Source organism: Saccharothrix stipae, from assembly GCF_054781895.1.
Genome location: NZ_BAAGTN010000001.1, coordinates 459,941 through 575,283, shown reverse-complemented (window position 1 = coordinate 575,283; position 115,343 = coordinate 459,941). Strand labels below are relative to the sequence as shown.

The following is a 115,343-nucleotide window of genomic DNA, read 5'->3' as shown; positions in this document are numbered from 1 at the left end:
ACCAGGACCGGCTCAACGGGTTGCACGCCAACACCCAGGTGCCGAAGTGGATCGGCGCGGCCCGCGAGTACAAGGCCACCGGCACCACCCGCTACCGGGACATCGCCCGCAACGCGTGGAGCATCACCGTGGGGGCGCACACGTACGTCATCGGCGGCAACAGCCAGGCCGAGCACTTCCGCGCGCCCAACGCCATCGCCGGCTACCTCAACACCGACACGGCCGAGGCGTGCAACACCTTCAACATGCTCAAGCTGACCCGCGAGCTGTGGTTGCTCGACCCGAACAACGCGGCGTACTTCGACTACTACGAGAACGCCCTGCTCAACCACCTCATCGGCCAGCAGAACACCGCCGACCAGCACGGTCACATCTGCTACTTCACCGGCCTGAACCCCGGTCACCGCCGCGGCAACACCGGACCGGCGTGGGGCGGCGGCAACTGGAGCACCGACTACACCACGTTCTGGTGCTGCCAGGGCACGGGCCTGGAGACCAACACCAAGCTCGCCGACTCCATCTACTTCCACAACGGCACCACGCTCACGGTGAACCTCTACACGCCGTCGACGCTGAACTGGTCGGAACGCGGCATCACCGTCACCCAGGCCACGACCTACCCGGCGTCGGACACCACCACGTTGACCGTGACCGGCACCGTCAGCGGCTCGTGGACCATGCGGGTGCGCATCCCCGCCTGGACGAGCGGCGCGACGATCAGCGTCAACGGCGCCGCCCAGAACATCACCACGACACCCGGCAGCTACGCGAGCATCACGCGGTCCTGGACCTCCGGCGACGTGGTGACGCTGCGCCTGCCCATGCGGCTGGTCACGCGGCCCGCCAACGACAACCCGAACGTCGCCGCCATCACCTACGGCCCGGTCGTCCTGGCGGGCAACTACGGCAACACGACGTTGTCCGCGCTCCCGTCGCTCAACGTCAACTCGGTCACCCGCACGAGCACCTCGGCGTTGGCGTTCACCGCTACCGCCAACGGCGCGACGGTCAACCTCGGCCCGTTCCACGACGCCCACGGCTTCAACTACACGGTGTACTGGAACACCGGCGGCGGTGGTTCGGGCAGCCACCGGTTGGTCAACGTCGGCACCGGCATGGTCCTCGGCATCCGGGACATGTCCACCTCGGACGGTGGCCTGGCCGTGCAGTGGCACGACAACGGCACCGCCGACCACAACTGGCAGATGATCGCCGACGGCGCCAACGTGCGGCTGCGCAACGTCCACAGCGGCAAGGTCCTCGGCGTGGAGAACATGTCCACCGCCGACAACGCCCGCGTCCTGCAGTGGTCCGACACCGGGACCGCGGACCACAAGTGGACGCTCGTCGCCAACGGGGACGGCACGCACAAGATCCGCAACGTCAACAGCGGCAAATTGCTCGGCATCCTCAACGGCTCCACGGCCGCGGGTGCGCAAGTGGTGCAGGACTCCGACAACGGTTCGGCGGACAACCGCTGGCGCCTGGTGCCCAACGGCGCCACCGGTGCGTAGGACCGTCCACGGCACGTTCATCGACCCACGGGTCGGCGGCCCGCAACGGCTGGACCGCCGACCCGTCGTCCGTGACCAGCGCTCCTCCCGGAGGTAACCCCTGATGAAATCGACGTCATCGTCCCGAAGCGCACCGCGCCGTGCGGGCGCCGTGCTGGTGGGCATCCTGTGCGCCCTGGCGCTCCTGCCCGCGGTCGCGCGGGCGGACAACCCGATCGTGCAACACATCTACACCGCCGACCCGGCGCCGCTCGTGCACGACGGGCGGGTGTACCTCTACACCGGGCACGACGAGGACGGCTCGACCTACTTCACGATGAAGGAGTGGCGGGTCTGGTCCTCCGACGACATGGTGAACTGGACCGACCACGGCTCCCCGATGAACCTGGCCACGTTCAGCTGGGCCAGCGCCGACGCGTGGGCCGGGCACACCATCGCCCGCAACGGCAAGTTCTACTGGTACGTGCCGGTCAAGAACCGGGCCACCGGTCGCATGGCCATCGGCGTGGCGGTGGCCGACAGCCCCACCGGACCGTTCCGCGACGCGATCGGTCGCCCGCTGGTCGAGAACGGCGAGATCGACCCGCACGCCTTCCTCGACGACAACGGCCAGGCCTACCTGTACTGGGGCAACCCGAACCTGTGGTACGTGCGGCTCAACGCCGACATGATCTCGTTCTCCGGTGGCGCCACCCAGATCCCGCTCACCACCGCCGGGTTCGGCACCCGCACCGGCCACGCCACCCGCACCACCCTCTACGAGGAAGGGCCCTGGGTCTACAAGCGCAACGGCCTGTACTACAACGTGTTCGCGGCCAAGTGCTGCTCGGAGTACATCGCCTACTCCACCGCACCCGGCCCCACGGGACCGTGGACCTTCCGCGGCACCGTCATGCCCACGCAGGGTTCCAGCTTCACCAACCACGCCGGGATCATCGACTTCAAGGGCAGCTCGTACTTCTTCTACCACAACGGCGCCCTGCCCGGCGGCGGCGGTTACACCCGCTCGGTGGCGGTGGAGAAGTTCAGCTACAACGCCGACGGCACGATCCCGACGATCAACATGACCACGTCCGGCGCACCGCAGGCGGGCACGCTCAACCCGTACGTCCGCCAGGAGGCCGAGACCATCGCCTGGGGTTCGGGCATCGAGACCGAACGCGCCTCCGAGGGCGGGATGAACGTCGGCTGGATCGAGAACGGCGACTACATCAAGGTCAAGGGCGCGGCGTTCGGCACGGGCGCGCGGTCGTTGACCGCGCGGGTCGCCTCCGGCACCTCCGGTGGCACGATCGAGGCCCGGCTGGACGGCCCGACCGGCACGGTGGTGGGGCGCTGCGCCGTCACCGGCACCGGCGGATGGCAGAACTGGGCCACCGTCTCCTGCCCGATCACCGGCGCGACGGGCACGCGGGACCTCTACCTCCGGTTCACCGGCGGTAGCGGCTACCTGTTCAACGTGAACTGGTGGCAGTTCGCCGCCTGACCGGAAGCGGCCCGCCGCGACGGCGATGCCCTGGACGACGCCGCCATCGTCCAGGCCATCGCCGCTCGCGGCGACCGGTGCAGAGCCGCTGCCACCCCGCGACCCACGTCCGGCTCTCTCTGCCCACTTGTCGTGGTCATCCACCCACGGGTGTTCCCGATCGGGCTTCTTGGACGGTCAACGGGCGCAGGGTGAGCGTGTACTCGTAGGTGGTGTCGGGCCGGACCTGACTGCGTGCCCGCACGGGGTTCGGGGTGTCGCCGACGCCCGTGACGGCGTGGCTCGCGTGCAGGGTGACCCAGCCCTTGTTGCGCTGGAGTTGGAACGGGTACGCGGCCCGGTCGAGGTCGTCGTAGGGCGTCACGCTGACGTCCTTCGCACCCGCCACGAGCAGACCGCCGGTGCGGCCGTCGGCCAGCAGCGCCCACCGGCTGTCCGTGTGGTTGCCGTGGTCCTGGGGGCGGTGGTAGTCGACGTACTGCTCGTCGACCGTGGACGAGTGCACGCCGATCGGGGTGCCGTCCTTGCGGTCGACGTAGCTCTCCGCCTTGCGCCCGTACCAGGCGAACCGGTCGTAGCCGTCGGGCACCGCCAGCGACACGCCGATCCTGGGCAGGTAGGGCAACGTGCGCATCGCGCCTTGCGGGGTGACCTGGTGCCCGAGCCGCAGCACGCCGCCGCGTTCGACGGTGTAGGTCATCGTCTGGTCGAACCAGGCCCCGGTGACGTCCGGTGCGGCCACCCGGCTGTCGACCACGACCCGGACACCGGACGGCGCCGGTTCGACGCGGATGTCGGTGACGGTGGTGGCGAGCCGGTCGAGGCCGACCTGGCGCCAGTCCTCGCCCTCCGCGCGGCCCCATTTGAAGGTCTCGTTGCTGATCGGAGCACGCCACGCGTCGAGCTTCGGCCCGCTGCGCAGCAGTTCGCGGTCGCGTACCTTGATCGACGACAGCGTGCCGGTCTTCTTGTCGACCGAGTAGCTGACGCCCGCCGCGGACGCCGTGACCGCCGCCGCGTCGTCGGTCGTGATCGCGGCGTTGCCACCGTGAGTGCCCCGGTCCTGGTCGAGACCCGGGATTCGGCTGCCGCCGAGGGAGAACTGGTCGTGCGCGAGCACGTGCCCGGCGGGCACCATCGGCTGGGCCGCCGCGGTGACGGCCTCCACGGTGAGGAACCGTTCCCGATCGGCCGGGTTCGGCGGTGCGGGGATCCGGATCGTGCCCGTCGAGTTCGCCGCCACGCGCAACGGCTGCTCCCCGCGCGTCACGACGCGCGAGCCCTCGGTGACGCGCCACCGCAGCCTCAGCCCGTCGGTGCCGGTGAACTGCTTCTCGTTGCGCACCGACAGCACGCCGTCGGTGTAGCCGAACCGCAGCGGCTGCTGCGCCCACGCCATCTGGGTCGTCTCCGGCTGAGCCGTGCGGTCCGGGCCGACCAGGCCGTCGAGGCCGGAGATGCTGGAGCCGTAGGACAGGTGGGTGCCGCGTTCCTCGACGCGGTCGAAGTCCAGCGCCAGCACCGCGCCGCCCACGGGTTCGGGCGCGTTCAGCTCGGCGGGGGTGAGGGGGCGGTCGTAGATGCGGACGTCGTCCACGGTCCCGTGGGCCATCCGCCCGACGTTGCTGGGGTCGTTCCACGACGTCTCGAAGTCGCGGCCGACGTTGACCTCGGCCGACGACGGGTCGATCGGGCCGCTGAACGGCGTGGTGGCGACCTCGCGGCCGTCGATGTAGAGGCGCAGCGCGGTGCCGTCGTAGGTGCCGCCGACCCGGTGCCAGTTGCCGTAGAAGTCGTCCGGCACGGTGGCCCGCACGGCCTGCCAGGTGCCGCTGTGGATGAAGAACTCCAGCGTGTGCTCGTCCTTCATCTTCAGCGCGTACTGGTGGTCGCCCTTGCCGACGATGCGGAAGTCGCCGCTCCACGCGGCGGGCTTGACCCACGCGTCCAGCGTCAGCGCCGTGCCGGTGATGTCCAGCCTGCGGTCGCGGTAGACCTCCACGAAGTCGTCCAGGCCGGACAGGTGCAGCGCCTTGCCGCGGTGTCCGTCGACCAGTTCCGGCGCGCCGGTCACGTGGGCGGAGATGTCGTTGCCCGAGGAGTCGGGCAGGATCCGGACCTGCTGCCGGATGCTGCCCTCGGCCCAGTCCCAGATGAAGCCGCCCTGGGTGGCGGGGTTGGCCCGGACGGTGTCCCAGAACTCGCGGAAGTTGCCCAGGCTGTTGCCCATCGCGTGCGCGTACTCGCCGAGGACGACCGGTTTGGTGGTGCTCCTCGCCTGTTCCTCGAACCGCTCGGGGGAGGGGTAGCGCGGGCCCCACACGTCGGCGAACGGCGCATCGCCGTCGGGGTTGTTGGACTGGTGGTACTTGGGGCGGGTCGGCTCGTTGGCGTCCAACCACTCCGCCATGGCGTAGTGGTGCGCGCCAAGGCCTGCCTCGTTGCCGGTGTCCCACAGGAACACGCTCGGGTGGTTCTTGTCCCGCTCGACCATGGCGGTGAAGCGGTCCAGGAACGCGGCCCGCCACTCCGGCTGGTCGGCCTGGCACCAGCGTGAGCAGTCCTCGTGGTTGTGGGTCTCGATGTCGACCTCGTCGGCGATCCACAGCCCGTGCCGGTCGGCCAGCTCGTAGAAGTACGGATCGGACGGGTAGTGCGAGGTGCGCACCGCGTTGACGTTGAGCTGCTCCATCAACGCCACGTCGCGCTCCTGCGCCGCCCTCGGCACGTGCCGGCCGTGGTCGGGGTCGGTCTCCGCCCGGTTCACGCCCTTGAACAGCACCCGCTTGCCGTTGACCAGCAGCTGCCTGTCGCGGATCTCGATCTCGCGGAAACCGGTGGTCTCGCTGGTGATGTGCGTCGTGCCGCCGGGCGCGGTCAGGGTGAACACGACGGTGTGCAGGTTCGGGGTCTCGTCGGTCCACTTGGCCGGGTCGCGCACGGGCAGCTCGAACCGGGCGGTGCCGCCGGCGTCGGTGATCTCCACGTCCCGGGCGGCGGACGCGATCTCCTTGCCGCGGCCGTCGCGCAGGCTCAGCGCCAGGCGGTGCGCGCCGGTCGTGCCACCGGGCTTGCGCGCCACTTCGACCTCGGTCGACAGCACGGCGTCGGTGTAGGCGGCGTCCAGGTCGGTGCGCAGGGTGACGTCGCGGACGTGCGTGGCAGGCGTGGAGTGCAGGCGGACCGAGCGGAAGATGCCCGAGTACCGCCACTGGTCGACGTCCTCCAGGTACGCGCCCGCGCTCCACCGGTGCACCTGCACGGCCACCCGGTTGCGGCCAGGCCTCAGGGCCGCCGAGACGTCGAACTCCGCCGGGGTGTAACCACCCTGGTCGTAGCCCACGTACCTGCCGTTGACCCACACGAAGTAGCCCGAGGTCACGCCCTCGAAGCGCAGGAACGTGCTGCGCCCGGTCCAGTCGGCGGGCAGGTCGAAGTCCTTCGCGTACGCGCCGGTCGGGTTGACGTCACGCGGCACGCGCGGCGGGTCGTCCGGCTGGATCTCGGTCGCGATGTTGCGGAAGATCGGGTGGTCCAACCCGTCGGTCTGCCACGTGTGCGGCACCGAGACCCGTCGCCAACCGGACGTGTCGAAGCCGTCGGCGTGGAAGCCGGCCGGCACCTCCTCCGGCCGCTTGGCCATCGCGATCCGCCACTCGCCGTCCAGCGACCGCGTGTACGGCGTGCTCTCGTCACCCCGGACAGCCGAGGCCACGTCGGCGTGCGGGGGCAGGAAGACGTGGGCCGGTTCCTGGTGCTCGGCGACCATGGCGGGGTTCTCCAGGTAGGTCGCGTACAGGTCGCCAGGGGGAGCGGCGGAGGCGGAGCCGGGGCTGACGCCGACGACGGCACCACCCAGGACCGACAACACCACTGCGAGAACGCGCGAGCGCGACATGCCGAACCTCCATCTCTCCTCCCGGAGCCGAGTGGCACCTCCACTCGCACCGGGGTGCTCCGAGCGGCCGCGGTGTCCGGTCCCGCCCTGCGGGGGCAGGACCGGACACCGGTGTTCTGACGGAGTTGCGCTACCTCATGTTGGCCACCACGAAGGGGGCGTGGCCGTGCAGGTAGCTGCTCCAGCCACCGGTGACGGGTGCACCCGCACGGAGCAGGTTGGTGGAGTCGCTGCCGGTGTGGAGCTTCCAGGCGGTCCAGGAGACACCGTTGGCGCGCATCCAGTCGATCCAGGCCTGTGCCTCGGGCAGGCAGGTCCGGCCGTCGGTGCCGCCGTCGGCGTGGCTGGCACCCCACTCGGTGACGAACAGCGCGAGGCCGGCGCGGATCGCGGTGTCCGCCTTCGCCCGCAGGCCGGTGGTGTGCGAGCAGGAGTAGAAGTGCAGCGTGTACATGAGGTTGGTGCCGGCCACCGGGCTGGCGGCGGCCTGGTCGACGTTCTGGGACCAGCTGGGCGTGCCGAGCACGATGATGTTGTCGGGGTCGGCGGCGCGGATGGCGGAGACCACGGCCTGGTGGTAGGGCTTGATGACGCCGGTCCAGCTGACCTGGAGGGGCTCGTTCCAGGGTTCCCAGATGACGTTGGGCAGGTGGCCGTAGCGGCGGGCCAGGTCGCTGAAGAACGCGACCGCCTGCGACCGCGAGTTCTGGGCCTCGTGGGCGTGGTAGTCCACGATCACGTACACCCCGGCGGTCACGGCGTTGTTGATGATCGTCTCGACTTGGCCGCGTGCCTTGTTCGGGTCGCTGAGGTAGGCCCCGGACGGTTCCACGCCCATCGCGGCGCGGATGACCTGGAGGTTCCAGTTGTCCCGCATCCACCGCAGCGCCGAGAGGTTCTCGGCGTAGGCCGGGTTCTCCCAGTTCAGCCAGAAGCTGCTCACGCCGCGCAGCTGGACCCGCGCGCCGCTGCGGTCGCACATCGTGGTGCCGCAGACGCGCAGTTGCCCGTGGCGGGCGACGGGGGTGGTGCCCGCCGGCGGCGTCGTGGTGGTCGTGGTCGGGTTCGTCCCGCCGGTGGTGGTCCACCGCTGGTTGGACGCGCCGGTGCAGGTCCAGAGCACGATGAGGGTGCCGTTGGCGGTCCCGGCGCCGGTGGCGTCGAGGCACAGCCCGGACTGCACACCGCGGATCGTGCCGTCGGTGTTGACGTTCCACTGCTGACCGGCGCTGCCGTTGCAGTCCCAGATGGTGACCGCGGTGCCCGCGGTGGTGCCGCTGCCGGCGGCGTTGAGGCACTTGCTGCCGTACACCTGCAACTGGCGGGACGAGGTGGTGTTGAAGGTCTGGTTCGCGCCGCCGGTGCAGTCGCGCAGGGCGACCTGGGTGCCGTTGGTCTGGGAGGACCCCGGGACCTCGACGCAGCGGCCGGAGCCGACGCCCTTGATCGTGGTGGTGGCGGCCGAAGCCGTGCTGATGACGGTCAGGAAGGTGCCCACGAGCACCGGGACGGCCACGAGGGCCGCCAGTAGCGGGCGGATGGACGTGCGGATGGTCGTGCGGCGCCGGCTCGCGTCGGTGAGGGCCGGTCGTGCTGGTTCCACTTCTGCTCCCTCGGGTGTGAGGAGACCGGACCGGCAGGGCTCGGCCCGGGTGTTGTCGGTGTTAATGACACGATGAAACAAAGTCAGGTGGTGACGGCAGGATGGGGCCATTAACCGCTTAAGTCAAGGGGTGCTTCCGAGGTTTTCGGCCGTCGTGTCGGCCATCTGTACCGCTTAAGTAACCCCGTGACCGGCTGGCCTTGGGGTCCGACGAGTCACGGGAGGGCGCGGTGTTTGACTCGTCGTGAAATCAACTCTTGACCCGGCGGAGCGTCAGGCTCCATCCTGGGTTTCGGACCGGCCCCCTGGGGGTCAAGGCGTGCCGGTGGTTGTCCGGGCGGAACACCCGCGGAGTCGCGCCACCCGCTGCGGGCGGTGTCCGCGCCTGGTCGGGCAGGGCCGGGGCGGCACCCCCGAGTGCGTTGCCCCTGCGGCGGCCGCACCTGCGGCCGATCCAGCCTGACGACGCCATCTTCCGATGTCCAATCCCGCGAGCCGTTCTCTGGGAGCGCTCCCAGAGGTGTAGACGAAGGAGCAATGGTGCTCATGACCTCGATGAGAGTGCGGGTGTTCGCCGCCGCTGCGGCGATCGGCGCGCTGACCGGCGGCTTGGTGGTCGCCGGGGTGGCGTCCGCGGCCCCCGGCTGCAAGGTCGACTACGTGGTGCAGAACAAGTGGCAGGGCGGGTTCACCGGGAACGTCACGATCACCAACGTCGGCGACCCCGTCGACGGCTGGGCGTTGAGGTGGTCGTTCCCCGGCTCGGAGCGCTTCAGCCAAGGCTGGAACGCCACGTTCAGCGCCTCCGGGGCGAGTGTTACCGCATCCAATGTGGACTGGAACCGGTCGATACCGACCGGTGGCACGGCGTCGTTCGGTTTCAACGGCACGATGACCGGTGACGCGGTGGGCGTGCCGTCGACGTTCACGTTGAACGGTACGACGTGCACGGGCAACGTCGTCCCCACGACCACGTCCTCCACGTCGACCTCGACCACGACGACGACCACCGGAGGTGGCACGCCCCAGTGTGCCGTCAACCCGGTGAACCCGAATTCGTCGACGCAGGCGCGGAAGTTGTTGTGCTACGTCCAGTCGCAGTACGGCAACCACATCATCTCGGGTCAGCAGGAGTCGACCTGGATCGGTGGTCCGGATTACGAGATCAACCACATCCGGAACAACACGGGCAAGTACCCGGCGATCCGGGCGTTGGACTTCGGTGACTCGAAGGATCTCGCTCCGCGTGCGATCGCGTGGTGGAACGCGGGTGGTATTCCGATGATCGGTTACCACATGGGTGCGCCGACGAAGCCGGACACCTACGAGGGCACGCAGATGCAGGTGTCGATCAACGCGGTGCTGACGCCGGGTACGGCGGAGTACAGCTCGTTCATCAACCGCCTTGACCAGGCCGCGGCGATGTTGCAGCAGTTGGAGAACGCCGGGGCGGCGGTGATCTGGCGTCCGTTCCACGAGGCCGGTGGCACGTGGTTCTGGTGGAGCAAGGAGGGTGGCGGCCAGTACAACCGGCTGTGGAACTTCATGTTCAACTACTTCACCCGTACCAAGGGTTTGGACAACCTGGTGTGGCTGCACGGTTACAACGGTCAGCCGCAGGCGTCGTTCTACCCGGGCAAGTCGGTGGTGGACATCGGTGGCGCGGACACGTACGCGGGCAACGGCAACTACGACCCGCTCAACGCGATGTACAACTCGGTGCGCAACATCGTCGGCTCGACCATTCCGATCGCGCTGCACGAGAACGGCCCGATCCCCGACCCGGACCGGCTGATCTCCACCGGTACGCGCTGGGTGTTGTTCGGCACCTGGCACGGCAACCACCTGACCCAGGGCAACTCCATCGCCCACCTCCAGAAGGTCTACAACCACAGCTACGTCGTCACCCGCGACGAGCTGCCCAACCTCCGGTAGGAATCGACCCACCACTCCAACACAGTCGTCACCCCGTCCCGACAGCACGTCGGGCCGGGGTGACGACCGTGTCAGGTGGAAGGCCTGGAAGTGATGAGCGTGCCTACCGGAAGTTGGGCAGTTCGTCGCGGGTGATGACGTAACTGGCGGCGTACACCTTCTGCAGGTGGGCGACCGAGTTGTGCTGGGTCAGGTACTGCGAGTTCCAGGTCATGAACCACAGCCACCGGGTGTTGGTCGACTGCAACCGGTCCGGGTCCGGGATCGGGCCGTTCTCGTGCAGCGCCACCGGGACCTGGGAGCCGACGGCGTTGCGCGCCGCGTTGTACATCGCGTTCTGCGGGTCGTAGTTGCCGCTGCCGGCGTAGGTGTCGGCGCCGCCGACGTCGACGTAGGACCTGCCGGGGTAGAAGGCCCCGTTGGGGCTGCCGTTCGTGCCGAACATCCAGATCAGGTTGTTCAGGCCCTTGGTGCGGGTCAGGTAGTCGTACATGTAGCGCCAGAGCCGCACGTACTGGCCGCCGCCTTCCTTGCTCCACCAGAACCAGGTGCCACCGGCCTCGTGGAACGGGCGCCAGATCACCGCCGCGCCGATGTCCTCCAACCGCTGGAGGTTCGCGGCGGCGGCGTCCATGCGCTGGCGGAAGGAGTTGTTCTCGGCCGTGCCGGAGGTGAGCACGGCGTTGATGGACACGGCCATCTGGCTGCCCTCGTAGGTGTCGGGCTTCGTGGGCGCGCCCATGTGGTAGGCCACCTCGGGGATGCCGCCGGAGTTCCACCACGTGATGGCACGGCCGACGTAGTCGGTGGTCGCCTGGTCCATGCCCCGCAGCGCCGGGAGCTTGCCGGTGTGGCGCTGGATGTGGTTCATCTCGTACTCGGGACCGCCGTTCCAGGTGGACTCCTCCTGACCGGCGAGGATGTGGTTGCCGTACTGCGAGTGCAGGTAGCACAGGACTTTGCGCACCGCGGTGTTGGCGTCGGGGTTGACCGGGCTGACCGAGCACGTCGGGCCGGGCCCCGGGCCGGGCTCGGTTCCGGCGCGCCACTGCTGGTTGGTCTGGCCGTTGCAGTTCCAGGTGTTGACCGGGGTGCCGTTGGCCGTCGCGGCACCGACCACGTCCACGCAGAGACCGGACTGGGTCGCGGTCACCGAACCGTTGGCGTTGAGCCGGAACTTCTGGTTGGGCTGCCCGGTGCACTCCCGGATCAGCAGCCTCGCACCCGCGGTGGTCGAGCCGTTCTCCACATCCAGGCAGCGGGTGCCGCCGAAGGTGCGGAGGTCACCGGACGAGGCGAAGTCCCACGACTGGTTGGCCTGACCGTTGCAGTCCCAGATCGCCACCGCCGATCCGGGCGTGCTGCTGTTGCCCACCACGTCCAGGCACTTGTTGGACGCCACGCTGATCAGCGAGGCCGGCGCCGCGAGCGCCGGCACGGCGCTCAACGCGGCCAGGCCGGGTACCGTCAGGGCGATCGCCAAGAGCGTCCGCCCTGTTCTTCCCATGGGGCGCATCGGATCTCCTTTGATCCACGGTGACCGGATGCCACCGGACACCGGTAGTCGGCAGACGAAGGTGAAGGTGCCTCGCAGGAACGGTCGACGGCACCGGATGCGGACCCGGTCACGCCGAAGGAACTGGCGCGGCCGACCGGCCACGCCGCTGCCTTCCGGGGGTTCTCGACCGGCGAAGTCCTCGCGGGACGGCCGTGGGCGGGTGCGCCCGACCGATCCCGGGATGTGTCCCTCCGGAACGTAACGCAGTGGTCCGGTCCGGAACAAGAGGTTCGGCTCAGGTTGAAACTAACTCCCGGTGCGGTCGGCGTCCGAGGTGCTGTCGTGCCGACGTGTGGTTGAGAGTTCAGTTAATTTCAGACCGGTACTAACCCCTTGTTCGGACCGGAAGTGTTGCGATACGTTGCGCAAGTACCACGCCGGACCGCCGAGAGTCGCGGTACGACCGGCCATCGCCGTGCACGGAGTCGGACCCGGTCGCCCCTCGTCCGTCTCCGGCCCAACTCCACCGTGTCGACGACGACACGCGCACACTGGAGGCTCACGTGGAGATCAACCGTCGCAACTTCCTGGAGTTGGGTGCGACCGGGATCGGAGTGGCCGGCTTGTCCGCGTTGGGTGTGAGCGCGCTGGGCGTGCCCGTGGCCGCCGCCGCACCCGCGGGTCCCACCACCGAAACCCTGCTGCTCACCGGTTCCGACGCGGACAACACCGTGCCCTGGGACTTCCAGGTGACCGAGGGTCGCAACGCCGGGGCGTGGCGCATGATCCCGACGCCGTCGAACTGGGAGTGCCACGGTTTCGGCACCTACCAGTGGGGCTGGAACCTGCGGCCCAACGAGAAGGGCCTGTACCGGCGTCGCTTCACGCCGCCTTCGACGTGGTCGGGCAGGCGGGTCTTCGTCGTGTTCGAGGGCTCGATGACCGACACCGAGGTGCGGATCAACGGCACCCTCGCCGGTCCGATCCACCAGGGCGGCTTCTACCGCTTCCGCTACGACGTGACGTCGCTGGTGCGATTGGGGCAGGAGAACCTGCTGGAGGTGACGGTCAGCCGGGACTCGGCGAACAACTCGGTCAACGACGCCGAGCGCCGCGGGGACTACTGGAACTTCAGCGGTATCTACCGGCCGGTCTCGCTCCAGGCGTTCCCCGCCTCGCGGATCGACCGGGTCGCGATCGACGCCAAGCACACCGGCGCGTTCCGGATGGACGTGCACCTGGCGGGGGTGAGCGCGGCCGGGCGGGTGGTCGGACAGCTCCGGCGGCTCGACGGCACCGCGGTCGGCGGCCCGTTCTCGGTGGCGGTCTCGTCGGGCGCGACCACGGCGACGCTGACCACGTCGGTGCCCTCACCGCAGACGTGGACCGCGGAGGCGCCGAACCTGTACCTGGTCGACGTGCAGCTCACCGACAACAGCGGTGCGCCCCGGCACGGGACGACCGAGCGGTTCGGGTTCCGCACGATCGAGGTCCGCGCGGGTGACGGCGTGTACGTCAACGGGTCGAAGGTCATCCTCAAGGGCACCAACCGGCACACGTTCTGGCCGACGCTGGGCCGCGCGTCCAGCCCGCGCATGGCCCGGGCGGACATCCTCCTGATGAAGGAGATGAACAACAACGCCGTCCGCATGTCGCACTACCCGCCCGACACGTTCTTCCTCGACCTGTGCGACGAACTGGGCCTGTACGTGATCGACGAGTTGGCCGGTTGGCAGAAGCGCTACGACGAGAACGTGGGCGCGCCGCTGGTCGCCTCGATGGTGACCCGGGACGTCAACCACCCGTCGGTCGTGATGTGGGCCAACGGCAACGAGGGCGGCTGGAACACCGCGCTGGACGACGACTACGCCCGCTACGACCCGCAGCGGCGGCCGGTGATCCACCCCTGGGCGACGTTCGGCGGCCTCAACACCGACCACTACGAGACCTACGACAGCACCCGCAACATCCTCAACGGCTCCTCGATCCACCTGCCGACCGAGTTCCTGCACGCCCTCTACGACGGCGGCGCCGGAGCCGGCCTGAACGACTACTGGGCGCTGCTGGGCGCCGGCGCGCGCCGAGCGGGCGGGTTCATCTGGGCGTTCGTGGACGAAGGGCTCCGCCGCGACGACCGGGGCGGAGCCATCGACACCACCGGCAACTCCGGCCCGGACGGCATCCTCGGCCCGTTCCGCGAGAAGGAAGCCTCCTTCTACACCATCCGCGACATCTGGTCCCCGGTCCAGCTCGCCAACCCCGGCTACTACACCACCACGTTCCCCGCGGGCTTCGACGGCCGGGTCAACGTCGTCAACCGCTACGACCACACCGACCTGCAGGGCTGCCGGTTCAGCTGGCAACTGCTCAGGCAGGCCGCACCGGGCACCTCGGGCACCGCGCCGACCGTGATCGCGCAGGGTGTCGTCGCCGGCCCGAACACCGCGCCGGGGGCCGGCGGTTCGGTCGCCCTCGGCCTACCCGGCACGTGGGCGGACGCCGACACGTTGCGCGTCGACGTCCTGGACCCCACCGGCCGCACGATCAACACCTGGAGCTGGCGGATCAAGAAGGCGGTCGACTTCGCGCGGCGCATCGTGGTCCCCACGTCGGGCACCACGTCCGTCACGGAGGACAGCACCAGCGTGACCATGACCGCGAGCGGCACGGCGGTCACGATCTCCAAGTCGTCGGGACGACTGTCCCGCGTCACCCGCAACGGGACCACCGTGTCGCTCACCAACGGCCCGGCCATGGCGGTGGGCTCGGCGGCCCTGACCGGCATCTCGAACTTCCGCGACGGCACCGGCCACGTCGTGCAGGCCAACTACAGCGGGGACCTGAACCAGGTGCGCTGGCGGCTGGACTCCAACGGCTGGCTGCGCCTGGAGTACCGCTACACCCGCACCGGCCCCCACGACTTCCTCGGCGTGAACCTCGACTACCCCGAGAACCGGGTACTGGGCATGACCTGGCTGGGCGACGGGCCGTACCGGGTGTGGAAGAACCGGATGCGCGGCGTGCACCACAGCGTGTGGACCAAGAACTACAACCGCACCGCCACCGGGGCGAGCGCCTGGCAGTACCCGGAGTTCAAGGGCTACCACGCCAACACCTACTGGGCCGCCCTGCGCACCACCGAAGGCACCATCACCCTCGTGGCCGAGCAGGAGAACCTGTTCCTCCGCCTGTTCACCCCCGACGTCGGCCCCAGCCCCATGAGCGCCACCGCGCCGTTCCCCGGCGGCGGCATCTCCCTGCTCGACGCGATCCCCGCCATCGGCAACAAGTTCCACACCGCCGACACCCTCGGCCCGGAAGGGCAGAAGTCCGTGGCCACCGGCCAGTACAACCGGACCGTGCACTTCCGCTTCACCGCCTGACCCGGCGCACCAGCCGGTCGGCCGACGCCACCGCGTCCCTCCCCGCCCGGCCGCACCCTCGACGTTCCCGTACTCACCCCTCCGCGTTGATCAAAGGAGATCGCATGCGCGCGCTACGACGCACCGGCAGGGCCCTGCTCGCCGTTGCGCTTGCCCTACCGGCGCTGACCCTGATCGCAGGTCCGGCCGTCGCCGCGCCCGCGCCGCTCGTGGGCGTGGCGTCGGGCAGGTGCCTGGACGTCGTCGGGGCGTCCCAGACCGTCGGCACGGCGGTGGACATCTGGGACTGCAACGGCCAGTCCAACCAGGCCTGGGAGTTCTCAGCTTCCGGTGAGCTGCGGGTGTTCGGCGGCGCGCGCTGCCTGGACGTGCCCAACCAGTCCACGACCCCCGGCACCCGCTTGACGATCTACACCTGCACCGGCGGTGCGAACCAGAAGTTCCGGCTCAACGCCAACGGCAGCATCACCGCCACCCAGTCCGGGCTGTGCCTGGACGTGGAGAACCAGGGCACCGCCAACGGCACGGCGGTGGACATCTGGACGTGCAACGGCCAGTCGAACCAGGCGTTCCGACTCGGCTCGACCGGACCCGGCCCGCAGCCGTGCGCGACGAACCCGGTGAACCCGAATTCGTCGACGCAGGCGCGGAAGTTGTTGTGCTACGTCCAGTCGCAGTACGGCAACCACATCATCTCGGGTCAGCAGGAGTCGACCTGGATCGGTGGTCCGGATTACGAGATCAACCACATCCGGAACAACACGGGCAAGTACCCGGCGATCCGGGCGTTGGACTTCGGCGACTCGAAGGACCTCGCACCGCGTGCCATCGCGTGGTGGAACGCCGGTGGTATCCCGATGATCGGTTACCACATGGGCGCGCCGACGAAGCCCGACACCTACGAGGGCACCCAGATGCAGGTGTCCATCAACGCGGTGCTTACCCCCGGCACGGCCGAGTACAACTCGTTCATGAACCGGCTCGACCAGGCCGCCGCGATGCTCCAGCAGTTGGAGAACGCCGGGGCGGCGGTGATCTGGCGTCCGTTCCACGAGGCCGGTGGCACGTGGTTCTGGTGGAGCAAGGAAGGCGGCGCGCAGTACAACCGCCTGTGGCGCTTCATGTTCAACTACTTCACCAACACCAAGGGCCTGAACAACCTCGTCTGGCTGCACGGTTACAACGGTCAGCCGCAGGCGTCGTTCTACCCGGGCAAGTCGGTGGTGGACATCGGCGGCGCGGACACGTACGCGGGCAACGGCAACTACGACCCGCTCAACGCGATGTACAACTCGGTGCGCAACATCGTCGGCTCGACCATTCCGATCGCGCTGCACGAGAACGGTCCCATTCCCGACCCGGACCGGTTGCAGTCCACCGGTACGCGCTGGGTGTTGTTCGGCACCTGGCACGGCAACCACCTGACCCAGGGCAACTCCATCGCCCACCTCCAGAAGGTCTACAACCACAGCTACGTCGTCACCCGCGACGAGCTGCCCAACCTCCGGTAGCGGCACAACAGGCCGGTGGCGACCGCCGTTCCCGCGGTCGCCACCGGCGCTCGCGCACCCTGCCCCGTCCGCTGTCCGTCGAAGGAAAACGAATGTCGCGAACGATGTCGAAGGTCGTCGTCCTCACGTTGCTGTTGGTGGCCGGGTGTGGTGCTCCGACGGCCGGTCCGGCGCCGACGTTCGGTTCGGTGCCGGACAAGCCCTCGGCGCCGGTGGAGCTGAACGTGCTGGACGTGGCGGGCAACCTGCAGCTCACGCAGGGCATGATCGACGAGTTCGCGGCCGCGAACCCGGACGTGGTGAGCAAGGTGAACTACTCCAAGGCGACCGCGCCGGACATGCCGGGCAAGCTCAAGGCCGAGCAGAACGCGGGCCGCTCGCAGACCCACCTGGTGCTGACCGGGACCGACGGGCTGGCGGCGGTCATCGGTCAGGGGCTGGCCACGCCGTTGCTGCCGGACCAGGAGACCAGGTTCCCCGGGCTGGAGGACAACTACCTGCCGGCCGCGGCGGCCATGCAGGAGTTGGCACAGGGCCAGGGGATCGTGGTCACGTACTACCCGGCCGGCCCCTTGCTGGAGTACGACCCCGCGAAGGTGTCGAGCCCGCCGAGGACCGCCGACGAGCTGTTGGCGTGGGCGAAGGCCAATCCCGGGAAGTTCCAGTACGCCGTGCCGGCGAATTCCGGTCCCGGCCGCACGTTCCTGATGGGGCTGCCCTACATCCTGGGAGACTCCGACCCGAAGGACCCGGAGAACGGGTGGGCGAAGACCTGGGCGTACCTGGCGGAGTTGGGCCAGTACGTGGACTACTACCCCTCCGGCACGACGGAGACGATGAAGAACCTGGCCGACGGCACCGCGAACCTGGTGGCCACCACGACGGGGTGGGACATCAACCCCCGGGTGCTGGGCACGGTGCCGGAGAGCGCGAGGGTCACGACGCTGGAGGGTTTCCACTGGGTGACCGACGCGCACTACGCGGTCGTGCCCAAGGGCGTGTCGCAGGACGTCATGTCGGCGAACCTGGCCCTGGTGAAGTGGGTGCTCGACCCGAAGCAGCAGGCGAAGGCCTACGACAAGGGCTACTTCTACCCCGGTCCGGCGGTCAAGGGCGTCACGCTCGACATGGCGCCGCGGGAATCGCGTGACGCGCTGGCGAAGTTCGGCCGTCCCGAGTACGACGCGTTGATCGAGGACAACCCGAAGGAGACGTCGCTGCCCGCCGAGGCGCAGGTGAAGGCGTTCCAGAGGTGGGAGCGCGAGATCGGCAGCGGGAAGACCCGCAAATGAGCGACCGGTTCACCGAACTCGGCATCGACGGCGTGCGGCGGGTCTTCGGCGACCAGGTCGCACTGCGCGGGATGGACCTGACCATCAAGGGCGGCGAGTTCGTGGCGCTGCTCGGCCCGTCCGGCTGCGGCAAGTCGACCGCGTTGAACTGCCTGGCCGGGCTGCTGCCGCTGTCCGGCGGGCGGATCCTGGTCGACGGCGAGCGGATCGACCAGCTGCCGCCGGAGCAGCGCGGTTTCGGCATGGTGTTCCAGAACTACGCGCTGTTCCCGCACATGACCGTGCGGCGCAACATCGCGTTCGGGCTCGCCATGCGCAAGGTCGCCAAGGCCGAGCAGGCCCGGCGGGTGGAGGAGGCGCTGCGCCTGGTGCAGTTGGGCGCGCACGCGGACAAGTACCCCGGCCGGCTCTCCGGCGGCCAGCAGCAGCGGGTGGCCATCGCGCGCGCCGTCGTGCTGGAACCGCCGCTGGTGCTGATGGACGAGCCGCTGTCCAACCTGGACGCCTCGCTGCGGCTGGAGATGCGGTCGGAGATCCGCAGGCTGCACCAGTCCCTCGGACTGACGACGGTGTACGTCACGCACGACCAGGAGGAGGCGTTGGCGCTGGCGGACCGGCTGGTGGTGATGCGCGACGGCGAGGTGCAGCAGGTCGGCACACCGCAGGAGGTGTACGCGCAGCCCGTGAACCGGCACGTGGCCGGGTTCATGGGCTACCGCAACCTGCTGCCGGCCCTGGTGACCGGCGTGGATGGCGAGCACGTCACCGTCACCGCCGACGGGGTGGGCCTGACCGGCGTCAACCGGGACGGGCTGACCTCGGGCCGAGCGGTGGTGGCCGTGCGACCCGAGGACTTCGCCCTCGTCCCGCTGTCGGCGTCCGCCCAGGCCAACGAGGTGGAGGCCGAGGTGGAGATCGTCGAGTACCACGGCCGCGAACAGGCGGTGGAAGCCCGGCTGCCGGGAGGCCGGGCGGTGCACGTGCGCACCACCGATCGGCTCGCGCCCGGTGACGCGGTGCGGCTGCGGGTGCCGGTCGAGCGGGTCCTGGTGTTCGCGCCATGAGCACCGTCGCCCTGCGCCACCGGCTCGCCGAGCGCGGCGTGGACCGGGTGCTGCTGCTTCTCGTGCCCGGCACGCTGTTCCTGGCGCTGCTGTTCCTCTACCCGTTCCTGTACGGCCTCCAGCTGTCGTTCCAGCCGGCCGCCGGCGGGCCGTTCGCGAACTACGAGCGGTTCTTCACCGACGCCTACCTGCGCGACACCATCTGGATCACGTTGCGGCTCGGACTGCCCGCGGCGCTGGTCAACGTGGTGGCGTCGATCCCGATCGCCCACCGGATGCGCGGCCGGTTCCGGGGCAAACGGCTCATCACGACCATCCTCGTCGTGCCCATCACGCTCGGCACCGTGCTCACCGCCGAAGGCCTGATCGAGTACCTGAGCCCGGTGGGGTGGTTCAACAAGGTCGTGCTCGGCCTCGGCCTGGCCGACGAGCCGGTGCGGTTGGTGCACAACTACTGGGGCGTGCTGTTCTCGCTGATCATCACCGGGTTCCCGTTCGCGTTCCTGCTCACCCTGTCCTACCTGTCGGGCATCGACCCGTCCCTGGAACGCGCCGCCGCCACCCTGGGCGCGTCACCCCGCCAGCGGTTCCGGCACATCGTGATGCCCCTGCTCGCGCCGGGCCTGGCGGTCACGTTCTGCCTGTCGTTCGTGCTGGCGTTCTCGGTGTTCCCGTCCGCGATCATGGTCGGCGAGCCGCAGGGCGAGACGCACGTCATCTCGATCGCCGCCTACAACACCGCGTTCCGCGACTTCGACCACCCGATGGGCTCGGCCATCGCGATGATCATGGCCGCGGTGATGCTGCTGGTCATCGGCCTGGTGCTGCTGTGGCGGGCCGGACTGTACCGGGGTTCGACCGGAGGTAAGGGATGAGGCCCGGGACGTGGCTGACGTGGGGCGCGCTGGCGTTCTTCCTGCTCAACCTCCTCGGCGTGATCGTCGCGGTGCTGGTGAACTCGTTCAGCACGCAGTGGTTCGGCACCTGGTGGCCCGCCGGGTTCACCACCGCCTGGTACGCCGAGGCGTGGCGCGAGTTCGACCTGTTCGAGGTGCTGCTGGTGACCTTCCAGGTCTCGCTCGCCGTGGTGGTGATCTCCGTCCTGATCGGTGTTCCCACCGCCTACGCCCTGGCCAGGCGGAACTTCCCCGGCAAGAAGCTGCTGAGCCTGCTGTTCCTGCTGCCGATCCTGATGCCCCCGATGACCTACGGCATCCCGTTGGCCACCGTGCTCTACAAGTTCCACCTCGCCGGGAGCACGACCGGCGTCATCGTGGCCAACCTCGTGCCGTCCGTGCCGTTCGTCGTGCTCACCATGACCCCGTTCATCGAACAGATCGACACCAGGATCGAAGCCGCCGCCCGCATGTGCGGCGCCCGCACGACCGCCGTGCTGACCAAGGTGCTGGCACCGTTGCTGGTGCCCGGCATCCTGGCCGCGTCCATCCTGGTGCTGGTCCGCACGGTCGGCATGTTCGAGCTGACGTTCCTCACCGCCGGGCCCGACAGCGAGACCCTGGTCGTCTCGCTGTTCTACTCGGTGTCGGCGGCGGGCATCCGGGCACAGCAGACGGTGGACGCGATGGCCGTCATCTACACCGCGTCCATGCTCGTCCTGCTGGTCATCGCACTCCGATTCGTCAATCCCACCCAACTGGTGACCAGGATCAAGGACAACGACTAGGGCCGACCGGCGGTTGCTCCGAACGGGAGGGCACACTCGCGCGGTGACCGGAATCCTGTTGCTCGGGCTGCACCCGAGCGCCATCGACTACAGCCGCTACCCGGGCCTCGACGAGCAGACGTTGACGGCCCGGATCGCGGCGGGCAACGCGGTGCTGAGCGAGGAGGGGTTCGACATCGTGCCGTGCCTGATCCCCGCCGACCCGGACGAGGCGGTCGAGGCGGTCCGCGAGTGCGTGGCCGCCAACCCGGTGGGGGTCGTGATGATCGGGGCGGGCCTGCGGATGGCGCCGGAGCACACGCCGCTGTTCGAACGGCTCGTGAACCTGCTCAACGACCTCGTCCCCGGCCTCGTGTTCTGCTTCAACACCTCACCGGAGACCACCGTCGACGCGCTGCGCCGGTGGGTCGACCCGAGCCGCTGACCGCCGCCTCCGGCCCCGACCCGGCAGCGGACCGCTTCGCCACCACCGGCAGGGATGACGGTCGAGATCGGGTTGCTGGGTGAGATCACGGTCCGGGTGAACGGTCGGCCGGTGGACCCGGGACCGCCCCGGCAGCGCCTCGTGCTGGCCGCCCTGGCGGTGGAGGCGGGCCGGGCGGTGCCGGTGGACCGCTTGGCCGAGCGGGTGTGGGGCGGGACGCCGCCACGACGCCCGCGGGAGACGTTGCACAGCTACGTGTCGCGGCTGCGCCAAGTGCTCGCCGACGCCGACGCCGACCCCGGCGCCGATACCGATACCGGCAACGGCGCGCCGAGGTCGCCCGCACGATCGCGACCGAGATCGCCAACGCCAAGTTGGCAGCCCGGGCGCAGACTGTCTGGGGCGCCGGCTCTACCGCGGTGGCCTCGGATTCGACGCACTTCGGCGCGTTCGATCAGAACATCTTCACCGAGTGGCACTCTCGCTACGGCGGCCGCGGCGTGCTCATCTACTGGCACGTCGAGCGCAAGAGCATGGCCATCCACTCCCAGCTCATCTCCTGCACCGCTTCCGAGGTCGCCGCGATGGTCGAAGGTGCGATGCGGCACGGCACCACCATGGAGGTCGAGGGCAACACGTCGACTCCCACGGCCAGTCCGAGGTCGGCTTCGGCATCACCCGGCTGCTCGGCTCGGCCCGGCGTTGTCGCGGCCGATCCGGTGGGACATCATCGCCGAGCAGTACGACCAGATGATCAAGTATGCGACGGCGATCCGGGCCGGCACCGCCTCCACGGAGGCGGTCTTGCGCCGGGTCACCCAGGTCAACGCGATCCATCCCACGTATCAGGCGATGATCGAGGTCGGCCGCGCGCAACGCACGGTCTTTTGTCGCCCGCTACCTGCGCAACCGCGACCTACAACGCGAGATCAACGAAGGCCTCGACGTCGTCGAGTCGTGGAACCGGGCCAACAGTGTGATCTTCTTCGGCAAGGGCGGCGACATCGCCACCAACCGCCGCGACGAGCAGGAACTGTCCGTGCTCTGCCTGCGCGTGCTGCAAGCCGCGCTGGTCTACGTCAACACGCTCATGGTTCAGGACGTTCTCGCCGACGACGAATGGGCCATGCAGCTCACCGACGCCGACCGGCGGGGACTCACCCCGCTGTTCTGGACACATGTAGCCCCGTACGGCGAGGTGAAATTCGACATGAGCAGCCGGCTGATCCTGACGACCGACCAGCACCGGTCCTAACCGGAAGAAGGCGACACCGCCATCCGACCCCACGGACGGCGGTGTCACCTCGTTGCAGGTGGCGTCAGTATCTATTGAAGTAGAGCACGGCTCCCTGGCACCCGTTCGGGCAGTGGAGCTCAGCCCGGTATCTCGAGTACACCTGTTCCCGCCAGTGGTCGTGTTCTGCACCGTTGTAGCGGTACTCGCGAAGGACCTCCGGTTGGCCGGCGAGGTTGAGGTCCCGGACGATGGCGAACGAGTCGCCCGGGATGCCCAGCGTGGCGACGTGGAAGCCGGTGTAGCCGGCCAGGTTGAGTGGGGCGGTCACGCAGTACCACTGGTTCGTCACGCGGCAGGACACCTGGTTGGAGGCGGCGGAGGCCGGAGCGGCCGCGAAAAGCAAGCCCAATGCTGCCACGACCGTGGTCACCAGCGCCGCAAACGCCGGTCTTGCACTCGTCTTCATACGATCTCCTCGATCGATGTAAAGATGGGCGACGGAGCGCCTCCCGGGTGGTGGTACACGCGGGCGACGACGGCCGCCATGGTCCGTCTCATCGGCGCCGACGTCTTGGGGACATTTCTGGTAGCTGAGATCACTTCGTTGTGCGGTTCGAACCACGACTCTCCTTCGCTGTTGGTCTCGTCGGCTGATTCGGACCTGACGAAGACGGTGGACTCCCGATTCGCCGTGACTTCACCATGTTTTGGCAATCGCCTGGTCAGCGGTCGTAATACGGTGTGCGGGTGGAGTAGTAAGGGGGCGGGGAGGTGGGCATCGTGGGGGCAGAGTTGCGTGTGCTCGGGCAGGTCGAGCTGCGGGTCGATGGCCGGGTGGTGGAGGTTGGTCACGCGCAGCAGCGGTGCGTGTTGGCGGTCCTGCTGGTGGAGGCGAACCGGGTAGTCACGATCGAGCAGCTGCTGGACCGTGCGTGGGCGGGCCGGTTGCCCTACAAGGCACGGCAGGTGGCGAGCAGCTACGTGTCGCGGCTACGGCGGGTGCTGACGCCGGCTGGTGATGTCGCGATCGTGCGACGGGGCGGCGGGTACGTGCTGGAGGTGGACCCGGAGGCGGTGGACCTGCACCGGTTCCGCCACCTCGTGCAGCAGGCCCGCGGCGCAGGCGATGCGCCCGCGCTGGCGCTGCTGGAGGAGGCGGCGGGGCTGTGGCAGGGTGAGCCGTTCGCCGGCCTGGACACCCCGTGGCTGGCCGCAGTGCGCACCGGCCTCGAGCGGGAACACATCGCCGCCCGGCTCGACCGCATCGACGTGGCGTTGCGCTGCGGCCGACACACCGAGGTGCTGCCCGAACTGTCCGCGCTGGCGGATCAGGACGCCGTGGACGAACGCGTCGCCGCCCAGTTCATGCTCGCCCTGCACCGCGCCGGACGCACCACCGACGCGCTGGCCCACTACCGATACCTGCGTGACCGGCTGGTCGAGCAACTGGGCACCGAGCCCGGCACCGCAATGCAGAACTTGCACCAGCGCATCCTCGACGCCGACCCCGCCCTCACCCCACCCTCGGCGGCGATCAGCGGCGGGACGGCCGCGAAAGCGGAGGAGCCGGTGCCACGGCAGTTGCCCGCATCACCACGGTGGTTCACCGGTCGCGGCGGCGAACTAGCCCGCCTGGACCAGGCGCTGACCGCCGAGCCGGAAGAGGACCCGCAGCCGTCCGGGACCGGTTCGGCGACACCGGCCGCCGCCACGGTGGTGATCTCGGCGATCGGTGGGGCGGGCGGGATCGGCAAGACCTGGCTGGCGCTGCACTGGGCGCACCGCCACGCCGACCGCTTCCCCGACGGGCAGTTGTTCGTCGACCTGCGCGGCTTCAGCCCGGACAGCGAACCCCTCGACCCGGCGACCGCGGTGCGCGGGTTCCTGCATGCGCTGGGGGTCGATCCCGGCCGCCTCCCGACCGACGTCGACGCGCAGGCCGCGCTGTACCGCAGCCTGATCGCGGGCAAGCGGATGCTGGTCGTCCTCGACAACGCCGCCACCGCCGACCAGGTCGTCCCGCTCCTGCCCGGCACCCCGACGTGCACGGTCCTGGTCACGGGCCGCACCAGGCTCGCCTCCCTGATCGACCGGCACGGCGCCCGCCACCTGCAACTGGACGTCCTCTCGCCCGAGGAGGCCCGGATCCTGCTGGCCGAGCGCCTCGGCCGGGAACGGGTGGCCGCCGAGCCCGGGGCGACCGAGGAGCTGATCGGGTTGTGCGGGCGCCACCCGCTGGCGTTGTCGATCACCGCCCGCCGCGCGTCCACCCACCCGCGGGTCCCGCTGGCCGAGTTCGCCGCCGAACTGCGCGACCTGGGTTTGGACGTGCTGGACGACGACGATCCCACCGCGAGCCTGCCTGCCGTGCTGTCCTGGTCCCTGCGCGGCCTGACCGCCGAGCTGAGGCAGGTCTTCGCACTGCTGGGCACGGCACCCGGCCCGGACATCGACCTGCCCGCCGCCACCTCGCTCACCGGCCTGTCGGTAGCGCGGACGCGCAAGGCCCTGAGCGTTCTGGAGGACCACTCCCTGCTCGACCGCCACCCGCGCGGCCGCTACGCGATGCACGACCTGGTCCGCGCGTACGCCGCCCGCGACCACCGGTCGGAACCCGCGACGCGGGAGGCGTTGGCGCGGGTGGTGGACTTCTACCTGCACACCGCGCACGCCGCCGACCACCTCCTCGACCCCCACCGCACGCCGGTCCCGCTCGCCCCGCCGGTCCCGGGCACCCACCCCCACCCGCTGCCCGACCACCGGACCGCGCTTGCCTGGCTGGACACCCACCACCCCCACCTGCTGGCCGCCCAACAGGTCGCCGCCACCCACCACCGCCACCAGACCGTGTGGCACCTGGCCTGGACCCTGTACACCTTCCACTTGCGGCGTGGGCACCGCCACGACCAGCTGGCCGTGTGGCAGGCCGCCGCGGCCGCCGCGACCCACCTGCCCGACCCGGCCACCCGGACCAACGCCCACCGGCTGCTCGGCCACGCCCACCTCGTGCTGGGGCGGCAGGAGCAGGCCACCACGCACCTGCACCAGGCCCTCGCCCTGGCCGAACGGCACCACGACCCCGCCCAGCAGGCCTGCGCCCACCAGGCGTTGGCGTGGGCCTGGGAGCAGCGGGAGGACGACCGGCAGGCACTGGAGCACGCCCGCCACGCCCTGGGCCTCTTCGGCGTCCTCGACCTGCCGGTGCGGGAGGCCAACGCGCTCAACCAGGTGGGCTGGCACGCCGCCCGCCTGGGCGACTACGACACCGCCCGCGACCACTGCCGCCAGGCCCTCGTCCTGCACCGGCGGCACCACAACCCCAACGGCGAGGCGCAGACCCTGGACAGCCTGGGCTACATCGACCACCACACCGGCAACCACCACCGGGCCATCCACCACTACCAACAGGCCCTCACCCGCTACCGCACCCTCGGCAACACCACCCAGGCCGCGAACACCCTGGAGAGCCTGAGCCACCCGCACGCCGCGCTCGGCCACCATGGCCAAGCCTGGTCGGCTCGGCAGGAAGCCCTGGAGCTGTACGGGCAGCAGGGCCGCAGCGCCGATGTCGAACGCGTGCGACAACTGCTCGCCGACCTCGACGTCCACGTGTGACGGACCTTCCCCGACGGCCGCTGCACCCTCGCCGGAAGTGCCGACCGCCCGGGCCGGGAATCCTTTCCCGGCGGCAAGAACCCCTAGGGAACGCACGGCACGACGTGGTCGAACTATCTCCGCGAGCCGTTGCTGTGCAACCATAATCGGCGTGGACACGGCTGACGGCCCGTCATTGAGCGTTGTCCTCCAACACGAGAAGCGGCTGATTCGCGAGGTGCTTGCCGGGCACTTGACGCGTGAGCCGGGCATCACCCTCGCGGGCACGACGCCGTCGGGGCCGGAGCTGATCCGGCTCTGCGCACTGCGAAGGCCGGCGGTCGCCGTGTTCGAGGTCGACGCACCGCGGTGGAGCAACGAGCGGTTGGTCGCGTTGTTGGGGCGATCCGGTCCCCGGATCCGCATGGTCGGCGTGCACGACGCGCTGCCGGCGGCGTACGTCATCCGCGCCTACGAGGCCGGTGTCAGCGCGGTGGTGTCCTACGAGAGCGGCCTCGACGCGTTGCTCGACGCGGTCAGGACGCCGTCGCTGCCGGTGGAGGTCGCGCGCGAGGCCGGTGCCGACGGGCAGGCGCTCACGCAACGGGAGTCGCAGGTGCTCTACCTGATCAGCGCCGGTTTTCCACCGGAACGGGTGGCGATCGAACTCGGCATCAGCCCGCACACGGTGGCGCACCACAAGAAGCGGATCTTCGCCAAGCTCGACGTGCACAACCAAGCGCACGCCGCCGCCAGCGCGGTCCGCCTCGGCCTGCCGCCGCCCGCGGTCCCGCGGCCGGACCGGCAGCGGGCGGAACGAGGGCGCGACGTCGGCGTCGTGCTCGCCGCACCCGCCGGTCACCTCACCGACCGCGTGCGCGAAATCCTCGGGGAGCACCACATCCCCGTGCTGGAGCAGGGCGTCGACGGCCATCGCGACGGCGCTGCGCTCGTCACCGTCCTGGTGGATCCGGAGCAGTGGCCGCCGTCCGAGGGCGGGCAGGGTGCCGGGCACGTCGTCGTCACCGGCCGTGAGATCGCGCGCGCCCAGGTCGCCCGGGCGCTGGCCGGTGGTACCACGACCGTGCCCGCGTCCCGAGTCGACGAACTGCTGGTGCCCGCCGTCCGGGCCGCGGGTCAGGGTTGCGTGGTCGCGGACTCGGCCCTCGTGCGCGCCCTGTCCGACCCGGCGCGCGCGGACCCGACCAAGGCCTGGCGGCGGTGGGAGTTCGCACTCACCCCGAGGGAGAAGGAGATCCTGACCTCCATCAGCCGCGGCCACGCGACCAAGCAGATCGCGCGGCTGCTCGGCATCTCCACGCGCACGGTGGAGAACCTCCAGGGCAACCTGTTCCGGAAACTGCGGGTGCACAGCAGGGCGGCGGCGTTGGTCGCCGCGCACGAGCTCGGCCTGCTGGACGACTGATCACCGACCGCGATCGTGCCACCACGCGTCCCGGTAGGGCTGCGAGCGGGGAGGGGCACGCCTGCCGATGCAGGCGCGCGGACCACGGTTTCCTCCCCGCCCGCCGTGCACGGCAGGACGAACCACCGAACCACCGACCGGTCGAACCGGGACCCTTGGGTGAGCCACACCAGTTCCGCCCGCGGCTGCGCGCGCGTCCGGCCCCGGTCTGGGAGAGTCCCCTGCTCGACACGGCCTGGTCACCCGCCGTGGACGTCGTGGCACCTCCTCGATCTTGCCGTCACCCGAAGAAGTCGCTACAACATGTCATCCCGCCCCGGCCACCGGACATGGCGAGAACTGCCTAGGGATTCCCGAGCCCCTCAGGTGATCCCCGCCGCGGTCGACGGCCGGGCCCGGCCTACGGCTTGTAGAACGAGGCGTCGTGGGGCTCGCCGAGCGCGGCCCGGCCGATGGTGGCGAGGATGTGGTCGTCGTTGTCGTGCCGCACGTAGAACACCAGGTCGCGCTGGATGCGCTCGATCGGGCTCGGCTTGACCAGGCAGCGGGCGCCGCAGGCGCGCACGCAGTGGTCCAGGGTGTCCAGGGCGAGGTGCTCCGCCAGGTGGCGTGCCCGTGAACCGGCCATGCGCGCCTGCTCGGTGCGCCCGGCGTCCCACAGGTCCGCGACGTGCTTCAACCACAGCTGACCGGTTTCCACCGCGACGGCCATCGCGCCCACTCGTTGTTGCACGTAGGCATCGGTGCTCTTGTGCTGACGAGCGACGTATTCGAGGGTGTACCGGTAGGCCGCCTCCGCCGCGCCGAGGAAGCTCGCCGCGTAGTGCGGGATGAACGCCGTCTGCCAGTTGTGGCGCAGGTAGTCCCCGGCCTCGCCGATGCGCTGCGAGTCCGGGATGTAGGTGTGGTCGAAGCGGACCAGGTGGCTGACCGTCGCCCGCATGCCGATCGGATCCCACCACGACCCGTCGACGGACACGGAGGGGTCGGCCAGCGCGCAGGCGAGCATCAGCACACCGGAGCCGGAGGTGCTGTTCCGGGCGCCGCCGGGGCCGGCCGTGTCGACCAGCAGGATCGCCCAGTCGGCACCGGTGGCGCTGGTCGCGAACAGCTTGGTGCCGTCCACGACCCAGCCGTCGCCCTCCCGCCGGACGGTCGTGCCGAAGCCGCCCACCTCGCCGGGCTTCGGCGCACGGGGCTCCCCGCTCCACGCCACCCACTTCTCGCCGTGGCGCACCACGCCGTCGAACCACCGGGACTTCTGCGACTCGGAACCCAGCGCGTCGATGAGCAGCAGCGCGTTCGCGTGCCCCTCCCAGCACCGGGCGAGCGAGAGGTCCGCCGCGGCCAACCGCTTGGTGATCGACCACAGCGCGTGCGTGGCGCCGTGCATCGGCCCGAGCCCCAGCCCGCCGTGGGACCGCGGCACGGTCGGCGCGTTCAGGCCGGCGGCGAACAGGTCGTCGAAGTCCTCCGCCGGGAAGCTCGCCGTGCGGTCGTAGCCGTCGGCCCGTTGGGCGAAGGTCTCGGCCAGCGCGGAGAACTCCGGGAGGAGGTCGGCGCGCCCGGCGTGCCGATCACTGTGGACGGTCATGTGGCGAACTCCCTTCGAGGTGGTGCGACCGGGGCGCCGGCGCCGTCGACAGGTGCCGACGGCCTGGGCCTGGATCTGCCGGTCAACAGGCGGAACTGCCGGTCGACCTCGACTTCGAGCACCTGCCAACCGTCGACGACGACCTGGTGGCGCGCGTGCACCCCGGCGGCCAGTCGGGTCTGCTCCGGGCCGTAGGGCAGGTCGACGACCGCGGCGTCGCGGGCGATCCGGTCGACCGCGAACGGTGGCTCGTCCCGCATGGGCGTGGCGTGCACGATGATCGAGTAGTCCTCCGGGGCGAACCGGTCGAGGGGCAGGTAGTCGATGCCGAGCAGGTCCGCGGCGTAACGACCGCGCTCCGGGCCCCGGTTGACCACGACCGGTCTGGCGCCCGCCCACAACAACCCCGCGGCCGCACCGCGCCCCGCTCCGCCACAACCGATCACGGCGGCCTCGCGACCGACCGGCTCCACCCCCGCGCGGCGCAGGGCGCCGACGACGCCGACCGGGTCGGTCGTGTGCGCCCGCCAGCCGTCCTCGGCGCGGACCAGCAGGTTGGCCGCGCCGGTGCGGCGCGCCTCCGTGCTCGCGGAGTCGGCCAGCCGCAACGCCTCCTCCTTGAACGGTGCGACCACCGTGGCCCCGCCGAACGTGAGACCGAGCTGGTCGAACGCGGCGCAGATGTCCCGCCACGAGCCGGAGAACCCGTCGGCGGGCAGCGGCAGGTACAGCGCGCGCAGGCCGAGTGCCCGGTACGCGGCGTTGTGCAGGCGCGGCGAGAGCGATCTCGTCGTGCGCCGACCGACGATGCCGAACACGTGGTCGAGGGGCGGCAGGACGGGGAAGGGGTAGTCGGCGAGCAGTTGCTCCACCGAAGGCAGCCCCGGGACGCCGTCCCGGTCGAGCGCGGCGAAGACGACCGGGGCGCCGAACCACGGCGCGAGCACCCGGCCGCACGTGCCGAGGTCACCGGTGGCGAAGGCGGTGACGTCGGACCGGTCGAGCCGGGCGAGCAACCGCAACGGCGCCATCGCCTGCCCGACCGTGTCCGCCTCGGGCGCCAACAGGTACAGGCGTGCGGGCGTGCGGGCCATGCGGTCGAAGACCGCGCGCAACCCGGCGGCGTCACGCCCCCCGCCGTACCAGCCGACGCGCCGGCGGTGGGGGAGCACGGCGGCCAGCAGCTCCGGCGCGAGGTCGTGGTCGAACTCCAGCTCGACCACGTCGTAGGACCGGGCCGCGGCGAGGAGGCGGCGGTGCCGCTCGGCGGTGCTCCCGGTGAACGCCCCGCCGAGCCGCGCGCTGCGCAGGCTGTAGATCAGCTCGCCGTCGAAGAGACCGCGGAGCACGGCGGGATCGGGATCGCCGGCGAGGTCGGCGCGAACCTCCAGCCCACTCGCGACTCCCCGCAACGCGCGCAGCCGGGCGCGTCCGGTCCCCACGGGCGTGGTCAACGTCGCCACGACCGCGCAGGTCCGGTGCGCCGTCCCGGCCGACCTCGACGGCGTGCTCGACAAGTACCTCGTCATGACGGACCGCCTTGTCCGGTGTGGACCCGCGGCGGGTTGCCGGGACGAGCGCGCTCACGGCCGATCTCCTCGACCCGCCGGTGCACCAGGAACCGGAGCCGTCGCGCGCACTCGGCGTAGGACCGGTACCCGTGGTCGGCCGGTTCGGCGACATCACCGTCCTCGTCGAGGCGGTGGACCCGCCCGCCCAGTTCCGGGGCCAGCGCGACGATCGCCTCCCGGTGCGCCGCGGTCATGCAGAACACCACGTCGCATTCGAGGCACAACGCCGCGGTCGCCGCACGGGACTCGTGCCGCGGCACCGGGACGTCCAGCTCGCGCAAGGCCTTGGCCGCCATCGGCGCGATTCCCGCGCCGGGTTGCGCCACCGCCACCCCCGCGCTGGCCACCAACCAGTCGCCGTCGTGGCCGAGCGCGGCGAGCTCCCGTTCGGCGATGGCCGCCGCCATGGGGGAGCGGATGGCGTTGCCGCCGCAGACGAACAGCACCAGCCGCCGGTGCGACCGCCGACGTGGGCCGGCGGGCCGGGTCACCCGCGCCCGGAGGCTCGGGTAGCTCAGCATCACCGCCGCCAGGATCACGATCGCGGCCGCGACCAGCTGGGCGCCGCTCGGCGCCGAGGCCCCGAACAGCACGCCCAGGCCGAACGACGCGACCACACCGGCGAGCAGGCTGGCGCACACGTGCACCGGCATGCAGAAGGAGTACTCGCGCCGGTCGAGGAAGATGAGCGTGGTGAAGACGAACAGGCCCTCGTAGCACACCCCGATCAGGAACGCGGGCAGTGCCGCAGGGGTGGCCAGGAACGTGGTGAAGCCCTCCCGGACCGGTCCCGGCGCGACCAGCGCCGCGACCCCGAGCATCGCGACCAGCAGCACCGGCGTGGTCATGTGCTCCTCGACGAAGTAGCGCCGGTCGGTGGCGAGGTCACCGCGCTTGGCGTGCCCGCTCATGATGAGGAACCGGCCGCTGTAGGCGACCAGGTAGACGAGCAGGCTCGCCACCGCGCCGATGGTCGGCACGTAGTTGTCCACGTCGGTGAGCGCGACCACCGCCGACACCGCGCACAGCACCACCGCGACGGTCGAGTACCAGTGGATCCGCCGGTGGCGCAGCAGGTCGACCGATGGCGAGATGAGCAGCGTGCCGATCCGCATGAGCACCAGCACCAGCAGGATCGACGCCCCGGTGAACGTGAAGTTGAGCGTCGTGCTGCCGACGATCAACGCCATCCAGAACGCCGACATGGCGGTCTCACGGCCGGGGAACGGCACGTTCAGCCGCCCGACCCGGCGGCGTCGCGCGTAGTGCCACCACCGCAGCACGGCGAGCGTCAGCGGCATCGCCACCAGGGTGCCCAGCGCGGCGGCGGGCAGCAGGACCAGTCCTCCGACGGGTCCGTTCGTCAGGGGTAGCAGACCGCCCGACATGGCCTTGGCCAGTCCGCTGTAGGGGGTGTACCAGATGAAATATCCGATACCGAGTCCGAGCATGCCGAAGCCGGCGTGACGTGCGCGCGTCAATTGATCGCTCCTGAGCACTCTAGAAGGGATGACCCGAACGGCAACGCGCGGCACGTGCTCACCCAGTCACGCACACGCGAATAATGCAGGCTTACCCATCCGACTCCGCGACTACACTCACCTAGGGGTAATGCGGTCGCCTAGGAAAAACAGGGGATGGCGCGGGTTCCGATTTCATGGCGCATTCGATTTCCACGTGTCCGACCGGTTGGTCCAGCGCCCGCGCACGGCGGAACCCGGGCGTGAGCACGAGCACGATGACGAGGGCGGCGGTGCCGGCGAACAGGTACACCGCCTCGGGCCGCACCAGCCCGACCGCGAGCCCGCCGAGGCCGTACGCGATCAGCCCGGCGGTCCGGTGGATCGCGGTGAACCCGGCCATCACCCGACCGACCACGGGTTCCGGGATGCGCAGCAGCAGCATCGTTCCCATCGACACGGACACCATGCTCATGCTGACCCCCGCCACCACGTACAGCGCGAACACCGCGGGCAGGGAGGGGACCAGCCCGATCAGCGCGATCGCGGTGGACATCACCGCCGCCGCGAGCGGCGCGGCGAGCAGGATGCGGCGCTCGGTGTCCAGTCGACCGGCCCACACGGCACCGATCAGCAAGCCCGTCATGTGCGTCGCCTGGAGCAGGCCGAACACCGGCGCACTCGCGCCCAACGCGTCCCGGACCAGGAACACCTGTGCCACGTAGATGACGTGGACGACGACGGGGAGCACAGCCGCCAACGTCACCACGGCGGCGAGCGCGGGGTCGGTGAACAGCATGGTGATCCCCGCACGGGCGTTGGGCTCCGGCCCTTCCGGCGCAGGCCGGCGCCGGGTGCCGATCAGCAGGCTCACCCCGGCGACGACACCGAAGATCACCCCGTCGATCAGCAGGGGAACCCGCACGCCGCCGGTGACGCCGGTGAGCAGGCCGCCGACCGCGGGCCCGGCCATCATCGCGACGGTGACCGCGCCCTGCTGCACGCTGTTCGCCGCGGCCAGGCGCCCGGCGGGCACCATGGCGCTGGTCAACGCGAGGTACAGCGGGTTGATCACCGCCGTGCCGCACGCGCTCAGCACCACCAGCAGGAGCACCACCTGCGGGTGGCCCACGAACGCCAGCACCACGCAGGCGGCCGACTGCCACAGGCTGCTCGCCACGATCAACGCCCGACTGTCGAAGCGGTCCACCACCGACCCGACGAGCGGCGCGAGCAGCACGGTCGGCAGCGCGCCCGCGGCGAGCAGGCCGGCCACCGACCACGCACCGGCGCCCCGGTCGTGGAGGTCGAGCATCAGCACGGTGACCGCGACCGCGTTGCCGAGGATGGCCGCCGCCCTGGCGCCTGCGGCGACGTAGAGGTCGCGCGGCAGCCCACGAGCGACACCGAGTTTCATGCGTGCCATTCCGATCGCGCCCATTACTCAGGTGGAATTCATCGGCGCCGGCGGTCCCTAGGTGATTCCCCTCATTCCCGCCCGGCCCGCCGGTCACCTAATCTCGAAGAACTCCCGCTCTCCCGTTGGCACCGGTATCACGCCCCGACTCCCACGTTACCCGCCGTTCTCGTGGCCGGCACTTCGAGGCCTTGAGCGCGAGGTGATCCCCCGTTGCCGGATAATGAGGTGGTCCGCATGTCCCTGCCGCGCCTGCGAATGGCGATCGTGCTGCTGGCGGCATCGGCCGTCGCGACGGTCGGCGTGGTCCGGCTCGCGGCGCCGGACGCCTCCTCCGCCGCGGCCGCCCAGGTCGTGGTCGACGGCCTGACCGCGCGGATCACCGCCGCGAAGTGGGCCGGCATGGACCACGACATGTCGGGGGACGCGCCGGGCTACCAGATGCCGCCGGCGATGATGCCCGGCATGCCGGCGCACGGCGACCAGCGCCTCGCCGTCTCGGTCACGGTGGTCAACACCGGCGACGGGACGCGCCCGATGCGCCCGGGCGAGGAGTTCGCGCTGCACGCGGGCCGGTCGGGCGGGCGGTGGGCGCCGCACTCCGACACGTTCGGCGAACTGCCCCGGCTCGCCCCGGGCAACGCCGTCCAGGGGGTGCTGTTCTTCGACCTCCCGCCCGCCGAGGTGGTGGACTCCCCGGTCTGGGTCGAGTGGACGCACGGGGGTGCGGCCAACCGGCTCGCCGTCCCGATGGACGGCGTGAGCGACGGTCCGAGCCACCCGCACACCCCCTGACCGCACGGGTGTGCGCACACGAGTTTGCCCACGGCGGGATCCGCCCCCACCGGACCTCGGAACGGAAGGGGAACTTGATGTCAGTGTTCGGTCACCACACCCCCACGGGTGCCGAGCCACCCTCGGGTGGCCGCAGACCCGGCCGCCGTGCGTCGTCGAGACGCGATGCCGCGCTGAACGCGCCGCCGTTCTCCCCGACGGGCCAGGAGGGCGGCGTCGTCCTGACGGCGATCGTCGCGGTGGCGGTCACCCTGTCGCGCCACTCCGGAGCGGTGCTGTCCGGCGACGGCCCGCAGACCGGCCACCTGCTCGGCGTCCTCCTGGACGTCCTGTTCACCATCCCGGTGGTCGGCGCCGCCGTGTGGCTCGCCGCGCGGACCGCGTCACTGCTGGGCATGACCGCATCCCGGCGCACCGCGGGCGCGGGCACGGCGGCGTTGCTGTCGCTGTACTTCGTGCCGCTGTACGCGCCACCGGCCGCCGTGCTGCCGGGGCTGCACCAAGTGGTGGGCGTGACCGGTGGGGGCGTGCACGCCGCGCACCAGTCGGCCGGCCCGGACCTGGCCGGTCTCCTCGGTCACGGCCTGCTCGCCGCCGTCGCGGCCCAGCCGGTGGTCCTCGTCGCCGGCCTGGTGGTGCCGGCGATCGTCGCCTGGGCCAACCGGGCCGCCGTGCCGCGGCGAACCGGTCGCCGGAGCCCGGCCCACCTCGCCACGGCGGTCGCCTCGATCGCCGTGCTGGTCGCCGGGATGTTCCTGGTGCCGGCGGCGGTCACCGCGCCGGCCGCGAGCGCGCAAGGGGAAGCCGGGACGTCCGCGCACGTCGGTGGCTGCGGCAGCGGTGTGCCGACCCGGACCTACAACGTGCTGGCCATCAACGTCGACATCACCATCAACCGGTTCGGCGACCACGACCCGTTCGGGTTCATGTTCGTGCAGGCCGAGAAGCTGACCGAGGTGCGGGCGCAGGAGGCGGCGCTCAAGGCCAACGCCGCGCCCGGCTCCGACGGCGGTGGCGCGAAGGTGTCCGCCGGCCTCGGGCAGGACCCGATCCAGCCGCTGATCCTGCGCGCCCGGCTGGGCGAGTGCCTCCAGATCAACCTCACCAACCGGCTGACCGCCGCACCGCGCGGCGGTCCCGGGTTCACCGGCGTCCCGGTGATCACCCAGGCCGGTGGGGTGCCGTCAGTCTCCATCGACCTGGCCGGCGTCGCCTTCGACGCCGCGCAGGGCGCCGGTGGGCAGGCGGTCGGCAACAACCCGACCAACGTGATGGTGCCGCCCGGCGGCACCTACACCTACCGCTACTTCCTCGACCCGCTCATGGGTGAGGGGGTCAGGGTGTTCCGCAGCGGTGGCGACTCCACCCAGTTGACCCTGCACGGCCTGTTCGGCGCGGTGGTGGCCGAGCCCGCCGGGTCGACCTGGCTCGACCCGGACACCGGCGCGGACCGCACGGACGACCGGACGTTCAACAGCTTCGCCGCCATCATCAGGCCGGGCAGCGGCACGGCGTTCCGCGAGTTCACCCTGCTGTACCACGAGATCGGCGACGAGATGTTCAACCTGCGCCGACCGCCGCGGGAGACCGGCACGCCGATCAGCTGCCTGCCCGCGACGGACGGGCTCGGTGTCGGCGACCCGTTCGCCATGCGGGACGAGGGCGGGATCGCCAACTGCGGGTACGGCACCCTGTCCTACCGGCCGGGCGCGCGGGCGCTGAACTACCGCAGCGAGTCGTTCTACCGGCGGCTGGAAACGCAGGCGCGGCGGGGTTTGCAGACCGACGGCACGCTGGACGCGGCCGAGTCGCTGACCTACGGCTCGTACGCCAACGGTGATCCGGCGACCCCGATGCCGCGCTCGTACCTCGGCGAGCCGACCAAGATGCGACTGGCGCACGCCGGCGCCGAGACGCTGCACGTGCACCACCTGCACGGCGGCGGCGACCGCTGGCCGATGAACCCCAACGCGGTGGCGAACAACTTCGCGGGCGGGTTGCAGAAGAACCCGCCGAACAACGCCTCCTCGGTCATGCTGGACTCGCAGACCCTCGGCCCGGCCGAGAGCTACGACGCCAGGATCGAGTGCGGCGCCGGCGGGTGCCAGCAGGCGGCGGGCGACTTCCTGTGGCACTGCCACATCGCCCACCACTACATCGCGGGGATGTGGTCGTTCTGGCGGGTGTTCGACACCCGGCAGCCCGACCTGGCCGTGGTACCCGGTCGGACCGCCCCGCCGACGGCGGTGACCTCCCAAGGGTTGATCGGCAGGACCGTCGAGGGCCGGACGGTGATCGGGTCGGGCACCCCGACCGGCACCCAGGTGCTGCTCTCCGACCTGGTCGAGCGCCAACTGCCGCCGCCTGGCGTGCGGCTGGACAACGAGGACGCCACGGTGTGGGACTGGCAACGGGCCGGCACCGCGACCGCACCGCTGTACCAGGGTGAACCGGAGACGACCGAGGTCTGGGCGAACTACCGGTCGCCGACACCCGGACAGCGCAACCCGATCCTGTTCAACCCCGGCAACGGCCGGCCCGCCTGGCCGTTGCTCAGACCGCACCTCGGCATGCGGCCCCCGTTCGCGGGCAACGGCCACAGCGGCGCCGCGTGGCTGGGCGAGACCGGCTCGTCGACCAGACCGGACGGCATCTGCCCGGCGAACGCGCCGGTGCGGACCTACAACGTCACCGGGATCAGCGTGCCGATCCAGGAAACCCTGCGGGAGCGGGACCCGGCCGGGACGGTCTTCGTGCTCAACGAGGACAAGGACAAGGTGCTCGCCGACGCCAGGAACGGGGTGAAGGCGCCCGACCCGCTGGCGATCCGGTCGAACGTCGGCGACTGCGTGGCGATCACGCTGACCAACGAGATGAACCCGGAGCAGCAGCCGAAGGTCAACATGCACACGCACTTCGTGCAGTTCGACCCGCAGAGCTCCGACGGCGTGATCACGGGCCTGTCCTTCGAGCAGTCCGTGTACCCCAACGCGCTGGAGGCCCGCACGGTCACCGCGGCGACGGCGGCCAATGCCACCCAGGTCACCGTGTCCGACGTGGCCGAACTGCGCACCGGCGTCTCCATCGCCGTCGGCAGCGGCAAGGCGAACATCGAGATCCGGCGGATCACCGGGATCGCCGGCACCACGCTGACGTTCGACCGCCCGCTCTCCTCGGCGCACGCGGTCGGTGAGCCGGTGTCGGTCGAGTTCGTCCAGTACCGCTGGTACTCCGACGTGGACAGCGGCACGGTGTTCTGGCACGACCACGTGAACGGGCTGGAGTCCTGGTCCCACGGCCTGTTCGGCGCGCACATCATCGAGCCGCGCGGCTCGACCTACCACGACCCGCGGACCGGTGCCGAGGTCCGCAGCGGCACGATCGTGGACATCCGCAACACCAACCTCGTCGGTGGCGGGGTGCGCGGGTCGTTCCGCGAGTTCACGGTCTTCCTCCACAACGGCCGGCGCGGTAGAGCCGAGCTGACCGCCGACCCGGCCGCGGTCGGTCGGATCGACCGCAACGCGGGTCAGGAGTGCGAGGAGAGCTCGATCAACCTGAGAGCGGCGCCCATCGGGGAACGAACACCACCGGGCCCGGACACCCAGCAGAGACAGGAGTTCAACGGCGGGCTGCTCTGCCGCAACGCGACGAGCCGGGTCGACGACCCGACGGCCGCCAACACCGTGGCCGCGACGGTGACCGCGGTGGACCCGTACGTGTTCTCCTCGGTCAAGTACGGTGATCCGACGACACCCCTGTTCCGGGCCTACGCCGGTGATCCGGTGGTGATCCGCACGATCGGGGTCGCCGATCGGGTCGAAGCACTGCGGGTGCAGGGTCACCGGTTCGCCCGGGAGCGGTTCAACGGCGACGGCGAGGTGGTCGACGCGGCGACGACCGGTATCTCGGAGCGCTTCGACTACGTGCTCGACGGGGGCGCGGGTGGTCCGCAGCGGATGGCGGGCGACTACCTGTACTACAGCACCCGCAACTTCGCCTTCGAGTCCGGCGGATGGGGCATCTTCCGGGTGCACGACCGGCTGAGGTCGGACCTGCGGCCGCTGCCCGACCGGACCGCACCGCCCAGCGGCACGGGGTTCCCGATCCTGACCCAGGCGACCGGGAACACCCAGGCGACGCCGGGTCCGAACCCGCCGGCGCCATCGGCCGCCGTGGTCTCCTCGACGGCCGACCCGTGCGCGGCGACCGCCCCGGTGCGCGCCTACGACGTGTCGGTCTTCAACCAGGTGCTGCCCACCGCCCCGCAGGCCGACACCGACGGCGTCATCTACTCGTTGACCGCCGACGCGGCGGCCATCAGAGCAGGCACGAAACGGCCGGAACCGCTGGTGCTGCGGGTGAACCAGGGTGACTGCCTGGAGGTGACGCTGCGCAACCAGGTGGCGGCCGGCACCCGGTACGGCGGCACCAGAGCCGGGTTCGACCTCGGGAAGCTGGTGACCAACCCGCAGACCTCGGCGGGCAGCGCGGTCGGGCTCAACCCCGACACGACCGCGGCGGCCGGGCAGGCGTTCACCTACCGGTTCGCGGCCGACAGGCTGCTCGGCACGTCGATCTTCCAGAACCTCGGCAGCCCGGCCTCGATGCGGCACGGCGCCTATGGCCAGGTGATCGTCGAGCCGACCGGGTCGACGTGGTTCGACAGCGCCGGCGGCGCGCAACTCGGTGCGACCAGGACCAGCACACAGGCCGTCATCCGGGCGCCGGGCGGGAACTTCCGCGAGTTCGCGCTCAGCTTGGGCTCGAACGACCAGCACTTCTCCAAGAGCATCACCGAGTACCAGGACGTGGTCGCCGGCGCGGGCGTGAACAGCCAGTTCCCGCTGTTCAACCGGCCGGTGGCGAACGCGCCGGTGTTCAACCACGTCAACTACTCCAGCGCGCCGATCACGACGCGCGTCGGGTTGACCACATCGCCGCCGAACCCGGATCCGGCTTGGGAGCACGCGTTCAGCTCGACGCGGTTCGGTGATCCGGCGACGCCGGTGTTGCGGGCGTTCGCCGGTGACCCGGTCGTGCTGCGGCTGGGCATCGGGGCCTCCGACCAGTTCCACGTGTTCGGCGTCGGCGGGCACGTCTTCCCGCAGGAACCCGGCATGTGGAACGGGGGCACCGACCAGCGGTCGCAGCTGTTGCCGTCCCGGTCGTTCACCGCGGGTGCCACGGCGGAGATCGAGGTGGTCGGCGGCGCGGGCGGAACCACGCGCTCGACCGGCGACTACCTCTACGGCGACATGCGCCAGCCGTTCGCCCAAGCCGGGATGTGGGGCATCTTCCGGGTGCTCCCGGCCGGAGCGCCCGGGCCGGTCGCGCTGGTCGCCTCGGCACCGGGGCTCCCCGCTGTCTAGCCACTGGGAAGGAGGAGTGCGCATGTCCCGGTTCCTCGTCCGGTCCGGCGTCGTCCTGACCGCCGCCGGAGCACTCGTCGTGGGCGGCGGCTCGCTCGCCGCCGCGCACGTGAGCGTCCACGCGGACGAGGCGGTGCGGGGCGGTGCCGCGGAGATCGCGTTCCGGGTGCCGACGGAGAGCGACACCGCCGCCACGGTCTCGGTGCGGGTGGCGCTCCCGCTCGGGACACCGATCGCCGGGGTGGCCGTCCTCCCCACCGCCGGGTGGACCTACCGGGTCACCAGGACGACGCTGCCCGCCCCGGTGTCCGCGGGCCACGGCGACCAGGTGTCCGAAGTGGTCGACCAGGTCGAGTGGAGCGCGGCGAACCCGGACGCGGCGGTCGGACCGGGCGAGTACCAGGTGTTCCGGATCGCGACCGGGCCGTTGCCCGAGACCGACCGGCTGGTGTTCAAGGTCGTGCAGACCTACGACGACGGCCAGGTGCGGCGGTGGATCGACGAACCCGTCGCGGGCGGCCCGGAGCCGGAGCACCCGGCCGCCGTGCTGACCGTCTCCGCCCGACCCGCGGCCGGGCACGACCACGGCGGCGTGGCGAACCCGTCGCAGGGCGGCCCGGTGACGACGCACCAGGCCACCGCGCCGGCACCGGCGTGGTGGACGGCGGTGGCCCTCGCCCTGGCCGCGATGGTCACGGCGCTCGGCGCCGTGGTCGTCTCCCTCCGCGCGTTCCGACGCGGAGGAGGTGAGCCGCCGACCACTTGAACAGTCGCGCGACGGCGAGGACCCCGGGCCGGTGCCCGGGGTCCTCGCTCGACCGCGTCGTCAGAGCGACGTCAGCGCCGGCACGATCGCGGCGGGCGGTGGTTGCTCGGCGACCTCCTCGCGCAACCGCTCGGCCGCCTCGCGGTAGGAGCCGTCGGCGAGGAGCTCGTCCACCGCCGCGCGCACCAGGTCACAACCGTTGTGGTTGGCGCGCAGCTCTTGGTACCGCAGGTGGATCCCGGCGCCGGTGGCGGCGAGCCTGCTCGCGGCGAACTCCGCGTCGGGCCTGCGGCTCACGACCAGTTGGGGCGCGCCGGACCAGGCGGCGCTGAGCGTGGTCCGGTCGCCGCCCTGCTGCACGATCACGTCACACCGGGGCAGCACCAGGTGCAGCGACGCGGACCGCGCCACCCGCACCGCGTCCGGCAGCTCGCCCAGCATGGCGAGCTGCTCCGCGCAGGCCACCAGGACGATGTCCACGTCCAGGGTGCCGATCGCCTCGATCACCTGGCGGTACGGCCCGGCCGCGGCGCCACCGAGCGCGCGGGCCATCGTGCGACCCCACGTGATGCAGATCCTGGGTCGCGGCAGGGGTTCGTCCGGCCACGACGGCGCCTCGCCGGAACCGTCGTGGGGCACGTACCGGACCGGCAGCCAGGGGTCGTCGGCGGGCGCGGGGCGCAGGGCGGGCGGCGTCGGGTCGACCGTCAGCGCGGAGCCGGTGGTCGCGTCCACGCCGAACCGCTCGAACATCCGCACGTACGAGGGCAACGGCCGGTCACCGCACCACTCCGGACGTGCCACCGAGGTCGGGCCGAACAGGTGGCGGACCGCCGGGACGCCGAGCACCGCGGCGGCCACCGCGCCCGCGTAGCCGACCGCGTCGTGCACGACGACGTCCGGCCGCCAGGACCGGCCGAACGCCACCAGGTCGTCCGCCACCGCGTCGGCGGCGCGGACCAGCGCGTCGCCGAGTTCGGCCAGGTGCGCGCGCCGGCGGTCGTCGAGCAGGTGGCGGTCGACCGGCCAGCCGGCGGGCCAGGGGTCCTGGCGGCAGATCGTCGCGAGGAACGCGCTCCGCTCCGGCCGCACGGCCGCACGACCGACGACGACGGTCGGCAAGCCGGTTCGGACCATGTCGTCGGCCGCTCCCGGCGCGCCCGCGAGGCGGACGTCGTGCCCGGCCGACCGGCAGGCCCGGGCGAGCGGCACGATCGGGAACAGGTGCGCCCGCGGGGCCGTGAACAGCATTCGCATGGCCTCTCCCGCCGTGCGTCGACTCCCGCCGCCCGACACCGCGCCGGGGTCGGTGCGGCGCGGGTGTCATCCCGCTCGTTCGAGGTAGAAGTGGTCGCGCCGGAAGTAGTCCGCCCGGCCGCTCCCGTCGGTGAACCTGGTGTAGGCGTCCACGACCAGCAGCCGTTTGTTGAGGTACCCGAGCAGCGCCACGTCCGACGACGGGAAGCGGTAGTGGGCGGACAACGCGGTGGCGAGGTGCCCGGTCGCGCTGTCGGTGAAGACGGCGCAGGTCGTCCCGCCCCACTCGATCGGATCGGGTCGCCAGGCGCCGGTGGCCTCGATCCGGCGCACGCCGCGACGGTCGGAAATGGCGATCCGCAGTATTCCCGTGGTCGCTTCGTGGTAGTTGAGCCAGGTGCCGAGCAATGGTCCGGCATCAATCAACGAGTCCATCATCGCGGGCCGCCTCACCGGTGGAAGAACTCGCGGCTGAAGTAGTCGGCCCGGCTGCTGCCGTCGGTGAACCTGGCGAACGTGTCGAGCACCAGGATGCCCTGTTTGACGTAGGCGGCGAGCGACGCGGTCCGGAAACCGAACTCGAACACGGCGGTGAACGCGATGGCCGTGTCGGCGGTGACACCGGCGGCGTACGGCGTGGCGCGCACCCGGCCCCAGTCGACCGGTTCGGCCGCGGCAGCGCCGAAGACCCGCACCGACAGCGCGTCGCCGACTTCGCTGAGCCGCAACTCCACGGCGCCTCTCGCGTGGTGGTCGGTGGCGAACCAGGTGCCGAGCAGGCGCTCGGTCGACAACGTGACGACACCGTCCGACGCCCGGGGCGGCACCGTCGCATCGGGGATCTCGTCCTCGGCGCAAACACTTCGGATCACCGTCATCTGAATCCTCCGCGATGGAATGGCGAACAGGTCGCAGAGCGGCGTCGACAAAGCATATCGGATCGGCGAGGGCGGCACCGCCCGCCTGTTTCACTCAAGCAGTGGTAAACCCTTGAGTAGAAAGAACCGCGGGTAGGACGGGACCCCTCGCGTCACCGATCAGCCTGGTGCCGCACCGTGCCACCGCACGTATTCCGAGAGCTCCGCCCGGCGGGGGTGGAACGCGTTCACCGGCGCCGTCTCGTCCGGGTAGCCGACCGCGAGCCCGCACACGACGAGCCGATCGGCGCCCAGACCGAGCACCTCGCGAACGGTGTCCGGGTACCCGGCGACGCTGACCTGCGGGCAGCTGCCGAGGCGGCAGGCGACCAGGCCGAGCACGACGCCCTGCACGAACATCCCCAGTTCCAGGAACTGACCGGGCACGGCGTCCGCCGGGAGGTGGAGGATCAGCTCGACCGGAGCGCCGTAGAAGGCGAGGTTGTCCCGCAGGTGCCGGCGGCGGGCTTGCTCGTCGTCGCGTGCCACGCCCTTGGCGCGCAGCACGCCCGCGCCCGCCTCGTGGGCCCTCGCGTCGGCCTCGGGGGTCGTCCGCGCCGGCCGGGCGGCGTAGTCGGGCCTGGTCGGCACGCCGCGGTCGAACTGGTCGCACAAGGCGCGGGCGAGTTCGTCGCGGCGGTCGCCGCGCAGCACCTCCACTCGCCACGGCTGTCCGTTGCGGGAGGACGGTGCGGCCGTCGCGGCGGCCCGGAGCACCTGCTCCAGGACCCGTGCCGGCACCTCCGCGGCCACGAAGGACCGCTTGCTGTGCCTTGCTTCGAGGATGGCGACGAAGCCGTTCCAGGTGCTGTCGTCCATGTCATCGTCCCGGTCTGGTGAGGGGAAGTGGGGGATGTGCGGCGACGCCGTCCCGATGACCGTTCAGGCGACGGCGACCTCGGCGTCCACGGTGGACACCTCGAACTCCGACGTGCGCACCCGGACTTCGAGCCGCCACGTCCCGGGCATCGGCACGGTCACCCGGTCGGCGACGTACCGGCCGGGTCCGGCGCCGGCCAGCGGCACCACCAGCGGGCCGACGCCGCCGGCCGCGAGGCTGAGTCGCGCGGTCACCTCGGGCACCTCGCGGTTGACACCGTGCCGGTCCCGCACGTTGACGACGACCTGGTTGTCGCCGACGCGCGCGGGCGACACCCACACCTGGACGTCTCCGTCGGGGATCGCGTGCGCGTCGAGGTACGGCCCCGTCACGGCGGCGACCGGTGTCGGCCGCACGCGGTCCGCCGGCGGTGCCACGACCAGGGCGGCGGTCAGGCCGAGAACCGCGGCGGCGACCAGGACCTCCACCCCGGCCGACCGCTTGACCGACCCGGTGGCGCCCTGGCGGACCGCCACCGCGGACAGCCAGGCCAGCCACGCCAGGACGGCGAAGCCGCCGACCTTGAACACGACCAACGAGGCGTACGACGAGCCGGACAGCAGGCCGGACGTCCCCGCGTTGCGCACGGCCAGCAACCCTCCCGAGACGAGCAGGACGACGACCGGGACGAGGGCCGCCCTGGAGAACCGGTGCAGCGCCCGGGTCGCCCCGGCCCCCGGGTCGCGCCGCCACAGGACGCACGCGCAGAGCAGTGCCAGGCCTCCCAGCCACACCGACATCGCCAGCAGGTGTGCCATGTCGAGCGCGACGGCGAGCACCGGCCAGTCACCCGTCACGGCGTGCCCGGTCGAGCTCCACGTCGCGACCAACGCCACCGCGACCACCGCGGCGGCACGGGTGGTCCCGCGTTTCCGCAGCACACCCGCGATCGCGAGGAGCACGAGCCTGGCCGACACCAGGAGGCCGTAGCGGGACGTGATCGTGTCGGCGAGCAGCCGGAGGTCGAACACCGACGTCAGCGGTGCCCCGGTGGCGTTGACGCCGTGCAGGAGCAAGGTGGCGGTCGTCGACGCCAGGGCGGTGACCCACGCGGTCCGCAGCACCCGCTCCGCCCGTCGGTCCGGGCGCCAGCACGTGGTGAGGAAGAACGTGCCGCCGATCAGGAGCGCGATGGCGCCGAACCCGATCCACCGCACCAGCCAGAACACCGCCGCGACGGCGCCGTCGGCACCGCTGAGCGTGTCCTCGCCGGCGAGCGGCGCGGCCTGTGCGGCGCCGACGCTGAACACGAACGCGCCGTGCACCGGGTGCGAGTCCGGGGAGAGGACCCGCCAGGTCACCGAGTAGACGCCGTCGGCCAGGCCGTCCGGGAGCGGCACGCGGACCCGGGTCGACTCCGCGACGGCCGGCGCGGTCTCGACGCGTTGTCCACTTCGGCCGAGCACGGCGATCCCGTCCCGCGTCAAGGTGACCGGCTCGGTGAACCTCAACACCACCTCACGCGGCGCGGACGCGAGGTGCTCGCCGTTGGCCGGAGCGGACCCGGCGAGTTCGGCGTGGGCCAGGGCTTGCGGCGCCGAGAGGAGGAGCCAGCCCGCGACGGCCAGGACCGCCACCAGGAGCTTCGGCACGGCGCCTCACCCCTCCAGCAGGCCCAGGTCGTGGGCGACGACCACGGCCGCGGCCTTGCGGTGCACGCGCAGCTTGCGGAACAGGTTCCCCTGGAGGTTCTCCACCGTGCGCACGGAGATGCCCAGCTGCCGGGCGATCTGCTTGGCGGACAGGCCCTGGGCGATCGCGTCGAGGATCTCGTGCTCGCGAGGGGTCAGCGTGAGCCGCCACCGCTGCCCGTCGCCGTGCCCACCGCCCGACAGGTCCGTCGACTTCACCGCCAGGTAGCCCTCGGCGGCCAGCCGCACGGCGGGCACCAGCAACGAGTCCACCCGGGACACCGGCAGCACGGTCGTGCGGGGCGACACCGCCTGCTCCATGTGGTGCGGACCGCGTTCCCGGCTGGTCAGCACGACCGTGTGGCGGCCGCTGTCACGCCGGCCGTCCACCGGGTCGATCAGGATCTCGACGGGTGCGGTCTCGTCCTCCAGCACCGTGATCCGGCTCGCGTCGAGCACCTCGCGGGCACGCCGGGCGATCGGCCCGTCCTGCGGTCTCAACAGGACCCGCAGCCTGGTCCCGTCGCCCGACGCGCCGACCCGTTCCACGTCCGTCGCCGGCGTCAGCAACCCGAGGCGGAGGGCGTGACCGGCCGCGTGGGCCTCGTTGTGCACGCCGAGCTTGGCGTAGATGCCCCTCTTGTGCCGGTCGACCGTGTTCGGGCTGATGCCCAGCTCGATCCCGATCTGCTTGGGCGCGCAGCCCGCGCACAACAGGTAGAGGACCTCCAACTCCCGTGCGGTGAGCGACGCCTTCCGGTGCGTGGCCCGCGCGCTCTCCACGAGCAGCGTCGGCGCGCGGATGGCTTCCAGCAACAGTTCCAGGCCCTTGGCGTACTGCACCAGCGCGCCGACCCCGGCCTCGTAGGCGAGGATGATGTGCGCCACGGGGAGCGCCTGGTGCAGGCCGATCGTCCTCATCGACCGGCCGGGCGGCAACAGCAGGGACACCAGCCGTTCGTTGCTCCACCGCGGCTCGTCCGCCTCGAACACCGCGACCGACGGGCGGCGCAGGTCGCAGAGCCGGACCAGTTCCGAACCCCAGGCGGTCGTGCCTATCACGTCGATGTCCGGCTCGCGGTCCAGCAGTGCCGCGAGCATTTCGCGAAACATCCGGCTGTGGTGTTGCAAGACGACGGTATGAGGATGGGTGTGCGCCATGCCCGGACCTCGTTCGTTTCGCTCGATACGCACGGCGGCGGCAAAGACGAGCCGGTCGTGGAGTGCGATTGCGGGAAATTCCGCTCTCCGCGTCCGGTGCGGCGGCCTGCACTGGGAGCGCTCCCCGAAACTATATCGGGACACGTCCCCGACGGCAAGGTCGAGGCGGTGAATTGTCGACTGGAGGAAAGGTGTGTGCGATTCGAGCGAATGCCCGCGCGCGTCGACGCTATTGCCGGGCGATCGACCGGCGGCAATTGTTCCTCGTCGGATCGGCCGAGCCCCGGTGGGTGCTCCCGTCTTCCGATGCGTGCTCCCGGCCGGCGGCACGGCCCCGTGGTTAGCACGCTAACACCGGGATCGTGCCTGGCCAAGAGTTAGTTTCAGGAAGAGTCGAAGCCTGTCTCAGTCCGTACCGGGTCAGATCGGCCGGACGTCCACCCAGAAGCGGGTGTCGTTGCCCAGGTTCGCCGAGTTGCTGTTGAGCTGGTCGCGGATCCAGTAGATCGCGGCCTTGTAGCCGTTGATGTCGCTGGTGTTGGGGTTGTTGATGCCGGTCTGGCCGTTGCGGTGGCCGCCGAACCAGGTGTTGATGCCGTAGGCGTTCTGGCTCTGGTGCAGGCAGGAGATGTCGGCGGACAGGTTGCTGTTGAGCGCGGCGCCGTTGTTCCACTGGGACGTCGTCTGACCGCGGAACCGGTCGCACTTGCTGCGCAGCATGTACCAGTTCTGCTTGAAGATGCCGAAGTTGGCGGCGTCGTCGCGCTTGTTGTCGCCGTAGGGGTAGTTGGTGTCCATGCGCTCGGTCTCCAGCATGGCCACGGCCAGGTCGAGCACGTTGCCGCCCGCGTTGCGGACCTGCTGCTTGCGGCTGCCCAACCCGCTGATGCTGTAGGAACCGCACCTCATCCCGGACGGGCAGGCGGCGGTGGCGTTGCCGTCGGCCCGTCCGCCGCGCACGACGCAGGACCGGCTGTTCTCCCAACCCCACCCGTCGCCGTCGGGGTCGGTGGAGCCGCCGTTGGTGCAGTAGGGGTAGCCGTTCGGCGCGTTCTCGGCGGCGGCCGGACCGGCGCCGAGCAGGGCTCCCGCCAGTGTCAGCAGTGCGGCGACCACGACCGCGGTGAGTCTCGTCATGCCCTCTCACTCCTTTGTGCGAGTCGACGTGCGGCGCGGCGGCGTACTCCGATGTTGGCACGTTTACCGTTTAAGTCAATACGCCGCCCAGCGGGGTTGATGCACTGCTGACATGCACTTGAGCGGTTAAGTGAATCGCGCGAGCGGTGCTCACGTGGAGCGAGGAACGGCGCCCGGCCGCCGGCTGGGTGAGAGCCGGCTCTCACGGCCGTCAACAACGCGTCAAGGAACTGGTCGAGGGTGTCAAGGACGCGTCAGGCCGCCCCGCTCGGTCGATCGGCGGAAGCACCCTTTCCGGTGATGCGGTTCCGACGGTGGATCGCGTGGAGTCGGGAAAGGGGCAACGCTCATGGCCGACCTGGCCTATGCGCTGCTGTTGATCGGTGTGTTCCTGTTGCTCGCGCTCGGTGTGCGCGGCCTGGAGAGGTTGTGAGCGGCACGGGGGTGGTGGCCAACGCCGTCGGCGGTGTGCTCGCCCTGGTGCTGCTCGGGTACCTGTTCGTGGCGCTCATCCGTCCGGAGAGGTTCTGATGTCCTCGACCGCCGCCGGCTTGTGCCAGGTCGGCTTGCTCCTCGTCGCGTTGGCCGTCGTCCACCGGCCCTTCGGCGACTACATGGCCCGCGTCTACACCAGCACCAAGCACACCGGGGTCGAGCGGGTGGTCTACCGGGTCGCACGCGTGGATCCCGACTCCGAGCAGCGCTGGAGCACGTACGCGCTCGGCGTGCTCGGTTTCTCCTTCGTCGGTGTGGTGCTGCTCTACGTCCTGCAACGGGTGCAGTCGTTGCTGCCGTGGGACTTCGGCCGCGGGAACGTGCCGCCGGGGATGGCGTTCAACACGGCGGTCAGCTTCGTGACCAACACCGACTGGCAGTCGTACGTGCCCGAGACCGTGATGGGCCACGGCGTGCAGGTGGTGGGCCTGACGGTGCAGAACTTCGTGTCCGCCGCCGTGGGCACGGCCGTCGCGGTGGCGCTGGTGCGCGGGTTCGTCCGGCACCGGACCGACCGGTTGGGCAACTTCTGGGTCGACCTGACCCGCGGCGTGGTGCGCGTCCTGCTGCCGGTGGCGTTCCTCTTCGCGATCGTGCTGGTGGCCTCCGGCGTGGTGATGAGCCTGAAGTCCGGTGTGGACGTCGACGGGCGGGTCGTGGCCATCGCGCCCGTCGCGGGCCAGGAGGCGATCAAGGAGTTGGGCACCAACGGCGGCGGGGTGCTCAACGCCAACTCCGCCCACCCGTTCGAGAACCCGAACGCCTGGTCCAACCTGATCGAGGTCTTCCTCATCCTGCTCATCCCCGTGTCGCTCACCCGGACCTTCGGCACGCTCGTCGGCGACCGCCGGCAGGGGTACGTGCTGCTGGGCGTGATGGGCGTGCTGTGGAGCGCGATGCTGGCCGTGATCTGGACCGCGGAGGCGAACGGGCTTCGTCCGCTGGAGGGCAAGGAGCTGCGGTTCGGCATCCCCGGCAGCGCGCTGTTCGCCAACGCCACCACGGCCACGTCCACCGGCGCGGTGAACTCCATGCACGACAGCTACACCGGCCTCGGTGGTGGGGGACTGCTGCTGAACGTGCTCTTCGGCGAGATGACTCCGGGCGGTGTCGGCACCGGGCTCTACGGCATCCTGGTCATGGCCGTGATCGCGATGTTCCTGGCCGGGCTGATGGTCGGCCGCACGCCGGAGTACCTGGGCAAGAAGCTGGGCCGGCGTGAGGTCACCGCGGCGGCGATGTCCATCCTGGCCATGCCGACCGTGCTGCTCGTCGGCGCGGGCGTCGCGGCGGTGCTGCCGTCGACGCGGGACGCGCTCAACAACCCCGGCGCGCACGGCCTGTCCGAGATCCTCTACGCCTACGCCTCGGCGTCGAACAACAACGGCAGCGCGTTCGCCGGCATCACGGTCACCGACGACTGGTTCCAGGCATCCCTGGGCGTGTGCATGGCGCTGGGCCGCTTCGTGCCCGTCGTCGCCGTCCTGGCCCTCGCGGGATCCCTGGCCGCGCAGAAGAAGGTGCCGGTCACCGCGGGCACGCTGCCGACCACCGGCCCGCTGTTCGCCACGCTGCTGGGCGGCTCGATCGTGCTCGTCGCCGCGCTGACCTTCGTCCCAGCCCTCGCCCTCGGTCCCATCGCGGAGGCCCTGCTGTGAGCACCGGCACCACCAACCATCCACAGTGGACTGACGAGGAGTTCCGCGAACCCCGCGAGCGGACCCCGCACCACCAGGTCGCGGCGGGCGTCTTCAACCCCCGGCAGCTGCTGACCTCGTTGCCGGACGCGCTGCGCAAGCTCGACCCGCGCCACCAGGCGCGCAACCCCGTGATGTTCGTCGTCTGGGTCGGCTCCGCGCTCGTCACGGTGTTCGCGATCGGCGACCCCGGCGTGTTCACCGTGACCGTCGCCGCGTGGCTGTGGCTGACCGTGCTGTTCGCGAACCTGGCCGAAGCCGTGGCCGAGGGCCGGGGCAAGGCCCAGGCCGACTCGCTGCGCAGGACCAAGACCGACGCGGTCGCCCGGCTGACCGACGGCCGCACCGTGCCCGGTGCCGAGTTGCGGGTCGGTGACCTGGTCGTGGTCGAGGCGGGCGAGGTGGTCCCCGGTGACGGCGACGTGGTCGAGGGCATCGCCACCGTGGACGAGTCGGCGATCACCGGTGAGTCCGCGCCCGTGATCCGGGAGTCCGGCGGTGACCGCTCGGCGGTGACCGGCGGCACCACCGTGCTGTCGGACCGGATCGTCGTGCGCATCACGGCGAAGCCGGGGGAGACGTTCGTGGACCGGATGATCGCCTTGGTGGAGGGCGCGCGGCGGCAGAAGACGCCTAACGAGGTCGCGCTGACGATCCTGCTGTCGACGTTGACGATCATCTTCCTGCTCGCCGTGGTGGCGTTGCAGCCGTTCGCGGTCTACTCCGGCGGCGAGCAGTCGGTGATCGTGCTGACCGCGCTGCTGGTGTGCCTGATCCCGACCACGATCGGCGCGTTGCTGTCCGCGATCGGCATCGCGGGCATGGACCGGCTCGTGCAGCGCAACGTGCTGGCCACCTCCGGCAAGGCCGTGGAGGCCGCCGGTGATGTCGACACGCTGCTGCTGGACAAGACCGGCACCATCACCTGGGGCAACCGGCGTGCCACCGGACTCGTCCCGGTGCGCGGCACACCGCTGGACGTGCTGGTCGACGCCGCACGGCTGTCGTCGCTGGCCGACGGCACGCCCGAGGGCCGCAGCGTGGTCGAGCTGTGCGCGGTCGAGCACGGCCGTCGCGCCGAAGCCGACGCGCACGAGAAGACCGGCGTGTTCGTGCCGTTCACCGCCCAGACCCGGGTCAGCGGCATCGACCTCGACGGCCGGCGGGTGCGCAAGGGCGCGGCGAGCGCGTTCACCCTGGACGAATCGACCCGGACGGTGGTGGACGGGATCAGCGAGCAGGGCGGCACGCCGCTGGTCGTCGCCGAGGACGACGTGGTCCTGGGCGTGATCCGACTGTCCGACGTGGTCAAGCCCGGGATGCGGGAGCGGTTCGCCGAGCTGCGCGCGATGGGCATCCGCACGGTGATGGTGACCGGCGACAACCCGCTCACCGCCCGCGCCATCGCGGCCGAGGCCGGCGTGGACGACTTCCTGGCCGAGGCCAGGCCCGAGGACAAGATGGCGCTGATCCGGCGCGAGCAGGAGGGCGGGAAGCTGGTCGCGATGACCGGCGACGGCACCAACGACGCACCGGCGCTGGCCCAGTCCGACGTGGGCGTGGCCATGAACACCGGCACCTCGGCCGCCAAGGAGGCCGGGAACATGGTGGACCTGGACTCCGACCCCACCAAGCTGATCGAGATCGTGCGGATCGGCAAGCAGCTGCTGATCACCCGCGGCGCGCTCACCACGTTCAGCGTGGCCAACGACCTGGCGAAGTACTTCGCCATCCTCCCGGCCATGTTCGCCGTCATCCACCCCCAGCTGGACGAGCTGAACATCATGCGACTGGGCTCGCCGCAGTCGGCGATCCTGTCGGCGGTGATCTTCAACGCGGTGATCATCGTGGTGCTCATCCCGCTGGCGCTGCGCGGCGTCCGGTACGCACCCTCCGGCGCGTCCGCGCTGCTGCGGCGCAACCTGCTGGTCTACGGCCTGGGCGGCATCGTCACGCCGTTCGCCGGGATCTGGCTGATCGACCTCCTCGTCCGACTCATCCCCGGAATCGGGTGACCGCCTCGTGAACGCGCTCGTCAGGCAAGCACTGGCCGGACTTCGGGTGCTGCTCGTGCTCACCGTCGTCACCGGCGTGCTCTACCCCGCCGCGGTGTGGGGCGTGTCCCGGCTGCCCGGCCTGCACGCCAACGCCGAGGCCGTCGACACCACGCTCGTGGCCGTCCCGCGTGCGGGGGACCGGTGGTTCGTCCCCAGGCCCTCGGCCGCCACGCCGCCCGCCTCGGGTGGCTCCAACAAGGGCGAGCGCAACTCCGACTACGACGCCGTGGTCGCCCAGCGCCGCACCGAGGTCGCCCGGCGCGAGGGTGTGCGCGAGGACCGCGTGCCGCCGGACGCCGTCACCGCCTCGGGTTCCGGCCTGGACCCGCTCATCAGCACCGCCTACGCCGAGCTCCAGGTGCCCCGCGTGGCCAGGGAGAACGGGCTGGGCGAGGATCGGGTGCGACAACTGGTCGCCGAGCACGAGCACGGCCGTGCGGCGGGCGTGCTCGGCGAACCCGGCGTCAACGTCACCGCGCTCAACCGGGCGCTCGACACCGCGAGATGAGAACGGACGGGCGGCTCCGGCGGCCGCACGGACCGATGTGGACGAAAGAGCACACTGGAGCCGTGGACGGCAAGCGCAAACGCGGAGAGCTGCGGATCTACCTCGGCGCCGCACCCGGCGTCGGCAAGACCTTCGCCGTGCTCGGGGAGGCCCACCGGCGCCGCGAACGCGGCACGGACGTCGTGATCGGGCTCGTGGAGACCCACGGCCGGGACCGGACCGCCGCCCTGGTGGACGGGCTGGAGGTCGTCCCGCGCCACGAGGTCCACTACCGGGGCGCGAGCGTCGGCGAGATGGACGTCGACGCGGTGCTCGCCCGCGCGCCCGAGGTAGCGGTGGTGGACGAGTTGGCGCACACCAACGCGCCCGGCTCCCGCAACGCCAAGCGCTGGCAGGACGTCGAACAGCTGCTCGACGCGGGCATCGACGTGCTGTCCACGGTCAACGTCCAGCACCTGGAGTCGCTCAACGACGTGGTCCGGCGCATCACCGGTGTCGAACAGCGCGAGACGGTGCCCGACGAGGTGGTGCGGCGGGCCGGGCAGGTGGAACTGGTCGACATCACCCCGGAGGCCCTGCGCCGCAGGCTCGCCCACGGCAACGTCTACGCCGCCCACAAGATCGATGCGGCGCTGGGCAACTACTTCCGGGTCGGCAACCTCACCGCGTTGCGGGAGCTGGCCCTGCTGTGGGTGGCCGACCAGGTCGACGTGGCGCTCCAGCGGTACCGCACCGAGCAGCGCATCACCGACACCTGGGAGGCCCGCGAACGGGTCGTCGTGGCCATCACCGGCGGCCCGGAGAGCGAGACGCTGGTCCGCCGGGCCCGCCGCATCGCCGTCCGCGCGGGCGCGGAGCTGCTGGTCGTGCACGTCCTGCGCGGCGACGGGCTGGCCGGGCCGCCGCCGGACTCCATCGCGGCGCTGCGCAAGGTCACCGAGCACGTCGGCGCGACCTTCCACACCGTGGTCGGCGACGACGTGCCGACCGCCCTGCTGGAGTTCGCCCGCGGCGTCAACGCCACCCAGCTCGTGCTGGGCACCTCGCGCCGCTCGCGCCTGGCCCGCGTGTTCGACGAGGGCATCGGTGCCACGGTCGTGCAGGCGTCCGGCCCGATCGATGTGCACATGGTCACCCACGAGGAAGCCCGCCAGGGGTGGCGCCGACGCCTCGACCGCAGCGCGCTCGCCCGGTCGCGGCGGCTCCTGGGCTGGGCGTTGGCGCTGCTGCTGCCCGCCGCCGTCACCGTCGCGGGCGTGCTGACCAGGGACGAGGTGTCGTTCTCGACCGATCTCATCGGGTTCTTCCTGGCCACCGTCGTGGTGGCGCTCGTCGGCGGGCTCGGCCCGTCGGTGGGCGCCGCCCTGCTGGGTGCGGGCCTGCTGAACTACTTCTTCACCGAGCCGTACTACAGCCTGGCCGTGGCGACCCCGGGCAACCTGGTCACCCTGATCGGGATGCTGGTCGTGGCGGCGCTGGTCGCGCTGGTCGTGGACCGGGCGGCCAGGCTGTCGGAGCAGGGCGCGCGGGCCCGCACCGAGGCGGCCCTGCTCGCCTCCTACGCGCGCACCGTCCTGACCAGCCCGCACCCGTTGGCGCGGCTGCTGGAGAAGGTGCGGGAGAACTTCGGCCTGGAGTCGGTGGCGCTGCTGGAGCGGCACGACGGCGAGTGGGAGCGCGTCGCCTTCGTCGGCCCCACGCCGTGCGACGAGCCGGACGACGCCGACGTGGACGTGCCGGTGACCGCCGACGTGCACCTCGCGCTGCGCGGCCGCACCCTGCCCGCCGGTGATCAACGAGCGTTGGAAGCCGCCGCCGGGCAGGCCCTGCTGGCGTTGCGGCAGCAGCGCATGGCCGCCGAGACCGCCGAAGCCCAGCGCCGGGCGGCGACCACCGAGCTGCGCACCGCGATCCTCTCCGCCGTCGGGCACGACCTGCGCACCCCGCTCACGTCGATCAAGGCCGCCGTCGGCAGCCTGCGCGACCCGCACCTGCGGCTGTCCACCCGGGACACGGCGGACCTGCTGGAGACCGTCGAGGTCTCCGCCGACCGGCTGACCGGGCTGATCGACAACCTGCTGGACTCCTCGCGCCTGGCCACGGGTGCGGTCGCGCCGCGACTGGACCCGGTCACCTACGACGAGGTCGTCGCCCGCGCCCTGGCCGGCATCGACGGACGTGCGGCGGTCGCCGTGGACGTGCCCGAGGACCTGCCACCCGTCGCCGCCGACGCGGGCCTGCTCGAACGGGTCGTGGCCAACGTGGTGGACAACGCCCTGCGCCACGGCAGGCTCGTCCCGCGCCGCACGGTCGACGTCGACGGGGACGGCCGCGTCACCACCGACGAACCCGTGGTCGCCCTGCGCGCCAGCGCCCACGGCGACCAGGTGGAGCTGCGCGTGGTCGACCACGGCCCCGGTCTGCCGAAGCACACCGCGGACACCGCTTTCGCCCCCTTCCAGCGCCTGGGCGACCGGGACAACGTCCCGGGGGTCGGCCTGGGGTTGAGCGTGGCCAAGGGGTTCACCGACGCCATGGGCGGCACCATCACCGCCGAGGACACCCCCGGTGGCGGTCTGACCATCGTGCTCTCGTTCCCGATGGCCGACGCGACGGCTACATGACCGCTCGGGTCGGGGGAGGGCATTCGCACCGGCACCGCGGCGTCGCGCACCGCGCCTACGCCACCGCCTCGACCCGGGCGCGAGCGCGGCGGACGGCGTACTCGTGGTCGGGGAGCTTGGCCCCGGCGCCGTAGCGGCCGTGGTACATGACCAGGCGCACCTGTTCGCGCTGGAGTTCCCGCAGCGCCTTGGCCGCCTTGCCGCCCCTGGCCTTCTTGAGCTGCCGGCGGGCGTGCCGGCGCCGCCGCAGGGACGTCAGGTCGGCGCGTTCCTCGGGCGTGATGAGGTCGTCGGCGACGAAGTGGTCGGCGAGGACCTCCAGGTAGGAGCCCTCCTCCTTGCCCGCGAGCCGCCAGATCAGGTAACCGACGATGGCGACCGGGATGGCCTTGATGAGGATCGGGACGAAGAACCCGAGGTCGGCGAAGGCCGGTGAGTTCCAGAAGAAGTGCAGTGACCACGCCGCGGCGAAGGCCGCCACGGCCACACCGACGCGTTGGGCGAACGGCTGGTGGCGGCGGGTCAGGAAGTACCCGATGCCGTACGCGGCGATGGAGGTGAACATGGCGTGGCTCCAGATGCCGCTGACGATGCCGCGGGTGCCCAGCATGGCGGCGACGGGCAGCAGTTCGTTGTCGATCGGGAAGGCGATGGCGGTGTTGATCGAGTAGGACAGGTCCTCCAGGACCTGGAACCCGAGGCCGACCACCGCGCCGACGGCCACGACCGACAACACCGTCGGGAACTGGTTGCGCGCCACCAGCACCAGCAGGATCACACCGAGGACCTTCAGGGTCTCCTCGACACTCGGACCGGCCAGCGCGGCGCCCCAGTCGGCCGCGTACTGCGGACCACCGAGCTTGGCCGCGAGCGAGAAGATGGCGCCGTTGGCGGAGATGGCGAGGTAGGTCGCGGCGAAACCGCCCCAGGTGAACGCCAGCACGTAGCCCAGGGGCGGATGCTGCTCGAACAGGTCCAGCGACCGGAAGAACAGCAGCACGGGAATGGTGTAGAGCGTCCACACCACGATGCCGAACAGCACCGCGACGGGCACCACGCGGTAGGCGGTGAACAGTTGGGTGGCCTCGAAGAACAGGCCGTTGGCGATGAAGAACAGCATCACCCAGAACGCCACCCGCCGTGGCTGGAAGAAGCTGTCGACGCCCACCGGGGCCACCAGGTCGGGAGTGGACTTGACCTGCGTCACGAGCGCGCTCCCGTCATCCGGATGCTGTCGACCATCCCGTCGATCTGGCCCGCGGTCCGCTGGTAGGTCTCCACCGCGCTGGGCCCGTAGGCGACCACGGACACGTCGGACTGCTCGTCCACCACGATCCACGCCCGGCCCTGGACGTGCGCGCCCACGTAGGCCAGCGCCACGCCGGTCAGCCCGCCGTCGGTGTGGAAGGACGCCCCGTCCCCGGTCAGCTGGATCGAGCCGTCGGCGGTGATGCCGCGCTCGGTGCGCTCGACCTCCTCGGCCAGGGTGCCGTCCCACTCGTTCGCGTTCACGGTGAACGTCGCGCCCTGACCGGCCACCCGGGACGCGCTGCCCGGCGTGGTGCCCTCGCGGAGCAGCGACCACCCGTCGGCCGGCACGTAGGTCACCCCTCTGCCGACCTCGATGGTCGTCCCCGGCGCGATCGCCTCGGCACCGGAGGTGTTGTCGTCGACGACCACGAGCGTGCCGACCAACAGCAGGATGACCGCGACCACGATCAACGACCCCCACCACGTCCGGTACGGCTCGCGCCGGGGCAGTTCGGGCAGTTCCGCCGTTCCGGTACCGATCACACCGCCACCTCCGCGGTCGAGCCGAGCCAAGCCGGACGAGTATGGGCACGGGGGCTGTCGCCCGCATGACGAAATCGGGGTCCGACCCCCGAGCGCTCCACTCGCGTCCGGGCACCGGTGAGCCCACCCGCGCGCGTGGCACGCGGTCCTGCCGAGCGCGGGAGGGCCGCGGGCGATCGATGTGGAATTGCCCGAAACCGGGGGCTTCGCCGTCGCGTCTCACCGGCCGTGGAAACCTCGCCGCCCGCAAGACGTCCGAACGCGATGAGCCGTGCCGTGACGGGCATGGGCGCGATCGCCGCACCAGCGCTCGTCCTGGTCGCCCTCGCCCTGGTCGCCGGCTGCTCGACCGCCGTGGAGGGCTCCGGTTCGGGCGACGCGGCCGGGCCCGCGACCACGTCCGCCGAGGCGGAGCCGACCGCCGAGCCGACCCTGGCGCCGACCCCGGAGCCGACGCCCGTGCCGTTGCCGACGATCGACGAGGGCGCGCCGGCCGAGTACTGCGACGACCCGTTCCCCGGCGCCCTGGGCAAACCGATGCTCGCCGTCGTCGTCGAGACCCCGTCCGGCCGGCTTACCTGCGACCAAGCCGCCGCGGTCCTGTTCGACTACTACGCCCAGCGCCGCGACCCGTCCCCGGGACGGCCGCCGGTGGTGATCGGCGACATGACGTGCAACCAGGTGCCCGAGCCGGCCCTGCCGCAGGTCGTGTGCGCGGACGAGGACAACCTCGTCTACTCGATGTGGCCGCAGACCTGAGTCGACGTGGACGCGGGCTTCGCCAAGCCCCTGGCGGTCACCGCCGCGTGATCAGTGGGACCCGGTCGCCGCCGGCTCGTTCGGGGTCGTGAGCCGAAGCCGGTCGGCGGCCTCGGCGACGATGTCCACCACGCCGTCGGAGACCTTCGCGTCCTCGAAGTCGACCCGGAGGCCGGAGAACTCCGCACCCAGGAAGTCGACTCGGCCGCCGGACAGCGTCGCGTACGCGAAGGTGACTTCTCCGTCGGAGAGCTTGGCGTCCGTGAAGTCGACGTACCCGCCGGAGACCGTCGCGGTCATGAAGTTGACGTCGCCGCCGGACACCGTCGCGTCCGCGAGGACGATCTCGCCGCCGGAGATCTCCGCGCCCGCGAAGTGGACGAAACCGCCGGAGATCGTCATGCCGCCGAGGTCGACCCGGCCGCCGGACATCGTCACGTGCCCGAAGTCGATCTCGCCGCCGGAGATGGTCGAGTCCCCGAAGTCCACTTCACCGGTGGAGATCGTCGAACCTCCGAAGCCGATGTACCCGCCGGAGATCGCCGCGCCCCTGAAGTCGACCCCTCCGCCGGAGATCGTCACGTCGGTGAGGTCGAGGTGCCCGCCGGAGATCGTCACGTCCCGGAAGACCAGGTCCGTGCCCGGTCCGACGTCGATCCCCCCGAGGTTCCCGCCGTCGAACGTGGCGCCGGTGAAGTCGAGGGTGCGCCCGTTCCACGCCACCGGCGCGTCGGGGCGCAGGTGTGCGGCGATCACCCGGATGACGGTGTGGCGGACCTGTCGTTCCTCGCGCGGGTCCTCCGGCGGCGCGGCGGCGGGTGGTGCCGGGGTGCGGAGGGAGGTGGGGCGTGGTCTGCGCAGCCCGAGTCCCCGGTTGCCCGGTGGCGGGGGTGGCGGGGACGTGGCGGGAGGGTCGTAGGGCATGCGCAGGTAGGCGCACAGGACGTCGATGCAGGTCTGCCGGTGGTCGTCCCAGTCGTCGGCGAGGGCGGCCATGGCGTGGATCCCGGCGAGGCGGACCGCGGCCTGCGGTGAGCCGATGAGTTCGGAAGCCTTGGTGAAGCGTTCGGTGAAGGCCTTGGTGTCCTCGCGGCGTTCGGCGGCCTCGCCGAGTCGTTGTTTGCGGTAGGCGACGGTCAGGGCGATGACCCCGCCGATGCCGCCCACGACGGTCAGCGCGATCTTGAGACCGTCGAACTTGTCCTGGGTGGTCGCGGGTCCGGCGTTCGGCGGGCGCAGGGCGGGTTGTCCCAGCAGCAGCCACAGCACCCAGGCCGTCGACGCGGCCACGGTGACGCCCAGGAGCAGCCACAGCGCGATGTGGCCGGCGAACGGCAGCCGCAGCGTCGGTCCGCGTCGCGGCGGCCTGCGTCGGGCGACGGCGGCTCGGGCGCGCATCGGCTGCCCTCCTTCGGATCGGTGGCTGCCGACGTGATCGTGCCCTACGCCGTCAACGCCGTGTCCGGACGAGGTGGTGCTCGACGAGTTCACCGGTCACGACCCGCGAAGGGACGACCTTCGCCGGGCAGCGGCACCGCTCGAAGCCGGACCGGGACGTCCGAGCCGCGGCGCCGGCGGGTGTGGCGGCACCCGCCGGTCCGATCACGGCCTCACGGCGTCGCGGTCGAGCAGGTCGTGGTCGGTGTGGTGGTGGTCGGCTGCGTCGGTGTGCTGATCGGCGGGCCCGCCGACGCCAGGCGGGTGCCCGAGCAGTACTGCGACTCGACGGCGCCGTCGTCGGAGCTGCCGTGGGCGAAGATCAGGTACTCGGTGCCCACGGTGAGCCTGATGCCGCACGCCGCGCCGCTGGTCGAGGTGAGGATGTCGACCCTGCGCGGGACGTCGCCCTTGTACTCCGTACCGGACTTCACCCGGTAGCGGTACTGGTCGTCGTACGAGATGTCCGGGTTGTTGCCTTCCAGCGTCTCGCTGAGGACCACGCCGACGAACACGTGGTCCGCCCGCAAGTAGGCCGCCGCCTCGCCCTGGCCTGAGCCCGGGTAGCAGCTGCACGCGGTGGCCGAGCCGACGAACGCGGCGGTCAGCAGGCCGGCGACCATCACGGCCGCGGCGGTGACATGCACGAGTAAACGTGGACGCGCCAAAGCAATCCCCCTCGTGGGCGTGGACGCGGCGGCGCACCGTCCAGGCTACTCGCGGCCGGGGCAGGACCGTCTGCCTCGACGGCTCAGCGCCGTCTCGCGCGCCAGGCGCGGGCGGCCGTCAGCACGGGGAAGACGGCGGTGACGGCGGAGCCGAGGACGATCAGGATCACCGACGGCAGGGTCACCCCGGCGATGACGACCAGCAGGCCGGTCAGGTAGGTGGAGACCAACGCCGCCGCGTACGCCACGCGCCGCGAGGTGCGGATCCACGAGCGCTTGCGACCAAGTCGGGCGACGAAGCGGGGGTCGTCATCGGCCAGTTGCTGCTCGATCTCCGCCAGCGCGCGTTCTTCGTGGTCCTGCAGGGCCATCTCGGTGCTCGCTTTCGCTCCCGTGGTTGCGCGGTCTCGCCCCCGAGCGTGACCGAGTCGTCGCCAAAACGCTACCTGTTCGGAGTCCTTGGGCAAGGGATGAGAACGGTAGGGCCCGGCCGAGGGGCGGGCTGGGTGTCGGCGGCGGGTTGCTTGCACACGTCGGTGAGCAGGCCTGGCGCACGGGGGTAGGGCTGCGGCGGGCCGACCGCTGCGCGGGCTCCGACGGCAAGCTGGTCGAGTCGCGGCCCGGGCAGGTGGCGACGCGGCGAGTCCGCAATTCATCGGAATGGTCACCCGACCGGACAATTCACCTCACCCCATCAGGGCGTTGGCCCCCGGTTTGTGGCCGAGTACGGTCGGGTATCGGGGATGGCCACCTCCACTGCCAAGCAAATCGCGGCACGACCGCGAAATCGGATCGGGTGTGAGGTGGTCTCCATGGTGTTGGACGTGCTCGACCTGCTCAAGCAAGGGCTGCCGGAGAGTTCCGCGCCACGGCGGCGAATCGTCGTGGTCGGCGCCGGAATGGCCGGGTTGACCGCGGCGATGCTGTTGAAGGAAGCCGGCCACGAGGTGACGATCCTCGAAGGCCAGAACCGGTTGGGCGGGCGGATCCTGACCCACCGCGATTTCGCCGGCGACATGTACGGCGAATTCGGCGCGATGCGGTTCCCGCAGCAGCACCCCTTGGTCTCGTGGCTGATCGACGAGAAGTTCAAGCTCGCCACCAGGCCGTTCCCCATGTACGACGAGGACACGTTCGTCTACCTGCAGGGCAAGGGCGTCCGGCGGCGCGACTTCAGCGCCGACCAGTTCAGCTTCGACCTGCTGCCCGAGGAGAAGGACCGGGCGCCGCACGACCTGCTGCGGCACACCGTGCAACCGCTGGTCGACATCATGGAGCAGGAGGACGAGGACAAGGCGTGGCACCGGCTGCTCACCGACTACGACCGGTACACGCTGCTCGGCTACCTGAAGGAACGGGGCCTGAGCGACGGCGCGCTGGCCATGCTCGGACCGCTGTTCAACCTGGAGGGCCGCTACCACTTCTCGCTGGTCGAGTGGTTCTCGCACTTCTACGAGGACGTCTTCGGCCACCTGAACTACATCGTGGACGGTGCGGACTCGCTGCCCCGGGCGTTCGAGCCGATGCTCATGGACGACATCCGGTTCGGCGCCCTGGTGCACGGCGTCGACCAGGACGACAGCGGGGTGCGGGTGCACTACCGCGCCGGGCGCCGGGCGCAGACGGTCACGGCGGACGAGTGCATCGTGACGGTGCCGTTCGCCAGCCTGCGGCACATGGAGATCCAAGGGCTCGACCCGGACAAGTGGTACGCCATCCGCAACACCTACTACGGCCGCGCGCACAAGCTGTTCATGCAGTTCAGCGAGCGGTGGTGGGAGACCTCCTACGGCATCACGCACGGCCTCACCGTGACCGACCTGGCGATCCGCAACATCGTCTACCCGCCCGCCGGGCAGGACACCCGGTTCCGCAAGGGCGTGATGATCGCGTCGTACTGCTGGGAGCAGGACAGCATGCCGTACACGCCGCTGGCCGGTGACGAGAGCGTGATGCAGGCGCTGGAGGACCTGGTCAAGATCCACCCGGAGGCCAGGGACACCTTCGAGTTCGGCGTCTACAAGGACTGGGCGCTCGACTGGTTCGCGTGCGGCATCGGGCCGCTGTTCCGGGCGTTCGAGATGAGCGAGACGTTCTACGAGGACGTGATCCGGCCGGTGAACCGGGTCTGGTTCGCCAACGACGCGTGCGACCGCAGGCACCGGCGGTGGGTCGAGGGCGCGCTCAAGGCGGCGGTGAAGAACGCCTTCGCGATCCACGAGGGGTTGCGCGACGAGATGCCCTGGAAGGACTGACCCTCAGCGGAGCGTGGCGGACGCCAGCGGCACCGGTGTCGGCTGACCGGGCCACGTGCCGGTCAGCGTGGCACCGGTGAGCGTGGCACCGGTGTCGAGGCGCCGCCGGACCGCCAACTCGACGGTGTCGGTCACGACGAGCGTCGGGTCGCCCTCGACCACGCGCTCGATCGCGCCCACCACGGGCACGTCCGCGCCCCCGGTGGCGCCGCCGACCACGGTCATGTCGGGCTCGCGGCGCTCCTGGCCGCCCTCGACGTCCACGAACTCCTCGGCCTGACCGGTGTTCCCGAGGACCACGCTCGCCAGCACCGCCGCGTACACCGGGTCACCGGTCGCGTCGTAGACCCAGCGCTTGCCCAGCACCGAGTGCTCCGTGGTGCCCACCAGCCACTCCTCGCCACCGGCCAGGGGCGCGTCGCGGTAGGTGAGCGGGATCTGGAGCACCGCCCCGTCGCCGACCCGGACCACCAGCGTCTCGATCCCGACCGCGCCCGCGGGGTCGTCGAAGCGGTAGCCCGCCACCCGCGTCACCTCGTCGGCCGGACCGACGTGCCAGTCGCGGTCGGGCAGCCAGGCGGCGAGCAGTTCGAGCTTGGTGGGTCGCACGGTGGCGCGGTGGATCAGAGCCATGCGCCCATCGTAGTCGGGTGATCGTTTCCGGCAGACCGGTCGAGGTGACTAGCGCGTCACGTGGTCGGCGTCGCGCAGGGCGTCGGCGACGCGGTCCGGCGACCAACCCAGCTCGGCGGCGAGCCGGTCCGCGGCCTGCGGGGTCACCGCGCGGACCAGCGCGGCCAGCACGGTCACCACGTCGCCGGAGACCGTGGTCGGGCCGCCGGACATGTCCTCGCTCAGCCGGTCGAAGAACCGCCGCATGTGGTCCAACCGGGCCCCGGCGGGCGTGCTCGCGTCCAGCACCTCGACGCCGCGCTGGGCCGTGTCCGCGAGCATCGCGTTGGTCCGGGCGCTGGTCAGCCACGTCCGCAGCCACATGTCGTCGTCGATGAGGTACCGCTCCCGCCGGGCGTCGCGCTCCCGGCGGAGCAGTTCGAGCCCTTCGAGGTAGCCGACGGCCTTGGACACCGACGCCGGGCTGACCCGCAACCGGCGGACCAGGTCGGTGACGGTCAGCGCGCCGGAGTGGGTCGTGACCAGGCTCGCCAGCACGCGGGCCGCCATGCGCGGCAGGCCCGTCCGCTCCATCAGCGCGGCGAACTCCTCGGCGAACGCCAGCACCGCCCCCGGATCGCGGCCGTCCGACCCGACGGCGACCGGTGGCTCGTGCGGCGTGGCCGTCGGACGTCGGCGGGCGCGCCGCCACGCGGCCCGGTGGGCGCGTTCGGCGCGGTAGTCGCGCGGGCCGCCGTTGCGCCCCACCTCGCGGGTGACGGTCGACGTCGGCCTGCCCAACCGCCGCGCGATCTCGGCGTACCCGAGGCCGTCGGTCAGACCCGTCGCGATGTCGCGGCGCTCCTCGTCGGTCAGCCTGCCACCCGGCACCCGCCCAGTGTGCGTTCACCGGCAGCACAGTGCAACGACAGCGGCGAAATCATTGCTTTCAACGGCAGCATCGTTGCAACGATTTCGTTCGTTCGGCCTGCTGAAAGGTCGCTTCCGGGGCGGAATTGATTGCTGGTCCGAGAAACGCAACGTAGCTTTCACGCCCTCCTGAAGGTCAACCAAGAGAGAGGGGGAGCGATGACGAGCGATCAAGTCGTGCTCGACGTCGACGGTCTGCGCATGCGCTACGGCACCGTCGACGTCCTGCACGACGTCACCTTCCACGCCCGCCACGGCGAGGTGCTGGCCCTGCTCGGCCCCAACGGCGCGGGCAAGACCACGACCATCGAGATCCTGGAGGGCTTCCGGATGCGGTCGGCGGGCCGCGTGTCGGTGCTCGGCGTCGACCCGGCGCACGCCGACGAACGGTGGCGCGCACGCGTGGGCGTCGTCCTGCAGTCCTGGCGCGACCACGGCAAGTGGCGGGTCCGCGAGCTGCTGGCGCACCTGGGCACCTACTACTCCTGCTACGCCACCGAGCAGGTCGACCGACCGTGGGACCCGGACGACCTGGTCGAGGCGGTCGGCCTGACCGCGCAGGCGGGCAATCCGGTCCGGACGCTGTCCGGCGGGCAGCGTCGCCGGCTGGACGTCGCGGTGGGCATCGTCGGCCGTCCCGAGGTGCTGTTCCTGGACGAGCCGACCACCGGGTTCGACCCGGTCGCCCGGCGCGAGTTCCACGAACTCGTGCGCGGGCTGGCCGACCGGGACTCGACCACCATCCTGCTCACCACGCACGACCTGGACGAAGCCGAGAAGCTGGCCGACCGGATCGTCATCCTCGACGGCGGCCGGATCGTCGCCGACGGCACGGCCGAGGAACTGGCGCACCGGATCGCGGGCGAGGACGAGGTCCGCTGGACCCACGCCGGGCAGCAGCACGTGCGGTCGGTCCGGGAGTCCACCAGGTTCGTGCACGACCTGTTCCGCCGCCACGGCGACGACATCACCGACCTGGAGGTCCGCCGGGCCTCGCTGGAGGACACCTACCTGTCGCTGGTGCGCCGGGTCGAGGCACGAGGAGCGGCCCGATGAGCCCGACCACCACCGCGTTGCGGGCCGGCTGGCAGCGCGGCGTGATCGAGTTGCGGCAGTCCCTGACCAACGGCGCCGACCTGTGGAACCACGCGTTCTGGCCCGTGCTGATGCTCGTGGTCACGTTCTTCCTGCGTGACGTGTCGTTCGGGCGGACCGGGTTCTCCGTCGGCGCGCTCGCGCTGCCCGGCATCCTGGGCATGAACGCCGCGATGGCCATGGTCACCATGAGCCAACTGCTCACCGCCGAACGCGAGGACGGCACGTTGCTGCGCGCGAAGGCCACCCCGAACGGGATGCTGGGCTACCTGGTCGGCAAGATCGTCCAGGTGTCCGGCGGCCTGGTCGTCGACCTGGCCATCTTCCTGGTCCCCGGCGTGTTCCTGGTCTCCGGCCTGGTGACGGGCAGCCCGGACGCCTGGCTGACCCTGGCCTGGGTGCTGGCGCTCGGGATGCTGGCCGCCCTGCCGATCGGCGCGGTGCTCGGCTCGGTGTTCTCCAGCGCCCGCGGCCAGGGGCTGCTCATCCTGCCGATCCTGGCCATGATCGCGATCTCCGGCGTCTTCTACCCCATCACGTCCCTGCCCGACTGGGTGCAGTGGGTCGCCCAGGTCTTCCCGGTCTACTGGCTCGGCCTCGGCATGCGCTCGGCGTTGCTGCCCGACGCCGCCGCGGCCGTGGAGATAGGGGAGTCGTGGCGGCACCTGGAGACCGTCGGCGTGCTCACCGCGTGGGCGGTGCTCGGCCTGGTCCTGGCGCCCGTCGTGCTGCGCCGGGTGGCCCGCCGGGAGTCCGGGTCGAGCGTGGCGCGGCGCCGGGAGAAGTCACTCCAGCGGATCGGGTAGGCGACCGAGCGCAACGAAAGGGGGCTTCCGCGCGACCAATCAGATGAGTGCCCGTTCCACGTGCCCCGACCGGAGGGCGTGACCATGACCATCTTCGTCAGCTACACCCGGGCCGACGAATCCCTGGTGCGCGCCCTTCGGGACGACCTCGGCCGGATGGGGCACCAGGTCTGGCTCGACCACGAGATCCACGGCGGCGAGCTGTGGTGGCGCGAGATCATCCGGACCATCCAGGCCGCGCGCGTGTTCGTGTTCGCGTTGTCGCAGGCCTCCTGGAAGTCGGTGCCCTGCCACGCGGAGTTCGACTACGCGCAGCAGCTCGGCGTGCCCGTGCTCCCGGTGCAGGTCGGCCCGCTGGACAACCTCCGCATCCCGATCATGGAACGGCAGCTGGTCGACTACCGGGAGCGCAGCGCCGACGCGATCGTGTCGCTGGCGGGCGCGCTGACCGAGCTGACCGCCCGGCCGCGCGTGCTGCCCAACCCGCTCCCACCGCCGCCGAAGGTGCCGTTCGAGTACCTCTACCGGATCGCCGAGCTCCTCGGCCCCCAGCCGATCGCGCCGGACCGGCAGGAGATCATCATCGGGCAGCTGCGGCGGCACCTGAGGACGGAGCGGGACGAGATCGCCCGTGCCGACATCGTCACGTTGCTGCGCGAGTTCCGCGAGCGGGGCGAGATCACCAACATGAACACGCGGGAGATCGACGAGATCCTGGCGGGCATGGAGCCGGGCGAGGGTGAAGGGCTGCCCGAGGGCGTCACCTGGCTCTCGGCCGCCGACCACTGGCAGCAGCACCCGGTGGTGATAGGCCCGCCGCCGGTGCCCGAGCAGGTCCCGCCGACCGCCGAGTCCAGCCCGGCGGGTGCGGCGGGCTCGGGCGGCACAACGGCGACGGGTTCGGGCTGGCGGAGGGACGTCATCACCGCGGCAGGGCAGCCGACCACCGAACAGCCGACGCCCGCACCGTCCACTCCGAAACCGTCCACTCCACAACCATCCACGGCGGAACCGCCCACGGCACAACCATCCGTGCCGCAACCGTCGGCGCCGCACCCTTCCGCTCCGGAACCGCCCACCCCCGGGCCGTCCGCTCCGGCGTCCGGTCGGCAGTGGTGGCAGGGCACGGAGCAGGAGCCGCCGGCGCCGCAGCCGTCCGCCGGCGAGCCGTCGCCCGCCACGGCCAAGTCGTCCGCGCCCCACCCGTCCGCGCCCCTGCCGCCCGCGCCGGAACCGCCCGCACCTCAGCCACCGTCATCGTCGGACGGTCGTTCGTTGGCGTTCGTCGGGGCGGTCCTCGGCGCGACCGGCATCCCGTTCGTGCTGCTGGCATTGACCGGCGCGACCGGATCCGCCCCGATCGCCGTCCTGGCGGGGTTGGCGGTCGTCGCCGGCCTGGTCCTCGGTGTGGTGGCCGTCAGGCGGCACGAGCCCCGGTCCCGCCAAGCCGTCGTGATCGCGTCGGTCGGACTGGTCGGCGTGCTGCTCGCGCTGCTGGTCTCCTGAACCTTCCGCCGTCACGACCACTAGTAGGCGATGTTCCAGGCGGTCCCGTCGAACGTCGCGGTCGCCGTGGTCACGCCGGCGGGGAAGTTCAGCGGGGTCTGCGTGTCGATGCCCATGGTGCTCATGAGCTGGCCCGCGGTGAACGTGCCGGTGCCGATGCACAACTGGGGCGTGTAGCCGTAGCTCTGCTCACTGCCGGGTTGGGCGGGCGCGACGAAGGTGCCGAAGCCGCTGATGCCGACGCCCACGTTGCCCGCGTTCGCCGGCACGCTCGAGTCCTGGACGACCAGGAGCGTCCCGGGCGGTCCGGGGCGCGGATCGGTGAGGGCCAGTTCCCCGTCCACCAGGGCCAGGGTGATCTGGTTGGACTCGTCCGGCACCGCGTCGACGACCTGGAGCGGCTCGTAGTCCTGCCCCGGTCCGAACTGGCCGAGCCCGCCGCGCACGAAGTTCAGGCCGTACTTCCAGGTGACGGCGTTCGTGTCGCCGGGCGGTAGCTGGAACGACTGCCACACCACGATGGAACCCTGCGACCCGGCCTTCGCGGCGGGGAAGATCATGGTGTTCGCCTGGGAGCCGGACCCGTTGACCACGGTCAGCGCGAAGACGACGCCGATCGGGGGTGCGACTGCGGCATCCTGTTCCGCTGTGGACATTGAAGGGCCTCCTGTCCTGCTGTGCGGGCCGGCTGCGTCGGTCCTGGATCCCACGCTAATCCCGGGTCGACCGAGCGGGAACGGCCCTCACTCGATAGTGACGACGCGAGGGTGCAACACCTGACTGCGGGTCTACGAGGGCGATCCGGCGTTCGACATCGCGGCGTGGCGCGGGTTTCGGCGCTGGCGCGGCACGAAGTCGAGGGGCCTGCGCCGACGTCGGTGCGTGAACGCGGCGTGGGCGAACGCGCTCAGCAGGCTCGCCGCGGCGAGCGCGATGCCCACGGGCAGGCCCGGTGGGACCCAGGTGAGGTGCACCTCGCCCGCCTCGACGTCGGCCGGTACGTGGACGACCAGCAGTCCGGCCGGCCCCTGGCTGGTCCTGAGGTGCACGCCGTCGAGCTCGGCGCGGTAGCCGGGCCACGCCAGCCGGGCGAACACCAGGGTGCCGGTCTCTCCGCGCGCCTTGGTGAACCGGACGTGCTCGTGCCGGTCGTCCGGTGACACGTCCCGGTCGACGTCGACCGTCGCGTGCGTCAGCCTGCCCTCGGGCCACTCGACCGGGCCGATGCGCCGCAGCACGAGCCGGGTGTCCGTGCGGTCCGTCAGCGCCCACCCCGCAGGAGCGGTGACCTCGGGCAGCACGCCCCGTTGCACGACGATGGTCTCCAGGCCCATCAGGTCGGCGGGCGTGCGGCCGTCGACGTCGGTCGGCGTGAAGATCCGGCGCAGGCTGTCCGGGCAGGTCGAGCCGGCGAAGTCCATGCACGTCGCGTCGGCGAAGGCGCGCAACGACATGCCGGTGTACGAGCCGACCGACGCGGTGCCGGCGACCAACCCGACGTTGCCGGGGTCGACCGAGCCGACCGGGAACGTGGTTCCGCCGCCGTGGGCCGCGGCCCGCAAGGCGGCGACGGACCGGGGGAACACGTGGTCCGCCACGTCCCGGTTCGCCGGGAACCACGAGGTCTGCAACGACAACGTCGCGGCCACACCGAGGACCAGCACCACGCTGACGCCGCGGCCCGCACGGGCGCGGAACACCACCAGCGCGGTGCCCGCCGCCAGCAGGCCCAGCGACACCAGGTGCCGCTGCCACTGCCACGTCCCGGCCGCGAAGGTGAGGTACGCGGACAGCACGAGCACACCCGCCGTCACCAGCACGCGCCGCCGAAGGTGGTCGACCCGCAGCCCCGCCGTGAGCAGCACCGCGAACAGCACCCCGACGGCCAGGAACAGGACCTGCACGTGGCGCAGCGGGAAGCGGAACATCCAGGCGTTCGACGGGCCCAGCGCCAGCAGCAGGTACACCAGGCCGACCGCGAACACGCCGACCAGCCCGCGCCACCGCCCGCGCAGCAGGTCCCACCGCAACCACGGCAGCAGCGGCACCACGAACCAGGCGAAGTACACGCCGGGCACGGTCAGGCGCAGAGGGTCGCTGAACGTGCGGATCAACGGGAGGTGGCTCGGCACGCTCAGGTGCAGGAGGTCCGACAGCCTCGGCATGAGCAGCCCGTTGCTGGCGAACCCCTGGCCCGCCCGGATGGTCACCGCCGAGGTGCCCAGCAGCGGCAGGTACACCAGCGGCACGAGCAGTCCGACCAGCACCCCGACCACGAGCAGGCGCACCAGCACCGTCCGGTCGCGGCGCAACCACGCCTCGACCACCAGCGCGAACAGCACCACGCACACGCCCAGCACGCCGTACGGGTTGCCCGACGTCACCGCGAGCGCGCCGAACAGGAACGGCCACAGTGGACTGCCGCCGGCGTCCAGCCGCTTGGCCGCCCACCACGTGAGCACCACCCACGTGAACGCCATGAGCCCCGACGCCCACGACGAGGCGTCGTAGTAGAGCGTGAAACCGCAGAACGGCAACGCGATCGCCACCACCGCCGCCGGTCCGCGCCCCGCGCCGTAGCCCCGGCACAGCAGGTACGTGCCCAGCGCCAGCAGCGCCAGGAACTCGCTCTTCACCACGAGCCCGGCGAGCGCGAGGTCGTCGAACCGCGACACCAGCACGTAGTTGGCCAGGTTGACCGGGTTCCAGATGCCGAACAACGCCTCGGCGGCGATGTTGCCGCCCATCCAGTTGTCCACTTCGAGCAGCGGCCACCGCCCGCTGGTCAACCGGCCGCCCAAGTGGTGCCACATGGGCAGGAACTGCGCCGCGCTGTCGTCCCACGCGTAGAACAGCCGGTTGCGCAGGAACGGGACCTGGGCGAGCAGCAGCACGGTGGCGACGACGCCGACGGCCACCGGCAGACCGGACGGCGGCCTGCGGACGAGTGCGGGCATGTCGGTGACCTTCAATGCCGGACGGGTGGTGGGGCGGGCGCCGGACGTCCGACGAGGACGAGTTGCGCCACGAGGAACGTGCACGGGATCGCCGCCGCCGACGCGAGCAGCGGCGCGACCCGCTGGTCCACGTCGAGACCGGAGACCAGCAGGTAGAGCCCGCCGGTGCTCACCACGAGGTTCGTCGCGTTGGACAGCGGGAAGAGCAGGAACGTCCGCAGCGCGGGCCGGGTGCGGAAGGTGAAGTGGCAGTTGAGGAAGTAGGAGCCGACCATCGCCAGTCCGAAGGCGACCAGGTGCGCCGCTAGGTACGGCGTCAAGGTGCGCAGCGCCAGGTAGAGGCCGTAGTAGACAGCGGTGTTGAGCACCCCGACGAGCCCGAACCGGACCAGGCGGCGGAGGCGACCGGTCACCGGGCGGTCCACTCGGCGAAAGGCTCGACCGCGACCTCGTACCCGGGCTCGTGGGCGCGCGCGACCCCGCCCGGCCGCTCGACCGCGCCGGACTGCTCCACCCCGCCGGACTCCTTGACCAGGAAGTGCGGGCGGCGCTTCGTCTCGGCGTAGATGCGGCCGACGTACTCGCCGATCACCCCGAGGAACAGCAGTTGCAGACCACCGAGGCCGAGGATGCCGCACATCACCGTGACGTAGCCCGGCACGTCGACCCCGTGCCGCACCGCGTGCGCGACGACCCACCAGCCGTAGCCGAACGCCACCGTGGTGACCAGGGCACCCAGGTAGATCCCCAGCCGCAACGGCCGGGAGTTGAACGAGAGGACGCCGTCGATGCCGTAGTTGAGCAGCTTGCGCACGCTCCACCTGCTGTCGCCCTGCGCGCGCTCGACGTTGTCGTAGTCGATCACGACCGTGTCGAAGCCGATCCAGGCGAACAACCCCTTCGAGAACCGGTTGTACTCGCCCAACGACAGCAACGCCCGCACCGCGCGTTTGCTGAGCAGGCGGAAGTCGCCCGCGCCGTTGTGCAGCGTCACGTCGACCACCTTGTTGACCAGCCGGTAGTAGAGCGTGGACGCGAGCCTGCGCATCGGCCGTTCCCCACGCCTGCTGCGGCGGGCCACGACCTGGTCGTAGCCCTGGGCCGCCAGGGCGACCATCCTCGCCAGCAGTTCGGGCGGGTGCTGGAGGTCGGCGTCCATGATCGCGGTCACGTCGCCGTCGGCGTGCCGCAGCCCTGCCAGCATCGAGGCTTCCTTGCCGAAGTTGCGGCTCAGCGCCAGGTACTTGAACCTGGGGTCGCGTGCCGCGATGCGGCGCAGCACCCCGAGCGTCCCGTCCACGCTGCCGTCGTCCACGAGGAGGACCTCGAAGTCCTCGCTCACGGTGGGCAGCACCCGCGCCAGGACCGCGTACAAGTCCTCCAGCCCGCGCTCTTCGTTGAAGCACGGCACGACCACGGAAATGCGCACGGGTCCTCATCAGGAGGGGCAACGGCGGGGACGACGGCGACTATGGCACGGCGGGCCGGCCGAACCCCGCTCCGCGGCGGGCGTGACCGGGATGTCCACCCCATCGGGCGACGCCTGCGCCATTCCCGTGCGCCAGCCGATAACCTCTCGGCCCCGTCGAGACCCATCGGAACGGGGACCAGCGGATGGCACGAGCACGACCGGGCGCACTGTTCACCGCCCTCGTCCTGGCCGCGCTCGTGGCGTGCGGCGACCCGTCGGCGCCGCGGCCCGCACCCGATGTCGCGTTCCTCCACGTGGTGGCGCACCACGACGACGACCTGCTGTTCATGAACCCGGACCTGCGGTACGCGGTCGGATCGGGGCGGCGGCTGATGACGGTGTTCCTCACCGCCGGCGAGTCGGACGCGCCCGATCCGGGCGGCTACTCGGCGTCGCGGCAGGCCGGCGCCCGGGCCGCCTACGCGCGGATGGCGGGGGTGGCCGACCGGTGGCGGGCCTCGGCGGCGGCGCTGGCGGACGGCCAGGTGGTCGAGCGGTACGTCCTCGACGCCCGGCCCGACGTGCACCTGGTGTTCCTCAACCTGCCCGACAACGCGAACCCGCGCGCCAAGGGCGGCCGGCACGCGCTGATGCGGTTGTGGCACGACCAGAGCGGGTCGGCCCGGGTGGACACGATCGTGCCGACTGGCGGCCAGGCCACCGGTCCGTCCGGCTACACCAGGGGTGCCCTGTTGCGGGTCCTCGTGGAGCTCATGGCGGAGTTCCGGCCCACGGTGCTGCGAACCCAGGACGGCAGCCCCGACCCGGGCCACGCGCAGTGGGGTCCCTGGCACGACCACCCCGACCACGTGGCCGGCGTGTGGTTCGCGGAAGAGGCGGCGCGGATCCACCTGGAGTCGCCCGCGGTGCCCAGGCTGGTCCAGGTCGGCTACCGCGGCTACAACACCGATCACGCGCCGGTCAACCTCCCCGCGGCCGAGCAGGAGGACAAGGTGGGGCACTTCGTCGCCTACGCGCGTCACGACGACCGGATCGGCGGCCACCCGCTGTACGACCGGTGGTCCCGCCGCATGTACTACCGCTGGCCGCGCGGCACGTCGTGGATCGGTCGTGCGGCCGACGGCCGGCTGCACGCGTACGCGGTGGTCGGCGGGCACGTCGTGGGCTGGCGGCAGGCCGGTGGCGACTGGGAGTCCCTGGGCGACCTGGAGCCGCCCGGCGCACTCGCGGCCGGCCTGGCCGTGGCCGCCGGCCCGGGTGGCGTCACGGTGTGCGGCCGCAGGCTCGACACGGCCGAGATCACCTGCCACGACGACGGCGGCTGGGCCGTGGTCGGCAGTCCCGACCACGGCGACCCGAGGGTCGGCACACCCGCCGTGGCGGCGCGCGGCGACGGCGGGCTGGTCCTGTTCGTGCGGGACGCGACCGGCGGCATCAGCCGCGCCGAGCAGAGCGAGGACGGCGGGTGGACGGGCTGGACCCGGTTGGGCGGTTCCGACGTGCAGGACGGGCTGAGCGCGGTGACCACACCGGACGGAGAGGTCGAGGTCTTCGCCCACACCACCACCGCCGTGGTGCACCGGGACGGGTCGGGCCGGGACCGCGCGTTCCCGCCGACCTCGCCGGCCGGGCCGCCGGTCGCCCTCACCGCACCCGACGGCTCGTCGACCGTCGTGCACCTGGTCGCGGACACCGGCGAGGTCGCTATCACGTCAGGGCGCGGCACGTGGTCGGCACCGCGCCGGCAGGCCGGGCCGGGCGGCTCGGGCGGCCTCGCGGCGGCCTTCGCCGACGGTGCCCTCACCATCGTCGGCCGGGAGGCCTCCGGCGCCGCGACCACCAACGCGAACGGCGACTGGGTCGGCATCGACGGCACGGTCCTGGACCACCCGGCCGTCGCGGTCGACGGCGACGGCCGGCTGTGGGTGGCGGCCATCGGCCCGGACGGCCGACTCCACGCCACGACCCAGGACGAGGCCGGACGGTTCACCCCGTGGCGGACGTTCCCCTGATCGAGCCCGTCTCGGACGGCCCCTGATCGCGCCTGTCGCGGACGGCTCTTCGATCAGGGCTGCGGCGGGGGGCTTTTCGACCGGGGCCGCGGACGGCTCTTCGATCGGGGTCGTTGCGGAGGGTTCTACCGTCGCGGCCGTGGCGGGGTCTTTGATCGCGCGGTGGCGAGCGGGTCAGCCCGAGCGGCTTCGTCGGGCCAGGCCGATCGCCACCGCGACCAGGGCCGCCATCGCGCCGAGCACCACGGCCGCCACCGGTCCCGCTCCCGCGACGGTGACCGAACCGAGCACCATTCCGGCGAGGACGGCGGCCACGAGCACGCTCGCGAGCGCGGGCCGCTTGGCCGCGGGCGCCGGTGCGGGTGCGTGCCGCGCGGCCGGGTCGACGGCGGACCACCAGTCACCACCACGCGATGCCGCGACGACGGGCCCCGGCACGGCCGTGGGGATCGGCGGACGCGGCGTCGGCATGGGAACGGGAGAGGGAACGGGCGCGGGCTGGGGCGCCACCACCGTGGGCGTGCGTTCCCACCAGGGCGTGACCCGGGGCGAGAGCAGCTCGTCCAAGCCGGTTTCGGCAACCCACCCGGGCGTGCAGCACCAGCGGAGCCGTCGGGCCACCTCGTCCACGTCCGGATCACCGATCGCGGCCAGGCGTGCCCACGCGGGCGTGTCGAACGGCGGCCGGAAGTCCTCCCGCCGCAACAGCATGTTCTCGCCGGTGTGCAGGGCGTGCCAGCCGGTCGGGTCCCGCGCCAGCGCCAGCAGCGACAGGTAGACGACCAGGCCCGGGAACGTGTCCATCCACCGGCCCCACGGCCGGTGCTCCGGTTGGTAGTTGCGGTGCCCGGTCTCGCCCGGTGCCGGCGTCCCGGCGAAGCGGGGGACCCACGAGCAGTCGAAGTCGACCAGCCGCAGGTCACCGCCCGCGCCGACGAGGACGTTGCCGTGCTGGAGGTCACCGTGCGCGAACCCGGCCCGCTGGATCCCCGCCACCAGCTCCCGCCAGGACCGGGCCAACGCGGCCAACGACGCGGTGTCCGCGCGCCCGACCAACCCGTCCACGTGCCGGTTCAGCGTGTGGCCCTCGACCCACTGCATCCGCACCACGGGCCAGGTGGCGCGGTTGACCCGGATCCCGTCGTCGACCCACCGCGGCAGGGCGACCACGTCCGTCAGCCCGTGGGACGTGAAGTGCTCGTGCAGCGCGCCGTAACGCGCACCGCTGGACACGTCGTCCCGGGTGAAGAACCGCAGCGCCTGCGGCCTGCCCTCGGCCACCGCCTTGAACACCACGGCACTCGTGCCCGCGGCCGGCATCGGTATCCCGTAGAGGGGGTGCACCACGAGCTCCAGCCCGCGCAGCTCGTCCGCGACGAAGCAGTCCGGGCTCTGCACCGCCTTCATGTACTCCTCGGGCGTCGGGTACCGGGTCACAGGCACACCACCAGGTGTGCGGCCGGCGCCCGGTCGAGGCGCACCCGCATGAGGGTGACGTCGTCGTTGACCATCTCGCGCGCCGCGCGCCGGCCGGCGACGAGCTCGCGGAACCTCTCCGGGTGATCGAGACCCGCCAACGTCGACCACAACGCCCGCCGGTCGCGCAGGTCCGCGGCGGCGACCCACTGCGCGAACGCGTCGGTGGCCAGGTAGAGCAGGTCGCCGTCGGCGAGGTCGCCCCCGGCGAACGCCGCCCGGCCGATCATGGCGGCCAGCCCGGCGGCGTCGGTCGGCAGGCCGTCCGGGTTGGACCCGAACGCGTCGGGCGCGATCCGCGGGAACTGCGCGACCACACGGTGCGCGCGGACGTGGAACAACACCGCGTCGCCCAGCGCGACCGCCGACCAGCGCGGCCGCGGTCCCGCGAGGTCGAGGAGCTCGCAGCCCAGGAACGTGGCGAACGAGCCGACGGTGGCCTGCTTGAGCCGTTGCAGGTCGGTCGCGCCGGCCAGCCGCGGGTCGTCGCGCCACCGGGTCTGCACGGCCGACGCCCAGTCGTGCAGCGCGGTCGCGGTGAGGTCGGGCGCCGCGCCCTGGTCCCCGACGAAGCCCGCGACGAGCTGTTGCGCCCAGCGGGCGGAGCCGAAGCCCTGCGTGGCGCCGTCCGCGACGGCGAACCGAGGGCCGCGGCCGTTCCCGTCCGCGGGTGCGGCCGCCGCGCCGTCCTCCCACTCGGCCTCGGCGTTGCCGTGCTTGGCCGCGTAGAAGACGACGTGCGTGGTGTGGATCACGGCCGCCCCTACCGCGCGCGGTCCGGGACTCTGGTGCCGATCTGCAACACCCGCAGCAGGGTCGAGCGGCCGACGTTGAACGCCAGGCCGCGCGCGCCCGGCCGGACGTCGTAGCCGTCGACCGCGGCGTTGTCGATCATCGGCTGCGGCAGGGGGCTGCTCAGCGCGAACAGGTCCGGTCCGGGTGGCGGCAGGCCGCCCGCGTCGGCCGGGAACACGATCTCGGTGACCTCGAAGGGGGAGAGGAACACGTTGAAGAACAACGTCGCGCCGTCGTTGGTCTCGATCGACGTCAACCGCCGCACCCAGTCCTGGAGGCTCGCGCCGTCGTACGGGCTGTCGGTCACCATGCCGTCGGTGATGTTGATGACGATCGGCGGGAACGAGTCCGGGTGCTCGGCCGCCCAGTCGAACACGTGCCCGCCGGCGACCGCGATCGCCTGGCACATCGGCGTGCGGTGGCCGTGCACGGGGTCGACCCACACCGGCATCCGGGCGCTCACCGGCATCAGGTCGATGGACGGCTCCTCGCGCACGGCCATGGGGTGCTCGGCCAACTCCGGCAGCGGCACCAGACCACGCCCGGCCAGCACGCCGCCGAACGCCGACTCGACGCCCTCGCCCGGTTCGCCGAGACGCGCGCCGTAGCTGAAGATCCCCACGTCGAAGTAGTGCCGCACCGGGGCGTTGACCTCGGTGGTCGCCTTGATGCACATGTCCAGCAGGATGTTGTTGACCGCCAACGCCGCGCCGTCCGCGAGCGACGCGCCGGTGCGGCCCCAGGCGAGCTTCATCGAGTCCGAGCGGTCGAGCAGGATCACCACGCACCCCGGCTCGGACCGCGACACGGACTGCCGGTACTTCTCCACAGCGCCCCCTCTTCGTCGTCGGCCGTCACGTCATCCGGTCAGGTTGCGGCGGACGACCGTGGTCGGCCACGGCGCGCCCGCGCGCCACTCCCACCGGTGGCCGCAGTTCGGGTTGCGGCAGTGGAAGGCGTAGGCGTCGCCGTCCTCGGTCAGGTCCAGCCGGAAATCGCCGCAGCGCGGGCACTGCGCCACGACCGCGCGGTCCACCTCGTGGGCCGCCGGCGGCGCCGCATCCGGCCGGTCGGCGGGGACGGCGGTCGGGCGTGCCTCGGTCCACCAGGTCCGGCCGGTGGCCGAGGTCGGTGTCGCCGTCGGAGTCGGCGACGCGGTCGGAGCCGCCGTCGGGGTCGGTGCCGCGGTCGGTGTCGTCGTTGGCGTCGTGGTCGGCGGCGGTGCGGGTTCGGGCGACGTGGCCGCTCGGACCCGCGGCCGTCGGTCGACGGTCAGCAGCCCGAGCGCGACGACGACACCGAGGACGGTGCCGACCGCCACCGCGGTCACCGCGCGCCAGGCGCCCGGCTCCCAGAACAGCACGCCGATCAACGCGCCGATCGCGGCGCACCCCGTGGTGAGGGCCGTGTTCCCGGTGCTCATCGACCCACCTCCGACCGGGCCACGACCAGCTCGACCCGCCCGTCGGCGTTGACCACGTCCGGGTCGACCGACGGCCAGCACGCGAAGTCGGCGAGCTGTTCCGCGGGCTTCGGGGCCGACCACCCCCGAGGGAGCCGCACGCAGACCGTGAGCGACTCGCCCGACTTGACGTCGTCGACCCGTCCCTCGGCGTTCACCACGAGGGTCGTCCCGCTCCCGTCCAGCAGCTTCACCTGGGCGTTCGCCAGGTCGGTGACGGGTGCCCGCCCGGTCGTGACGAGTTGGAGGTCCACCAGTCGGGGGTCCACCGGCTGCTCGGCGGGCTCGCGCACCACGGCACCGAGCAGCACGACCACCAGGAACGAGACCACCAGCGCGTAGACCGGCGCCAGCCGGCGGTCGCGCGGGCCGCCGGGTGCGACGGCCCGGTCCCGGGGCTCGGCGGTCCTTCCCGAGGTGTGCACTGACCCTCCGCGCGAGTTTCGGCGTGTACTCCGGGTATCGCCGAGGATCATGCGCTCGTGTCGTCGTGTCCCCCGGACGGACCAACGGAGGGGTCAGCGACCGGTCACGGCAGGGCGCCCGTGGTGGCCAGGAGCAGGGCGATGGCGGGCAGCAGGTTGTTGACCTGGTGGGCGACGATGCTCGCGAGCAGGTTGCCGGTGAGCAACCGGGCCAGGCCGATCGGGATCGACAGCACCAGCAGCAGCGGTGTGCGCAGCAGCTCCAGGTGCGCGAACGAGAACACCAGGCTCGTGGCCGCGAACACGACCCAGCGGTTCCAGCCCAGGTGCTCGAACGCGCGCCACAGCACGCCCCGGAACACGACCTCCTCGGCGAGCGGCGCGACCAGCCACACGGCCAGGAACACGACCACCGCCGCCGTCGGACCCAACTCGCGCCCGGCGAACGCGTCACCGACCGCCGAGGTGGCCTCCTCCTCACCCACCCAGGCCGCCCACAACGCCGCCGCGGGCAGCGTCAGCACCAACCCGCCCAGGCCCAGCGCCGTGCCGATGCCGATGTCCTTCAGGCTCCAGCGCACCGCCAACTCGCGCCGCGCCCGACCGTGCCGCGGACCGCCGCCCAGCCAGGCCGTGCCGAGCACGCCCACCACCGCGCCCAACGACGTCGGCACGACCAGCAACGCGAGCAGCCGACCGTCCTCCAGCACCGCCGCGTCCCCCGAGCCGTAGGACAGCAGCACCAGCACCGAGAGAACCAGCATCGTCAGCTGCGCGGCCAGGAACACCGCCAGCAGCAACAGCCCCGCCCGCCGTTCCCGGACGGTGCCGGGGCCTGGGCCGGGCGGCGGCGTGGGCACGCGGTCGTCGGGAACCGGCCCGATCCGGTCATCGCTCACAACCGTGGATAACCCGTCCGGGCGGCGTGGTCAACTCGACGTCGCCGCCGGACGGCCCACCGGTGGGCCGTCAGACCGCACGTCCGGACGGGTTCGCGGGTGCGGGCCGGAAGCGCCAGCGCTGTTCGCCGTCGTCGCGGCACTCCCCGGTGGCGCGCATGCCGAGGCGCCGGGCGACCGCCTCGCTGGCCAGGTGCTCGGGCGCGATGTGGGCGTGCACGTCCCGCGCGCCGCGTTCGACGAGCCACCCGACCACCGCGGCGGCGGCCTCGGTGGCGTAGCCGCGACCCTGGAACGCCACCCCGATCACCCAGGCCACCTGCGCGGTCAGCCCGTTCGCGCCGGCCGTCGTGGTCGCCTGCACGGTGCCGACGGCCGCGTCGTCGGCGTCCCGCACGACGACCCAGTTCAGCCAGCCCTCACGCCCGTCGTCGGACGAAGGCCGCTCCCACCGCCGGTACCGCGCCGCGAGTTCGGTGGCGGTGGGCGGCGCACCGCCGACGATCGCGTAGAGCGTCGGATCGCCCAGCACGACCGCCATCTCCTCGGCGTGCGCGACCCGCACGGGTTCCACCCGCAGCCGCGTCGTCCGCAGCACCGCGTCCTGCGGCCACCCTGCCGGCACCACCATCGCTCACCCCCGCCGGCGTGTCGTGACGGACGTGCCCGCCCGTCGGGTCGACGTCCCGTGCACAGTAACCACCGCGCGGCCGCGGGCCACCGGGTTTTCCGGCTTTCGGCTCACGGTGAGCGCATGCCCCGCAGGTAGCCGACGGCGGCCCAGGGGCGTCGGCCGAAGGCGAAGAGCTTCCCGGTCGCGACGGCCCGCGCGAGCTGGGTGCGGCGGAAGATGGTGAGCATCATCGTGGCCGGGTCGAACCTGACCTGCGCGTCGACCTTCCCGCCGCGCGCCGGCTCGACCTGCAACCGCCCGTTGTCGTGGGTCAGCACGACCGGGGTGGTGTGCTTCGAGCGGAACTCGATGGTGACGCGGCCACCGGCACCGCCGCCGCCCGCCAGGAGCCGGCCCGACTTCCCGCCGAGCATGGGCATGAGGAACAGGTCGAAGGTGAGGGCCGCCTCGTGGGTGGAGATGGGCCAGGGGACGTTGAGCGCGCGGGCGATGTCCAGGCCGTGGATCAGGATCTCGTTGAGCTGGTGGGCCACGTGCGCGGCGGCGGGGAGCTGGGCGCTGCCCAGCCACGGCCGCAGTTCGCGCGGGTCGACGTCCTTGGCCCGGGTCAGCAGCAGGTCGACCTCTTCGAGCAGGGTGTTCGACACCACCTCCAGCGACCGCTCGGGGAAGTGGTCCAGGCTCAGCGCGTTGAGCCGGGCGAACCCGCCCAGGCCGGACTCCTGCCAACCCCGGTCCAGGTCGGGCGCGTCGAGCGGGGACAGGTCACCGCTCACCAGGCCGGCGTTCAGGCGGGCGACGATGGCGACGTGGGCGGCGGTGTCGGCCACCGACCAGTCACCGATCGTGCGGCGCTCCGGTGTCCGGCAGGCCGCGAGCATCCGGGTGAACCGCTCCGCGGCGGCGGCGACCGCGTCACGCGCGTCCTGCCACCGCTGGTCGGTGATCTCCAGCTCCACGAGTGGCCTCCCGTGCCGTCGACGTGACTGCACCGAAGGTAGTGAGGTGGGCGATCGCCGAACTACCGCGTGCGTGCTCTACTGCGGCGACTCGCGACGCGTGGTCCCCGTGGCGACCCGGACTCAACCGCGGCCGGGGCGGGCCGGGAGTTCACCTGTCCGGGTGAGCCGCTCGGCGAGGTCGCGCAGCTTGGTGTTGGTCTGCTGGCTGGCGCGCACGAGCGCGGCGAACGCCTGGTCGGCGGTGAGCTTGTGGCGTTCCATCAGGATGCCCTTGGCCTGGCCGATCAGGTCCCGGGTGAGCACGGCGTCGGCCAGGTGCTCCCGCTCCTGCGCGGTGGCCAGGGCCACGGCGGCGTGCCCGGCGAACAGCAGGCCCACGTGCTCGGACTCCTCGTCGAACGCGTGCTTGTCGGGGGAGTACAGGTTGAGCGCGCCGAGGTCGTCGCCCGACACGTACAGCCGGAACGACAGCATGCTCGACACGTCCAGCGCCAACGCCCGCTCGGCGAACAGGGGCCACCGGGTCTCCGCGGCCAGGTCGGGCGCGCTCACGATCTTCTGCTGGTAGAGCGCGGTGAGGCACGGCCCCTGACCGGTGTCGTACTGGGCCTGGTCCACGTCGCGCGGCACGTCGTCGGTCGTCGCGACGGTCCGGATGTCCCGCTTGCTGACGATCGTCATGATCCCGGCGTGCCAGGCGCCGGGGATCGTGCCCACGGCCGAGCGCACGATCTCGTCCAAGGTGTCCTGTGCGCTGCCCTGCCGGTGCAGCGCGCGGGCGACCTCGTTCAGTCGGGCGGCCAGATCGTCACCGGTCGTGTCGTCGACCATGAGCAACCTCCACCGATCGTGGTCCGCCAGGGCCCTCAGCATGTCGCGTGTGCCCTGTCACGTCCACGCGGGGGCCACCTCTCGACGTGGAATACGAGCCGAAGGCGTTCCGTTGAACCGGGTGTCGGCCCTGCCCGAGGTGCGCGGGGCGAAGTCGTCCGAAGCCGCTGCATCGGCGGACGACCCCTCTGAAGTCTTAGATCCCCGCACGTCAGCCGTGCGCGGGTGCTACCCGGCAAGGAGACGCCCATGTCGTTGACGATGGACCTGCCCCGCCAGGCACGCACGATCCGCCCGACCACGACCGTGCGCGAGGAAGCGCGTGAGGCCGACCTGGTGGGTCGCTACCTGCGCGAGCTCACGTCGACGCCCCTGCTCACCGCCGACGAGGAGGTCGTGCTGGCCAGGCGCATCGAGGCGGGCGTGTACGCCGCCGAGCTGGTGCGGCGGTCCGACGAGGGCGAAGGCCCCGCGATGGACGCGCCGCGTCACCGTGCGCTGCGCGCCGTGGCGGAGGAGGGCCGGCGTGCGAAGGACCACATGATCCGGGCCAACCTGCGCCTGGTGGTGTCAGTGGCCAAGAAGCACTCGTTCCGCGGCCTGCCGCTGCTGGACGTGGTGCAGGAGGGCAACCTCGGCCTGATCCGCGCGGTGGAGAAGTGGGACTACCTCAAGGGCTTCAAGTTCTCCACCTACGCGGTCTGGTGGATCCGCCAGGCCATCGAACGCGGCCTGGCCGAGCAGACCCGGACGATCCGGCTCCCGATGCACGTGCACGAGGAGGTGGGCAAGCTGCGCAAGGTCGAGCAGCGGCTGCGCTTGGAGACCGACCGCGAGCCCACCGTCGAGGAGGTGGCGCGGGCGGCGAAGGTGCCGGTCGACCGGGTGGTCCGGCTGCACGCCGCCAGCCGCGCCACGCTCAGCCTGGAGACGCCGGTCGGCGACGACGGCGGCGCCTCGGTGGCCGACCTGATCGAGGACGTCGAGGCCGTGCACGCCCACGAGGCGGTCGAGCAGCAGGGCGTCGCCGAGGAGCTGCGCGCCCTGGTGCGCACCCTGCCCGAGCGGCAGGCACGGATCCTCACCCAGCGTTACGGGCTGTCCGACGGGCGCGCCCGCAGCCTCCAGGAGCTGGCCGACGAGCTCGGCCTGACCCGGGAACGCGTCCGGCAGCTGGAGAAGGAGTCCATCCGGCTGCTGCGCGACCCCGAGCGCAACCAGGCCCTGTTCGCCTGGGCCGGGTGACGCGCCCAGCGTTTGCGGGTTCCGTGCGCGAGTAGCAGTGTCTCGCGGGTAGCAGTGCCGCAGGCTTGGCGACCGCGAGGAGGGCCCGCCATGGACGAGCACCCGGTCCACCGCACGACCACCACCGAGCTGGACGGCGACATCCTGCTGGTCAGCGTGTCCGGCGCGATCGACGCCGCCTCGCGCCCGCCGGTCGCCTCCGACCTCGACGCCGCGTTCGACGGGCGGCCGGCCGGTGTGGTGCTGGACCTGCGCGAAGTCGACTTCATGGGTTCGACCGGCATCGCCATGCTGGTCAACGCCCACCACCGCGCCGACCGGCTGCGCATCCCGTTCGGCGTCGTCGCGGACAACCGCCCGGTGCTGCGACCGCTCCAGATGAGCCAGGTCGACGCGGCACTACCGCTTCACCGCACCGTGGACGACGCCGTCACGGCGATCCGACTGGTGTCGACCTGAGGCTCTGGTGACCGCCGCCGGGCGCGCACCGACCGTGCCACCCGGATGAGGCCGAGCGCGGCGAGCACGCCGAGGGCGGCGAGCGCGACCGGCCGGAGCGTGCGCGTCCACGGCCACGCCGGCCCGCTGAGCACGAGGTGGTCGGTCGGGTACTCCAACACCCTCGCGGTCCACGTCGCGGTGGCCACGTCGGTGGTGCGCGCGAGGTCGCGCAGCACGCCGTCGAACGGGAAACCGGGCTCTTGGTGCGGGTAGACCGGCGCCAACTCGGCGTACTGGTCGGCCACCCGGCGTCGAGCGGCGTCCGCGCCCGGCACCACCAACCGGTCGAGGTCGTCCGCCGCCGTCGGGTCCGCCCTGGGCACGAAGGTCACACCGTGCCGCGACCGCACCGGCTGGACACCGGGCGTGACGGACCGCGTGCGCACGGCCAGCGACTGCCCGTAGGTGTCGAAGACCGACGCCAGCTCGATCTCGCCCACGCCGTCGGTGAGCAGCACCCCGATCGTGTCGCGGTCCCAGCCGAACGCGGTGTTGACGCCCACGACGGCGTCGGCGGGCCGCAGGTCCGCCTGTGCCATCGGAGCCGCGCCGCCCCGGCGGTGGTGGCGCCAGCCGGTGGCCCGCGCCGCCTCGACCGCGGCCTGCGGCCCGACCAGCCGTTCGACCACGCGCAGCGTGCCGTCCAGACCGGACAGGATGCCCGCCGTGGTGATGACCTCGCCGTCGTCGACGTACCGCGTGCCGCGCACCCAGTTCACGGCCGGGTGGTCTTTTCGGAACGAGTCGACCCGCAACCAGTGCGCGGTGGCGGCACGCCCGTCGAGCAGACCGGCGGACGCCAGCACCCCCGCTCCGTTGCACACCCCCAGCAGCAGCGACCCGCCGGTCGCCTGCCGGTCCAGCCAGTCCGTGACCGGCTTCGACGTGCTCCGGCCGACGTCGGGCATGGCGGGCACGACCACCACGTCCGGAGCCCCGCCGTCGAGCAGGTCGGCCAACCCGGCGAAGGTGAGGTCCGGCACCAGGTCGAGGCCGCCGGTGAGCGGCACCGGACCCGCCGACGGCGCGACCGCGTAGACGTTGAACGCGCCCGTCGTGGCCAGGACCTCGTAGGGGGCGAGGGTGTCGGACACGACGGCGCCGCGGTCGCCGACCACGACCACCGCCGTCGGCTTGCCCGGATCGTGTGTCACCCGTGCGGGCGACGGTGTGGCGCCGTCCGCACGCGGGGCGTTCAGGTCGTCGAAGGCGGCGCGGACGGTCGGCGCGCCGACGGCGGCGGGCAGGGCGAGGGCGGCGAGCACGAACACCAGTGCGGTGCCGGTGCTCCGCAGGGCTTTGCGCATGACCGCTCAGCACCCGTACTCGTGCCGGCGGCGCAGCATCGCGCCCAGCATCGCCGGGACCATCAGCACGTGACCGGCGGTCATCAGCGCCATCGCGGACAGCACGCCGGTCCAGTGCAACGGCAGCAGCACCAGGAAGGGCACGTACATCGCGGCCGACATCTCGGCGATGCCCGCCCAGCCGTGCCGGCGGATCCGCATCCACACCGCCATGCCCAGCGACATGTTCGTCGCCATCACGAGCACGTGCGCGGTCACCACGTCGGCCAGGCCGGGCCACGCGAGCGACCAGACCGGCTCCAGCACCACCATGCCCGCCACCATGGCGACGGCCATCTCCAGCGCGTGCCGGGCGAACCGCGGCACCGGACCCTTCAGCCACGGCCGCCGACCGTTCGGGGTGATCGTCTGCTCGGAACTCATTGCCGCTCCTCCGTTGCGATGTGGCACGTCCGGTGTACAACGGAGATCCTCCGGTCGCGGCCGACCGCCGTCAGGTGCCGAAGGTCATGCCGGTGGTCACGTCTGCCGGCGTGACCTCAGCAGAGCCCGAGCTCCCTGGCCCGCAGCGCCGCCTGCGTGCGGTCGCGCACCTGGAGCTTGGACAGCACGCCGGTGACGAGGTTCTTCACCGTGCCCTCGGCCAGGAACAGGCTCGCCGCGATCTCGCGGTTGCTGCGGCCCTGCGCGAGCAGCCGCACGACGTCGAGCTCGCGCTCGGACAGCGGCACGGCCGGCGGTTGCCGGGCCGGCGCGTCCTCGTGCGGCAGCCGCGCCACCCTGGCCACGAGCTTCGCCGCCACCGACGGTTGCAGCACCGACTCGCCGCGCCGCGCCGCGACGAGGGCCTCGACCAACCGGCCCGACGAGACGTCCTTGAGCAGGTAACCCACCGCCCCGGCGCGCAACGCCGCGAACACGTCCGCGTCGTCGTCGAACGTCGTCAGCGCCAGCACCCGGACACCGGGCTGCTCGACCCGCAGCCGGTCGGTCGCCGCGATACCGTCCAGCACCGGCATCCGCAGGTCCATCAGCACCACGTCCGGCGCCAGCTCGCCGCACAACCGCACGGCCTGCTCGCCGTCACCGGCCTCGCCGACCACCTCGATCTCCGGCTGGACCTCCAGCAACGTCGCCAGCGCCTCCCGGAACAGGGCCTGGTCGTCCACGATCAGCACGCGGACCGGAGTGGTCTGCGCGGTCACGCCGGCACCTCCACGGTCAACGTCAGGCCCCGCCCGGCGGGCGAGTCGACCGACACCCGGCCGCCCAGCCCGGCCACCCGTTCCCGGAGCCCGAGCAGGCCGAACCCGTCGCCCGGTCCGTCGGGCAGACCCCGGCCGTCGTCGCGCACCTCCAGCCGGACCAGGTCGACGCTCGCGTAGTCCAGCACGACGGTCGCGGCGGTCGCGTCGGCGTGCTTGCGGACGTTGGTCAACCCCTCCTGCGCGGCCCGGAACAACGACTCCTCGACCTCCACCCGTGCCGCGCGGGCCGCGCCGCGGACCTCGACCCCGGTCGGCACACCCGCCTCGGTCACCTCGGACGCCAGCTCCCGCAGCGCGTCCACCAGCGGCGCGGACCGGGGCTCGCGCAGCGCGCCGACCGAGCGGCGGACCTCGGCCAGCGCCTGCTTCGACTGGTCCTGCGCCTTGGCCAGCATCGCGTCGAGCCGGTCGGGGTCGGCCGTGCCGATCACCGCACGTGCCGCTTGCAGCAGCATCTGCACGACGGTCAGGTGGTGGCCGAGCCCGTCGTGGATGTCGCGGGCGACCCGGTTGCGCTCCTGCGTGATCGCCAGCTGCTCGGCCTGGGTGGCGTACCCGCGCAGCTGCTCGTTGGCCGCCGCGAGCGCCGCGCGGGCGCGTTGCTCCCGCACCAGCAGCTCGGTGATGACGATGGTGAACGTGGTGACGGCCAGTGTGTTCAGCCCTTCACGCAGCCCGTCCGGCCACGCCATCTCCACGTGGATCAACGGGATGACCGCGGCCACCGCGGCGGCGGCCGGCAGCGGCAGCAGCAGCACGCTCTGCGCGACCAGGACCACCAGCAGCAGCACGGCCCCGACCGCCGCTCCGGACAACGCGAACAGCACGAAGCCCAACGGCAGCTGGACGAGGACGTACGCGACCGCGAACGCCGTGCCGCGCCGCTGCACGACCGGGAACCCGAAGATCGCGAGCGCGCCGTAGACCAGCCCGACCAGCAGCGTCGGCACGAGCGACTGCTCGAAGTTCGCCGACCCCAGCGGCAGCGTCAGGTACGCGACCACCGCCAGGATGCTCAACGCCCTCTGCACGCCCTCACTGTGGTGGACCCCGAACGCCATGGTCAACCGCGCGGCGGCCGGCCATCCCGCACGACCGCGAACACGACCGCCGACATGGCCGACGTCGACCACTTGGCCGTGCGGTGGCGCCACACCCCCAGCGCGGCGCCACCGCACGGTGTGCGCGGAGCCTCCCGGCGCCATTCCCCTCCCGCGTGCCGGCGGTATTTCCGGTGTGCGGGGAGTTGATTCACTCGATAGGGCAAAGAGGCGACGGACCGTGCTCGCGCTGCTATCCAGTTCTACCGAATCGGGGAATTGTTTCCGCGCGTCTCGCGGCCGAGACAATCAACGGGAGACAACCCGGCACGCCGGGACAACCCGACCGGGCCGGTCGGACGAGGGGGAGGCGCATGCCACGGCCGGAGAGCCCGGTTGACCCGCAGGCGGGAGCCGTGCCGCTGTTCGCCCACGACCTGCGCCTGCTGCGGGAGAAGGCCGGTGGCCCGCCGTACCGGGCGCTGGCGCGGCGCGCGCACTACGCCCCGGCCACGTTGGCGCGGGCGGCCGCGGGCCGTGAGTTGCCGAGCCTCGCCGTCACCCTGGCGTACGTGCGGGCGTGCGGGGGAGACGCGGAGGAGTGGGAGTGCCGGTGGCGGGCGGTCGCCGCGGACGTGACGCGTGAGGCGACCCCGGAACCGGAACGGCACCCGCAGCCGCTCGTGACGGCCGAAGCGCTCCCGCGACCGGGGGCGCCCCGCCGCGCGCCGCGCCGGCGGTGGCTGACCGCGTCCCTGGTCGCGGCGCTCGTGCTCGGCGGCACGACGGCGGCCGTGGTCGCCGCCGGCACCGACCCGCCGCCACCCCGGCCGGCCGCCGGGATGGCCGAGATGGTGGACGTCCACACCGCCGCCGACGGCACGATCCGGGCGTGGGTCAACACCGGCGGCTTCCCGGGGTGGCCGTGGAGCGACCCCGTCGGCATGGTGCTCGGCCCGACCGACCCGGCGCTGACCCGCTTCGCCGACCTGGACGGCGACGGTTTCGACGAGCTGGTCCGGATCACCACCGACGGGGCGGTCACCGCGTGGCGCAACGACCAGGGCTTCCCCGACCGCCCCTGGCACGTCTCGCTGGTCGTCGGCACCAGCCTGACGACCGACACCCACTTCGCCGACCTGGACGGGGACGGCCGGGACGAGATGATCACCGTCGACGGCGTGGTCCGCGCCTGGCCCAACACCGGTGGCTTCCCCGGCCGGCCGTGGGGCGACCCGGTCGACCTGGGCCACGCGCCGCCCGGGCCCACCTGGTTCGCCGACCTCGACGGCGACGCCAAGGCCGAGGTGGTCACCCGGGACGACACCGCCCACATCCGGGCCAGGCGCAACACCGGCGCCTTCCCCGCCCCGCCGTGGAGCGCCGAGGTGGACCTGGGCCCGAACCTCGCCGACCCGACGTGCCTGCGCTTCGCCGACCTGGACGGCGACGGTTTCGACGAGCTGATCTCGATCAACACCGACGGCACCACCACGGCGTGGTGGAACAACCACTCCTTCCCCGACCACCCGTGGCACGCCTCGGTGCTGATCGGCAAGGGCTGGGTCGGCGACCCGGTCCGGATCCAGTTCGCCGACCTCACCGGCGCCGACTCCCAGGGCTGACTGCCGGCGCCGACTCCCAGGGCCGACTCCCGGGGCTGACTCTCGGCGCCGACTCGCCGCGTCGACCCGGCGCGTCGACCTGCTGCGGAAGGGACTGGATCGGAGCAGTGCCGGTGTCGGGGTTTTACGACTCGCCCGATCGGGGTACCTGATCGGGGCGTCAAACAGCCGGCGCGTCGACACTCACCCCGGTCTACCGGGTATAAGGCGGCGATGCGCGATGGAGCTTGATTTCGACGACGCGTTGATGCGGGGCTTGCGCGGCTACGTGCGGCGGGTCACCGAGGAACTGGGGCTCACCGGCGAGTGCTCGTACGTGCAGGCCGAGCGGCCCGCGGCCGCGTACCTGGCGCTGGACGGCCGGCTACCGGGGTTCCCGGACCGGGACGTGGCGCTGCTGTGGGAAGAGGACGGCGGCTGGTCGGCCGCGGTGGAGACGCACAGCGGCGAGGACGTCATCGTCCAAGCGCACTTCGGCCCCGACGTCCTGCCGTCGCCCGCGGCGGTCGCCCGGTGGGCACGCGGCCTGTTCCGCGGTGACCTGGGTGTGCCGGCCCGAGTCCGGGTGCCGCACCACACGCCCGACGACCTGGTCCGCCGCCTGGCCCCCTACACCGCCGCGGTGTACGTGCCCATGCCGCGCGCGGAGCGGGTGTGACCGCCCGCAGCACCGCGCCGCCGGCCCAATTCCCGGCCGGAACATCCGTTCGTAATTGATCCTCGCATTATTTCCACCCGACAGGAATATCTCGGTGTCGTGGCGAGAGGTATCGAAAGAGGGACGGGAGCGCCACGCCCGTGTAATCCTGTAACGGTCGACCAGGTCCGACGATGTCGGTCATGACGCGTGTGTCGCCTGTTCGGACGGAGGTGGGACGTGGTCGTGTACGCGGACGTGCGGCCGAACGTGTTCCCGATTCGAAGTGGTGAGTTGGAGAAGCGGCTGCGCGACTTCCGCCGGCACGAACTCGGCCACCGCACCCACCCGTCCGCCTTGGCGAAGGCCAAGGACCTCGCGCCCCGGCTGCTGCTGATGGCGTCCTCCTACGCCGGCCTGCTCCTCGTCGACGAGCCGTGGACGTTGCTGTGCGCGGTCGGCCTGGCGTTGAGCGTCGTCTCGCTGCTCGGCTCCTGGTTCCACGACGCCGTGCACGGCAACGCCCGGCTGCCCGCGCTCCTCGTCGCGACCGTCACCCGCCTGGCGTCGGCGCCGGTCGGGTTCAGCCCGCGGTGGTGGCAGTACAAGCACGTGCGGCTGCACCACCGCTACGTGAGCAACCCGGCGTTCGACCCGGACATCCAGTTCGGCCAGGTGGCGAGGGTGGTGGGGACGCAGCGGTGGCGCCCGCTGCACCGCGCCCAGCACGTGTACCTGTGGTTCCTCCTGCCGTTCGCCACGGTGAACATGCTCAAGCCGGGGGAGCTGTGGCAGCGCCACCGCTTCGCCTACTGCCGGGAACTCGCCGGAGCGCCGCCCGGCTGGGTGTTCCTGGCCGACAAGTACGTCCCGTTCGCGGTGTTCTGGACGCCGCTGTTCCTGGTCCTCCCGCCGCTGGACGCGGTGCTCGCGCTGGCGGTGTTCCAGGTCGTGACCGGGACGCTGGTCTCCGTCGTCACGCAGGTCCAGCACAACACCCAGCTGGCCGAGGGCGACGACGACTACTCGATGAAGTGGCCGCTGTGCGAACAGCTGGTCAGGACGACCGACGTGCGGACCGCGCGGTTCGGGCCGTGGTGGTGGCTGAGCGGCGGCACCAGCTTCCACGTCGTGCACCACCTCGCGCCGTCGTTGTCGTTCCTGGAGCTGCCCGCCGTGACCCGCAGGCTCGACCGGTGCCTGGCCGAGATGGGGTTCACCCTGCCCGCCCACCCCACGCTGACCGCCGCGGTCAGGTCGCACGGTCGGTTGCTGCGGCAGCTGTCGACCCCTTGAGGACGCCGAACCCATGACGCAGACCGAGCAGCCGAAGACCGCGACGCCGGCGCCCGCGGAGGTGCCGGACATCCAGCCGTTCCTCATCGACCCGTTGATCCTCAGCAGGCTGCGCCGCCGCAACGTCAAGCCCCTGGCGTTCTCGTTGCTGGTCGCGGTCGTCACCCTGGTGGCCGCGTCGTGGGCGGCGATGGTCTCCGGGATGTTTTTCACCACCGCCGGCCCACCGTTGTGGCAGGACCTGCTCCTGTTCGTCTTCCGGGACTCCGACCCGACCGGCACGAGGGCGGTGCCCTACCTGCGCGACTACCCGTCGCTCGTCCTCACCGTCACGATCGTGGTGTCGCTCGGCCTGGTGTACGACCTCTACACGGGCGCGTCGGCACTGCACTCGGACATGGCGAAAGCCGGGTGCGTGAGCTACACCCCGGCCGGGAAGTCGGCGCTGATCGAGGCGGTCACCGACATGAACCGCAGGTTCGAGCGGCACGGGCGGTTCGCGCCGCTGACCCTGCTGGCGGCGTTCGGCTTCACCCTCGGCGTCAACCTCCTGCTGGGGTCGAAGCTCTTCGAGTTCCTCGTCCCCGGCGGCGTCTACGCCGAGTGGTGGGCGAGCCTGACGCCGTTGCGGCCGGGCGGTGTGGTGTGGGTCGTCTTCGGCACGCTCGGGGTGTACGCGGTCTACGCGGAGTCGGTGCTGGGGTTGGCCTACGTCAGGTTCCTGCGCAGGTGCCGCGACGACTACCGCTTCAAGGCCAACATGGTGAACCCCGACGGGTTCTACGGCTGGTCCAGCCTCCGGCAGATCGTGTCGAACCTCGAAGCGGGCGTGGTCTGCACGTTGTTGAGCGTGTGGGCCATGTCGTTCTTCGTGCAGCCCGCCATCGGCAGCGTCGCCGCGGCACTGGTCATCGTCGTCTTCGCGGGCATCGTGATCTACGTCTTCGTCCAGGTGAACCTGAACTTCCGCAGGCAGGTGCGCCACGACAAGCTGGAGCAGCGGCGGGAGATCGCGGACACGATCTCCGGTGGCGTGGCGGACGGTTCGGTGGCGAGCCTGCTGCGCGTCCTGGTCGCCTACCGGCGGCTCGAACTGGTCGAGCGGGTCCCGTCCACGCCGATCCGGCAGAAGTGGTTGGTGGCGGGCGCCTTGTCGATCCTCGGGCCGCTGTCCGCGATCGTCGTGCAGCTGATCAAGTACTTCACGTCCACCTGAGCGTGGAGGACTGATCGCGGAACAGGCGTTCGCGGGTCGTCAGGGTTGTCGCAGAGGAGGAAGTCATGGTTTCGGTGGTGATCCAGGGCGGCGCGATGCGGTCGATCTACTGCCTCGGCGCGGTGCGCGCGCTGGTGGACAGCGGCTTGGCCAACCGGGTCACCTCGATCCACTCCGCGAGCGCCGGGTGCGTGTCGGCGGCCGTGCTGGCCAGCCACATCGCCGACGAGCACGCCCCCGCCGTCGCGGCGACGGGGCAGCGGCTGGTGGAGGTGCTGGCGAACCGGAGGTTCATCAACCCCTCGCGGCTGCGCCGGATCGTCGACGTCGACTACCTGGTCACCACGATGCGCGAGCTGACGCCGATCTCGGTCGAGTCGCTGGGCAGCCGCGGTCTCGTCTTCGAGGTCGGCCTGACCGACGCGGAGACCGCTCGCGCGCACTACATCGACATCGCGCAGGTGGCGACCGACGAGGACCTGGTGCAGGCGCTGCGCGCCACGATGGCGATCCCGGCGCTGTACCCGCCGAAGGTGCTGATCGGCGGCCGGCGCTACGTGGACGGGGGTATCGCCGACCCGCTGCCACTGCTGCGCGCCCTCGTGCGGGCACCGGAGGTCGTCGTGGCGATCAGCAGCGTGCCCGAGCGCCGGCTCGCCCGCACCCTCCAGGGCCGTGAGGCGAGGATGATCCAGCACTTCCCGGGCATCCCGGCCACCATCAAGCACCTCATGCTGACGCTGAACCCGTTGGCGGACGCGGTCGACCGCATCGTCTCGCACGGTTCGATCGGCGGCATCCGCGTCATCCGGATCAGCCCGACGGACCCGGCCCTGGTCAGCAGTCGGCTCGAAGTGGACCCGGAGCGGTTGCGGAAGCTGGAGGAGCTCGGCTACACCGACGGGCTCGCGTCGCTGGCCACGATCGGGCAGGTCGACGGCGACGGCGTGCTGACCGCGGGCACGGACGTCACGGGCGTGGACGGCTGATCGGTCGTCCCCGGGCCCGCCGCGTCGTTCCGGTGCGGGGGAGGTGAACCGCGCTCGGGTTGCGTCACCCGATGGTGTGATGTCGGGCGGTGGCGCCGTGGAGTGCTCGCTCGACCGAGCGAAGCGGTTCCTCCACTGTGGAGTGAGCCTGCGCCACGGACCGGTGATTGAACCGCCAGGCCCGCGCGCCGCTCCTACGCTCGGGTGGTACCCGGTGGCGCGCCTTTAGGAGCTGATCCTCGTGACCCGGTCCACCATCCTCATCGCCGCGGAGAAGCCGGCGGAGGACAACACCGTGCCGGCGGCCAAGGTCGAGCAGGTGTGCGCGCACCTCAGCGAGTGCGGGCACGAGGTGATGGTGGTGCACTCCACCACCGACGCCGCCTCGGCGATCACCTCGCAGGCCGACCTCGCCGCCGCCATCGTGAGCTGGGAACTGGCCGGCGGCGCGGTCCAGCCCGCCGACACCGGTCCGGCGATCCCCGGCGGGGTGCTGCGGATGCTGCTGGACCGGTTCTCCTCGCGGCTCCCGGTGTTCCTGCTGACCACCGGCGACTACAGCGACGAGACGCCGCTGTGGGTGTCCGAGGTCATCAACGGCTGGATCTGGCTGCTGGAGGACACCCCGGACTTCATCGCGGGCCGGGTCGACTTCGCCGCGCGCCAGTACCTCGACCACATCCTGCCGCCGTTCTTCCGCGAGCTGCGCCGGTTCGACGACACGCACCCGTACTCGTGGCACACCCCCGCCCACGCGGGCGGCATCGCGTTCCTCAAGTCGCCGGTCGGGCGGGCGTTCTTCGACTACTACGGCGAGCGCCTGTTCCGCACCGACATCTCGGTGTCGGTGGGCGAGCTCGGCTCGCTGTTCGAGCACACCGGCCCGGTCGGCGAGGCCGAGCGCAACGCCGCCCGGATCTTCGGCGCCGACGAGACCTACTTCGTGCTGCACGGCACGTCGTCCTCGAACCGCATGATCATCCACAGCGCGGTGGCCAACGACGAGATCACCCTGCTGGACCGCAACTGCCACAAGGCGATCAACCACGGCGTCACGCTCGCCGGCGGGCGCCCGGTCTACCTCGTGCCGACCCGCAACGGCTACGGGATCACCGGCCCCATCCCGCCGGAGCGGCTGACCGCCGACGCCGTTCGCGAGCAGGTCCGGCGCACGCCGATCGCGGCGGACGCGGTGAGCCCGGACCCGGCGTACGCGGTCATCACGAACTCCACCTACGACGGGCTCTGCTACGACACCGTCCGGGTGAACGAACTGCTGGGCGCCTCGACCAGGGTGCTGCACTTCGACGAGGCGTGGTTCGCCTACGGCCGGTTCAACCCGCTCTACGCGCGCCGCTACGGCATGGCGGTCGACGGCGACGGGCTGCCGGAGTCCCACCGCCCCACCGTGTTCGCCACCCACTCCTCGCACAAGCTGCTGGCCGCGCTGTCCCAGTCGGCGATGGTGCACGTGAAGTCCGGCGGCAAGGCCCCGTTCGACCGGAGCCGGTTCAACGAGACCTACATGATGCACGGCACCACGTCGCCGCTGTACCCGATGATCGCCTCCTGCGACGTCGCGGCGGGCATGATGGACGGTCCGGCGGGCCGGTGGCTGACCACCGAGGCGATCACCGAGGCGGTCCGGTTCCGGCAGGCGATGATCCGGCTCGGCAAGCGGCTGGCCGACGCCGACGACCGGCCGCCGTGGTTCTTCGGCGTCTGGCAGCCGCGCGAGGTCGCGGACCCGGCCACCGGCGAGCGGATCGCGTTCGAGCACGCGCCGCTGGACCTGCTGCGCACCGAACCGGGCTGCTGGGCGTTGGAGCCGGACGCCGAGTGGCACGGCTTCCCCGACCTCGAACCCGGCTTCTGCCTGCTCGACCCGGTGAAGGTGACGATCACCTGCCCCGGCGTGGACGCGCTGGGTGACGTGTCGGCGTTCGGCGTCCCGGCCCGGGTGATCACCGCGTACCTGGAGACGCGGCGGATCGTGGTGGAGAAGACCGACGTCTACACGTTCCTCGTGCTGTTCTCCATGGGCATCACGAAGGGCAAGTGGGGCACGCTGCTCGACGCGCTCACCGACTTCAAGCAGCTGCACGACGACAACGCGCCGCTGGGCGAGGTGCTGCCGGACCTGGTGAAGGCGCACCCGGAGCGGTACGGGCGGCTGACGTTGCCGCAGCTGTGCGAGCAGATGCACCACAGCCTGGCCGAGAGCAAGATCGTGCAGCTGCTCAACGAGGCGTTCACCAGCCCGACGCCGCCCACGGCCGTGCTCACGCCCGCCGAGGCCTACCAGTGCTTCATCCAGGGCCGGACCGAGCTGGTCGGGCTGCCCGACCTGGCCGACCGCGTGGTGGCCACCCAGGTCACCACCACGCCGCCGGGCATCCCGGTGCTGGTGCCCGGCGAGCGCGTCGGCTCGCCCGACGGCCCGCTGCCCCGGTACCTGCGCGTGCTGGAGGCGTTCGACCAGACGTTCCCGGGGTTCGCCAGCGAGACGCACGGCGTGCACCACGAGGGCGGCAAGTACTGGATCTCCTGCGTGGTCGAGTAACGGCGCGGGGCGGTGCTGCCGACCGCGCTGCTCAACGCCCCGCGGTGAGCGGGCCGGGCCGATCCGGCGTGGCGGTGAAGTGGTGGGCACGGGTCGCGGTGGCGGCCGCGGCGCCCAGGTGGATCACCACCCGGCAGCCGGGGTCGCCCAGCGCGATGCGCTCTTCGAGCGTGACGGCGGCGCGGCCGGTGTTGCGCGCGGCGATGCCGCCGAACACCGCGGTGGTCATGCGGCACAGCGACGGCGAGTGCCGCACCTCCGGGCCGAACGGGCAGTGGCCGTTGACCAGCACGATCCGCTCGTCGGTCACGTCGACCACGCGGAAGCTCCCGCCGATGGCCGCCTTGAGCCGGACCACGCAGTCGGCGATCTGCTCCGCCGACAGCGACGTCCCGGTGAGCTCGGTGGCCTGCCGGAACTCCAGTTCGACCTGACCGCCGATGTCGACGGCGACCTGGGCGATGGCGCGTTGCGCGGCCTCGGGCCCCTGCTGCTCCTCGACGGCGTTGGCGAGCTGCACGACCAGCGCCCGCAGGAAGCTCTCCCGGCCGAACCCGCCCGCCGGCACGGCCTCGGACAGGTGCGGCAAGGGGTTGACGGTCTGCCTCGGCGGGGTCACGGGCTCGACCGGCCGGGTGACGGGCAGCACCGCTTCGACGGACTTGCCGAGCCTCCGGGCGGCGACGGTGAACTCGGGGGCCAGCTGGGAGATCAGCCACAGCCCGCGACCGCGGGGTTGCGCGGGGTCGGGGACGTGCCGGGGGAGGTCGAAGGTGGCGCCCATGTCGCGCACGGCGAGCACCGGGCTGGCCCCGGGCCACTCCAGCGACACCCAGACCGGGCCGTCGCTGTGGTCGATCGCGTTGGCCACCATCTCCTCGGCGATCAGCTCGGCGTCGGCCAGCTGGTCGGGCGTGGCGTCGGAGTGGCGGGCCAGGTAGTCCCGGATGTCGCGGCGCAGCGCGGTCGGCACCCTCCGGTCGTTTCTGTCCAGGAACCAGTCCACAGCCGCACGTTCTTCCGGGTCGTCGGCCGCGGGGCGCGGGCCGCACGGGATGAAGGGTATTCCTCTCGCGCCGGCGTGTCAGCGGACACGCGGCCGAGGATCAAGGCAGGCGCAGGAGCGCGCGCACCGTGGTGCCGTCCGGGCCGGTGTGCACGCGCACCAGGTCGGCGAGGTCGTTGACGAGCAACAACCCCAGCCCGGACGCCAGACCGGGCTCCGGTGGTCTGCGCCCGGCCAGCGGGTCGGTCAGCCGCCCGCCGTCGCGGACCTCGCACACCAGGTGGCCGTCCTCGGACCAGACGGCCAGCCGGCACGGGCCGGAGGTGTGCACGAGGCTGTTGGCGACCAGTTCGCCCGCGATGAGTTCGAGGTCGGCCAGTCGCCGCCCGGCCAGCCCGGACGCGCGGGCGCGCTCGGCGGCGAACCGGCGCGCGCCCGAGAGCTCGGCGGGCCCGCCGACCGGGAACACGCGGTCGTCGGCGTAGTCCGGCAGCGGCGCGTTGTAGCGGGCCACGACGCTGTCCGGGGCGTAGTGGTCGCTGGGGTAGCGCCGGTCGTCCTCCCAGACCACCGGGTGGGTCTGCCTGGCGTCCGCGATCGCCGTGGCGTCCAGCGCCGACGTGTCGTAGGGGCACAGGATGGTGACGTCCCGGCCGGAGAACGCGGCGTTGATCAGCGCTTCGTGCTGGGCGCACGCGGGGTACTCGGTGCCCGAGCGGCTCGCCCAGATCGGCTCGCCGATGATGCGCACGTGGCCGCCGGTGCGCGCGTCGGCGAACTTGCGCAGCACCCGGGGGATGATCCGACCGGGGTTGCGGCCCTCCTCGGCCATGTCGAGCATCGTCACGTGCCGGGCGGTGTCGCCCAACGCGTCGCGGAGCAGGTCGAGGCGCTTGCCGGGCACCGCCACCGCGACTGGCTGCCCCTGGTCGAGGCCGTCGGTGATGAACGGGACCAGGGCCGCCAGGTACTCCTGGTCGGAGCGGTAGAACAGGGCCGGGTGGACGAACAGCGGGTCCGGCCCGGTGCCGGTGGTGTGCGTCGGGGCGTTCATGCGACGTCCTCGACCTGGACGTCGGACAGGTCGAGCAGTGTCGCGATCCGCGCCGCGCCGGGGAACGCGGTGCGCAGCACCAGGGTGGTGGCACGGCTGCGGGCGTACGCGTCGAGGCTGATCAGCCCGCGGTGGTCGATGAACGTCAGATCGGCGCCGTCGAGCACGAGCCGCCCGTCCCGCGAGTCCGGTCGGATCCCGTCCAGCACCTCGATCAGCACGTGCCGGTTGAACATGTCGACCTCCCCGCTGAGCTCGGCGCTGTGGCCGGGCAGGGCCGAGGCGTGCAGTCGGAAACCGACCCCCGGCAGGTTGGTGCTGGGGTGCACGCTGGCCAGCTGCTCCAGCGCCTGCTCGCTGAGCCGGGTCCGGTCGTAGGCGCACAGCGCGGTGAACGGGTGATCGGCCATGTACTGGTCGACCAGGTGCTCGTAGTGCAGGAACGCGGTCAACTGGGCCTGGCTGCGCACCATCGGCGTCGCCTCCGAGGCCACCCGCAGCCCCTGGTAGCCGGCCGTCAGCGCCTGCTCGGTGGCCGTCGCGTAGGCGCGGACCTGGTGCTCGGGGTCGATGACGCCGCCACCGGGGTAGATCGCCTCCAGCGAGGTCACCCGAGCCGCGCCGGTGGCCAGCGCCGCCTCGATCCCGTCGACCCGGCGGACCGCCTCGGTCAGCGCTTCGGCGTGCGTCGAGCCGACGAAGAGGACCTGCTGGCCCCGCGCCAGCCCGTCGACGAGGAACTCGGCCACCCGCAGCCCGACGTCCGCCCGGTCGTCGTACGACCAGCAGACGTGATCGTGACGGCCCAGGTCCCGCGTGTGCTGCACTATCCCCGACCTGCGCATACAGAAACCAACTTAGAGGTGCGGCCGAGGCGTGACAGCGCGATCACGCCGGCGGCGGGTCTACACGACGTCGTACTTCGCCCGGCAGTGGCAATGTACCGGTGCACGTACCACGGCGGCGACGGTGGTCCGCCTATCCGTGGACACCGGCCAGGGCGAAGAACTCCTGCCGTGACCGGGCGTCCTCCCGCAGCACGCCCTGCAAGGCCGAGGTGACGGTGCGGGATCCGGGAGCGCGCACGCCGCGCAGCGACATGCACAGGTGCTCGGCCTCGATCACCACGCCGACGCCCTGAGGCGCGAGGTGCCGTTGCAGCCAGTCGGCCACCTGCTTGGTCAGCCGCTCCTGCACCTGGAGGTCGCGCGCGAACAGCTCGACCACCCGGGCGAGCTTCGACAGGCCGAGGATGCGCCCGCCGGGCAGGTACCCGACGTGGGCCGCGCCCTGGAACGGCAGCAGGTGGTGCTCGCACAACGACTGCACCGGGATGCCTCGGGCCAGCACCAGCTCGTCGTAACCCCTCCTCGTTCGGGAACGTCGTCAGGTCGAACTCGCGCGGCGTGAGCATCTCGGCGTACGCGTGCGCGACCCGCCTCGGCGTGTCGGCCAGGTGTTCCGACGCCGGGTCCCGGCCCAGCGCCGCCAGCAGGTCGGCCACCGCCCGTTGCGCGGCCTCCAGGTCCATCCCGTCCCGGCCGTGGACCACCTGCAACCGCCGGGGTGCGCCCGGGCCGCGCACCGGCCGCGGCGCGGGCTCGGTCATGCCGCCCGGCCGCGGTCGCCGGGCGCGTGCCGCACGGCCAGGCGGGCCAACGCCACCGCGGCCACGAGCAGGCCGAAGTCCCGCAGCGCGACGTCGTAGTGGCCCGGGATGGTCAGCAGGTTGACGATGATCCCCGCCAACCAGGCCGCGACCAGCAGCCCGCCGAACCTGGGCGCGACCGCCACCGCGATGCCCGCCAGGACCTCCACCACGCCCACCGCGTACATGGCCTGCTGCGCGGTGCCCGGCACGATCCCGTCGACCCACGGCGCGAGGTACCGCGGCCAGTCGGCGAGCAGGCCGGCGAACTTGTCCAGCCCGAACAGCACGGGCGCGACGGTGAACACCGTCCGCAGCAGCAGCAGGAACGCCTGGTGAGCGGGGTCGGAACGCAGCACTCGACCCGTCGGCCCGGCGCCGGACACCTCGGTGGCCATGACATCCTCCTTCTAACGACAACTTCGGCTAACCTTAGAACCGTCGCCCCGATTTCGTCAATGGAAGTGGTTTTTAGAATGGCCGAGCAGGACCAGCCGCCGGTGTCGCCCGTGTCCGCCGTCGCGGCCCTCGACGAGCCCACCCGGCGTCGGCTGTACGACTTCGTGGTCCGCCGTCCCGCACCGGTGAGCCGGGACGAGGCCGCCGAAGCCGTGTCGGTGCCGCGCACCACGGCCGCGTTCCACCTCGACCGACTGGTCGCCGAAGGGCTGCTGGAGGTCGTCCACGAGCGCCGCACCGGCCGCACCGGTCCCGGCGCCGGGCGGCCGTCGAAGCTGTACCGCCGCGCCGCGGCGCAGATCTCGGTCTCGCTGCCCGATCGTCGCTACGAGCTGGCCGGGCTGCTCCTGGCCGATGTCCTGGCCGAGGTCGAGACCTCCGGTGAGCAGCCGCGCGCCGTGCTCCACCGACGTGCCCGCGACCTCGGCCGGGACCTCGGTGAGGACGCCCGCGCCGCGCGTGACGGCGAGGAGGGGCGACTCGCCGCGCTGCGCACGCTGGAGAGCTTCGGGTTCGAGCCGCGCGCGTCCGACGACCCGGGCGACGCCGCGATCGTGCTCGGCAACTGCCCGTTCCACAGCCTGGCCCGCCGGCACACCGAACTCGTGTGCGGGATGAACCTCTGCCTGCTCGACGGATTGCTCGACGGGCTCGCCGGCACCGGCCTGACCGCGCACCTCGACCCCGCGCCCGGCCGGTGCTGCGTCCGACTGGCACCGACCGACTGACATCGCGCACGGCGGGGAAACTCCGTCGACGCCGACAATGGGTTTTCGGGTGACATTTGTTCACAAGTGTGACCGGAGTCGGCCGAGGTTGTTCACAAATATGACCCGTGATCGATGTTCCAGTCGTTGACCTCGACGTTCGACGGTATTCGACAATGTCCCGTTCGGCGGGCTCGAAAACCATCGTTGACCAGTGGGTCCAAGCCATCTAGCATTCGCCGGGAAAGCGGTTTCCCGCTGTGTCCTGCATTCTTATCCGGGTGTCGAAGAGAGTCGATCCCGGCATCCGGTGAGTGAGAAGTGGAGTTTGTCATGAGCACATCGGATCAAAGTCGATCCGGGCGGCACGCACCGCCGCGTCGCACAAGGTGGCGCACGGGCTTGGCGGCCGCGGCGGCGGCAACGGCGTTGGTCGGCACCTTCACCGCGTGGTCGGCGGTCACGCCGGCGCAGGCCGCGGTCGGCGCCGGGACCTACACGGTGAAGAACGCGGGCAGCGGGCTGTGCCTGGTCGTGCCCGGCGCGAGCGCGTCGAGCGGCGTGCAACTCCAGCAGGCGTCGTGCGCCACCGACGACAGCCGGCTGTGGTCGCTGACCGCGGTCGGCGGCGGGTACCGGATCACCTCCGTCGCGACCGGCCTGTGCGTCGGCGTCCGGGACGCCTCCACCTCGGCGGGCAAGGTGATCGAGCAGGAGTCGTGCACCGGCGGCGCCGGTCAGACCTGGGCGCTGACCGCGAGCGGCAGCGACTACCGGGTGGTCAACGCCAACGGCGGCAAGTGCATGAACACCAAGGACAACTCCACCGCGGCGGGCGCGCTGGTGCAGACAAACTCCTGCGACGGCGTGGCCACCAAGCAGTGGACGTTCACGCCGACGAGCGGCGGCCCGACCTCGACGTCCACTTCGACCTCGACGTCGACCTCCACGTCGACGTCGACCACCACCCGGACCACGACGACCACGTCCCAGCCGGGTGGCGGTGACGGCAGTGGACCGTGGCCGAGCGACACCGGCAGCGTGCACCAGACCACGACGCGCAACGTGGGCACGTACTTCAACGGTGGGATGAAGCGGCACTACGGGATCGGTGACGGCGGTCAGGGCGAGAGCCAGGACCCGATGTTCGTGGTGGCCAACGGCGGCACGATCGAGAACGTGATCCTGGATGCGCCGGCCGGTGACGGCATCCACTGCGAGGGTTCGTGCACCATCCGCAACGTGTGGTGGAACGACGTGGGCGAGGACGCGGCGACGTTCCGGTCCTCCAGTTCGTCGGCGACGTACCTGGTGGACGGCGGTGGCGCGCGGTCGGCGTCGGACAAGGTGTTCCAGCACAACGGCGCGGGCACGCTGACCATCCGCAACTTCCAGGTCAACGGCGCCGGCAAGCTCTACCGGGCGTGCGGCAACTGCGCCACCTCGTACCAGCGGCACGTGGTCATGGACGGCGTCACGGCGCGGTCGACGAGCGTGTTGGCCGGCATCAACACCAACTGGGGCGACACGGCCCGCTTCTCCCGGATCACCGTCTACGGCAGCACCACGATCTGCGAGAAGTACCAGGGCGTGCCGAAGGGCTCCGAGCCCAAGAAGATCGGTGAGGGCGCCGACGGCAGGAACTGCTTCTACTCGCCCTCGGACATCACCCAGCGCTAGTCGCGGTGGCAGGACACGGGTCGGGGCCGCGGCGCGAAGTCGCGGCCCCGACCCGCGCGTTCGGTTACCGTGTGGAACGACCGGGCGTGGCGTGACCAGGGGCGAGGGGCAACTGCGGTGACCAGCTGGATCGACGTGATCAACTATGTCCGGACGCGGTACGAGGTCATGGAGGAGACCGACAGCTGGCTGCGCTTCCGGCTGGACACCGGGCAGGACCGGACCCAGCAGGTCTCCGTGCACCACGTGCCGGAGTCGGACGGCGTGGCCTGGGTCGAGATCTCCTCGGCCGTCGGCCGGGCGGACGAGATCGACCTGAGGCGCCTGCTGGAGCTCGCGGGCACCTCGCCCGTCGGCGGCGCCGCGGTGGTGGACGGCGTCGCCCTGCTCAAGCACACCGTGCCGTTGGAGGACCTGAGCGTCCGGGAGGAGTTCGCGCGCCCGTTGATGCTGCTCGTCACCGCCGCGGACGCGTTCGAGCACGAGTTGACGCGCAGCGACCGGTTCTGACCCTCACGCCGGTAGGCCGATGACGGTCCGGTCGCCGGACTCCCAGGTCGGCGTCATGGTGACCGCGCCGATCCGCCAGCCGCGACCGGTGTGGACGAGGCGGTAGTCGTAGCGTCCGCCCAGCACGTACAACCGGCCTCCAACCAGCGGGCCGTCCCGGTGCGTGGCCTGGAAGTCGGCGGTGACCCGCGCCCACGCGCCCTCGACGTGCGCGGTCTGGTTGCCCAGCAGGTGTTGGGTGGCCGACAGGTGCCCCAGGTTCGCCCGCCAGCCCGCCACCAGGTCGGCCGCGGCGACGGTGGACGGCTCACCGCCGACCAGACCGGTGTAGTCGACCCGGACCTCGGCGGCGAACACCTCCCGCAACGACTCCCACTGCTTCAGGTCGAACCGGACGGCCATCTGCACGGTCACCGCGACCGGATCCCGGTCGACCGCCGCCTCCGCGAACGCCTGACCGCTCGCCACCACCGAGCCCGCGGTCACGCCGGCCCCGACCAGGAGGGTGCGGCGGGTAAGTCGATCGAACGTCGGTTTCTCGCTCATGGTCCGCGATCGTGGCGCGCCCGGCGGGCCGGCGTCCAAGACCCGGCCCCATTACCGGAGCGCATGGACCCGGGTCGACCGGTCACGACAGCGGCAGCTCCGCCCACACGGTCTTGGTCTCGGTGCCGAGGTAGGTGCCCCAGCGGCGGCACGACAGGTTGTCCACCATGACCAACCCGCGGCCGCGGAAGGCGCCCAGGCGTGACGTCCCGGCCACCGGCAGCCGGTCGGGGCTGCCGTCGTCCACTTCGATCCGCAGCGCCTGCTGATCAGGTGATCGCCGCACGCGCAGGCGTCTCGGCGCGCAGGCGTGGTCGTAGGCGTTGGACACCAGTTCCGTGCAGACGAGCATCAGGTCCTGCAACAGGTCCTCGGCCAGGTCGGCCAGGACGGTGGCCAACCACTGCCGGATCTGGGCCAGCGGTGGCACCGGCATGCTCAGGTCGACGCTGATTCTCGCGGCGAGCACGTTGTCCGACAGAGTCATCGCCACCCCCAGGCGCTACGGCCGCCTGCCTGGTCAAGGCGGCCTTGGCACAACGGGGTACCCGGTGATCCCCGGCCGCACACCTGGCGTCGCGCGGACGCGCTGAGCACATGCCGTGTCACGGATCGTGATTTAGTCTGACTGATCGTGAGCGAGGAGACGGTTCCGGTGGACGACCCGATCGCGGTGCTGCGCACGGCGGTCGACGCGGCGGTGCGATCCGTGCTGCGCCTCGACCCCCACCACGCCGACGCCCGGCAGGAGATCAACCAGGTGCTCGCCGAGTTCACCGCCGCCGTCGCACCGGTGTGGGACCGCTTGCCCGCGTTGGCCGAGCTGACGCCGAACGGCCCGGTGTCGGCCACGCTGGGGTTCATGCGCGACGCCGAGGGCCAGGCCGCCGCCGGTGACGTCCAGGCGGCCCGGGTGTTCCTGCTCGCCGGGCGCACCGCGCTGTTCCGCCTCGCCCGCGGCGCACCCGAGGGCTCTTGACGACCGCTGCGGTCGGATCAGCGCGGTCGGACCTGCGCCGTCACGCCGTCCGTTGGAACGGTCCGCCGGTCCACGACTCGGAGCCGGACTGGGTGTCGCCGGCCAGCTGGTCCAGGACGTCGGACATCCGGCCCGCGCGGGCGAAGGCGCGCCGCTGCCGGTCGGCCCCGCCGCCGTCGGCGTCCAGAGTGGACAGCAGCGCGCGGACCAGGTCCAGCTCGGCGGCACCGAGTTGGTCGCCCACGCGGTGCAGGAGCCGGTCGAGCAGCAGGCGCGCGGGCACGAGGCGTCCGGACAGCACGTCCAGCGACTGGCCCGTGACGCCGTCCCTCGCCGCCCTCCAGGTGGCGGCGCGCAGCACTTCCGCTGGCACGGGCGAGGCGCGCAGGCCGCGGTGCAGGTCGGCCAACGCCGTGCCGACGAGCGCGCGCACCAGGGCGGCCAGCAGCACCGCCTCGTCCACGGTGGCCGCGACGTCGGCGACCCGGACCTCCACCGTCGGCAGGTGCGCGGACGGCCGGACGTCCCAGTAGATCATCCGCCGGTCCCGGATGGCGCCGGAGGCGAGCAGCACGTCGCAGGTGGACTCGTAGTGCGCCAGGGACTCGAAGTACGGCGGCGGCCCGGCCGTGGGCCAGCGCGACCAGACGACCGAGCGCCAGCTGGCGTAACCGGTGTCGCGGCCGTGGGCGAAGGGTGAGTTGGCGGTCACCACGCCGAGCACCGGCAACCACGGCCGCACGTGGTTGCACACCTGCACGGCCGTCTCCGGGTCCGGCACGGCGACGTGCACGTGGCAGCCGCAGATGGACTGCTCGGCGGCCAGCAGCCGGTAGTCCTCGGTGAGGGCCCGGTAGCGGTTCCCGCCGCTGGTCGGCAGCTCCGGCCCGCCCACCGGCGGCGAACCGACCGCGAGCAGCCGGTGACCGAGGCGGTGCGCGGTCTCGGTGGCCACCAGGCGGAGCCCGTGCAGCTGCCGGCGCACGTCCGCCAGGTCGTGGCACACCGGTGTCCGGGTCTCGACCTGGGCGGTGGTCAGCTCGACGTCGAGCTCCACGCCGAACCTCCGCTTGGCCGACTCGACCACCTCGGCGCCGTGCGGCACGGGTCGGCCGGTCCGGGCGTCGACCAGCAGGAACTCCTCCTCGACCCCGAGCGTCGGAGCCGGTGCGCCCACCAGTTCTCCCATCGCGGCCTCCGGCGGCGGTTCGGCCCCAGGGGCTCCTGAGTACCCGGAACCCGACCAGCCAACCCGTCCTCAGTGGACGCCGCTTGATGGTCCGATCAGGTGAACCGGCGTCGGATCGCTCAAGGTGGCGGTCCGGACCGCCGAAAGGAAGGTAACTGAGCGCCGGTACCCACGACGGGGGCCGGCGTTCCCGCATCTCCGGCCGCGCGATCGGCCGGGCAACCCGGGTGTCGAAACCCTCGGCCTGCCTGGTGCGACCGGCCGCGACCCGGGTGCCGCCCGCGCCTAGTGGCCGCGGGCGGACATGACCAGCAGCATCAGCGTGAGCAGGAGCTGGAGCGCGGCGACGCAGGTGCCGGTGACCGCGGTCCAGTCCAGGCGGTACTCGGTCTTCGTGGTCATCGACCGCACGCCGCAGGCCATCGCGCCCACGGCGAGCACCGGGCCGCCGGCCGGGATCGGCCAGCTGAGCAGGGCCAGGCACAGCGATACCGGTCCGAGCCAGGCGTCCTTGCCTGGGCGGTCCTTCGCGGGGAGCTGCCGCATCATGCCGTCCATGGTGCCCTGAACCCGGATCTTCAGGGCGCCCCGCCGCCGTCGGGCGCCGCGCCCATGCCCAGGGAGATCTGGATCACGATCAGGGCCAACCAACCGACCAGGAACAGGACCACCCAGAACATCGGTCTGTTCAGCACGACGGGCCTCCAGCGTTCATCACAACCACCGGTTGCTCTTGAACAGCCGGTACAGGACCAGGCAGACGGTCAAGGTCACCGACAGCACCAGCGGGTAACCGTACTGCCAGCGCAGTTCCGGCATGTGGTCGAAGTTCATGCCGTACACGCCGACCACCATCGTCGGCACCGCGATGATCGCCACCCACGCCGACATCTTGCGCATGTCGTTGTTCTGCTGCAACGACACCTTCGCCAGGGTCGCGTTGAGCAGGGTGGTGAGCACCTCGTCGAACGCGACGACCTGCTCGGCCGCGGCGGTGAGGTGGTCGTCGACGTTGCGGAAGTAGGACCGCACCGCGTCGGGCACCAGCGGGTCGCAGGAGCCGTCGCTGAGCTTGCGCAGCGGCGTCGCCAACGGCATCACGGCCCGCCGCAGCTCCATGATCTCCCGCTTGACCAGGTACATCTGCTCGACGCCGACCTCGCTGCGTGGTGCGAAGACCGCGGCCTCCACCAGGTCGACGTCACCCTGGAACGCCTCGATCACCTGCCGGTAGCCGTCCACCACGCGGTCGGCGATCTCGTGCAGCACCATGGCGGGCCCGGCGGCCAGCAACGGCGGGTCCGCCTCCAGCTGACGGCGCACGTCGCCCAACCCGGAGTCGTGGCCGTGCCGGACCGTGACCACGTAGTCGCGGCCCAGGAACACCATGATCTCGCCGGACTCCACGATCTCGTTCGCGGTCGTCGGCGACTCGTGCTCGACGAAGCGCAGGGTCTTGAGCACCACGAACAGGTGATCGTGGTAGCGGTCGAGCTTGGGGCGCTGGTGGGCGTGCACCGCGTCCTCGACGGCCAGTTCGTGCAGCCCGAACGCCTCGGCGACGTCGCGGATGCGCTCCTCGTCCGGCTCGAACAGACCCACCCAGACGAACCCGACCCCGCGGTCGCGCACTTCCGCCACGGCGTCGGCGGGCGACCGGTCGCCGGGCAGCCGCGCCCCGTCGACGTAGACCGCGCACGCCACCACGGCGTCCCGTCTGACGTCCGCGACCGAGCCGGGGACGTCTTCGGCGGCAGGGGTCACCATATGGGTGATCCTGCCGCACGGCCGACGCGCGTCGCACCGGTCCCGGTGCGGTGCGACTTCGGTCCCGTGCGGACCGCAGCCATCCATGTGGGTGGTTTCGGGCCGTGGTGGCTGAGCGTGGGCATTAAGTTGCCCACTGTGAAACGATTCGCGTGGGTTGTCGCATTAGCTCTGGTGGCCGGGTTGTCGGTGCCCTCCCCGGCGATGGCGGTGGGCCGGTCGCCGGGGGAGTGCGCGGTGAGCCTGGACTGCACGGCGGCCGAGCTGGACCGGATGGGCATGGGGGAGAGGTTGGAGTTCCTGCGCCTGGTGCAGAGCGGTCCGGCGGCCGGGTTGGGCGCTTCGGACCGGTGGCGCAACATCGAGGGCGTCCTGTCCTTCTTCCGCGATCGCGGGCTGGGCGCGCCTGGGACGTGGGTCTCGCACGTCGACGCGGCGATCCTGGAAGGCATCGAACGCGGTGTCGCGATCGCGCTGGGCCGGTCGACCGACGGTTTCGGCAACCCCGGTTCGGTGCGGTGGGCGGACTACCTGACCCGGTTGCACGGCGGTGAGCTGACCGTCCGCAACGTCCACGACCGGGCGTGGAGCGAGGCCGAGCAGGCGTCGACCGAGCACGGTGTCGCGGTGGCCGAGCAGCGGCACGGGCTGCGGCCGACCGCGGTGGAGCGCCGGTTCTTCCTGTTCTCGGAGTTCTACCGGTGGGTGCTGCGCAACCGCCCGGTGGTGCTCGACCTGCTGCTCGTCCACGGCGTGCTGCTGAACCCGGTGCTGGTCGTGCGGCGGGTGCCGTTCCTGGACTGGTTCACCGACGTGCGCGAGTCCACGCCGTCCCGCAAGGGGTCGGAGATGGCCTACGCCTACGCGCAGCTCGACCCGGTGCACGGGGCGTTCAGCACCGTGGAGCTGGTGCTCGCCTACATCCCGGAGCTCTTCGAGGAGTTCCAGCTCGCGAACCCCCGGACCTGACCGGACGTGGCCGGGCCGGACCTGATCGGGTCCGGCCCGGGCCGGCTACCGGACCCGGTCGAGCGCGGTCGCGATCACCTCGGCGCTGTCGACCAGCAACGCCTCCGCCGCGGTGCGTCCCGTCGCGGCCAGGTAGGCGTCGACGAGCCGGTTGCCCGCGGCGTAGCCCGCCCCGGTCGGCAGCCCGACCGGTGTCGCGCCGTACCGGACGGCGGCCGCGTCACCGTGCACCCACGCGGTGAAGTTCCGCATCCCGGTCACGTCCAGGCCGGAGACGACCTTGGCGAACACCGCGTCGTCGTGCAGGTGGGGCACCCCGATGCGGGCGTACCCGAGCTCGTCGCCGTGCAGCTGCCGGGCGAACGCGTCGGCCAACCCCTCGGACACCACGTGCTCGCCCACCGTCACCGTCTCGGGGTCCCACCTGACGGCGCCGGGACCGTAGCGGAGGTTGTGGTTGAGCTCGTGCACCGCCGTCGCCTCCAGCCGCGCCAGGTTCTCCGGGTAGGGCCAGAAGTTCAGCAACACGTACCCGGACGCGCTGCCGTTCCCCGTCATGCCCAGGTTCGGGCCCATGAAGTGCGCGTCACCGGGATCGCCGAGGACGAGGAGCACGGTGATGTCCGGCACGGTGATGGCCGGGGTCGCGGCGAGCTGCACGGCGAGGGCGTCGTCGAGCGCGCGCTTGATCCGGTTCCAGGCGTCGGCGTCGTGCAACGCCTCCAAGGCCTCCAAGCACCGCTCCTCGTCCCGGTCGAGCGGGAACCCCGAGCTCATCCGGTGCATCGCGACCAGGTCGACCTCGCCCGGGAAATACCGGTACATGCCGGCGGCCGGTGCCAGCATCGCCTCCAGGAGCACCGGGCGGTCGGTGCGCGGCGACCGCAGGATCTCGCGCATGGCGGGGTAGGTGTCGAGGACCGTGATCGTCATGCCGGCCGACGTTAACCCTTCCAGCGGCTGGAACTTCAAGTCGTGCGCGACGGGCGGTCAGGTGGGGGCGGATCACCGTCGGACGAGCAGGTCCCGTGCGTGGTCGCGGAAGGCCGCGGTGGCCGGGTGGGTCGCCGTGCGCGGCCAGACCATCCGCACCGCCACGGGGTCGACGTCGGTGATCGGCACGTAGCGGACGCCGGGATGGGGGTGGGTGTGCGCGGTCGCCTCCGCGGTGACGCCGACCGCGTCACCGGTGGCGATGGCGGTGAGCCAGTCGTCGGTGTTGGCGACGTCGAGCGTGTCCGGGCGGCGCCCGGTCGGCCACAGCGCGACGGTGGAGCTGCACGCGGTGGCGCAGAACGCGACCGGCCGGTCGGCGAGGTCGCCCAGTCGAACGCCCGTGACCAGCGCGAACGGATGATCTTCGGGCACGGCGGCCACGCGGGGTTCGTGGTAGAGGTCGACGGCCTCCAGCACGCTGTCGGGCGTCGGCGGTGTGCGCACGAACGCCACGTCGACCTCGCCTCGGCGCAGCGCGGGTTCGGGGTCGTCCAGCCGGTGCGCCCGCACCTCGACGTCCGGCCGCGCCAGCCGCCAGCCGCGCAGCAACGGCACCGTGTGCCGGCCGAGCGCGGCCCAGGCGAACCCGACGCGCAGCGCCCGCGACCCGGCGGTGACCTCGGCCAACGCGTCGTCCACCTGGTTGAGGACGCGGTTGGCGTGCTCCAGCAGCCGGGCGCCCGCCTCGGTCAGCGCCAGGCTGCGGGTCGTGCGCTCGACCAGGCGCGTGCCGAGCCTGCTCTCCAACTGCTCCAGGGTGCGGGAGAGCGCGGGCTGGCTGACGTGCAGCACGGCCGCGGCCGCGGTGATGGTGCCCTCGGTGCCGATCGCGACGAGGGCCCGCAGGTGGCGCAGCTCCACATTCATCACCGGCAAGCATAAGTGCTGCGCAAACGGCATTTCACGGCGGGCGTCGGTGGCCATAGCGTGATCGGCATGAAGATTGTTCTCATCGGCGCGGGCGGCACGCTCGGCACGGCCGTCCACACCGCGCTGACCGGACGCGGGCACGAGGTCATCACGGTCGGGCGCTCCGGTGGCGACCTGCGCCACGACATCGCGGACCCGGCGCAGACCGCCCGGATGTACGAGCGGATCGGCCCGGTCGACGCGGTGGTCAGCGCGGCGGGTGACGTGCCGTGGAAGAGGATCACCGAGATGAGCCCGCAGGACTACCAGGACGCGTTCCGCGGGAAGGTGCTGAGCCAGCTCGAACTCGTCCGCCAGGGCATCCCGCTGGTGGCGGAACGGGGTTCGTTCACGCTGATCACGGGTGTGCTGGCGCGTGAGCCGGTGCCGACCGGCAGCGCGGCGTCGATGGCCAACGGCGCGGTGGAGGCGTTCGTGCGGGCGGCGGCGATCGAGATCGCCCCGCAGCGCATCAACGCGGTCAGCCCGACCGTGTTCACCGAGAGCCTCGCCGACTACGGCGACTTCTTCCCCGGCATGGAGCCGGTCGACCTGACCACGGTCGCCCAGGCCTACGTCCGCTCGGTCGAAGGCGCGCAGACCGGTCAGGTCTACTCGCTGTAAGCACCGAGCCGGGGGTCGCGTGCGCGGCGCTGGTCAGACCGGGGTCTGGGGTGCCTGGTCCGGATCACCGTGCCGGTCCCGCGCCACGCGCACCCGCATGCGGTCCAGCAGGGTGATGGCGGGCGTCGCGGTGGTCCCGTGGAGCAGGATCGAGCCGATCACCACCAGGCCGACCACCCGCCAGATCGCGTCCGGATCGACGAACTGCCCGTGCTGGAGCGCGTACGCGACGTAGAACAGCGATCCCACACCCCGCACGCCGAAGAACGAGATGACGGCCCGCTCACGCGGCCCCGTCTTGCCGCGTGCCAACGCGAGCAGACCGGTCGCCGGTCGCACCACGAGCAGCACCACCGACGCCACCAGCACCTCGCGCCACCCGGTGCCCGCCAGCAGGCCGGTGACCGCCGCGCCGCCGAGCAGGAAGATGATCAGCACCGTGAGCATGCGCTCGAACTGCTCGACGTACTGGTGCAGCACGCGGTGGTAGCCGTGGGACCGCTCGCCCGCCCTGATGGTGCAGGCGCACACGAAGACCGCGACGAAGCCGTACCCCTCGGCCAGCTCGGTGAGGCCGTAGGCCAGGAAGGTGGCGGCGAGCGCGACGAAACCCTCGGCGTGCTCGGCCAGGCGGAACTTCTCCGACGGCGCGTCGAAGAACAGCTTGCGCAACGCCCACCCGGTGACCAGCCCGACCAGGACGCCGCACGCCAGTCGCCACAGCACGTCCACCGCGAGCCACTGCGGCAGCCAGGCGTCCGGCGCCGCGCCGACGATGCCGATGGCCACGGCGGCGTAGGTGAACGGGAACGCCAGCCCGTCGTTGAGCCCGGCCTCGGAGGTCAGCGCGAACCGGGCCTCGTCCTCGCCCGCACCTGGCTCGTCCGGGTTCGTCGCGGGCTCGGCCACCTGCACCTCGTTGGCCAGCACCGGGTCCGTGGGCGCCAGCGCCGCCGCCAGCAGCACGCAGGACGCCAGGCCCCAGCCGAGCGCGCCCCAGCCCAGCAGGCCCACCGCGAGCATGGACAGCGGCATCGTGATGCCCAACAGCCGCCAGGTCGTCGACCAGCGGCGCAGGCCGACCGGCCGGTTGAGCGCCAGACCGGCGCCCATCAGGGAGATGATCACGCACAGCTCGGTGAGGTGCACCGTGATCGCGCCGTACCGGTTCGGATCGGGGTCGGGCAGCGGGTCGACGACGGTGAACGCGATCGCGCCGGCCGCCAGGAACACCATCGGCAGCGAGATCGGCGCCTTGCGCAGGACGCGCGGCAGCAGCGCGGCCAGGAGGGTCGCGACACCGAATGCCCGCGTAGACCACGGGACCCGGACCCACCAGGCGAGCTCCTCTCCGTCCGCCGGCCGAACTGGCGCTCGGCCGCGGCTAGGTGCCAGATACCCCCGTCCGTCGCAGCTAACCCCCTCGGCCGCCCGCCCCCATTCGGGTTGTTGCCGACCATTTCCCATTCCGCCGGACGCGGCCTTCCGACAATGGGTCGATGGCACCTGCATTCGGTCCGCCCCCGCGCAAGGTGGTCAACACCGTGACCGGCCCGGTGTCGGGGAGCCTGGTCCAGGCCGGTCACATCGAGGGCGGGGTGCACCACCACCACGGCGGCACCCGCCACGTCATCGAGGAGTTCCCCGCACCCGGCCCGCCCGATCCGGGGTGGTTGATGGCCCAGCCCAGCCGCCTGCTGGACGCCCGCAGCCAGGTCGTGGACTTCATCGGCCGGGAACCGGAACTGGGGCGGCTGGCGCGGTGGCGTGACGACACGGGCGCACGGCTGTCGGTGCTGCTGCTGCACGGCCCCGGCGGTCAGGGCAAGACCCGGCTGGCCGCGGAGTTCGCCGAACGGTCCCGCGGCCCCGAACTGCCCGCGGACCGGCGGTGGCGGGTGTTGCGGGCACGTCCGCACGGCGGCGGCCCGGAAGCGGCACCGGAGGTGACGGGCGGGGCCGGGATCCTGCTGGTCGTCGACTACGCCGACCGCTGGGCGTACACGGAACTGGAACGGCTGTTCGCCGACGACCTCTTCCGGCGGCCGGACCCGGTCCGGGTGCTGCTGATCGGCCGCACCGTCCGCTGGTACGTGGCGATCCGCGGCGCGCTGGCGGAACGGCGGGCCGCCACCGCCGACTTCCCGTTGCCCCGCCTGGACGACGACCGGTTCCCGATGTTCGCCGCCGCACGCGACCGCTACGCCCGAGCCGACCTGTACGACCTGGCCGACGCCGCCGACCTGCTGCCCGCCGGCCCGCTCGACCACCCGGACTTCGGCTTGGCGCTGACCCTGCACATGGCTGCGCTGGCCACGGTGGACGCCCACGCCCGCGGGCGCCGCGCCCCCGGCGAACCGCACGAGCTGTCGGCCTACCTGCTCGACCGCGAGCACCTGGCGTGGCAGCGGCTGTTCGACGCCGGCCGACAGGGCCAGGACTACCGCAGCCGGCCCGGCCTGATGGCCAAGGCGGTGTTCATCGCCACGCTGACCGGTGCGGTCGACCACGACACCGGCGTCGCGGCCCTGCGGACCGCGGACCTGCCCGCCCACCCGCAGGACCTGCTTCAGGACCACCGCTTCTGCTACCCGCCCACCGACCGCGAGCTGGTCCTCGAACCCCTGTACCCGGACCGGCTCGCCGAGGACTTCCTGGCCCTGCTCGTGCCCGGCCACGACATCAGCGGCTACGACCCCGACCCGTGGGCGACCGGGATCGCGGCCGGCCTGCTCGCCGACGGCGGGCCGCTGCGGACCACGATCGCGCCCCACGCGCTGCCCGTGCTGGCGGCGGCCTCCGACCGGTGGCCCCACCTGCGGGAACGTGTGCTGCGGCCGTTGGTGGCGGCCGACCCGGCCGTGGCGCTGGACGGGGGGAGCGCCGCCCTGGCCGCCCTGGCCGGCGTCGAACAGCTCGACCACGCCGTGCTGGAGGCGGTCGACCAGGTGATCGAGGCACGCGTGGGCTTCCGGCGGCACGTGGACCTCGACGTCGGGATCGCCGCGCTCACCGAACGCCTGGTCGTGCACCTCGTCGAGACCGATGCCACGCTCTCCGGGAACGAGGTGTTCGAGACCGTCGAGTGGTTGCAGACGGCCTGCCTGCGGTTGACCAACGCCGGTCGGCTCGAACGGGCGCTGTTCACCGCTCGACTCGCCGTGGACCTGACTCGCGCCGCGGCCGAGCACGCGCCGGGCGAACTCGGGCACTACCTGGCGAACGCCCTGAACACGCTGTCGCGGCGACTGTCGGACCTCGGCCGGCACGAGGAGGCCCTGGCCACGAGCGAGGAGGCGGTGGCCATCCTCCGGGAACCCGGCGTCGACCTGCTCGACCCCGCCAACTACCGGCACGTGCTGGCCACCGCGCTGGGCAACCTCGACACGCACCGGTCGAACCTCGGCCGGGACGGCGATTCGCCGGAGTTACCGGAGGAGGTCACCGGCCTGTTCCGGCGGTTCGTCGCGGACGGCGAGGAGGCCTACCGGTCGGAGCTCGCCAGGTCGCTGGTCAACCTGGGGGTCGGGTTGACCAGGCGCGGCCGGCGTGCGGAGGCGTTCAGGTCGATGGAGGAAGGCATCGGCCTCTGGCGCGAAGTCGTGCGCGACGACCCTTCCCGGCACTCGCCCGAGCTGGCCCGCGCGCTGGACACCTACGGCACGGCGCTCATGGCGGACGGCCAGTGGGCGCGGGCGCTCGCGCCGGTGGAGGAGTCCGTGACCGGACGGCGCCGGCTCGCCGAGATCAACCCGGCCGCGTTCCTGCCCGACCTGGCCGACTCCCTGGTCCAACTCGGCCGGACGCTGCTCGCACTCGGTCGGGAGGACGACGCGCTGACGGCGGGGGAGGAGGCCGTCGGCATCTACCGCCGGCTCGCCGAGACCGGGCGCGCCGCCCACGTCAGGAACCTCGCGTGGTCACTGCACCACGTGGCCGTCGGGCGGATCGCGCGGGAACAGTGGGCGCAGGCACTGGCGTCCGCCGAGGAAGTGGTGGACCTGTTCCGCCACCTCGCCGGCACCGACTCGGACGGCGGCCCGGACTCGGATCGGTCGCACCTGGCCACGGCCCTGCTCAACCTCGGTGTGGTCCGGTTCCGCCGGGGCGAGATCGACCAGGCGGTGCAGGCCGTCGCGGAAGCCGTGACCGTCCTGCGGCGGTTGAGCCGCACCGATCCCGCCGTCCACCTGGCCGACCTCGCCAGGGCGCTGGCCAGGCTGGGCTCCTACCTGTCCGGGCTCGACCGGCCGCGGGACGCGCTGGAGGCGGTCGAGGAGGTCGTGGCCATCCGGCGACACCTGGCCGTCACCGATCACGACGGCGTGCTGCCGGACCTCGCGGAGTCGCTGGACCAGCTCGGTGAGGTGCTGGCCGGACTGGGCCGGGACGAGGAGGCGTTGCCGGTGGTCGCGGAGGCGGTCGCGGTTCGCCGCCGGCTCGGCCGGGACGACCTCGACGTCAACGCGTTCATCGCGTCGTTGACGCGCCTCGGCGTCGGCATCCTGGGTGCCGACCCGGACCGTCGGGCGGAGGCGGGGGAGTGCTTCGAGGAAGCCCTCACGGTGTGCGTCCGGCTCGCCTCCGACGAGCCGGACGCAGGTCTGCTCGGGGTGCTGAGGGTCCTGCGCGACCTGCTCGCCACGGTCGGTCGCACCGAGTCAGCGACGACGGCCACCGAAACCGTCGTCGCCCTCCTGCGCCGGCTCACCGAGGACGACCCGGGCACCTACCTGCCGGAACTCGTGCCGTGGCTGCACGAGCTGAGCGTCGAGCTGGCCGACCTCGGCCGCACCGAGCAGGCCGTGGACGTCGACGGGGAACTCGTGGCCGTCCACCGGCGCCGTGCCGCGGTCGATCCCGACACCGAGCTGCCGCTGCTGGCCGCGACGTTGAACAACCTCGCCGCGGGTCTGTCGAGCCTGCGTCGGCCGGAGGCCGCGCTGGCGGCCAACGCCGAGGCCACCGACCTGCTCCGCCTGCTGGCCCGCACCGACCCGGACCTCCACCTGCCGGACCTCGCGATCGCGTTGAGCAACCACGGTCGTGGTCTCGGCGCGCTGGGCCGGCACCGGGAAGCGGTGGCGGTGACCCGGGAGCTGGTGGCACTCCTGCACCGCCTGACCGGAACCGACCCCGCCTACCTGCCCAGGCTCGCCATGGCCTTGGACGACCTCGCGGACGAGCTCGCCGGGGTGGGCGAGGTCGACCAGGCGTTGGCCGCCTCGCGGGACGCGGTCGAGGTGTTCGGCCGGCTCGCCGAGGACGACTTCGGAGCCCACCTGCCCGACCTCGCGGCGGTGGTGCGCCGCAGCGGCGAGCGGAAGTTCGACCTGGGTCTGGCGGCCGACGCGATCACCGACGCCGAGAGCGCCGCTTCCCTGTACTACCTGCTCGCCACGACCCGGCCGGACGGCGACGCCTTCCGGCCGGGCCTGGAGATGGCGTTGACGGTCCTGCGCGAGTCCCTGTCGACGTTGTTCACGGGACCCGGTGCCGTGTCCGACACCGAGCAGTTGGTCGGCGTCTACCTCGACCACGACCACCGCGACGCTCCCCGGGTCGCGCTCGCCGGTGCGCTGAGGACGTACGCCGACGCGCGCCTCGCGGCGGGGGTGGAGCCGCGGCAGGCCTTCGCCGCGGCACGCCAGGCGGTGGTCATCTTCCGGCAGCTCGCCCGGACCGTGCCGGGTGCGTTCACCGTCGATCTCCACGCGGCCGCGCACACCCTCCGGGCCGCGGCCCCGACCCCGTCGTACTTCCGCCACGGGGCGGGCACCGTCCGGTTGGACCGGCTCGCGGACGGCGCTCTGCTCGCGCAGCGGCTGAACCTCACGACCGGCGCGTTCGAGCCTGCCCCGCTCGACGTGGTCGACGAGGTGCTGTCGGCGGACGGCGAGGACGTGGCCGAGCTCAGTCCCGCCGACTTCGTCCTGGCGACCGACGCGGCCCGCGCACGTGACCCGCGTGGCGACGGG

General features: G+C 71.8%; 94 protein-coding genes and 4 pseudogenes (2 of these 98 running past the window's edge). 45 read left to right on the top strand and 53 right to left on the bottom strand.

All coding sequences use genetic code 11. The features are described from left to right. Nucleotides 1-1,514 carry the 3' portion of a beta-L-arabinofuranosidase domain-containing protein gene (locus ACYVLT_RS02480; RefSeq protein WP_461118407.1) on the top strand. The gene continues 817 nt to the left of window position 1, outside the view, so only the last 1,514 of its 2,331 coding nucleotides appear in the window; the start codon falls outside the window, past its left edge; the stop codon is at nucleotides 1,512-1,514. A 103-nt stretch (nucleotides 1,515-1,617) separates the two neighbouring features. Beyond that, nucleotides 1,618-3,000, top strand: a complete 1,383-nt coding sequence (locus ACYVLT_RS02475) for a glycoside hydrolase family 43 protein (protein WP_461118406.1) — start codon at nucleotides 1,618-1,620, stop codon at nucleotides 2,998-3,000. A gap of 136 nt (nucleotides 3,001-3,136) precedes the next feature. Here the strand turns inward: ACYVLT_RS02475 and ACYVLT_RS02470 are convergent, their stop codons facing one another. Both ACYVLT_RS02470 and ACYVLT_RS02465 read right to left on the bottom strand, forming a co-directional pair. Continuing rightward, nucleotides 3,137-6,898, bottom strand: coding sequence for a glycoside hydrolase family 2 TIM barrel-domain containing protein (locus ACYVLT_RS02470; protein WP_461118405.1), 3,762 nt, complete (start codon nucleotides 6,896-6,898; stop codon nucleotides 3,137-3,139). A gap of 130 nt (nucleotides 6,899-7,028) precedes the next feature. Then, entirely contained in the window at nucleotides 7,029-8,501 is a 1,473-nt protein-coding gene (locus ACYVLT_RS02465; RefSeq protein WP_461118404.1) for a cellulase family glycosylhydrolase, read from the bottom strand. A 546-nt stretch (nucleotides 8,502-9,047) separates the two neighbouring features. Between ACYVLT_RS02465 and ACYVLT_RS02460 the strand changes: the two genes are divergently transcribed. Then, on the top strand, nucleotides 9,048-10,436 hold the full coding sequence (locus tag ACYVLT_RS02460) for a glycosyl hydrolase (protein WP_461118403.1): 1,389 nt from the start codon (nucleotides 9,048-9,050) through the stop codon (nucleotides 10,434-10,436). Between the two features lie 103 nt (nucleotides 10,437-10,539). On the opposite strand, the gene ACYVLT_RS02455 is transcribed toward ACYVLT_RS02460, so the two are convergent. Next, a complete protein-coding gene (locus ACYVLT_RS02455) occupies nucleotides 10,540-11,943 on the bottom strand; it encodes a glycosyl hydrolase (RefSeq protein ID WP_461118402.1) in 1,404 nt (467 codons plus the stop codon). Between the two features lie 554 nt (nucleotides 11,944-12,497). On the opposite strand from ACYVLT_RS02455, the gene ACYVLT_RS02450 reads away from it, so the two are divergent. The 9 genes and pseudogenes from ACYVLT_RS02450 to ACYVLT_RS02410 all read left to right on the top strand — a co-directional run. Continuing rightward, a complete protein-coding gene (locus ACYVLT_RS02450; RefSeq protein WP_461118401.1) occupies nucleotides 12,498-15,317 on the top strand; it encodes a glycoside hydrolase family 2 protein in 2,820 nt (939 codons plus the stop codon). A gap of 104 nt (nucleotides 15,318-15,421) precedes the next feature. Continuing rightward, nucleotides 15,422-16,828, top strand: a complete 1,407-nt coding sequence (locus ACYVLT_RS02445; RefSeq protein WP_461118400.1) for a glycosyl hydrolase — start codon at nucleotides 15,422-15,424, stop codon at nucleotides 16,826-16,828. Between the two features lie 92 nt (nucleotides 16,829-16,920). Beyond that, complete coding sequence (locus tag ACYVLT_RS02440; RefSeq protein WP_461118399.1) at nucleotides 16,921-18,120, top strand: extracellular solute-binding protein; 1,200 nt, start codon at nucleotides 16,921-16,923, stop codon at nucleotides 18,118-18,120. Beyond that, entirely contained in the window at nucleotides 18,117-19,184 is a 1,068-nt protein-coding gene (locus tag ACYVLT_RS02435) for an ABC transporter ATP-binding protein (protein WP_461118398.1), read from the top strand. Before ACYVLT_RS02440 ends, ACYVLT_RS02435 begins: the two co-directional genes overlap by 4 nt. Continuing rightward, the gene (locus ACYVLT_RS02430) at nucleotides 19,181-20,059 is read left to right on the top strand and encodes an ABC transporter permease (protein ID WP_461118397.1); all 879 of its coding nucleotides are present in this window, start codon (nucleotides 19,181-19,183) and stop codon (nucleotides 20,057-20,059) included. The genes ACYVLT_RS02435 and ACYVLT_RS02430 overlap by 4 nt, the downstream gene beginning before the upstream one ends. Beyond that, nucleotides 20,056-20,868 carry an ABC transporter permease gene (locus ACYVLT_RS02425; protein ID WP_461118396.1) on the top strand — a complete coding sequence of 271 codons (813 nt, stop codon included), beginning with the start codon at nucleotides 20,056-20,058 and terminating at the stop codon, nucleotides 20,866-20,868. Before ACYVLT_RS02430 ends, ACYVLT_RS02425 begins: the two co-directional genes overlap by 4 nt. Nucleotides 20,869-20,911: 43 nt before the next feature. Further along, entirely contained in the window at nucleotides 20,912-21,292 is a 381-nt protein-coding gene (locus ACYVLT_RS02420) for a hypothetical protein (protein ID WP_461118395.1), read from the top strand. 54 nt (nucleotides 21,293-21,346) lie between these two features. Beyond that, nucleotides 21,347-21,532 (top strand): annotated as a pseudogene (locus ACYVLT_RS02415) (AfsR/SARP family transcriptional regulator); the annotation flags it as partial. After that, a pseudogene (locus ACYVLT_RS02410) lies at nucleotides 21,499-21,864 on the top strand (Tn3 family transposase); the annotation flags it as partial. The pseudogenes ACYVLT_RS02415 and ACYVLT_RS02410, both read left to right, overlap by 34 nt. Here the strand turns inward: ACYVLT_RS02410 and ACYVLT_RS02405 are convergent. Further along, nucleotides 21,801-21,929: a hypothetical protein gene (locus ACYVLT_RS02405; protein WP_461118566.1), complete on the bottom strand. Its 129-nt coding sequence runs from the start codon at nucleotides 21,927-21,929 to the stop codon at nucleotides 21,801-21,803. The pseudogene ACYVLT_RS02410 and the gene ACYVLT_RS02405 overlap by 64 nt on opposite strands. Here ACYVLT_RS02405 and ACYVLT_RS02400 point away from each other — a divergent pair. Beyond that, a pseudogene (locus ACYVLT_RS02400) lies at nucleotides 21,887-22,123 on the top strand (Tn3 family transposase); the annotation flags it as partial. The gene ACYVLT_RS02405 and the pseudogene ACYVLT_RS02400 sit on opposite strands and share 43 nt — an antisense overlap. A gap of 70 nt (nucleotides 22,124-22,193) precedes the next feature. Beyond that, on the top strand, nucleotides 22,194-22,547 hold the full coding sequence (locus ACYVLT_RS02395; protein WP_461118563.1) for a Tn3 family transposase: 354 nt from the start codon (nucleotides 22,194-22,196) through the stop codon (nucleotides 22,545-22,547). Between the two features lie 64 nt (nucleotides 22,548-22,611). On the opposite strand, the gene ACYVLT_RS02390 is transcribed toward ACYVLT_RS02395, so the two are convergent. Beyond that, entirely contained in the window at nucleotides 22,612-22,995 is a 384-nt protein-coding gene (locus ACYVLT_RS02390) for a hypothetical protein (protein ID WP_461118394.1), read from the bottom strand. Nucleotides 22,996-23,309: 314 nt separating this feature from the next. Here ACYVLT_RS02390 and ACYVLT_RS02385 point away from each other — a divergent pair, with 314 nt between their 5' ends. After that, complete coding sequence (locus ACYVLT_RS02385; RefSeq protein WP_461118393.1) at nucleotides 23,310-26,144, top strand: AfsR/SARP family transcriptional regulator; 2,835 nt, start codon at nucleotides 23,310-23,312, stop codon at nucleotides 26,142-26,144. 232 nt (nucleotides 26,145-26,376) lie between these two features. Beyond that, nucleotides 26,377-27,549, top strand: coding sequence for a LuxR C-terminal-related transcriptional regulator (locus tag ACYVLT_RS02380; protein WP_461118392.1), 1,173 nt, complete (start codon nucleotides 26,377-26,379; stop codon nucleotides 27,547-27,549). Nucleotides 27,550-27,949: 400 nt separating this feature from the next. Here the strand turns inward: ACYVLT_RS02380 and ACYVLT_RS02375 are convergent, their stop codons facing one another. The 4 genes from ACYVLT_RS02375 to ACYVLT_RS02360 form a co-directional block, all read right to left on the bottom strand. Beyond that, nucleotides 27,950-29,143 (bottom strand): acyl-CoA dehydrogenase family protein, encoded by a 1,194-nt coding sequence (locus tag ACYVLT_RS02375; protein WP_461118391.1) that lies wholly within the window; start codon nucleotides 29,141-29,143, stop codon nucleotides 27,950-27,952. Continuing rightward, a complete protein-coding gene (locus ACYVLT_RS02370; RefSeq protein WP_461118390.1) occupies nucleotides 29,140-30,672 on the bottom strand; it encodes a type I 3-dehydroquinate dehydratase in 1,533 nt (510 codons plus the stop codon). The genes ACYVLT_RS02375 and ACYVLT_RS02370 overlap by 4 nt, the downstream gene beginning before the upstream one ends. Then, complete coding sequence (locus ACYVLT_RS02365) at nucleotides 30,669-32,195, bottom strand: arsenate reductase/protein-tyrosine-phosphatase family protein (RefSeq protein WP_461118389.1); 1,527 nt, start codon at nucleotides 32,193-32,195, stop codon at nucleotides 30,669-30,671. The genes ACYVLT_RS02370 and ACYVLT_RS02365 overlap by 4 nt, the downstream gene beginning before the upstream one ends. 121 nt (nucleotides 32,196-32,316) lie before the next feature. Further along, nucleotides 32,317-33,591, bottom strand: coding sequence for an MFS transporter (locus ACYVLT_RS02360; RefSeq protein ID WP_461118388.1), 1,275 nt, complete (start codon nucleotides 33,589-33,591; stop codon nucleotides 32,317-32,319). 237 nt (nucleotides 33,592-33,828) lie between these two features. Between ACYVLT_RS02360 and ACYVLT_RS02355 the strand changes: the two genes are divergently transcribed. The 3 genes from ACYVLT_RS02355 (at nucleotide 33,829) to ACYVLT_RS02345 (ending at nucleotide 40,524) form a co-directional block, all read left to right on the top strand. After that, complete coding sequence (locus tag ACYVLT_RS02355) at nucleotides 33,829-34,386, top strand: hypothetical protein (RefSeq protein WP_461118387.1); 558 nt, start codon at nucleotides 33,829-33,831, stop codon at nucleotides 34,384-34,386. 77 nt (nucleotides 34,387-34,463) lie between these two features. After that, on the top strand, nucleotides 34,464-39,758 hold the full coding sequence (locus tag ACYVLT_RS02350) for a hypothetical protein (RefSeq protein WP_461118386.1): 5,295 nt from the start codon (nucleotides 34,464-34,466) through the stop codon (nucleotides 39,756-39,758). Nucleotides 39,759-39,780: 22 nt separating this feature from the next. Then, a complete protein-coding gene (locus ACYVLT_RS02345) occupies nucleotides 39,781-40,524 on the top strand; it encodes a YcnI family copper-binding membrane protein (protein WP_461118385.1) in 744 nt (247 codons plus the stop codon). A gap of 60 nt (nucleotides 40,525-40,584) precedes the next feature. Here ACYVLT_RS02345 and ACYVLT_RS02340 read toward each other — a convergent pair whose 3' ends face one another. The 7 genes from ACYVLT_RS02340 to ACYVLT_RS02310 form a co-directional block, all read right to left on the bottom strand. After that, nucleotides 40,585-41,781 carry a glycosyltransferase gene (locus tag ACYVLT_RS02340; RefSeq protein ID WP_461118384.1) on the bottom strand — a complete coding sequence of 399 codons (1,197 nt, stop codon included), beginning with the start codon at nucleotides 41,779-41,781 and terminating at the stop codon, nucleotides 40,585-40,587. A 66-nt stretch (nucleotides 41,782-41,847) separates the two neighbouring features. Next, on the bottom strand, nucleotides 41,848-42,114 hold the full coding sequence (locus ACYVLT_RS02335) for a hypothetical protein (protein ID WP_461118383.1): 267 nt from the start codon (nucleotides 42,112-42,114) through the stop codon (nucleotides 41,848-41,850). A 116-nt stretch (nucleotides 42,115-42,230) separates the two neighbouring features. Then, nucleotides 42,231-42,659, bottom strand: a complete 429-nt coding sequence (locus ACYVLT_RS02330) for a hypothetical protein (protein WP_461118382.1) — start codon at nucleotides 42,657-42,659, stop codon at nucleotides 42,231-42,233. Nucleotides 42,660-42,818: 159 nt separating this feature from the next. Beyond that, nucleotides 42,819-43,517 (bottom strand): nitroreductase, encoded by a 699-nt coding sequence (locus ACYVLT_RS02325; RefSeq protein ID WP_461118381.1) that lies wholly within the window; start codon nucleotides 43,515-43,517, stop codon nucleotides 42,819-42,821. Nucleotides 43,518-43,580: 63 nt separating this feature from the next. Continuing rightward, entirely contained in the window at nucleotides 43,581-45,170 is a 1,590-nt protein-coding gene (locus ACYVLT_RS02320; RefSeq protein WP_461118380.1) for a copper resistance CopC/CopD family protein, read from the bottom strand. 6 nt (nucleotides 45,171-45,176) lie between these two features. Then, nucleotides 45,177-46,310 carry a LuxR C-terminal-related transcriptional regulator gene (locus ACYVLT_RS02315; protein ID WP_461118379.1) on the bottom strand — a complete coding sequence of 378 codons (1,134 nt, stop codon included), beginning with the start codon at nucleotides 46,308-46,310 and terminating at the stop codon, nucleotides 45,177-45,179. 480 nt (nucleotides 46,311-46,790) lie between these two features. After that, nucleotides 46,791-47,507, bottom strand: coding sequence for a carbohydrate-binding domain-containing protein (locus ACYVLT_RS02310; protein ID WP_461118378.1), 717 nt, complete (start codon nucleotides 47,505-47,507; stop codon nucleotides 46,791-46,793). Nucleotides 47,508-47,936: 429 nt separating this feature from the next. Here ACYVLT_RS02310 and kdpF point away from each other — a divergent pair, with 429 nt between their 5' ends. From kdpF to ACYVLT_RS02285, 5 genes are read left to right on the top strand one after another with little or no spacing between them, the layout of a single operon-like run. Next, nucleotides 47,937-48,038, top strand: a complete 102-nt coding sequence (gene kdpF, locus ACYVLT_RS02305) for a K(+)-transporting ATPase subunit F (protein WP_461118377.1) — start codon at nucleotides 47,937-47,939, stop codon at nucleotides 48,036-48,038. After that, a complete protein-coding gene (gene kdpA, locus ACYVLT_RS02300) occupies nucleotides 48,038-49,660 on the top strand; it encodes a potassium-transporting ATPase subunit KdpA (RefSeq protein ID WP_461118376.1) in 1,623 nt (540 codons plus the stop codon). Before kdpF ends, kdpA begins: the two co-directional genes overlap by 1 nt. Continuing rightward, nucleotides 49,657-51,714 carry a potassium-transporting ATPase subunit KdpB gene (gene kdpB / locus ACYVLT_RS02295; protein ID WP_461118375.1) on the top strand — a complete coding sequence of 686 codons (2,058 nt, stop codon included), beginning with the start codon at nucleotides 49,657-49,659 and terminating at the stop codon, nucleotides 51,712-51,714. The genes kdpA and kdpB overlap by 4 nt, the downstream gene beginning before the upstream one ends. Nucleotides 51,715-51,721: 7 nt before the next feature. Continuing rightward, nucleotides 51,722-52,264 carry a potassium-transporting ATPase subunit C gene (locus ACYVLT_RS02290; protein WP_461118374.1) on the top strand — a complete coding sequence of 181 codons (543 nt, stop codon included), beginning with the start codon at nucleotides 51,722-51,724 and terminating at the stop codon, nucleotides 52,262-52,264. A gap of 35 nt (nucleotides 52,265-52,299) precedes the next feature. Further along, the gene (locus ACYVLT_RS02285; protein ID WP_461118373.1) at nucleotides 52,300-54,888 is read left to right on the top strand and encodes a sensor histidine kinase; all 2,589 of its coding nucleotides are present in this window, start codon (nucleotides 52,300-52,302) and stop codon (nucleotides 54,886-54,888) included. 55 nt (nucleotides 54,889-54,943) lie between these two features. On the opposite strand, the gene ACYVLT_RS02280 is transcribed toward ACYVLT_RS02285, so the two are convergent. Then, nucleotides 54,944-56,095 carry a PrsW family glutamic-type intramembrane protease gene (locus ACYVLT_RS02280; protein WP_461118372.1) on the bottom strand — a complete coding sequence of 384 codons (1,152 nt, stop codon included), beginning with the start codon at nucleotides 56,093-56,095 and terminating at the stop codon, nucleotides 54,944-54,946. Beyond that, the gene (locus ACYVLT_RS02275) at nucleotides 56,092-56,682 is read right to left on the bottom strand and encodes a hypothetical protein (protein WP_461118371.1); all 591 of its coding nucleotides are present in this window, start codon (nucleotides 56,680-56,682) and stop codon (nucleotides 56,092-56,094) included. Before ACYVLT_RS02275 ends, ACYVLT_RS02280 begins: the two co-directional genes overlap by 4 nt. A 264-nt stretch (nucleotides 56,683-56,946) precedes the next feature. Here ACYVLT_RS02275 and ACYVLT_RS02270 point away from each other — a divergent pair, with 264 nt between their 5' ends. Further along, on the top strand, nucleotides 56,947-57,441 hold the full coding sequence (locus tag ACYVLT_RS02270; protein ID WP_461118370.1) for a hypothetical protein: 495 nt from the start codon (nucleotides 56,947-56,949) through the stop codon (nucleotides 57,439-57,441). Nucleotides 57,442-57,492: 51 nt separating this feature from the next. On the opposite strand, the gene ACYVLT_RS02265 is transcribed toward ACYVLT_RS02270, so the two are convergent. From ACYVLT_RS02265 to ACYVLT_RS02255, 3 genes are all read right to left on the bottom strand, one after another. Continuing rightward, on the bottom strand, nucleotides 57,493-58,839 hold the full coding sequence (locus tag ACYVLT_RS02265; RefSeq protein WP_461118369.1) for a hypothetical protein: 1,347 nt from the start codon (nucleotides 58,837-58,839) through the stop codon (nucleotides 57,493-57,495). A 212-nt stretch (nucleotides 58,840-59,051) separates the two neighbouring features. After that, nucleotides 59,052-59,525 (bottom strand): hypothetical protein, encoded by a 474-nt coding sequence (locus ACYVLT_RS02260; protein ID WP_461118368.1) that lies wholly within the window; start codon nucleotides 59,523-59,525, stop codon nucleotides 59,052-59,054. Nucleotides 59,526-59,629: 104 nt separating this feature from the next. Continuing rightward, nucleotides 59,630-59,917, bottom strand: coding sequence for a DUF3040 domain-containing protein (locus tag ACYVLT_RS02255; protein ID WP_461118367.1), 288 nt, complete (start codon nucleotides 59,915-59,917; stop codon nucleotides 59,630-59,632). Between the two features lie 441 nt (nucleotides 59,918-60,358). On the opposite strand from ACYVLT_RS02255, the gene ACYVLT_RS02250 reads away from it, so the two are divergent. After that, nucleotides 60,359-61,801: a flavin monoamine oxidase family protein gene (locus ACYVLT_RS02250; protein ID WP_461118366.1), complete on the top strand. Its 1,443-nt coding sequence runs from the start codon at nucleotides 60,359-60,361 to the stop codon at nucleotides 61,799-61,801. A gap of 3 nt (nucleotides 61,802-61,804) precedes the next feature. Here ACYVLT_RS02250 and ACYVLT_RS02245 read toward each other — a convergent pair whose 3' ends face one another. Both ACYVLT_RS02245 and ACYVLT_RS02240 read right to left on the bottom strand, forming a co-directional pair. Further along, nucleotides 61,805-62,434: a CG0192-related protein gene (locus tag ACYVLT_RS02245; protein WP_461118365.1), complete on the bottom strand. Its 630-nt coding sequence runs from the start codon at nucleotides 62,432-62,434 to the stop codon at nucleotides 61,805-61,807. A 48-nt stretch (nucleotides 62,435-62,482) separates the two neighbouring features. Next, on the bottom strand, nucleotides 62,483-63,304 hold the full coding sequence (locus ACYVLT_RS02240) for a GbsR/MarR family transcriptional regulator (protein WP_461118364.1): 822 nt from the start codon (nucleotides 63,302-63,304) through the stop codon (nucleotides 62,483-62,485). Between the two features lie 198 nt (nucleotides 63,305-63,502). Here ACYVLT_RS02240 and ACYVLT_RS02235 point away from each other — a divergent pair, with 198 nt between their 5' ends. From ACYVLT_RS02235 to ACYVLT_RS02225, 3 genes are all read left to right on the top strand, one after another. Beyond that, a complete protein-coding gene (locus ACYVLT_RS02235; protein WP_461118363.1) occupies nucleotides 63,503-64,399 on the top strand; it encodes an ABC transporter ATP-binding protein in 897 nt (298 codons plus the stop codon). Then, complete coding sequence (locus ACYVLT_RS02230; protein WP_461118362.1) at nucleotides 64,396-65,244, top strand: ABC transporter permease; 849 nt, start codon at nucleotides 64,396-64,398, stop codon at nucleotides 65,242-65,244. Before ACYVLT_RS02235 ends, ACYVLT_RS02230 begins: the two co-directional genes overlap by 4 nt. 84 nt (nucleotides 65,245-65,328) lie before the next feature. Next, nucleotides 65,329-66,750, top strand: a complete 1,422-nt coding sequence (locus tag ACYVLT_RS02225; protein ID WP_461118361.1) for a toll/interleukin-1 receptor domain-containing protein — start codon at nucleotides 65,329-65,331, stop codon at nucleotides 66,748-66,750. Between the two features lie 20 nt (nucleotides 66,751-66,770). On the opposite strand, the gene ACYVLT_RS02220 is transcribed toward ACYVLT_RS02225, so the two are convergent. The 4 genes from ACYVLT_RS02220 to ACYVLT_RS02205 all read right to left on the bottom strand — a co-directional run bounded on the left by ACYVLT_RS02220 (nucleotide 66,771) and on the right by ACYVLT_RS02205 (nucleotide 71,136). Continuing rightward, nucleotides 66,771-67,406: a hypothetical protein gene (locus ACYVLT_RS02220; RefSeq protein WP_461118360.1), complete on the bottom strand. Its 636-nt coding sequence runs from the start codon at nucleotides 67,404-67,406 to the stop codon at nucleotides 66,771-66,773. A gap of 132 nt (nucleotides 67,407-67,538) precedes the next feature. Further along, nucleotides 67,539-69,707, bottom strand: a complete 2,169-nt coding sequence (locus ACYVLT_RS02215; RefSeq protein ID WP_461118359.1) for a hypothetical protein — start codon at nucleotides 69,705-69,707, stop codon at nucleotides 67,539-67,541. An 11-nt stretch (nucleotides 69,708-69,718) separates the two neighbouring features. Continuing rightward, on the bottom strand, nucleotides 69,719-70,120 hold the full coding sequence (locus ACYVLT_RS02210; RefSeq protein ID WP_461118358.1) for a GtrA family protein: 402 nt from the start codon (nucleotides 70,118-70,120) through the stop codon (nucleotides 69,719-69,721). Next, the gene (locus ACYVLT_RS02205) at nucleotides 70,117-71,136 is read right to left on the bottom strand and encodes a glycosyltransferase family 2 protein (protein ID WP_461118357.1); all 1,020 of its coding nucleotides are present in this window, start codon (nucleotides 71,134-71,136) and stop codon (nucleotides 70,117-70,119) included. The genes ACYVLT_RS02210 and ACYVLT_RS02205 overlap by 4 nt, the downstream gene beginning before the upstream one ends. Nucleotides 71,137-71,321: 185 nt before the next feature. Here ACYVLT_RS02205 and ACYVLT_RS02200 point away from each other — a divergent pair, with 185 nt between their 5' ends. Continuing rightward, nucleotides 71,322-73,151, top strand: a complete 1,830-nt coding sequence (locus tag ACYVLT_RS02200) for a PIG-L family deacetylase (RefSeq protein WP_461118356.1) — start codon at nucleotides 71,322-71,324, stop codon at nucleotides 73,149-73,151. A 174-nt stretch (nucleotides 73,152-73,325) separates the two neighbouring features. On the opposite strand, the gene ACYVLT_RS02195 is transcribed toward ACYVLT_RS02200, so the two are convergent. From ACYVLT_RS02195 to ACYVLT_RS02155, 9 genes are all read right to left on the bottom strand, one after another. Next, nucleotides 73,326-74,588, bottom strand: a complete 1,263-nt coding sequence (locus ACYVLT_RS02195; protein WP_461118355.1) for a protein kinase family protein — start codon at nucleotides 74,586-74,588, stop codon at nucleotides 73,326-73,328. Beyond that, complete coding sequence (locus ACYVLT_RS02190; RefSeq protein ID WP_461118354.1) at nucleotides 74,585-75,382, bottom strand: hypothetical protein; 798 nt, start codon at nucleotides 75,380-75,382, stop codon at nucleotides 74,585-74,587. Before ACYVLT_RS02190 ends, ACYVLT_RS02195 begins: the two co-directional genes overlap by 4 nt. An 8-nt stretch (nucleotides 75,383-75,390) precedes the next feature. After that, nucleotides 75,391-76,251 carry a hypothetical protein gene (locus tag ACYVLT_RS02185; RefSeq protein ID WP_461118353.1) on the bottom strand — a complete coding sequence of 287 codons (861 nt, stop codon included), beginning with the start codon at nucleotides 76,249-76,251 and terminating at the stop codon, nucleotides 75,391-75,393. Between the two features lie 30 nt (nucleotides 76,252-76,281). Further along, nucleotides 76,282-76,845 carry a hypothetical protein gene (locus ACYVLT_RS02180; RefSeq protein ID WP_461118352.1) on the bottom strand — a complete coding sequence of 188 codons (564 nt, stop codon included), beginning with the start codon at nucleotides 76,843-76,845 and terminating at the stop codon, nucleotides 76,282-76,284. Continuing rightward, nucleotides 76,842-77,309 carry a hypothetical protein gene (locus ACYVLT_RS02175; protein ID WP_461118351.1) on the bottom strand — a complete coding sequence of 156 codons (468 nt, stop codon included), beginning with the start codon at nucleotides 77,307-77,309 and terminating at the stop codon, nucleotides 76,842-76,844. Before ACYVLT_RS02175 ends, ACYVLT_RS02180 begins: the two co-directional genes overlap by 4 nt. Before the next feature lie 104 nt (nucleotides 77,310-77,413). After that, nucleotides 77,414-78,208 carry a lysostaphin resistance A-like protein gene (locus ACYVLT_RS02170; protein ID WP_461118350.1) on the bottom strand — a complete coding sequence of 265 codons (795 nt, stop codon included), beginning with the start codon at nucleotides 78,206-78,208 and terminating at the stop codon, nucleotides 77,414-77,416. A gap of 70 nt (nucleotides 78,209-78,278) precedes the next feature. Then, nucleotides 78,279-78,839, bottom strand: coding sequence for a GNAT family N-acetyltransferase (locus tag ACYVLT_RS02165; protein WP_461118349.1), 561 nt, complete (start codon nucleotides 78,837-78,839; stop codon nucleotides 78,279-78,281). A 110-nt stretch (nucleotides 78,840-78,949) separates the two neighbouring features. Further along, nucleotides 78,950-79,801 carry a maleylpyruvate isomerase N-terminal domain-containing protein gene (locus ACYVLT_RS02160; RefSeq protein WP_461118348.1) on the bottom strand — a complete coding sequence of 284 codons (852 nt, stop codon included), beginning with the start codon at nucleotides 79,799-79,801 and terminating at the stop codon, nucleotides 78,950-78,952. Nucleotides 79,802-79,924: 123 nt separating this feature from the next. Beyond that, on the bottom strand, nucleotides 79,925-80,635 hold the full coding sequence (locus ACYVLT_RS02155) for a GAF and ANTAR domain-containing protein (protein WP_461118347.1): 711 nt from the start codon (nucleotides 80,633-80,635) through the stop codon (nucleotides 79,925-79,927). 249 nt (nucleotides 80,636-80,884) lie between these two features. Between ACYVLT_RS02155 and ACYVLT_RS02150 the strand changes: the two genes are divergently transcribed. Both ACYVLT_RS02150 and ACYVLT_RS02145 read left to right on the top strand, forming a co-directional pair. After that, nucleotides 80,885-81,880, top strand: a complete 996-nt coding sequence (locus ACYVLT_RS02150) for a sigma-70 family RNA polymerase sigma factor (protein WP_461118346.1) — start codon at nucleotides 80,885-80,887, stop codon at nucleotides 81,878-81,880. Nucleotides 81,881-81,970: 90 nt separating this feature from the next. Further along, nucleotides 81,971-82,339 carry an STAS domain-containing protein gene (locus tag ACYVLT_RS02145; RefSeq protein WP_461118345.1) on the top strand — a complete coding sequence of 123 codons (369 nt, stop codon included), beginning with the start codon at nucleotides 81,971-81,973 and terminating at the stop codon, nucleotides 82,337-82,339. Here the strand turns inward: ACYVLT_RS02145 and ACYVLT_RS02140 are convergent. The 4 genes from ACYVLT_RS02140 to ACYVLT_RS02125 form a co-directional block, all read right to left on the bottom strand. Continuing rightward, a complete protein-coding gene (locus ACYVLT_RS02140; RefSeq protein WP_461118344.1) occupies nucleotides 82,288-83,688 on the bottom strand; it encodes a DJ-1/PfpI family protein in 1,401 nt (466 codons plus the stop codon). The two genes, ACYVLT_RS02145 and ACYVLT_RS02140, sit on opposite strands and share 52 nt — an antisense overlap. A 6-nt stretch (nucleotides 83,689-83,694) precedes the next feature. Further along, nucleotides 83,695-84,111, bottom strand: a complete 417-nt coding sequence (locus tag ACYVLT_RS02135; RefSeq protein WP_461118343.1) for a hypothetical protein — start codon at nucleotides 84,109-84,111, stop codon at nucleotides 83,695-83,697. Nucleotides 84,112-84,227: 116 nt separating this feature from the next. Beyond that, nucleotides 84,228-84,893, bottom strand: a complete 666-nt coding sequence (locus ACYVLT_RS02130; protein ID WP_461118342.1) for a response regulator — start codon at nucleotides 84,891-84,893, stop codon at nucleotides 84,228-84,230. Then, a complete protein-coding gene (locus tag ACYVLT_RS02125) occupies nucleotides 84,890-85,987 on the bottom strand; it encodes a sensor histidine kinase (RefSeq protein ID WP_461118341.1) in 1,098 nt (365 codons plus the stop codon). The genes ACYVLT_RS02130 and ACYVLT_RS02125 overlap by 4 nt, the downstream gene beginning before the upstream one ends. Before the next feature lie 383 nt (nucleotides 85,988-86,370). On the opposite strand from ACYVLT_RS02125, the gene ACYVLT_RS02120 reads away from it, so the two are divergent. The 6 genes from ACYVLT_RS02120 to ACYVLT_RS02095 all read left to right on the top strand — a co-directional run bounded on the left by ACYVLT_RS02120 (nucleotide 86,371) and on the right by ACYVLT_RS02095 (nucleotide 94,322). Continuing rightward, nucleotides 86,371-87,621: an FG-GAP repeat domain-containing protein gene (locus ACYVLT_RS02120; protein ID WP_461118340.1), complete on the top strand. Its 1,251-nt coding sequence runs from the start codon at nucleotides 86,371-86,373 to the stop codon at nucleotides 87,619-87,621. Between the two features lie 220 nt (nucleotides 87,622-87,841). Next, nucleotides 87,842-88,279 carry a DUF6292 family protein gene (locus ACYVLT_RS02115; protein ID WP_461118339.1) on the top strand — a complete coding sequence of 146 codons (438 nt, stop codon included), beginning with the start codon at nucleotides 87,842-87,844 and terminating at the stop codon, nucleotides 88,277-88,279. A gap of 219 nt (nucleotides 88,280-88,498) precedes the next feature. Continuing rightward, nucleotides 88,499-89,554: a fatty acid desaturase family protein gene (locus tag ACYVLT_RS02110; RefSeq protein ID WP_461118338.1), complete on the top strand. Its 1,056-nt coding sequence runs from the start codon at nucleotides 88,499-88,501 to the stop codon at nucleotides 89,552-89,554. A 13-nt stretch (nucleotides 89,555-89,567) separates the two neighbouring features. After that, nucleotides 89,568-90,770, top strand: coding sequence for a hypothetical protein (locus ACYVLT_RS02105; RefSeq protein ID WP_461118337.1), 1,203 nt, complete (start codon nucleotides 89,568-89,570; stop codon nucleotides 90,768-90,770). Between the two features lie 65 nt (nucleotides 90,771-90,835). Beyond that, entirely contained in the window at nucleotides 90,836-91,759 is a 924-nt protein-coding gene (locus ACYVLT_RS02100; RefSeq protein ID WP_461118336.1) for a patatin-like phospholipase family protein, read from the top strand. Between the two features lie 241 nt (nucleotides 91,760-92,000). After that, entirely contained in the window at nucleotides 92,001-94,322 is a 2,322-nt protein-coding gene (locus ACYVLT_RS02095) for an Orn/Lys/Arg family decarboxylase (RefSeq protein WP_461118335.1), read from the top strand. A gap of 31 nt (nucleotides 94,323-94,353) precedes the next feature. Here the strand turns inward: ACYVLT_RS02095 and ACYVLT_RS02090 are convergent, their stop codons facing one another. The 5 genes and pseudogenes from ACYVLT_RS02090 to ACYVLT_RS02070 all read right to left on the bottom strand — a co-directional run bounded on the left by ACYVLT_RS02090 (nucleotide 94,354) and on the right by ACYVLT_RS02070 (nucleotide 98,428). After that, on the bottom strand, nucleotides 94,354-95,328 hold the full coding sequence (locus ACYVLT_RS02090; protein WP_461118334.1) for a methanogen output domain 1-containing protein: 975 nt from the start codon (nucleotides 95,326-95,328) through the stop codon (nucleotides 94,354-94,356). Nucleotides 95,329-95,428: 100 nt separating this feature from the next. Further along, on the bottom strand, nucleotides 95,429-96,382 hold the full coding sequence (locus ACYVLT_RS02085) for an anti-sigma factor RsbA family regulatory protein (RefSeq protein ID WP_461118333.1): 954 nt from the start codon (nucleotides 96,380-96,382) through the stop codon (nucleotides 95,429-95,431). Beyond that, nucleotides 96,379-97,209: an MEDS domain-containing protein gene (locus ACYVLT_RS02080; protein ID WP_461118332.1), complete on the bottom strand. Its 831-nt coding sequence runs from the start codon at nucleotides 97,207-97,209 to the stop codon at nucleotides 96,379-96,381. Before ACYVLT_RS02080 ends, ACYVLT_RS02085 begins: the two co-directional genes overlap by 4 nt. Nucleotides 97,210-97,360: 151 nt before the next feature. Next, nucleotides 97,361-97,991: pseudogene (gene folE / locus ACYVLT_RS02075) on the bottom strand (GTP cyclohydrolase I FolE). Beyond that, the gene (locus ACYVLT_RS02070) at nucleotides 97,988-98,428 is read right to left on the bottom strand and encodes a hypothetical protein (RefSeq protein WP_461118331.1); all 441 of its coding nucleotides are present in this window, start codon (nucleotides 98,426-98,428) and stop codon (nucleotides 97,988-97,990) included. The pseudogene folE and the gene ACYVLT_RS02070 overlap by 4 nt, the downstream one beginning before the upstream one ends. Before the next feature lie 78 nt (nucleotides 98,429-98,506). Here ACYVLT_RS02070 and ACYVLT_RS02065 point away from each other — a divergent pair, with 78 nt between their 5' ends. From ACYVLT_RS02065 to ACYVLT_RS02055, 3 genes are all read left to right on the top strand, one after another. Next, the gene (locus tag ACYVLT_RS02065; RefSeq protein ID WP_461118330.1) at nucleotides 98,507-99,217 is read left to right on the top strand and encodes a helix-turn-helix transcriptional regulator; all 711 of its coding nucleotides are present in this window, start codon (nucleotides 98,507-98,509) and stop codon (nucleotides 99,215-99,217) included. A gap of 381 nt (nucleotides 99,218-99,598) precedes the next feature. Continuing rightward, on the top strand, nucleotides 99,599-100,876 hold the full coding sequence (locus tag ACYVLT_RS02060; RefSeq protein ID WP_461118329.1) for a pectate lyase: 1,278 nt from the start codon (nucleotides 99,599-99,601) through the stop codon (nucleotides 100,874-100,876). A gap of 117 nt (nucleotides 100,877-100,993) precedes the next feature. Next, nucleotides 100,994-101,386 (top strand): type III secretion system chaperone family protein, encoded by a 393-nt coding sequence (locus ACYVLT_RS02055; protein ID WP_461118328.1) that lies wholly within the window; start codon nucleotides 100,994-100,996, stop codon nucleotides 101,384-101,386. A 3-nt stretch (nucleotides 101,387-101,389) separates the two neighbouring features. Here the strand turns inward: ACYVLT_RS02055 and ACYVLT_RS02050 are convergent, their stop codons facing one another. Further along, a complete protein-coding gene (locus ACYVLT_RS02050; protein ID WP_461118327.1) occupies nucleotides 101,390-101,932 on the bottom strand; it encodes a nuclear transport factor 2 family protein in 543 nt (180 codons plus the stop codon). Between the two features lie 82 nt (nucleotides 101,933-102,014). Continuing rightward, a complete protein-coding gene (locus ACYVLT_RS02045; RefSeq protein ID WP_461118326.1) occupies nucleotides 102,015-102,419 on the bottom strand; it encodes an ATP-binding protein in 405 nt (134 codons plus the stop codon). A 147-nt stretch (nucleotides 102,420-102,566) separates the two neighbouring features. On the opposite strand from ACYVLT_RS02045, the gene ACYVLT_RS02040 reads away from it, so the two are divergent. After that, complete coding sequence (locus ACYVLT_RS02040; protein WP_461118325.1) at nucleotides 102,567-102,911, top strand: hypothetical protein; 345 nt, start codon at nucleotides 102,567-102,569, stop codon at nucleotides 102,909-102,911. Nucleotides 102,912-102,951: 40 nt separating this feature from the next. Here ACYVLT_RS02040 and ACYVLT_RS02035 read toward each other — a convergent pair whose 3' ends face one another. From ACYVLT_RS02035 to ACYVLT_RS02025, 3 genes are all read right to left on the bottom strand, one after another. Next, nucleotides 102,952-104,100, bottom strand: coding sequence for a carboxylate-amine ligase (locus ACYVLT_RS02035; RefSeq protein ID WP_461118324.1), 1,149 nt, complete (start codon nucleotides 104,098-104,100; stop codon nucleotides 102,952-102,954). Between the two features lie 285 nt (nucleotides 104,101-104,385). Then, nucleotides 104,386-104,649, bottom strand: coding sequence for a hypothetical protein (locus ACYVLT_RS02030; protein ID WP_461118323.1), 264 nt, complete (start codon nucleotides 104,647-104,649; stop codon nucleotides 104,386-104,388). Nucleotides 104,650-104,814: 165 nt separating this feature from the next. After that, on the bottom strand, nucleotides 104,815-105,867 hold the full coding sequence (locus tag ACYVLT_RS02025) for a magnesium and cobalt transport protein CorA (protein WP_461118322.1): 1,053 nt from the start codon (nucleotides 105,865-105,867) through the stop codon (nucleotides 104,815-104,817). Nucleotides 105,868-106,005: 138 nt separating this feature from the next. Here ACYVLT_RS02025 and ACYVLT_RS02020 point away from each other — a divergent pair, with 138 nt between their 5' ends. Next, nucleotides 106,006-106,836 carry a hypothetical protein gene (locus ACYVLT_RS02020; protein ID WP_461118321.1) on the top strand — a complete coding sequence of 277 codons (831 nt, stop codon included), beginning with the start codon at nucleotides 106,006-106,008 and terminating at the stop codon, nucleotides 106,834-106,836. A gap of 45 nt (nucleotides 106,837-106,881) precedes the next feature. Here ACYVLT_RS02020 and ACYVLT_RS02015 read toward each other — a convergent pair whose 3' ends face one another. Together ACYVLT_RS02015 and ACYVLT_RS02010 are read right to left on the bottom strand one after the other, a co-directional pair. Beyond that, nucleotides 106,882-107,769 (bottom strand): DUF2268 domain-containing putative Zn-dependent protease, encoded by an 888-nt coding sequence (locus ACYVLT_RS02015; protein WP_461118320.1) that lies wholly within the window; start codon nucleotides 107,767-107,769, stop codon nucleotides 106,882-106,884. 72 nt (nucleotides 107,770-107,841) lie between these two features. Beyond that, a complete protein-coding gene (locus ACYVLT_RS02010; protein WP_461118319.1) occupies nucleotides 107,842-108,699 on the bottom strand; it encodes a LysR family transcriptional regulator in 858 nt (285 codons plus the stop codon). 69 nt (nucleotides 108,700-108,768) lie between these two features. Between ACYVLT_RS02010 and ACYVLT_RS02005 the strand changes: the two genes are divergently transcribed. Continuing rightward, nucleotides 108,769-109,365 carry a short chain dehydrogenase gene (locus tag ACYVLT_RS02005; RefSeq protein WP_461118318.1) on the top strand — a complete coding sequence of 199 codons (597 nt, stop codon included), beginning with the start codon at nucleotides 108,769-108,771 and terminating at the stop codon, nucleotides 109,363-109,365. A gap of 33 nt (nucleotides 109,366-109,398) precedes the next feature. On the opposite strand, the gene ACYVLT_RS02000 is transcribed toward ACYVLT_RS02005, so the two are convergent. Further along, nucleotides 109,399-110,601, bottom strand: a complete 1,203-nt coding sequence (locus tag ACYVLT_RS02000) for a cation:proton antiporter (protein ID WP_461118317.1) — start codon at nucleotides 110,599-110,601, stop codon at nucleotides 109,399-109,401. Nucleotides 110,602-110,864: 263 nt separating this feature from the next. Between ACYVLT_RS02000 and ACYVLT_RS01995 the strand changes: the two genes are divergently transcribed. Next, on the top strand, nucleotides 110,865-115,343 hold the 5' portion of the coding sequence (locus ACYVLT_RS01995) for a tetratricopeptide repeat protein (RefSeq protein ID WP_461118316.1). 27 nt of this gene lie beyond the right edge of the window; the window shows 4,479 of its 4,506 coding nt (coding positions 1-4,479); its start codon is at nucleotides 110,865-110,867; its stop codon lies beyond the right edge, outside the window.

Bases quoted from the DNA above. Each gene is read 5' to 3' on its own strand.
- ACYVLT_RS02475 (WP_461118406.1), top strand. From the start codon at position 1,618: ATGAAATCGACGTCATCGTCCCGAAGCGCACCGCGCCGTGCGGGCGCC.
- ACYVLT_RS02470 (WP_461118405.1), bottom strand. From the start codon at position 6,898: ATGTCGCGCTCGCGCGTTCTCGCAGTGGTGTTGTCGGTCCTGGGTGGT.
- ACYVLT_RS02460 (WP_461118403.1), top strand. From the start codon at position 9,048: ATGACCTCGATGAGAGTGCGGGTGTTCGCCGCCGCTGCGGCGATCGGC.
- ACYVLT_RS02455 (WP_461118402.1), bottom strand. From the start codon at position 11,943: ATGGGAAGAACAGGGCGGACGCTCTTGGCGATCGCCCTGACGGTACCC.
- ACYVLT_RS02445 (WP_461118400.1), top strand. From the start codon at position 15,422: ATGCGCGCGCTACGACGCACCGGCAGGGCCCTGCTCGCCGTTGCGCTT.
- ACYVLT_RS02440 (WP_461118399.1), top strand. From the start codon at position 16,921: ATGTCGCGAACGATGTCGAAGGTCGTCGTCCTCACGTTGCTGTTGGTG.
- ACYVLT_RS02435 (WP_461118398.1), top strand. From the start codon at position 18,117: ATGAGCGACCGGTTCACCGAACTCGGCATCGACGGCGTGCGGCGGGTC.
- ACYVLT_RS02430 (WP_461118397.1), top strand. From the start codon at position 19,181: ATGAGCACCGTCGCCCTGCGCCACCGGCTCGCCGAGCGCGGCGTGGAC.
- ACYVLT_RS02425 (WP_461118396.1), top strand. From the start codon at position 20,056: ATGAGGCCCGGGACGTGGCTGACGTGGGGCGCGCTGGCGTTCTTCCTG.
- ACYVLT_RS02390 (WP_461118394.1), bottom strand. From the start codon at position 22,995: ATGAAGACGAGTGCAAGACCGGCGTTTGCGGCGCTGGTGACCACGGTC.
- ACYVLT_RS02375 (WP_461118391.1), bottom strand. From the start codon at position 29,143: ATGACCGTCCACAGTGATCGGCACGCCGGGCGCGCCGACCTCCTCCCG.
- ACYVLT_RS02370 (WP_461118390.1), bottom strand. From the start codon at position 30,672: ATGACGAGGTACTTGTCGAGCACGCCGTCGAGGTCGGCCGGGACGGCG.
- ACYVLT_RS02360 (WP_461118388.1), bottom strand. From the start codon at position 33,591: ATGAAACTCGGTGTCGCTCGTGGGCTGCCGCGCGACCTCTACGTCGCC.
- ACYVLT_RS02355 (WP_461118387.1), top strand. From the start codon at position 33,829: ATGTCCCTGCCGCGCCTGCGAATGGCGATCGTGCTGCTGGCGGCATCG.
- ACYVLT_RS02350 (WP_461118386.1), top strand. From the start codon at position 34,464: ATGTCAGTGTTCGGTCACCACACCCCCACGGGTGCCGAGCCACCCTCG.
- ACYVLT_RS02345 (WP_461118385.1), top strand. From the start codon at position 39,781: ATGTCCCGGTTCCTCGTCCGGTCCGGCGTCGTCCTGACCGCCGCCGGA.
- ACYVLT_RS02340 (WP_461118384.1), bottom strand. From the start codon at position 41,781: ATGCGAATGCTGTTCACGGCCCCGCGGGCGCACCTGTTCCCGATCGTG.
- ACYVLT_RS02330 (WP_461118382.1), bottom strand. From the start codon at position 42,659: ATGACGGTGATCCGAAGTGTTTGCGCCGAGGACGAGATCCCCGATGCG.
- ACYVLT_RS02325 (WP_461118381.1), bottom strand. From the start codon at position 43,517: ATGGACGACAGCACCTGGAACGGCTTCGTCGCCATCCTCGAAGCAAGG.
- ACYVLT_RS02315 (WP_461118379.1), bottom strand. From the start codon at position 46,310: ATGCTCGCGGCACTGCTGGACCGCGAGCCGGACATCGACGTGATAGGC.
- ACYVLT_RS02310 (WP_461118378.1), bottom strand. From the start codon at position 47,507: ATGACGAGACTCACCGCGGTCGTGGTCGCCGCACTGCTGACACTGGCG.
- kdpA (WP_461118376.1), top strand. From the start codon at position 48,038: ATGTCCTCGACCGCCGCCGGCTTGTGCCAGGTCGGCTTGCTCCTCGTC.
- ACYVLT_RS02285 (WP_461118373.1), top strand. From the start codon at position 52,300: ATGTGGACGAAAGAGCACACTGGAGCCGTGGACGGCAAGCGCAAACGC.
- ACYVLT_RS02270 (WP_461118370.1), top strand. From the start codon at position 56,947: ATGAGCCGTGCCGTGACGGGCATGGGCGCGATCGCCGCACCAGCGCTC.
- ACYVLT_RS02265 (WP_461118369.1), bottom strand. From the start codon at position 58,839: ATGCGCGCCCGAGCCGCCGTCGCCCGACGCAGGCCGCCGCGACGCGGA.
- ACYVLT_RS02255 (WP_461118367.1), bottom strand. From the start codon at position 59,917: ATGGCCCTGCAGGACCACGAAGAACGCGCGCTGGCGGAGATCGAGCAG.
- ACYVLT_RS02250 (WP_461118366.1), top strand. From the start codon at position 60,359: ATGGTGTTGGACGTGCTCGACCTGCTCAAGCAAGGGCTGCCGGAGAGT.
- ACYVLT_RS02245 (WP_461118365.1), bottom strand. From the start codon at position 62,434: ATGGCTCTGATCCACCGCGCCACCGTGCGACCCACCAAGCTCGAACTG.
- ACYVLT_RS02235 (WP_461118363.1), top strand. From the start codon at position 63,503: ATGACGAGCGATCAAGTCGTGCTCGACGTCGACGGTCTGCGCATGCGC.
- ACYVLT_RS02230 (WP_461118362.1), top strand. From the start codon at position 64,396: ATGAGCCCGACCACCACCGCGTTGCGGGCCGGCTGGCAGCGCGGCGTG.
- ACYVLT_RS02225 (WP_461118361.1), top strand. From the start codon at position 65,329: ATGACCATCTTCGTCAGCTACACCCGGGCCGACGAATCCCTGGTGCGC.
- ACYVLT_RS02220 (WP_461118360.1), bottom strand. From the start codon at position 67,406: ATGTCCACAGCGGAACAGGATGCCGCAGTCGCACCCCCGATCGGCGTC.
- ACYVLT_RS02215 (WP_461118359.1), bottom strand. From the start codon at position 69,707: ATGCCCGCACTCGTCCGCAGGCCGCCGTCCGGTCTGCCGGTGGCCGTC.
- ACYVLT_RS02200 (WP_461118356.1), top strand. From the start codon at position 71,322: ATGGCACGAGCACGACCGGGCGCACTGTTCACCGCCCTCGTCCTGGCC.
- ACYVLT_RS02180 (WP_461118352.1), bottom strand. From the start codon at position 76,845: ATGAGCACCGGGAACACGGCCCTCACCACGGGGTGCGCCGCGATCGGC.
- ACYVLT_RS02165 (WP_461118349.1), bottom strand. From the start codon at position 78,839: ATGGTGGTGCCGGCAGGGTGGCCGCAGGACGCGGTGCTGCGGACGACG.
- ACYVLT_RS02155 (WP_461118347.1), bottom strand. From the start codon at position 80,635: ATGGTCGACGACACGACCGGTGACGATCTGGCCGCCCGACTGAACGAG.
- ACYVLT_RS02150 (WP_461118346.1), top strand. From the start codon at position 80,885: ATGTCGTTGACGATGGACCTGCCCCGCCAGGCACGCACGATCCGCCCG.
- ACYVLT_RS02145 (WP_461118345.1), top strand. From the start codon at position 81,971: ATGGACGAGCACCCGGTCCACCGCACGACCACCACCGAGCTGGACGGC.
- ACYVLT_RS02140 (WP_461118344.1), bottom strand. From the start codon at position 83,688: ATGCGCAAAGCCCTGCGGAGCACCGGCACCGCACTGGTGTTCGTGCTC.
- ACYVLT_RS02135 (WP_461118343.1), bottom strand. From the start codon at position 84,111: ATGAGTTCCGAGCAGACGATCACCCCGAACGGTCGGCGGCCGTGGCTG.
- ACYVLT_RS02120 (WP_461118340.1), top strand. From the start codon at position 86,371: ATGCCACGGCCGGAGAGCCCGGTTGACCCGCAGGCGGGAGCCGTGCCG.
- ACYVLT_RS02115 (WP_461118339.1), top strand. From the start codon at position 87,842: ATGGAGCTTGATTTCGACGACGCGTTGATGCGGGGCTTGCGCGGCTAC.
- ACYVLT_RS02105 (WP_461118337.1), top strand. From the start codon at position 89,568: ATGACGCAGACCGAGCAGCCGAAGACCGCGACGCCGGCGCCCGCGGAG.
- ACYVLT_RS02100 (WP_461118336.1), top strand. From the start codon at position 90,836: ATGGTTTCGGTGGTGATCCAGGGCGGCGCGATGCGGTCGATCTACTGC.
- ACYVLT_RS02085 (WP_461118333.1), bottom strand. From the start codon at position 96,382: ATGAACGCCCCGACGCACACCACCGGCACCGGGCCGGACCCGCTGTTC.
- ACYVLT_RS02070 (WP_461118331.1), bottom strand. From the start codon at position 98,428: ATGGCCACCGAGGTGTCCGGCGCCGGGCCGACGGGTCGAGTGCTGCGT.
- ACYVLT_RS02065 (WP_461118330.1), top strand. From the start codon at position 98,507: ATGGCCGAGCAGGACCAGCCGCCGGTGTCGCCCGTGTCCGCCGTCGCG.
- ACYVLT_RS02050 (WP_461118327.1), bottom strand. From the start codon at position 101,932: ATGAGCGAGAAACCGACGTTCGATCGACTTACCCGCCGCACCCTCCTG.
- ACYVLT_RS02045 (WP_461118326.1), bottom strand. From the start codon at position 102,419: ATGACTCTGTCGGACAACGTGCTCGCCGCGAGAATCAGCGTCGACCTG.
- ACYVLT_RS02035 (WP_461118324.1), bottom strand. From the start codon at position 104,100: ATGGGAGAACTGGTGGGCGCACCGGCTCCGACGCTCGGGGTCGAGGAG.
- ACYVLT_RS02030 (WP_461118323.1), bottom strand. From the start codon at position 104,649: ATGATGCGGCAGCTCCCCGCGAAGGACCGCCCAGGCAAGGACGCCTGG.
- ACYVLT_RS02025 (WP_461118322.1), bottom strand. From the start codon at position 105,867: ATGGTGACCCCTGCCGCCGAAGACGTCCCCGGCTCGGTCGCGGACGTC.
- ACYVLT_RS02015 (WP_461118320.1), bottom strand. From the start codon at position 107,769: ATGACGATCACGGTCCTCGACACCTACCCCGCCATGCGCGAGATCCTG.
- ACYVLT_RS02010 (WP_461118319.1), bottom strand. From the start codon at position 108,699: ATGAATGTGGAGCTGCGCCACCTGCGGGCCCTCGTCGCGATCGGCACC.
- ACYVLT_RS02005 (WP_461118318.1), top strand. From the start codon at position 108,769: ATGAAGATTGTTCTCATCGGCGCGGGCGGCACGCTCGGCACGGCCGTC.
- ACYVLT_RS02000 (WP_461118317.1), bottom strand. From the start codon at position 110,601: ATGGTGTTCCTGGCGGCCGGCGCGATCGCGTTCACCGTCGTCGACCCG.